The 113377-nt window shown below is 70.9% G+C and carries 108 protein-coding genes and 3 tRNA genes (1 of these 111 cut by a window edge); 84 read left to right on the top strand and 27 right to left on the bottom strand.

Going from position 1 to position 113377, the window contains the following annotated elements:
* Positions 1–907: the 3' portion of a C40 family peptidase gene (locus NVV95_RS10940; RefSeq protein WP_259486581.1), read on the top strand. 428 nt of this gene lie to the left of the window's left edge; only the last 907 of its 1335 coding nucleotides appear in the window; its start codon lies beyond the left edge, outside the window; the stop codon is at positions 905–907.
* A 25-nt stretch (positions 908–932) separates the two neighbouring features.
* Here the strand turns inward: NVV95_RS10940 and NVV95_RS10935 are convergent.
* Positions 933–1008: transfer RNA gene (locus NVV95_RS10935), tRNA-Arg, on the bottom strand.
* 88 nt (positions 1009–1096) lie between these two features.
* Between NVV95_RS10935 and NVV95_RS10930 the strand changes: the two genes are divergently transcribed.
* The 23 genes from NVV95_RS10930 (at position 1097) to NVV95_RS10820 (ending at position 24795) form a co-directional block, all read left to right on the top strand.
* The gene (locus NVV95_RS10930) at positions 1097–1891 is read left to right on the top strand and encodes a transglutaminase-like domain-containing protein (protein WP_259486580.1); all 795 of its coding nucleotides are present in this window, start codon (positions 1097–1099) and stop codon (positions 1889–1891) included.
* 71 nt (positions 1892–1962) lie between these two features.
* Positions 1963–3618 (top strand): arginine--tRNA ligase, encoded by a 1656-nt coding sequence (gene argS / locus NVV95_RS10925; RefSeq protein ID WP_259486579.1) that lies wholly within the window; start codon positions 1963–1965, stop codon positions 3616–3618.
* Between the two features lie 77 nt (positions 3619–3695).
* Entirely contained in the window at positions 3696–4466 is a 771-nt protein-coding gene (locus NVV95_RS10920; protein ID WP_259486578.1) for an LmeA family phospholipid-binding protein, read from the top strand.
* A 203-nt stretch (positions 4467–4669) separates the two neighbouring features.
* Positions 4670–6094 carry a diaminopimelate decarboxylase gene (lysA, locus tag NVV95_RS10915; RefSeq protein WP_259486577.1) on the top strand — a complete coding sequence of 475 codons (1425 nt, stop codon included), beginning with the start codon at positions 4670–4672 and terminating at the stop codon, positions 6092–6094.
* On the top strand, positions 6091–7428 hold the full coding sequence (locus tag NVV95_RS10910; protein WP_259486576.1) for a homoserine dehydrogenase: 1338 nt from the start codon (positions 6091–6093) through the stop codon (positions 7426–7428). The genes lysA and NVV95_RS10910 overlap by 4 nt, the downstream gene beginning before the upstream one ends.
* Entirely contained in the window at positions 7428–8549 is a 1122-nt protein-coding gene (gene thrC / locus NVV95_RS10905) for a threonine synthase (RefSeq protein WP_259486575.1), read from the top strand. Before NVV95_RS10910 ends, thrC begins: the two co-directional genes overlap by 1 nt.
* Before the next feature lie 53 nt (positions 8550–8602).
* Entirely contained in the window at positions 8603–9529 is a 927-nt protein-coding gene (thrB, locus tag NVV95_RS10900) for a homoserine kinase (RefSeq protein ID WP_259486940.1), read from the top strand.
* A 212-nt stretch (positions 9530–9741) separates the two neighbouring features.
* Positions 9742–12192 (top strand): transcription termination factor Rho, encoded by a 2451-nt coding sequence (rho, locus tag NVV95_RS10895; RefSeq protein ID WP_259486574.1) that lies wholly within the window; start codon positions 9742–9744, stop codon positions 12190–12192.
* On the top strand, positions 12192–13271 hold the full coding sequence (gene prfA, locus NVV95_RS10890; RefSeq protein ID WP_259486573.1) for a peptide chain release factor 1: 1080 nt from the start codon (positions 12192–12194) through the stop codon (positions 13269–13271). Before rho ends, prfA begins: the two co-directional genes overlap by 1 nt.
* A 14-nt stretch (positions 13272–13285) precedes the next feature.
* Complete coding sequence (prmC, locus tag NVV95_RS10885) at positions 13286–14182, top strand: peptide chain release factor N(5)-glutamine methyltransferase (protein WP_259486572.1); 897 nt, start codon at positions 13286–13288, stop codon at positions 14180–14182.
* 61 nt (positions 14183–14243) lie between these two features.
* Entirely contained in the window at positions 14244–14435 is a 192-nt protein-coding gene (locus tag NVV95_RS10880) for a PLDc N-terminal domain-containing protein (RefSeq protein WP_173181207.1), read from the top strand.
* 46 nt (positions 14436–14481) lie between these two features.
* A complete protein-coding gene (locus NVV95_RS10875) occupies positions 14482–15204 on the top strand; it encodes an L-threonylcarbamoyladenylate synthase (protein WP_259486571.1) in 723 nt (240 codons plus the stop codon).
* A 1-nt stretch (position 15205) separates the two neighbouring features.
* Positions 15206–16411: an MraY family glycosyltransferase gene (locus tag NVV95_RS10870; RefSeq protein ID WP_259486570.1), complete on the top strand. Its 1206-nt coding sequence runs from the start codon at positions 15206–15208 to the stop codon at positions 16409–16411.
* Complete coding sequence (locus NVV95_RS10865; RefSeq protein ID WP_259486569.1) at positions 16408–16902, top strand: Cg1360 family ATP-synthase-associated protein; 495 nt, start codon at positions 16408–16410, stop codon at positions 16900–16902. Before NVV95_RS10870 ends, NVV95_RS10865 begins: the two co-directional genes overlap by 4 nt.
* A 192-nt stretch (positions 16903–17094) precedes the next feature.
* Entirely contained in the window at positions 17095–17886 is a 792-nt protein-coding gene (gene atpB, locus NVV95_RS10860) for a F0F1 ATP synthase subunit A (RefSeq protein WP_259486568.1), read from the top strand.
* Positions 17887–17981: 95 nt separating this feature from the next.
* Positions 17982–18170, top strand: coding sequence for an ATP synthase F0 subunit C (atpE, locus tag NVV95_RS10855; protein ID WP_171707255.1), 189 nt, complete (start codon positions 17982–17984; stop codon positions 18168–18170).
* A gap of 31 nt (positions 18171–18201) precedes the next feature.
* Positions 18202–18750, top strand: coding sequence for a F0F1 ATP synthase subunit B (locus NVV95_RS10850; protein ID WP_259486567.1), 549 nt, complete (start codon positions 18202–18204; stop codon positions 18748–18750).
* A 4-nt stretch (positions 18751–18754) separates the two neighbouring features.
* Positions 18755–19552, top strand: a complete 798-nt coding sequence (locus NVV95_RS10845; RefSeq protein WP_259486566.1) for a F0F1 ATP synthase subunit delta — start codon at positions 18755–18757, stop codon at positions 19550–19552.
* A 53-nt stretch (positions 19553–19605) separates the two neighbouring features.
* The gene (gene atpA / locus NVV95_RS10840; protein ID WP_259486565.1) at positions 19606–21243 is read left to right on the top strand and encodes a F0F1 ATP synthase subunit alpha; all 1638 of its coding nucleotides are present in this window, start codon (positions 19606–19608) and stop codon (positions 21241–21243) included.
* A gap of 2 nt (positions 21244–21245) precedes the next feature.
* Positions 21246–22148: a F0F1 ATP synthase subunit gamma gene (locus NVV95_RS10835; protein WP_259486564.1), complete on the top strand. Its 903-nt coding sequence runs from the start codon at positions 21246–21248 to the stop codon at positions 22146–22148.
* Positions 22149–22208: 60 nt separating this feature from the next.
* Positions 22209–23672, top strand: coding sequence for a F0F1 ATP synthase subunit beta (gene atpD / locus NVV95_RS10830; protein ID WP_259486563.1), 1464 nt, complete (start codon positions 22209–22211; stop codon positions 23670–23672).
* Positions 23673–23674: 2 nt separating this feature from the next.
* Positions 23675–23941 (top strand): F0F1 ATP synthase subunit epsilon, encoded by a 267-nt coding sequence (locus NVV95_RS10825; RefSeq protein WP_179548545.1) that lies wholly within the window; start codon positions 23675–23677, stop codon positions 23939–23941.
* Positions 23942–24045: 104 nt separating this feature from the next.
* Positions 24046–24795 (top strand): YaaA family protein, encoded by a 750-nt coding sequence (locus tag NVV95_RS10820; RefSeq protein ID WP_259486562.1) that lies wholly within the window; start codon positions 24046–24048, stop codon positions 24793–24795.
* 81 nt (positions 24796–24876) lie between these two features.
* On the opposite strand, the gene NVV95_RS10815 is transcribed toward NVV95_RS10820, so the two are convergent.
* Positions 24877–25395: a methylated-DNA--[protein]-cysteine S-methyltransferase gene (locus NVV95_RS10815; RefSeq protein ID WP_259486561.1), complete on the bottom strand. Its 519-nt coding sequence runs from the start codon at positions 25393–25395 to the stop codon at positions 24877–24879.
* A 161-nt stretch (positions 25396–25556) separates the two neighbouring features.
* On the opposite strand from NVV95_RS10815, the gene NVV95_RS10810 reads away from it, so the two are divergent.
* From NVV95_RS10810 to rbfA, 5 genes are all read left to right on the top strand, one after another.
* Entirely contained in the window at positions 25557–27320 is a 1764-nt protein-coding gene (locus NVV95_RS10810; RefSeq protein ID WP_259486560.1) for a proline--tRNA ligase, read from the top strand.
* A gap of 60 nt (positions 27321–27380) precedes the next feature.
* Positions 27381–28379: a transcription termination factor NusA gene (gene nusA / locus NVV95_RS10805; RefSeq protein ID WP_259486559.1), complete on the top strand. Its 999-nt coding sequence runs from the start codon at positions 27381–27383 to the stop codon at positions 28377–28379.
* A gap of 53 nt (positions 28380–28432) precedes the next feature.
* Positions 28433–28708 (top strand): YlxR family protein, encoded by a 276-nt coding sequence (locus NVV95_RS10800; RefSeq protein WP_259486558.1) that lies wholly within the window; start codon positions 28433–28435, stop codon positions 28706–28708.
* Positions 28709–28790: 82 nt separating this feature from the next.
* A complete protein-coding gene (gene infB / locus NVV95_RS10795; RefSeq protein ID WP_259486557.1) occupies positions 28791–31664 on the top strand; it encodes a translation initiation factor IF-2 in 2874 nt (957 codons plus the stop codon).
* Positions 31665–31780: 116 nt separating this feature from the next.
* Positions 31781–32215, top strand: a complete 435-nt coding sequence (rbfA, locus tag NVV95_RS10790) for a 30S ribosome-binding factor RbfA (protein ID WP_259486556.1) — start codon at positions 31781–31783, stop codon at positions 32213–32215.
* 191 nt (positions 32216–32406) lie between these two features.
* On the opposite strand, the gene NVV95_RS10785 is transcribed toward rbfA, so the two are convergent.
* The 3 genes from NVV95_RS10785 to NVV95_RS10775 form a co-directional block, all read right to left on the bottom strand.
* On the bottom strand, positions 32407–34020 hold the full coding sequence (locus tag NVV95_RS10785) for a DUF222 domain-containing protein (RefSeq protein ID WP_259486555.1): 1614 nt from the start codon (positions 34018–34020) through the stop codon (positions 32407–32409).
* Between the two features lie 254 nt (positions 34021–34274).
* Complete coding sequence (locus NVV95_RS10780) at positions 34275–35207, bottom strand: iron-sulfur binding domain-containing protein (RefSeq protein WP_259486554.1); 933 nt, start codon at positions 35205–35207, stop codon at positions 34275–34277.
* A 20-nt stretch (positions 35208–35227) separates the two neighbouring features.
* Entirely contained in the window at positions 35228–35842 is a 615-nt protein-coding gene (locus NVV95_RS10775) for a nucleoside/nucleotide kinase family protein (RefSeq protein ID WP_259486553.1), read from the bottom strand.
* Between the two features lie 40 nt (positions 35843–35882).
* Between NVV95_RS10775 and truB the strand changes: the two genes are divergently transcribed.
* The 10 genes from truB (at position 35883) to NVV95_RS10725 (ending at position 45628) form a co-directional block, all read left to right on the top strand.
* The gene (truB, locus tag NVV95_RS10770; protein WP_259486552.1) at positions 35883–36884 is read left to right on the top strand and encodes a tRNA pseudouridine(55) synthase TruB; all 1002 of its coding nucleotides are present in this window, start codon (positions 35883–35885) and stop codon (positions 36882–36884) included.
* Positions 36881–37249: a hypothetical protein gene (locus NVV95_RS10765; RefSeq protein ID WP_194681498.1), complete on the top strand. Its 369-nt coding sequence runs from the start codon at positions 36881–36883 to the stop codon at positions 37247–37249. Before truB ends, NVV95_RS10765 begins: the two co-directional genes overlap by 4 nt.
* Before the next feature lie 25 nt (positions 37250–37274).
* Complete coding sequence (locus NVV95_RS10760) at positions 37275–37688, top strand: hypothetical protein (protein ID WP_259486551.1); 414 nt, start codon at positions 37275–37277, stop codon at positions 37686–37688.
* Positions 37685–38623 (top strand): bifunctional riboflavin kinase/FAD synthetase, encoded by a 939-nt coding sequence (locus NVV95_RS10755; protein WP_259486550.1) that lies wholly within the window; start codon positions 37685–37687, stop codon positions 38621–38623. Before NVV95_RS10760 ends, NVV95_RS10755 begins: the two co-directional genes overlap by 4 nt.
* Positions 38610–39896 carry an MFS transporter gene (locus NVV95_RS10750; RefSeq protein WP_259486549.1) on the top strand — a complete coding sequence of 429 codons (1287 nt, stop codon included), beginning with the start codon at positions 38610–38612 and terminating at the stop codon, positions 39894–39896. The genes NVV95_RS10755 and NVV95_RS10750 overlap by 14 nt, the downstream gene beginning before the upstream one ends.
* 102 nt (positions 39897–39998) lie before the next feature.
* On the top strand, positions 39999–41021 hold the full coding sequence (gene deoC / locus NVV95_RS10745) for a deoxyribose-phosphate aldolase (RefSeq protein ID WP_259486548.1): 1023 nt from the start codon (positions 39999–40001) through the stop codon (positions 41019–41021).
* Between the two features lie 9 nt (positions 41022–41030).
* A complete protein-coding gene (locus NVV95_RS10740; RefSeq protein WP_259486547.1) occupies positions 41031–42485 on the top strand; it encodes an aldehyde dehydrogenase family protein in 1455 nt (484 codons plus the stop codon).
* Positions 42482–43345 carry an aldehyde dehydrogenase family protein gene (locus tag NVV95_RS10735; protein WP_259486546.1) on the top strand — a complete coding sequence of 288 codons (864 nt, stop codon included), beginning with the start codon at positions 42482–42484 and terminating at the stop codon, positions 43343–43345. Before NVV95_RS10740 ends, NVV95_RS10735 begins: the two co-directional genes overlap by 4 nt.
* 117 nt (positions 43346–43462) lie before the next feature.
* The gene (locus tag NVV95_RS10730) at positions 43463–44998 is read left to right on the top strand and encodes an SDR family oxidoreductase (protein WP_259486545.1); all 1536 of its coding nucleotides are present in this window, start codon (positions 43463–43465) and stop codon (positions 44996–44998) included.
* A 30-nt stretch (positions 44999–45028) separates the two neighbouring features.
* Positions 45029–45628, top strand: coding sequence for a GDSL-type esterase/lipase family protein (locus NVV95_RS10725; RefSeq protein WP_259486544.1), 600 nt, complete (start codon positions 45029–45031; stop codon positions 45626–45628).
* 27 nt (positions 45629–45655) lie between these two features.
* Here NVV95_RS10725 and NVV95_RS10720 read toward each other — a convergent pair whose 3' ends face one another.
* Genes NVV95_RS10720 through NVV95_RS10705 form a run of 4 tightly spaced genes read right to left on the bottom strand, consistent with a single transcriptional unit; the run spans position 45656 to position 49397 of the window.
* The gene (locus NVV95_RS10720) at positions 45656–47017 is read right to left on the bottom strand and encodes a M20/M25/M40 family metallo-hydrolase (protein ID WP_259486543.1); all 1362 of its coding nucleotides are present in this window, start codon (positions 47015–47017) and stop codon (positions 45656–45658) included.
* Positions 47014–48024, bottom strand: a complete 1011-nt coding sequence (locus NVV95_RS10715) for a carbohydrate kinase family protein (protein ID WP_259486542.1) — start codon at positions 48022–48024, stop codon at positions 47014–47016. Before NVV95_RS10715 ends, NVV95_RS10720 begins: the two co-directional genes overlap by 4 nt.
* Positions 48025–48027: 3 nt before the next feature.
* Positions 48028–48999, bottom strand: a complete 972-nt coding sequence (locus NVV95_RS10710; RefSeq protein ID WP_259486541.1) for a pseudouridine-5'-phosphate glycosidase — start codon at positions 48997–48999, stop codon at positions 48028–48030.
* On the bottom strand, positions 48999–49397 hold the full coding sequence (locus NVV95_RS10705; RefSeq protein ID WP_259486540.1) for a hypothetical protein: 399 nt from the start codon (positions 49395–49397) through the stop codon (positions 48999–49001). The genes NVV95_RS10710 and NVV95_RS10705 overlap by 1 nt, the downstream gene beginning before the upstream one ends.
* Positions 49398–49436: 39 nt before the next feature.
* Between NVV95_RS10705 and NVV95_RS10700 the strand changes: the two genes are divergently transcribed.
* Together NVV95_RS10700 and NVV95_RS10695 are read left to right on the top strand one after the other, a co-directional pair.
* Positions 49437–49775 carry a DUF6804 family protein gene (locus NVV95_RS10700; protein ID WP_259486539.1) on the top strand — a complete coding sequence of 113 codons (339 nt, stop codon included), beginning with the start codon at positions 49437–49439 and terminating at the stop codon, positions 49773–49775.
* A 134-nt stretch (positions 49776–49909) separates the two neighbouring features.
* A complete protein-coding gene (locus tag NVV95_RS10695) occupies positions 49910–52024 on the top strand; it encodes a DEAD/DEAH box helicase (RefSeq protein ID WP_259486538.1) in 2115 nt (704 codons plus the stop codon).
* Here the strand turns inward: NVV95_RS10695 and NVV95_RS10690 are convergent.
* A complete protein-coding gene (locus tag NVV95_RS10690; RefSeq protein WP_259486537.1) occupies positions 52021–54141 on the bottom strand; it encodes a S9 family peptidase in 2121 nt (706 codons plus the stop codon). The two genes, NVV95_RS10695 and NVV95_RS10690, sit on opposite strands and share 4 nt — an antisense overlap.
* 58 nt (positions 54142–54199) lie before the next feature.
* Between NVV95_RS10690 and NVV95_RS10685 the strand changes: the two genes are divergently transcribed.
* The 8 genes from NVV95_RS10685 to NVV95_RS10650 all read left to right on the top strand — a co-directional run bounded on the left by NVV95_RS10685 (position 54200) and on the right by NVV95_RS10650 (position 64244).
* Entirely contained in the window at positions 54200–55384 is a 1185-nt protein-coding gene (locus NVV95_RS10685; RefSeq protein ID WP_259486536.1) for an inorganic phosphate transporter, read from the top strand.
* On the top strand, positions 55381–55617 hold the full coding sequence (locus NVV95_RS10680) for a hypothetical protein (protein WP_259486535.1): 237 nt from the start codon (positions 55381–55383) through the stop codon (positions 55615–55617). Before NVV95_RS10685 ends, NVV95_RS10680 begins: the two co-directional genes overlap by 4 nt.
* Before the next feature lie 15 nt (positions 55618–55632).
* Positions 55633–57036, top strand: a complete 1404-nt coding sequence (locus NVV95_RS10675; protein WP_259486534.1) for an aldehyde dehydrogenase family protein — start codon at positions 55633–55635, stop codon at positions 57034–57036.
* A gap of 83 nt (positions 57037–57119) precedes the next feature.
* Positions 57120–58673 (top strand): aspartate ammonia-lyase, encoded by a 1554-nt coding sequence (locus tag NVV95_RS10670; RefSeq protein ID WP_259486533.1) that lies wholly within the window; start codon positions 57120–57122, stop codon positions 58671–58673.
* A gap of 101 nt (positions 58674–58774) precedes the next feature.
* On the top strand, positions 58775–60142 hold the full coding sequence (locus NVV95_RS10665; RefSeq protein ID WP_259486939.1) for an FAD-binding oxidoreductase: 1368 nt from the start codon (positions 58775–58777) through the stop codon (positions 60140–60142).
* A 103-nt stretch (positions 60143–60245) separates the two neighbouring features.
* Positions 60246–61499, top strand: coding sequence for a PrsW family intramembrane metalloprotease (locus NVV95_RS10660; RefSeq protein ID WP_259486532.1), 1254 nt, complete (start codon positions 60246–60248; stop codon positions 61497–61499).
* A 45-nt stretch (positions 61500–61544) separates the two neighbouring features.
* Entirely contained in the window at positions 61545–61919 is a 375-nt protein-coding gene (locus tag NVV95_RS10655) for an FKBP-type peptidyl-prolyl cis-trans isomerase (RefSeq protein WP_259486531.1), read from the top strand.
* An 87-nt stretch (positions 61920–62006) separates the two neighbouring features.
* Complete coding sequence (locus NVV95_RS10650) at positions 62007–64244, top strand: HelD family protein (RefSeq protein WP_259486530.1); 2238 nt, start codon at positions 62007–62009, stop codon at positions 64242–64244.
* A 46-nt stretch (positions 64245–64290) separates the two neighbouring features.
* Here the strand turns inward: NVV95_RS10650 and NVV95_RS10645 are convergent, their stop codons facing one another.
* Entirely contained in the window at positions 64291–65661 is a 1371-nt protein-coding gene (locus tag NVV95_RS10645) for an MFS transporter (protein ID WP_310796067.1), read from the bottom strand.
* Positions 65658–66728, bottom strand: coding sequence for an isopenicillin N synthase family dioxygenase (locus tag NVV95_RS10640; protein ID WP_259486529.1), 1071 nt, complete (start codon positions 66726–66728; stop codon positions 65658–65660). Before NVV95_RS10640 ends, NVV95_RS10645 begins: the two co-directional genes overlap by 4 nt.
* A gap of 198 nt (positions 66729–66926) precedes the next feature.
* Between NVV95_RS10640 and rpsO the strand changes: the two genes are divergently transcribed.
* From rpsO to NVV95_RS10585, 11 genes are all read left to right on the top strand, one after another.
* Positions 66927–67196 (top strand): 30S ribosomal protein S15, encoded by a 270-nt coding sequence (gene rpsO, locus NVV95_RS10635; RefSeq protein ID WP_173181160.1) that lies wholly within the window; start codon positions 66927–66929, stop codon positions 67194–67196.
* Between the two features lie 156 nt (positions 67197–67352).
* Complete coding sequence (locus tag NVV95_RS10630) at positions 67353–67997, top strand: FMN reductase (protein ID WP_259486528.1); 645 nt, start codon at positions 67353–67355, stop codon at positions 67995–67997.
* A 45-nt stretch (positions 67998–68042) separates the two neighbouring features.
* The gene (locus NVV95_RS10625) at positions 68043–69197 is read left to right on the top strand and encodes a type III polyketide synthase (RefSeq protein ID WP_259486527.1); all 1155 of its coding nucleotides are present in this window, start codon (positions 68043–68045) and stop codon (positions 69195–69197) included.
* On the top strand, positions 69197–69952 hold the full coding sequence (locus NVV95_RS10620; protein ID WP_259486526.1) for a methyltransferase domain-containing protein: 756 nt from the start codon (positions 69197–69199) through the stop codon (positions 69950–69952). Before NVV95_RS10625 ends, NVV95_RS10620 begins: the two co-directional genes overlap by 1 nt.
* 5 nt (positions 69953–69957) lie before the next feature.
* Complete coding sequence (locus NVV95_RS10615) at positions 69958–70539, top strand: hypothetical protein (protein ID WP_259486525.1); 582 nt, start codon at positions 69958–69960, stop codon at positions 70537–70539.
* A 253-nt stretch (positions 70540–70792) separates the two neighbouring features.
* Positions 70793–73063, top strand: coding sequence for a polyribonucleotide nucleotidyltransferase (locus NVV95_RS10610; protein ID WP_259486524.1), 2271 nt, complete (start codon positions 70793–70795; stop codon positions 73061–73063).
* A 152-nt stretch (positions 73064–73215) separates the two neighbouring features.
* Positions 73216–74577 carry a M16 family metallopeptidase gene (locus NVV95_RS10605; protein WP_259486523.1) on the top strand — a complete coding sequence of 454 codons (1362 nt, stop codon included), beginning with the start codon at positions 73216–73218 and terminating at the stop codon, positions 74575–74577.
* Entirely contained in the window at positions 74577–75179 is a 603-nt protein-coding gene (locus NVV95_RS10600) for a histidine phosphatase family protein (protein WP_259486522.1), read from the top strand. Before NVV95_RS10605 ends, NVV95_RS10600 begins: the two co-directional genes overlap by 1 nt.
* A 39-nt stretch (positions 75180–75218) precedes the next feature.
* Complete coding sequence (locus NVV95_RS10595) at positions 75219–75725, top strand: GNAT family N-acetyltransferase (RefSeq protein ID WP_259486521.1); 507 nt, start codon at positions 75219–75221, stop codon at positions 75723–75725.
* Between the two features lie 9 nt (positions 75726–75734).
* On the top strand, positions 75735–76562 hold the full coding sequence (dapB, locus tag NVV95_RS10590; RefSeq protein ID WP_259486520.1) for a 4-hydroxy-tetrahydrodipicolinate reductase: 828 nt from the start codon (positions 75735–75737) through the stop codon (positions 76560–76562).
* Positions 76559–77014, top strand: coding sequence for a hypothetical protein (locus tag NVV95_RS10585; protein ID WP_375163809.1), 456 nt, complete (start codon positions 76559–76561; stop codon positions 77012–77014). Before dapB ends, NVV95_RS10585 begins: the two co-directional genes overlap by 4 nt.
* A gap of 42 nt (positions 77015–77056) precedes the next feature.
* On the opposite strand, the gene NVV95_RS10580 is transcribed toward NVV95_RS10585, so the two are convergent.
* Genes NVV95_RS10580 through NVV95_RS10565 form a run of 4 tightly spaced genes read right to left on the bottom strand, consistent with a single transcriptional unit; the run spans position 77057 to position 79338 of the window.
* A complete protein-coding gene (locus NVV95_RS10580; protein ID WP_259486519.1) occupies positions 77057–77950 on the bottom strand; it encodes a TIGR01777 family oxidoreductase in 894 nt (297 codons plus the stop codon).
* Positions 77947–78372, bottom strand: coding sequence for an OsmC family peroxiredoxin (locus NVV95_RS10575; RefSeq protein ID WP_259486518.1), 426 nt, complete (start codon positions 78370–78372; stop codon positions 77947–77949). The genes NVV95_RS10580 and NVV95_RS10575 overlap by 4 nt, the downstream gene beginning before the upstream one ends.
* 58 nt (positions 78373–78430) lie before the next feature.
* Positions 78431–78898 (bottom strand): DUF4395 domain-containing protein, encoded by a 468-nt coding sequence (locus tag NVV95_RS10570; RefSeq protein ID WP_259486517.1) that lies wholly within the window; start codon positions 78896–78898, stop codon positions 78431–78433.
* On the bottom strand, positions 78895–79338 hold the full coding sequence (locus tag NVV95_RS10565; protein WP_259486516.1) for a TlpA family protein disulfide reductase: 444 nt from the start codon (positions 79336–79338) through the stop codon (positions 78895–78897). The genes NVV95_RS10570 and NVV95_RS10565 overlap by 4 nt, the downstream gene beginning before the upstream one ends.
* Before the next feature lie 196 nt (positions 79339–79534).
* On the opposite strand from NVV95_RS10565, the gene leuA reads away from it, so the two are divergent.
* The 5 genes from leuA (at position 79535) to NVV95_RS10540 (ending at position 83875) form a co-directional block, all read left to right on the top strand.
* Positions 79535–81295: a 2-isopropylmalate synthase gene (leuA, locus tag NVV95_RS10560; protein WP_259486515.1), complete on the top strand. Its 1761-nt coding sequence runs from the start codon at positions 79535–79537 to the stop codon at positions 81293–81295.
* 134 nt (positions 81296–81429) lie between these two features.
* The gene (gene recO / locus NVV95_RS10555) at positions 81430–82167 is read left to right on the top strand and encodes a DNA repair protein RecO (protein WP_259486514.1); all 738 of its coding nucleotides are present in this window, start codon (positions 81430–81432) and stop codon (positions 82165–82167) included.
* A 16-nt stretch (positions 82168–82183) separates the two neighbouring features.
* Complete coding sequence (locus NVV95_RS10550; RefSeq protein WP_259486513.1) at positions 82184–83011, top strand: isoprenyl transferase; 828 nt, start codon at positions 82184–82186, stop codon at positions 83009–83011.
* A 28-nt stretch (positions 83012–83039) separates the two neighbouring features.
* The gene (locus NVV95_RS10545; RefSeq protein ID WP_259486512.1) at positions 83040–83732 is read left to right on the top strand and encodes a DsbA family oxidoreductase; all 693 of its coding nucleotides are present in this window, start codon (positions 83040–83042) and stop codon (positions 83730–83732) included.
* Entirely contained in the window at positions 83729–83875 is a 147-nt protein-coding gene (locus NVV95_RS10540; RefSeq protein WP_259486511.1) for a hypothetical protein, read from the top strand. Before NVV95_RS10545 ends, NVV95_RS10540 begins: the two co-directional genes overlap by 4 nt.
* Here NVV95_RS10540 and NVV95_RS10535 read toward each other — a convergent pair.
* Complete coding sequence (locus tag NVV95_RS10535) at positions 83872–84330, bottom strand: aminoacyl-tRNA deacylase (protein ID WP_259486936.1); 459 nt, start codon at positions 84328–84330, stop codon at positions 83872–83874. The genes NVV95_RS10540 and NVV95_RS10535 overlap by 4 nt on opposite strands.
* Positions 84331–84475: 145 nt before the next feature.
* On the opposite strand from NVV95_RS10535, the gene dusB reads away from it, so the two are divergent.
* From dusB to NVV95_RS10505, 6 genes are all read left to right on the top strand, one after another.
* The gene (dusB, locus tag NVV95_RS10530) at positions 84476–85660 is read left to right on the top strand and encodes a tRNA dihydrouridine synthase DusB (RefSeq protein WP_259486510.1); all 1185 of its coding nucleotides are present in this window, start codon (positions 84476–84478) and stop codon (positions 85658–85660) included.
* Positions 85653–86993, top strand: a complete 1341-nt coding sequence (locus tag NVV95_RS10525; protein ID WP_259486509.1) for a deoxyguanosinetriphosphate triphosphohydrolase — start codon at positions 85653–85655, stop codon at positions 86991–86993. Before dusB ends, NVV95_RS10525 begins: the two co-directional genes overlap by 8 nt.
* A gap of 34 nt (positions 86994–87027) precedes the next feature.
* Positions 87028–89163, top strand: a complete 2136-nt coding sequence (dnaG, locus tag NVV95_RS10520; RefSeq protein WP_259486508.1) for a DNA primase — start codon at positions 87028–87030, stop codon at positions 89161–89163.
* 108 nt (positions 89164–89271) lie between these two features.
* Positions 89272–90249, top strand: coding sequence for an ATP-binding cassette domain-containing protein (locus tag NVV95_RS10515; RefSeq protein ID WP_259486507.1), 978 nt, complete (start codon positions 89272–89274; stop codon positions 90247–90249).
* The gene (locus tag NVV95_RS10510; protein WP_259486506.1) at positions 90246–91265 is read left to right on the top strand and encodes a D-isomer specific 2-hydroxyacid dehydrogenase family protein; all 1020 of its coding nucleotides are present in this window, start codon (positions 90246–90248) and stop codon (positions 91263–91265) included. The genes NVV95_RS10515 and NVV95_RS10510 overlap by 4 nt, the downstream gene beginning before the upstream one ends.
* 66 nt (positions 91266–91331) lie before the next feature.
* Positions 91332–91404: transfer RNA gene (locus tag NVV95_RS10505), tRNA-Asn, on the top strand.
* A gap of 128 nt (positions 91405–91532) precedes the next feature.
* On the opposite strand, the gene NVV95_RS10500 is transcribed toward NVV95_RS10505, so the two are convergent.
* Complete coding sequence (locus NVV95_RS10500) at positions 91533–91835, bottom strand: hypothetical protein (RefSeq protein WP_259486505.1); 303 nt, start codon at positions 91833–91835, stop codon at positions 91533–91535.
* A 126-nt stretch (positions 91836–91961) separates the two neighbouring features.
* On the opposite strand from NVV95_RS10500, the gene NVV95_RS10495 reads away from it, so the two are divergent.
* Together NVV95_RS10495 and NVV95_RS10490 are read left to right on the top strand one after the other, a co-directional pair.
* The gene (locus NVV95_RS10495; RefSeq protein ID WP_259486504.1) at positions 91962–92663 is read left to right on the top strand and encodes an AzlC family ABC transporter permease; all 702 of its coding nucleotides are present in this window, start codon (positions 91962–91964) and stop codon (positions 92661–92663) included.
* Entirely contained in the window at positions 92660–92965 is a 306-nt protein-coding gene (locus NVV95_RS10490) for an AzlD domain-containing protein (RefSeq protein ID WP_259486503.1), read from the top strand. The genes NVV95_RS10495 and NVV95_RS10490 overlap by 4 nt, the downstream gene beginning before the upstream one ends.
* A gap of 70 nt (positions 92966–93035) precedes the next feature.
* Here NVV95_RS10490 and def read toward each other — a convergent pair whose 3' ends face one another.
* Entirely contained in the window at positions 93036–93632 is a 597-nt protein-coding gene (def, locus tag NVV95_RS10485; RefSeq protein WP_259486502.1) for a peptide deformylase, read from the bottom strand.
* A gap of 54 nt (positions 93633–93686) precedes the next feature.
* On the opposite strand from def, the gene NVV95_RS10480 reads away from it, so the two are divergent.
* The 7 genes from NVV95_RS10480 (at position 93687) to NVV95_RS10450 (ending at position 101252) form a co-directional block, all read left to right on the top strand.
* Positions 93687–94589 (top strand): DMT family transporter, encoded by a 903-nt coding sequence (locus tag NVV95_RS10480; RefSeq protein ID WP_259486501.1) that lies wholly within the window; start codon positions 93687–93689, stop codon positions 94587–94589.
* A gap of 70 nt (positions 94590–94659) precedes the next feature.
* On the top strand, positions 94660–95919 hold the full coding sequence (locus NVV95_RS10475) for a glycosyltransferase (RefSeq protein WP_375163808.1): 1260 nt from the start codon (positions 94660–94662) through the stop codon (positions 95917–95919).
* A 58-nt stretch (positions 95920–95977) separates the two neighbouring features.
* Positions 95978–96051 (top strand) — tRNA-Ile (locus tag NVV95_RS10470).
* Positions 96052–96160: 109 nt separating this feature from the next.
* The gene (locus NVV95_RS10465) at positions 96161–96319 is read left to right on the top strand and encodes a hypothetical protein (protein ID WP_259486500.1); all 159 of its coding nucleotides are present in this window, start codon (positions 96161–96163) and stop codon (positions 96317–96319) included.
* A 150-nt stretch (positions 96320–96469) separates the two neighbouring features.
* Positions 96470–97504, top strand: a complete 1035-nt coding sequence (locus NVV95_RS10460; RefSeq protein ID WP_375163807.1) for an AAA family ATPase — start codon at positions 96470–96472, stop codon at positions 97502–97504.
* A 2-nt stretch (positions 97505–97506) separates the two neighbouring features.
* Complete coding sequence (locus NVV95_RS10455) at positions 97507–98763, top strand: DUF58 domain-containing protein (RefSeq protein ID WP_259486499.1); 1257 nt, start codon at positions 97507–97509, stop codon at positions 98761–98763.
* Entirely contained in the window at positions 98760–101252 is a 2493-nt protein-coding gene (locus NVV95_RS10450) for a transglutaminase TgpA family protein (RefSeq protein WP_259486498.1), read from the top strand. The genes NVV95_RS10455 and NVV95_RS10450 overlap by 4 nt, the downstream gene beginning before the upstream one ends.
* Here the strand turns inward: NVV95_RS10450 and NVV95_RS10445 are convergent.
* A complete protein-coding gene (locus NVV95_RS10445; RefSeq protein ID WP_259486497.1) occupies positions 101199–101747 on the bottom strand; it encodes a PadR family transcriptional regulator in 549 nt (182 codons plus the stop codon). The genes NVV95_RS10450 and NVV95_RS10445 overlap by 54 nt on opposite strands.
* 190 nt (positions 101748–101937) lie before the next feature.
* Here NVV95_RS10445 and NVV95_RS10440 point away from each other — a divergent pair, with 190 nt between their 5' ends.
* The gene (locus NVV95_RS10440) at positions 101938–102444 is read left to right on the top strand and encodes a DUF3145 domain-containing protein (protein ID WP_259486496.1); all 507 of its coding nucleotides are present in this window, start codon (positions 101938–101940) and stop codon (positions 102442–102444) included.
* Positions 102445–102531: 87 nt separating this feature from the next.
* On the opposite strand, the gene NVV95_RS10435 is transcribed toward NVV95_RS10440, so the two are convergent.
* The 6 genes from NVV95_RS10435 to aceE all read right to left on the bottom strand — a co-directional run bounded on the left by NVV95_RS10435 (position 102532) and on the right by aceE (position 110248).
* Positions 102532–103770 (bottom strand): beta-ketoacyl-[acyl-carrier-protein] synthase family protein, encoded by a 1239-nt coding sequence (locus NVV95_RS10435; protein ID WP_259486495.1) that lies wholly within the window; start codon positions 103768–103770, stop codon positions 102532–102534.
* Between the two features lie 112 nt (positions 103771–103882).
* Entirely contained in the window at positions 103883–104131 is a 249-nt protein-coding gene (locus NVV95_RS10430; RefSeq protein ID WP_173181127.1) for an acyl carrier protein, read from the bottom strand.
* Positions 104132–104188: 57 nt separating this feature from the next.
* Positions 104189–105193 carry a beta-ketoacyl-ACP synthase III gene (locus NVV95_RS10425; RefSeq protein ID WP_259486494.1) on the bottom strand — a complete coding sequence of 335 codons (1005 nt, stop codon included), beginning with the start codon at positions 105191–105193 and terminating at the stop codon, positions 104189–104191.
* Positions 105194–105231: 38 nt separating this feature from the next.
* Positions 105232–106152 carry an ACP S-malonyltransferase gene (locus tag NVV95_RS10420; protein WP_259486493.1) on the bottom strand — a complete coding sequence of 307 codons (921 nt, stop codon included), beginning with the start codon at positions 106150–106152 and terminating at the stop codon, positions 105232–105234.
* A gap of 95 nt (positions 106153–106247) precedes the next feature.
* Positions 106248–107477, bottom strand: a complete 1230-nt coding sequence (locus NVV95_RS10415) for a PucR family transcriptional regulator (protein ID WP_259486492.1) — start codon at positions 107475–107477, stop codon at positions 106248–106250.
* A 44-nt stretch (positions 107478–107521) separates the two neighbouring features.
* On the bottom strand, positions 107522–110248 hold the full coding sequence (aceE, locus tag NVV95_RS10410) for a pyruvate dehydrogenase (acetyl-transferring), homodimeric type (protein WP_259486491.1): 2727 nt from the start codon (positions 110246–110248) through the stop codon (positions 107522–107524).
* A 211-nt stretch (positions 110249–110459) separates the two neighbouring features.
* Between aceE and NVV95_RS10405 the strand changes: the two genes are divergently transcribed.
* From NVV95_RS10405 to NVV95_RS10395, 3 genes are read left to right on the top strand one after another with little or no spacing between them, the layout of a single operon-like run.
* Positions 110460–110933 (top strand): peroxiredoxin, encoded by a 474-nt coding sequence (locus NVV95_RS10405; protein ID WP_259486490.1) that lies wholly within the window; start codon positions 110460–110462, stop codon positions 110931–110933.
* A 48-nt stretch (positions 110934–110981) separates the two neighbouring features.
* Entirely contained in the window at positions 110982–111617 is a 636-nt protein-coding gene (locus tag NVV95_RS10400) for a SatD family protein (RefSeq protein ID WP_259486489.1), read from the top strand.
* Positions 111614–112510 carry a hypothetical protein gene (locus tag NVV95_RS10395; RefSeq protein WP_259486488.1) on the top strand — a complete coding sequence of 299 codons (897 nt, stop codon included), beginning with the start codon at positions 111614–111616 and terminating at the stop codon, positions 112508–112510. Before NVV95_RS10400 ends, NVV95_RS10395 begins: the two co-directional genes overlap by 4 nt.
* 31 nt (positions 112511–112541) lie before the next feature.
* On the opposite strand, the gene NVV95_RS10390 is transcribed toward NVV95_RS10395, so the two are convergent.
* Complete coding sequence (locus tag NVV95_RS10390; protein ID WP_259486487.1) at positions 112542–113246, bottom strand: hypothetical protein; 705 nt, start codon at positions 113244–113246, stop codon at positions 112542–112544.
* Between the last annotated feature and the right edge of the window lie 131 nt (positions 113247–113377).

The raw sequence follows: 113377 nt of genomic DNA, 5'->3' as shown, positions 1-113377 counted from the left end.
GGTCTCGGGCTCGGGCAGCGACGACCTGCTGTACCAGCTCGGCACGATGTCCAAGCTCTCCGAGACCTCGCAGCAGGTGTTCACCGCGGCCAAGCAGGACCAGAACACGGCGACGTCGCTCACCGAGCAGGCGGAGGTCGCCGAGGCGGAGCTGCAGAAGCTCGCCGACGCGGCGAAGGTCTCGCTGCAGTCGGCGGTCGACGCGCAGAAGGCGGTGCAGTCGGCCCTGCTCGAGCAGGAGGCGCACCAGGCCGAGCTCACGGTGCAGGTGCAGGTGCTGAAGAACGCGGCCGACGTCACCGAGGCCCAGTACACCGCGGGTGTCGAGGCCGAGCGCCAGCGCCGCATCGCCGAGGAGCAGGCGGCAGCCGCCGCCGCGGCCGCCGAGGAGGCGGCCCGGCAGGCCGCGGAGGAGGCCGCCCAGAACGGTGGTGGCGGCGGCGGCGGCGCCGGCGGCTCGTCGGGCGGCGGCTCCGACGACGGCGGTTCGTCCGGGGGCGGCGGGTCGTCCGGCGGCGGCGGCGGGGGAGGCGGCGGCATCGTCGTCAGCCCGCCCGCGCAGTCCTACAGCGGTGCCGCCGTGGTCGCCTACGCCGAGCAGTTCGTCGGCGTGGTGCCCTACGGCTGGGGCGCCGACCCCAACGACTCCTTCGGCTGCGACGGGCTCACCCAGTACGTCTACGGCCAGTTCGGCATCTCGCTGCCCCGCATGGTGAGCAACCAGGCCGCCATGGGCGTGCGGGTCTCGGCTCAGGATGCGCAGGCCGGCGACCTCGTCGTGTGGCCCGGGGCGCACATCGGCATCTACGACGGCCAGGGCGGCGTCATCCACTCGCCCGACTGGGGCCGCTACGTCACGCACGCCACCGGACTCTGGGGCAGCTACTACTTCGTGCGCCTCGTCTAGGCCGACGCAGCCGTGCTGCGGGTGATGGTGCCCCCAGTAGGATTTGAACCTACGGCCTTCTGCTCCGGAGGCAGACGCTCTATCCCCTGAGCTATGGGGGCCCGGGGTGCCTGAACAGATTAGCAGGCGATGGCCGCGATCTCCGCCACGCCCCACCGCCACGCCCCACCGACCCGGGAGGAACGACGCATGCAGCGCTCCGTCACCGCCGCGATCGACGCCACGATCGACCGCGCCACCACCGTCGTCTTCTCCATCGCCGCCGCGGAGGGCGCCGAGCTGTCGCGCGAGGTGATCGAGTACCGCCTCGACGGCGAGCCGGTCGAGTTCGAGACCGTGCTCGACCAGCACGGCACCCGCCTGCACGTGTTCGACGTGCAGCCCGGCAGCTTCTCGGCCCGCTACGAGGCGACGGCGGAGGGTCGCTCGGTGCCCGCCCCGACCGAGACGGTCGACCTCATCCGCTACCTGCGCCCCAGCCGGTACTGCGAGAGCGACACCCTGCTGCCCACCGCGCAGGCCGAGTTCCGCGGGCTGGCCGGCCGGGACCTGCTGACCGCGGTGAGCTCCTGGGTGGGGGAGGAGCTCAGCTACGTGCCCGGCTCCAGCGCTCCCACCGACGGCGCCGTGCAGACGCTGCTGCTGCGCCAGGGCGTCTGCCGCGACTACGCCCACCTCGTCATCGCGCTGCTGCGCGCCCTCAACGTGCCGGCCCGGCTGGTCTCGGTCTACGCCCCCGGCCTCTACCCGATGGACTTCCACGCGGTCGCCGAGGCGCACGTCGACGGCGAGTGGCACGTGGTCGACGCGACGACCCTCGCGCCCCGCGACTCGCTGCTGCGCATCGCGACCGGCCGCGACGCGAGCGACACGGCGTTCCTCACCAATCACGGCGGCTACCTCCGGCTCGATCGCCTCGAGGTCTCGGCCGTCGTCGACGTGCTGCCGAACGACGACCTCGACCGCCTGGTGCAGCTCGGCTGAGCATCCGTCGCCCACCGGCTGCGGGCGGGCCGGGCGGCCCCGGGCGGCCCCGGGCGGTAAGATCGTACGCCGTGACTCCTGAAGCCCTCTCCGCCGCACTCTTCGCCATCGTGAGCGACCGTCTGGCCGCCGTGCCCGACGTGACGATCACCGAGTCCGACACCACGGTGGAGCGACCGCGCAACCGCGACCACGGCGACTGGGCCTCGAACATCGCGATGAAGCTCGCCAAGCGACTCGGCACCAACCCGCGGGAGTTCGCCCTCGAACTGGCCCCCCTGATCCAGCGCATCGACGGCGTCTCGGCGGTCGACGTCGCCGGCCCCGGCTTCATCAACATCACCCTCGACGCGGCCGCCGCCGGCGAGATCGCGCGCACGGTCGTCGAGGCCGGTGACTCCTTCGGCCACAACGCCGTGCTCGCCGGCCACACCATCAACATGGAGTTCGTCTCGGCGAACCCCACCGGCCCGCTGCACATCGGTCACACCCGCTGGGCCGCCCTCGGCGACTCGATCGCGCGCGTGCTCCGCGCCTCCGGGGCCGACGTCACCACCGAGTACTACATCAACGACGCCGGCAGCCAGATGGACACCTTCGGCCTCTCGGTGCTCGCCGCCGCCAAGGGCCTGCCGACGCCCGAGAAGGGCTACCCCGGCCCCTACATCCAGACGCTCGGCCAGCGCGTGCTGGCCGCCGTGCCCGACCTGCTCGACAAGCCCGACGACGAGGCGCTCGCCATCGCCCGCGACCTCGCCTACGAGTACCAGCTCGCCGAGATCCAGCAGTCGCTGACGAACTTCCACGTGCACTTCGACGTGTTCTTCTCCGAGCGCACGCTGCATGCTCCGGATGCGCAGACCGGCCGCACCGCGATCGACGACGCCGAGGCGCGACTGCGGGCCCAGGGGCACGTCTTCGAGGCCGACGACGCCGTCTGGGTGCGCACCACCGACTTCGGCGACGACAAAGACCGCGTACTCACCCGCGGCAACGGCGTGGTCACCTACTTCGCCGCCGACGCGGCCTACTACCTCAGCAAGAAAGACCGCGGTTTCGGCGAGAAGATCTACCTGCTCGGGGCCGACCACCACGGCTACGTCGGCCGCCTGAAGGCCCTCGCGGCCGCCGCCGGCGACGACCCCGACACGCTCACCGCGCTGATCGGCCAACTGGTGAACCTGAACGGCGCGAAGCTGTCCAAGCGCGCCGGCAACATCATCGAGCTCGACGACCTGCTCGACTGGCTCGGGGCGGATGCGCTGCGGTATTGGCTCGGCCGCTACCCGGCCGACTCCCCGCTCTCGCTCGACGGTGAGAAGCTGCGCTCGCGCACGAACGACAACCCCGTCTTCTACGTGCAGTACGCGCACGCCCGCACCCGCTCGGTCGCCCGCAACGCGGCCGACGCCGGAGTCACGCACGCCGACTTCGAGCCGGCGCTGCTCGTGCACCCCACCGAGACGGCGCTGCTCGGCGCGCTGCAGGAGTTCCCGCGGGTGGTCGCCCACGCAGCCGAGCTGCGCGAGCCGCACCGCGTCGCCCGCTACCTCGAGGAGCTGGCCGGCTACTATCACCGCTGGTACGACGCCTGCCGGGTGCTGCCGTTCGGCGACGAGGAGCTCGCGCCGATCCACGGCACGCGCCTCTGGCTGAACGACGCGACCGGCCAGGTCATCCGCAACGGCTTGGAGCTGCTCGGCGTCTCGGCGCCCGACCGGATGTAGGCGGGTCGCTCGACGGATCGGGCGGTTCGCCTTCGCAGACCGGGCGGTTCGCCCGGCAGACCGGGCAGGATGGGCTCATGACGACCGAGACGCTGCCCATCGAGCCCGCGCCCGCTCCTCGCCACCGCCGACGCTGGCCCTGGGTGCTCGTCGGCGTCGTCGTGCTGCTGGCCGTGCTCGTCGTGGTGGCCGACGTCGCCTTCCGCGCCTACGCCGAGAACGAGGCGGCGACGCAGATCGAGCAGCAGCTGCCCGAGAACGTCGACGGCGATGTCGACGTGTCGATCGCCGGGTTCTCCTTCCTCACGCAGGTGGCGGCCGGGCGACTCGGCGAGGTCACCCTCGACGCCCCGGCCCTCTCGGTCAGCGGCATCCCGATCGCCGCGCACGTCGTCGCCACCGGGGTGCCGACCGATCTGACGAAGCCGGTCGACGATGTCCGGGCCTCCGTCTCGCTCGACCAGTCCGCGGTCGACGCGGTGGTCACGCTGCCCGGCGACGCGACGCTCGCCCTCGGCGACGGCGACGTGTCGTACGAGGGCAGCGTCGACGTGCTGGGGCTCACCGTCGGCTATCGCGTGACCGGGCAGGTCAGCGCATCCGGAACCGACGTGGTGATCACCCCGCAGGGCGCCGAGCTCACCCGCGGCGACAGCGCACTCGACCTCGGCGGCCTGCTCGAGGGAGTGGCCGGCGACCCCGTCACCGTCTGTGTGGCGCAGTACCTGCCCCAGGGTGTCACGGTCGACTCGCTCGACATCGCCTCCGGGGGAGCTACCGCGACCGTGTCGGCCCGCGACTTCGTGGTCGACGAGCAGAGCCTGCGCACCCTCGGCACCTGTTCGTAACGGAACAGGCCGGGGCTGCGTCACCCGCTAGAATCGGGGGAACGCGCGAGTGCTCATCCCTCGCGCGACGGCTTCAGGGACCAAGCCGGGTCCGCTCGCCGCCCTGAGCCGCCTCGCGGCCGCCGCCCGGATCGATGCCGTCCCGCCAGGCCCCGTGCCCGCCGCAGACCGGCGCCGCTCCCTCCAGCACTAGGGATCACACCATGACAGCCAGCCCCCTCGCCCCCGCGTGGCTGCGGCACCCCGACGACGGCAATGCGCTCGACGCGGCCGTCTGGCCGCAGCACGCCTCCCGCGACGCCTCCGGCGGGATCACGATCGCCGGTGTCTCGGCGAGCAGCCTGGCCGAACGCTTCGGCACGCCCCTCTACGTCATCGACGAAGCGGATGCGCGTACCCGCGCCCGCGGCATCCGCGACGCCTTCGCCGCCGAGGCCGCCGCCGTCGGCACCACCGCCACCGTCTACTACGCCGCCAAGGCGCTGCTCACGATCGACGTCGCCCGCTGGATGGCCGAGGACGGCCTCTGGATCGACGTCTGCTCGGGCGGAGAGCTCGCCGTCGCCCTCGCGGCCGGAGCCGACCCCGCGCGCCTGGGCCTCCACGGCAACAACAAGTCCGTCGCCGAGATCGATCGAGCGGTCGGCGCCGGCCTCGGCGTGATCGTGATCGACAGCGCCGTCGAGATCGAGCGCGTGGCCGAGGCCGCCGCCCGGCACGGGCGCGTACAGGCCGTGCGCCTGCGGGTGAACAGCGGCGTGCACGCCCACACCCACGACTTCCTCGCCACCGCGCACGAAGACCAGAAGTTCGGTGTGCGGCTCGACCAGGCCGTCGAGTACGCGGCGGCCATCCGCTCGCACGACTCGCTGCGCTTCCTCGGGCTGCACTGCCACATCGGTTCGCAGATCTTCGGCTCCGACGGTTTCGCCGAGTCGGCCGCACGCCTGCTCGAGGTGCACGCCGAGCTGCTCGCCGGCGGCGAGGTGCCCGGTCTCAACCTCGGCGGCGGCTTCGGCATCGCCTACACCTCGGCCGACGACCCCACCCCGATCGCCGAGCTGGCCCACGCCATCGTCGGTTCCGTCGCGCGCGAGTGCGCGCGCGTCGGCATCCCGCTGCCCGCCCTCGCCTTCGAGCCCGGCCGCTCGATCGTCGGCCCCGCCGGCATCACCCTCTACGAGGTCGGCACGGTGAAAGACGTGCTGGTCACCGTGCCCGGCGAGCACGCCGAGCCCGCGACCGAGGCCGTGCGTCGCTACGTCAGCGTCGACGGGGGCATGAGCGACAACGCCCGCACCGCCCTCTACGGGGCCGAGTACTCGGTGCGTCTGGCGAGCCGGGTGACGGATGCGCAGCCCGCCCTGGTGCGCATCGCCGGCAAGCACTGCGAGAGCGGCGACATCGTCGTGAACGCCGACTACCTCCCCGGCGACGTGCGCCCGGGCGACCTGCTCGCGGTGCCGGCGACCGGCGCCTACTGCTTCTCGCTCTCGAGCAACTACAACTACCTCACCCGGCCGGCGGTCGTGGCGGTCGCGGGCGGCGAGGCCCGGCTGCTCGTGCGCCGCGAGACCGAGCACGACCTCCTCGCCCGCGACGTCGCCTACTCCGGAGGCCCCCGATGATCGAATACCGCAACCTCCGCATCGCGCTGCTCGGCGCGGGCTCGGTCGGCTCGCAGGTCGCCCGGCTGCTGCTCGAGCACGGCGACGAGCTGGCCGCCCGTGTGGGCGCCGGCCTCGAGCTCGTGGGCGTCGCCGTGCGCGACGTCGACGCGCGGCGCGACGTCGACATCCCGCGCGAGCTCCTCACCACCGACGCCCTCACGCTGATCCAGTCGGCCGACGTCGTGATCGAGCTGATGGGCGGCATCGAGCCGGCGAAGGAGTACATCCTCGCGGCCATCAACTCGGGCGCCGACGTCGTGACGGGCAACAAGGCCCTGCTCGCGACCCACGGCCCCGAGCTCTTCGCCGCCGCCGAGCAGGTCGGAGCGCAGCTGTACTACGAGGCGGCCGCGGGCGGCGCCATCCCGATCATCCGGCCCCTGCGCGACTCGCTCGCCGGCGACCGGGTGAAGCGTGTGATGGGCATCGTGAACGGCACGACGAACTTCATCCTCGACCGCATGGACGTGCAGGGCGACAGCTTCGAGAACGCCCTCGCGGTCGCCACCGAGCTCGGCTACGCCGAGGCCGACCCGACCGCCGACGTCGAGGGCTACGACGCGGCGCAGAAGGCGGCCATTCTGGCCAGCCTCGCCTTCCACACCGCGGTTCCGGTCGAGGCGGTGCACCGCGAGGGCATGACCACGGTCACGGCCGCACAGGTCGAGGCGGCCGAGAAGGCGGGCTTCGTCGTGAAGCTGCTCGCGATCTGCGAGCGGCTGACCGACCCGGTGACCGGGGTCGAGGGTGTCGTCGCCCGCGTGCATCCGGCCCTGATCAGCCGGCGTCATCCGCTCGCCGCCGTGCACGACGCCAAGAACGCGGTGTTCGTGCAGGCCGAGGCCGCGGGCGACCTGATGTTCTACGGCGCGGGCGCGGGCGGCACCGAGACCGCCTCGGCGGTGCTCGGCGACCTCGTCTCGGCGGCCCGCCGGCACGTCGCCGGCGGCCCGGGCGTGGGGGAGTCGGTGCACGCGAACCTGCCGGTGTTCGGCATCGGGTCGGTCACGACCCGCTACCAGCTCACCCTCGTCGTCGCCGACAAGCCGGGCGTGCTCGCCCAGATCGCCGGACTGTTCAGCGAGCACGGCGTCTCGGTCGAGGCGCTGCAGCAGACCGTCGCGAGTGCCGCGGCGGGCCGGTCGGGCGATCAGCCGCTCACCGCTACCCTTGTGATCATCACGCACGAAGCCACGGAGGCCGCACTCGCGGCCACGGTGGCCGCCGTCTCGGCCCACGACGCCGTCGTTCGGGTCGAGTCGGTACTACGAGTTGAAGGAGACACGCCCTAGTGGCCGAGAGCACCGAGAAGATCCCCTCCCGCGGCATCGCATCACGGCAGTGGCGGGGCGTTCTGCACGAGTACGCCGACCGTCTCGGCATCACGGAGGCCACCCCGGTCGTCACGCTCGGCGAGGGCGGCACGCCGCTCATCCCGGCGCCGGCGCTGTCGGCCCGCACCGGGGCGAAGGTCTACATCAAGTACGAGGGCATGAACCCGACGGGCTCCTTCAAGGACCGCGGCATGACGATGGCCATCTCGAAGGCCGTCGAGCACGGTGCGAAGGCCGTCATCTGCGCCTCGACCGGCAACACCTCCGCCTCGGCGGCGGCGTACGCCACGCACGCCGGCATCACCGCGGCCGTGCTGGTGCCCGAGGGCAAGATCGCCCTGGGCAAGCTCAGCCAGGCCATCGCGCACAACGCGCAGCTCATCCAGGTGCAGGGCAACTTCGACGACTGCCTCGACCTCGCCCGCGACCTCGCGGCGAACTACCCGGTGCACCTCGTGAACTCGGTCAACCCCGACCGCATCGCCGGCCAGAAGACCGCGGCCTACGAGGTCGTCGAGGTGCTGCAGGATGCGCCCGACTTCCACCTGCTGCCGGTCGGCAACGCGGGCAACTACACCGCGTATTCCCGTGGCTACACCGAGGAGCTCGAGCGCGGGGTCACCACGAAGCTCCCGCGCATGTTCGGCTTCCAGGCGGCGGGCAGCGCGCCCATCGTGCTCGGTGAGATCGTGCGCCACCCCGACACCATCGCCAGCGCGATCCGCATCGGCAACCCGGCGTCGTGGGAGCTCGCGATCGCGGCCCGTGAGGCCACCGACGGCTACTTCGGTGCGATCAGCGACGAGCACATCCTCGCCGCGCACCGTCTGCTCTCGGCCGAGGTCGGCGTGTTCGTCGAGCCGGCCTCCGCGATCGGTGTGGCCGGGCTGCTGGAGCGCTCCGATGCCGGGGTCATTTCGGCCGGGTCCACAGTGGTCATCACGGTCACGGGCCACGGACTGAAAGACCCGCAGTGGGCCCTCCGCACCGAGGACGGCGGCGAGGTCACCCCGACCATCGTCCCCGCCGACGCGGCGGAGGTGGCCGGGGTGCTCGGGCTGCAGAAGGCCGCTCTGTGAGCGCCGAGGCGGTCGCGGGCTCTGTCGGCGCTGCCGTGGGTTCGACCGGCCCGATGGTCGGCACCTCGGTCACGGTCCGCGTCCCGGCGACGACGGCGAACCTCGGCCCCGGCTTCGACACGCTCGGCCTCGCGCTGGCGCTCTACGACGAGCTGACGGTCACGGTGCGCCCCGAGCCGGGTGTCTTCGTCGACGTGCACGGCGTCGGCGCGGGGGAGGTGCCCACCGACGAGTCGAACCTCGTGGTGCGGGCGATCGCCCACACCTTCGCGGCCCACGGCCAGGAGCTCCCGGGCCTGAATCTCGAGGCGCACAACGTCATCCCGCACGGCCGAGGGCTCGGCTCCTCGGGTGCGGCCATCGTCTCGGGCATCATGGCCGCGAAGGGCCTGCTCGAGGGCATCGTCGAGATCGACTCGCTCGGGCTGCTCGCCCTGGCGACCGAGCTCGAGGGCCACCCCGACAACGTCGCGCCCGCGCTCTTCGGCGGCCTGACCATCGCGTGGGTAACCCCCGAGGGTCCGCAGTCGAAGAAGCTCATCGTGCACCGCGGCGTCTCGCCGCTCGTGCTGGTGCCGCACGAGACGATGTCGACGGCGCTCGCGCGAAGCCTCCAGCCCGAGTCGGTGCCGCACGCCGACGCCATCTTCAACGTCTCTCGTTCGACGCTCCTGATTGCCGCGCTCATCCAGAGCCCCGAGCTGCTGCTCGCGGCCACGGAGGACAAGCTGCACCAGAGCTACCGGGCGAGCGCCATGCCCGAGACCGACCGGCTGATCCGTGCGCTCCGGGCCGAGGGCTTCCCGGCCGTCGTCTCGGGGGCGGGGCCGAGCATCCTGGTGCTCTGCAGCGACCCGGGGCAGCGTCAGGCCGCCGCCGAACTGGTGGCCGAGAAGGCCGCGACACCCTGGGAATCGCTGGTTCTGGCCGTGGACTTCAAAGGTGCTACAGTGGTCGTGCACCCGGAGAATCAGAACTAGCCTCAGTTTCTGCGTATCAGATGTTCTGAGTACCTGATCCACATCCCTGGTCGCATTTCCTCAACTCATTTCCTGCCGCGTGCAGAGACGTATCCGGCTCGTGTTGCATCCCGTTGTTTCGGCAGCGTGATTCCTCGCAGCTGTCTGCGTCCCCCTTCCGCAGCAGTTCTCTGCCTCGCCTCTGATGCCGGCAGGGGAAGGACACCATCTCCGTGACTGACGTCAACACCACCCCCGAGCTCTCGACGCTCAAGGTCTCCGAACTGCAGGCGATCGCCGCGCAGCTCGGCATGGCCGGCGCCTCGAAGCTCCGCAAGGGCGAGCTCGTCGAGGCCATCCGCCGTGTGCAGCAGGGCGACGACCTGCCCGCTGCCACCGCGGCCACGCTCGACCTGCCCGTCGATGCGCTCGCCTCCGTGGCCCCGGCTGCTGAGGCCGCCACGGCTGAGGCCGCTACGGCTGAGCCCGCTGCCGCTGAGACCGCTGCCGAGGCGCCTGCTGCTGAGGCCGCTGCCGAGGCGCCTGCCGCGCCCGCCGAGGAGGCCCCCGCCGCCGACGCCGCCGAGGCGCCCTCCACCGAGGCCCCTGCCGCCGACCTGGCCGGCCCCATCGTCCCCGACGAGCTGCTGCGTGCGGCTCCCGCCACCGGATCGGCCCCCAAGGAGCCGATCGTGATCGAGCTCCCCGAGGGCCCGGTCTCGCCCAAGCGCCGCTCGCGCCGGGTCACCACGGAGCGGGTGAGCACCGAGCGTGTCAGCGCCGGCGGTCACGCCAACCACGAGAGCGCCGAGGCCCCCGTGCTCCCGACGGATGCCCCGAACGTCGACGCTCCGGCCGACGCCTCCGGGCGCGACGCCGGCACCGACGCGGCCGCCGAGCAGGGCGAGCAGACCGAGCAGGCGCCCCGTGAGGGTCGTGGCCGTGGCCGCAACCGCCGCGGTCGCGGTGGCAACGCCGAGAACGCCGACGCCGGCCAGCAGCAGAACGGCCAGGGCCAGCAGAACGGCCAGGGCTCGCAGAACGGTCAGCAGCAGAACGGCCAGAACGACCGCGGCGCCCAGAACGAGCGCAACGGCCAAAACGCCCAGAACGCCCAGAACGGCCAGAACGGCCAGCAGCAGAACGACCGCGGCGACCGCCAGAACGACCGTGCCGACCGCGGCCAGAACGACCGCGGCCAGAACGAGCGCGGCCAGAATGATCGCATCGGCCAGAACGACCGCGCCGGCCAGAACGACCGCAACGACCGCAACGGCCAGAACGACCGCTCAGACCGCACCGACCGCGGCCAGGGCGAGCAGAGCGAGGCCCGCCAGCAGGAGCAGTTCGACGAGCGCCGGGGCGGCGAGCAGGGCGACCGCAGCGAGCGGGGCGCCCGCAACCGCTACCGCGACCGCAAGCGCCGCGGCCAGACCGGGGGCGACGACATCGAGCCCGAGGTCTCCGAGGACGACGTGCTCATCCCCGTCGCGGGCATCCTCGACATCCTCGACAACTACGCCTTCGTGCGCACGAGCGGATACCTGCCGGGCAACAGCGACGTCTACGTCTCGCTCGGCCAGGTCAAGAAGTACAACCTGCGCAAGGGCGACGCCGTCGTCGGCTCGATCCGTCAGCCGCGCGAGGGCGACTCCAACGGCCGTCAGAAGTACAACGCGATCGTGCGCATCGAGTCGATCAACGGCCTGCCCGTCGACGAGGCGCAGAACCGTGTCGAGTTCGGCAAGCTGACCCCGCTCTACCCCCAGGAGCGCCTGCGCCTGGAGACCGAGCCCGGCAAGCTGACGCAGCGCATCATCGACCTGGTGGCCCCCATCGGCAAGGGCCAGCGCGGCCTCATCGTCGCGCCGCCCAAGGCCGGCAAGACGATCGTGCTGCAGCAGATCGCCAACGCGATCTCGACCAACAACCCCGAGGTGCACCTCATGGTCGTGCTGGTCGACGAGCGGCCCGAAGAGGTCACCGACATGCAGCGCACCGTCAAGGGCGAGGTCATCGCCTCGACCTTCGACCGTCCGGCCGAAGACCACACCACGGTCGCCGAGCTCGCCATCGAGCGCGCCAAGCGCCTGGTGGAGCTGGGCCACGACGTCGTCGTGCTGCTCGACTCGATCACCCGCCTCGGCCGCGCCTACAACCTGGCGTCGCCGGCCTCCGGCCGCATCCTCTCGGGCGGTGTCGACGCCTCGGCGCTCTACCCGCCGAAGCGCTTCTTCGGTGCCGCGCGCAACATCGAGAACGGCGGCTCGCTGACCATCCTCGCCACCGCGCTGGTGGAGACCGGCTCGAAGATGGACGAGGTGATCTTCGAGGAGTTCAAGGGAACCGGCAACTCCGAGCTGCGCCTCTCGCGTCAGCTCGCCGACAAGCGCATCTTCCCGGCGGTCGACGTGAACGCGTCGAGCACCCGCCGCGAGGAACTGCTGATGGGCGCCGACGAGACCAAGATCACCTGGAAGCTGCGTCGCGCCCTCGCCGGTGTCGATCCGCAGCAGGCGCTCGAGATCGTGCTCGGCCGCCTCAAGGAGACCTCCTCGAACGTGGAGTTCCTGATGCAGGTGCAGAAGTCGATGCCGGCCCCCGCCCAGGGACACGGTGCCCACAGCGCCTCCAACCACAACGGCTCGAACCACAACGGCTTCGGCGCCCACAAGGGCGAGTGATGTTCGAGTCGGTGGCCACGCTGCAGGCCGAGCACGACGACCTGCAGCGCCAGCTGAGCGATCCCGAGCTGCACGGCGACCCGGCGCGCTCCAAGCGCGTCAACCGCCGCTACGCCGAGCTCAGCCGCATCGTGGCCGCGCACACGGCCTGGCAGCAGAGCGTCGACGACCTCGAGGCGGCCCGCGAGCTCGCGGCCGACGACCAGGCCTTCGCCGACGAGGTGCCCGCGCTCGAGGAGACCGTGGCCGAGACCGAGGAGCGGCTCCGCCGCCTCCTCATCCCGCGCGACCCCGACGACGCCCGTGACGTGATCATGGAGATCAAGGCCGGCGAGGGCGGCGCGGAGAGCATGCTCTTCGCCGCCGACCTGCTGCGCATGTACCTGCACTACGCCGAGTCGAAGGGCTGGAAGACGGAGCTCCTCGAGCGCACCGAGAGCGATCTCGGTGGCTACAAGGACGTGCAGATCGCCGTCAAGGGCCGCTCCACCGACCCGGCCGAGGGCGTCTGGGCGCACCTGAAGTACGAGGGCGGCGTGCACCGCGTGCAGCGTGTGCCGGCCACCGAGTCGCAGGGGCGCATCCACACCTCCGCCGCCGGCGTGCTCGTCTTCCCCGAGGTCGACGAGCCCGAAGAGGTCGAGATCAGCCCGAACGATCTCAAGATCGACGTGTTCCGCTCGAGCGGCCCCGGCGGCCAGTCGGTCAACACCACCGACTCGGCCGTGCGCATCACCCACCTGCCCACGGGCATCGTGGTGTCGATGCAGAACGAGAAGAGCCAGCTGCAGAACCGCGAGGCCGGCATGCGCGTGCTGCGCGCCCGCATCCTCGCCAAGCAGCAGGAGGAGCTCGACGCCGAGGCCAGCGCGGCCCGACGCAGCCAGATCCGCACGGTCGACCGCTCCGAGCGCATCCGCACCTACAACTTCCCCGAGAACCGCATCGCCGACCACCGCACCGGGTACAAGGCGTACAACCTCGACCAGGTTATGGACGGCGCGCTCGAGCCGATCATCCAGTCCGCCATCACCGCCGACGAGGAGAGCCGCCTGGCCGCCCTCGGCGGCGACGAGTGAGGGCCGATCCGCCGATGACCCTCCTCGACACCGCGACCGGCGCCCCCGCCACCGTGCGCTCGATCTTCGAGCGCTCGAGCGCGATCCTGCGCGCGAGCGGCGTGACCGACCCCGAGGTCGACGCCGAGCTGCTGATCGGGCACGTGCTCGGTGCCTCGCGCGGTCGCGTGCAGTCGCTGGTCGTGACGGATGCGGCGCTCGGCGCCGACGACACCGTCGCCATCGCCGAGGCCGTGGAGCGCCGGGCGGCCCGCGAGCCGCTGCAGCACATCACCGGTGTCGCCTGGTTCCGCTCGCTCGAACTGGCGGTCGGTCCCGGAGTCTTCGTTCCCCGGCCCGAGACCGAGTTCGTGGCGCAGCTGGCGATCGACGCCCTTCGGGCCGTGGTGCCCGCGGAGGGCGCGCATCCGCTCGCCGTCGACCTCGGCACGGGCAGCGGGGCGATCGCCCTGTCGCTGGCCACCGAGGTGCCCCACGCCGAGGTCGTGGCGGTCGAGAACTCGACCGAGGCCTTCATCTGGGCCAAGCAGAACCTGCGCTCGGTGGGCGCCGAGAACGCCCGCATCGTGTTCATCGATCTGGCGGATGCGCTGCCCGAGCTCGACGGCACGGTCGACGTGGTGGCCTCGAACCCGCCCTACATCCCGGTCGGTGCGATCCCGCGCGACCCCGAGGTGCGCCTGCACGACCCCGAGCACGCGCTCTACGGCGGAGCCGACGGCCTCGACGTGGTGCGCGACGTCTCGGCCACCGCGAAGCGCCTGCTCCGCCCGGGCGGCAGCCTGGTGATCGAGCACGGCGACCTGCAGGGCCCCGGGATGCGCGAGCTGCTCATCGCCGACGGCTGGCGGGCCGTGGCCACCCACCGCGACCTCACGGGGCGCGACCGGGCGACCACGGGCATCCGCTGACCCACCCCTGACCGGCACCACCCGGCCACTCGCTGTCGGCGGCCGGCAATAGGATCTCAACATGGAACCCATCAGCTTCACCTTCGGCATCGTCGGCCTGATCGTCTTCATCGTCACGGTCGTGTCGATCGTCAAGAACCCCAACCACGGCGGGCTCGGCAAGTTCATCTGGATCCTGGTCGCGTTCTTCCTGTCGATCCTCGGCTCCATCCTCTGGCTGATCTTCGGCCGCGGTCGCGTCCCCAAGCGCTGAGCGCCTCCCCGGGCATCCGAGGGTGCCCCGCTATCATGGAGGTGCAATGGCTGACCTCTACGACTGCTCCGTCTCCACCCAGCTCCTGAGCGGGATGCGCCTCGCCCGTGCGGCCATCGCCCGCGGCGAGCTCGCCGTCATCCCCACCGACACCGTCTACGGGGTGGCGGCCGATGCGTTCCAGCCCCGCGCCGTGCAGCGCCTGCTCGACGCCAAGGGCCGCACGCGCCAGTCGCCGCCTCCGGTGCTGATCCCCGGGTCGCCGACGCTCGACGCCCTCGCCGTCGGCATCCCCGACTCGGCCCGTCAGCTGGTCGACGCGTTCTGGCCCGGAGGTCTGACGCTCATCCTGAAGGCCACGCCGTCGCTGGCCTGGGACCTCGGTGAGACCGGTGGCACGGTGGCCCTCCGGATGCCCGACGACCCGATCGCGCTCGAGCTCCTCGCCGACACCGGGCCCCTCGCCGTCTCCAGCGCCAACCTCACCGGGCAGCCGGCCGCCACCACGGCGCAGCAGGCGCTCGCCATGCTCGAAGACAGCGTGACGGTCTACCTCGACGGGGGAGAGCGCCCCGAGGCGGTGGCCTCCACCATCGTCGACGCCACCCGCGCCGACGGCACCCTGCGTGTCGTGCGTCACGGGGCCGTGTCCGACGAGCGGCTGCGCGAGATCGTCGGGGAGCTGCTGCTGCCCGACGCGGGCTCCCCGGCATCCGGCTCCCCGGCGCCCGGCACTCCGGCACCCCGTACTTCAGGGCCCGGCGCCTGACGTGCGCTTCTACCTCCTCGTCGCGCTCGTCTCGGCGGTCGTCACCTTCGGCCTGACCTGGGTGATCTACAAACTCAGCCACCGCTACCGGCTGTACCCGAAGATCCGCGAGCGCGACGTGCACACCCGGCCGACGCCCCGTCTCGGCGGCATCGCCATGTTCCTCGGGGTCGTGGTGGCGATCGGCGTGGCGTCGCAGATCAGCTGGTTCCGGCTGGTGTTCGCCGAGCCCGGGAAGGTCTGGGCCATCCTCGGAGCCGCCCTGATCATCGTGGTCATCGGCGTGGCCGACGACATCTGGGACCTCGACTGGCTGACGAAGCTCGCCGGCCAGATCCTCGCCGCCGGGCTCCTGGCCTGGCAGGGGGTGCAGATCCTCTCGCTGCCGATCGGCGACACCCGCGGCATCGGTTCGCCCGCCATGTCCCTGATCATCACCATCCTCGCGGTGGTGCTGGTGATGAACGCCATCAACTTCATCGACGGTCTCGACGGCCTGGTGGCGGGTGTCGCCCTGATCGCCAACGGCGTGTTCTTCCTCTACAGCTACCTGCTGGCCCAGGAGACCTCGCCGACCGACTACTTCAACCTCGCCTCGCTCATCACCGCCGTGCTGATCGGCGCCTGCGCCGGCTTCCTGCCGCTGAACTTCCACCCGGCGAAACTGTTCATGGGCGACGCGGGCGCCCTGCTCGTGGGGCTCCTCATGGCCACGAGCGCCATCGCGGTCACCGGCCAGGTCGACCCCGCCCAGCTCGGCCGCTCGGAGCTGCTGCCGGCGTTCATCCCGATCCTGCTGCCGTTCGCCATCCTGGTGATCCCGCTGCTCGACTTCAGCCTCGCCGTCATCCGGCGGCTGCGGGCCGGGAAGAGCCCGTTCAGCGCCGACCGCAAGCACCTGCACCACCGGCTGCTCGACATGGGCCACAGCCACCTGCAGGCCGTGCTGATCTTCTACTCGTGGACGGCCGTGATCTCGGTCGGCTGCCTGCTCTTCTTCGTGCTCGACCCGTACTGGCCCGCGTTCATCGTGCTGGGCCTCGGCATCGCCGTCTGCACCGTCGTGACCCTCTCGCCGCTCAGTCGCGCCAAGCGCCGCGAGTTCGCCGCCCAGTCCGCCGACGCGGGCACCCTCGAAGCCCGTGCCAAAGCCGGCGACGACCCGCTCGACGCGGCCGCCGACGACATCAAGGAGTCCACCCCGTGACCGAGACCGACCCCGCGTACACCCCGGAGCCCGCACCGCGCGGCAACTACCCGACGCCGTCCTCGACGGGGGTGTTCTCGACCATCCTGAAGTGGGACGCCATCCTCGCCCTGGTGATCGCCGTCGTCGGGGGAGTGGTCGGCTACGTCGTCGACGGCTGGACGGGGGCGATCAGCGCCCTCATCGGCACGGTGATGGTGCTGGTGTTCGCGGGCATCACGGCGGCGAGCATCCTGGTGGCCAACCGCTTCGCCGCGTCACCGCTGTTCACGACGCTGTTCTTCGTGATCGTGCTCGGCTCGTGGATCGTGAAGTTCGCCCTGTTCATCGTGCTCGTGGTGCTGCTGCGCGGCGCCGACTTCACGAACGACGTCGTACTGTTCCTCAGCATCGTCGTGGCCGTGCTCGGAACCCTCGTCGTCGACGTCATCGTCGTCGCCCGCAGCCGCATGCCCTACGCCTCCGACGTGCGCCTCCCCGGCCCGCAGTGACGGGCCTCACGATTCGTCAGGATGCCCTAAGTATTGATAGGGTGGAGAAGTTCGTTCCGCCGCTGGACAATGCCTTCGCATTCTCCCTGCAGCACCCCTCCCACCCGCTCGTCGTCGCGAGAACTATGAACAGTTCCACGCCCCGAACAGGAGATAGCGCTGATAGCTAACGCTGTGCACCTGCTAGCCCCCATGGCAACCTCCGATGACGGTGGTTTCCACGGTCCGTCCATCGAAGAGTTCTTCCCTGAAGTCATCTTCTTCGCGGGTACGCCGTTCGAGATGAACCGCATCATCCTGATCCGCTTCCTCGCGGTGCTGGCGATCGTGCTGATCTTCTGGATCGGCACCCGTCGCATGAAGGTGGTGCCCGGCCGCTTCCAGTCCATCGTCGAGATGGGGCTCGACTTCGCTCGGGTCAACATCGCCGAAGACCTCCTCGGCAAGAAGGACGGCCGTCGCTTCCTTCCGCTGATCACCACAATCTTCTTCATGGTGCTGTTCATGAACATCACGGGCATCATCCCGTTCCTGAACATCGCCGGAACCTCGGTGATCGGTGTGCCGCTCGTGCTCGCGCTCGTCGCCTGGGCCGCCTTCATCTACGCGGGCATCAAGAAGCACCCGGGTGCCTTCTTCAAGAACGCGCTGTTCCCGCCCGGTGTGCCGAAGGCGCTCTACATCATCGTGACGCCGATCGAGCTCGTCTCGACCTTCGTGCTCCGCCCGGTGACGCTGACGCTCCGACTGCTGATGAACATGGTCGTCGGCCACCTCCTCCTGGTGCTGTTCTTCTCGGCCACGCAGTTCTTCTTCTTCACGGCCTCGCAGACCAACTTCTTCTACTCGCTGTTCGGCGTCGGCACCCTGGCCTTCGGCTTCGTCTTCACCCTCTTCGAGGTGCTGGTCGCGGTGCTGCAGGCCTACGTCTTCGCTCTTCTCACCACTGTCTACATCCAGCTCGCGCTGGCTGAGGAACACTAAGCGGTTCAGGCGTCCGCCCGAACCACCATCACGAAAGGGAACACAACGTGGCAGATGTATCGATCCTCGCTGAGGTCACCGGCAACGTCGCGACCATGGGCTACGGCCTCGCCGCCATCGGCCCCGCCATCGGCGTGGGCATCGTGGTCGGCAAGACCATCGAAGGCGTCGCCCGCCAGCCCGAGCTCGCCGGCCGCCTCCAGGTGCTGATGTACATCGGTATCGCGTTCACCGAGGCGCTCGCGTTCATCGGTATCGCGACGTACTTCATCTTCACCAACTAGTCGCCCATCTTCGATCGATAAGGAGGCTGGAATGCTGAACGCAGTTCTGGCTGCTGGCGAAGAGACCGCGAAGAATCCACTCATTCCGGAGTGGTACGACATCATCTGGTCGTCGGTGTGTTTCGTCGTCATCCTCTTCTTCTTCTGGAGGCTCGTCCTCCCGCGCATGAAGAAGCTCCTCGACGAGCGGTCCGCCGCGATCGAGGGAAACATGGAGAAGGCCGACGAAGCGCAGCGCGAGGCGGAAGCTGCCCTGCAGCAGTACACCGCCCAGCTGGCCGAGGCTCGCGCCGAGGCCGCCAAGATCCGTGAGCAGGCCCGTGTCGATGCGCAGCGCATCGGTGCTGAGGTCACCGCTCAGGCTCAGAGCGAGGCCGAGCGCACCAAGGCGAACGCCCAGGTCGCGATCGAGGCCGAGCGTCAGGCGGCCCTCGTGTCGCTGCGCTCGGAGGTCGGCTCGCTGGCCATCGACCTCGCCTCGGGTGTCGTGGGCGAGTCCCTCTCCGACGACGCGAAGGCGACGGCTCTGGTCGACCGCTTCCTCGCCGACCTCGAGGCCGACACCTCGGGAAAGAAGTAGCACCATGGGTAGCGCGACCAGAGAAGCCCTCGCCGGCGCCACGGCTCGTCTTTCGAGCGTGGCCGGCGCGGTCGATCTGGCCACGGGAGAAGAGCTCTTCGCCGCTGGTCGGATCATCGGAGATTCGTCGCACCTGCTGGCAGCCCTCTCCGACCCCGGAGCGGAGCCCGCGGCGAAGTCGGCGCTCGTGCGCCGGCTGTTCGCGACGGCGTACAGCGCCACGACGGTCGACCTTCTCGACACGGTGGCGACCAGCCGCTGGTCGTCGAAGAACGACCTGCTCGCAGGCATCGAGGAGCTGGGCATCCGTGCCGTCGCCTTCTCGGCGCCCTCGTCGCTGTCGATCGACCGCGAGCTGTTCGAGTTCGCCCGCGCCGTGTCGAGCGATTCGTCGCTCGAGCTGGCGCTGGGCTCGAAGCTCGGCTCGGTCGAGCAGAAGCGGGCGCTCGTCGAGCGGCTGCTCGGTGGCCGCGCCTCGAACGAGACCGTCGCCATCGTGCGTCAGCTGGTCACCCAGCCCCGCGGTCGCCGAATCGGCGAGCTCATCCGCTACGCCTCCACGATCGTGGCCGACGAGGCCGGCTCGCGGGTCGCGACGGTCACCGTCGCCGCCCCGCTCACGGCCGACCGCATCGCCCGGCTCGAGAAGGCCCTCACCGGCAGCTACCGCATGCCGGTGCGGATCAACCAGGTGATCGACCCCTCGGTGGTGGGCGGCGTGCGCATCCAGCTCGGTGACGACGTCATCGACGGAAGCGTCGCGACGCGCATCAACGATTTGAGACTTCAGCTCGCTGGCTAATCAGAGGGCACAGGAACACACTGGGGGCATACCCCATCAGAAAAGGGAAAACGATGGCTGAACTTACGATCCGCCCCGATGAGATCCGCGACGCTCTCAAAGACTTCGTCGCCGCCTACGAGCCCGGCAAGGCCAGCACGACCGAGGTCGGCTACGTCATCGACGCCGCCGACGGCATCGCCCACGTCGAGGGTCTGCCCGGCGTCATGGCCAACGAGCTGATTCGCTTCGCCGACGGCACCCTGGGCCTCGCCCAGAACCTCGACGAGGACGAGATCGGTGTCATCGTGCTCGGCGAGTTCACCGGCATCGAGGAGGGCCAGGAGGTCACCCGCACCGGCGAGGTCCTCTCGGTGCCCGTGGGCGACGCCTACCTCGGCCGCGTCGTCGACCCGCTCGGCAACCCGATCGACGGTCTCGGCGAGATCGCTGCTGAGGGTCGCCGCGAGCTCGAGCTCCAGGCCCCCGGCGTCATGGCCCGCAAGAGCGTGCACGAGCCCATGCAGACCGGCATCAAGGCGATCGACGCCATGATCCCGATCGGCCGTGGCCAGCGCCAGCTCATCATCGGCGACCGCCAGACCGGTAAGACGGCCATCGCGATCGACACGATCATCAACCAGAAGGCCAACTGGGACTCGGGCGACGTCGACAAGCAGGTGCGCTGCATCTACGTCGCGATCGGCCAGAAGGGTTCGACCATCGCCTCGGTGCGCGGCGCCCTGGAAGACGCCGGAGCCATGGAGTACACCACCATCGTGGCGTCCCCGGCCTCCGACCCCGCCGGCTTCAAGTACCTCGCCCCCTACACCGGCTCGGCCATCGGCCAGCACTGGATGTACGGCGGCAAGCACGTCCTGATCATCTTCGACGACCTGTCGAAGCAGGCCGAGGCCTACCGCGCCGTGTCGCTGCTGCTCCGTCGGCCGCCGGGACGCGAGGCGTACCCCGGTGACGTGTTCTACCTGCACTCGCGTCTGCTCGAGCGTTGCGCCAAGCTGTCCGATGAGCTGGGCGCCGGATCGATGACCGGTCTGCCGATCATCGAGACCAAGGCGAACGACGTCTCGGCGTACATCCCCACCAACGTGATCTCGATCACCGACGGCCAGATCTTCCTGCAGTCCGACCTGTTCAACGCCAACCAGCGCCCCGCTGTCGACGTCGGCATCTCGGTCTCGCGAGTCGGTGGCGACGCCCAGGTCAAGTCGATCAAGTCGGTCTCCGGAACGCTGAAGCTCGAGCTCGCGCAGTACCGCTCGCTCGAGGCCTTCGCGATGTTCGCCTCCGACCTCGACGCCGCGTCGCGTCGTCAGCTCGCCCGAGGCGCCCGCCTCACCGAGCTGCTGAAGCAGCCGCAGTACTCGCCGTTCCCCGTCGAGCAGCAGGTCGTCTCGATCTGGGCCGGCACCAAGGGCAAGCTCGACGAGGTCCCGGTCGAGGACATCCTGCGCTTCGAGGCCGAGTTGCTCGAGTACGTCGGTCGCACGACCGACATCCTCACCACGCTGCGCGAGACCAACAAGCTCGACGACGACACCGCTGCCGCGCTCGACAAGGCGGTCGACCAGTTCAAGCTCGAGTTCCAGACGGGTGAGGGCAAGCCGCTCGCCTCGGTGGGCAAGGAGCAGTTCCAGGCGACCGACAAGGCCGACGTCGGCCAGGAGAAGATCGTGAAGGGTCGCCGCTAAGCATGGGCGCTCAGCTCAGGGTCTATCGGTCGAGGATTAAATCGGCCCAGACGACCAAGAAGATCACGAGGGCGATGGAGCTGATCTCCGCCTCGCGCATCCAGAAGGCGCAGCAGCGCGTGGCCGCCTCGGCCCCGTACTCCAGGGCCATCACGCGTGCGGTCTCGGCCGTGGCGACGTACTCCAACGTCGACCACCCGCTGACCAGCGAGCGGGAGAAGCTCGACACCGCCGCCGTGGTGATCTTCACCTCCGACCGCGGTCTCGCGGGTGCGTTCTCCTCCTCGATCCTGAAGGAGGCGGAGCAGCTCGCCGAGCTCCTGCGGAGCGAGGGCAAGAAGGTCATCTTCTACCTCGTCGGGCGCAAGGCGGTGGGCTACTTCAGCTTCCGCAAGCGCGCGAGCGTCCAGGCCTGGACGGGTGGAACGGATCAGCCCCAGTTCGAGACGGCGAAGGAGATCGCGGACGCCGTCGTCGAGGCCTACAACCTCGACGACCAGGAGGGTGGGGTCGACGAGATCCACCTCGTGTACAACCGCTTCGTGAGCATGGTCAGCCAGGTTCCCGAGGTCGTGCGTCTGCTCCCGCTCGAGATCGTCGAGGGCGAAGCCCCCGTCGAGCCGTCGAACGAGGTCTACCCGCTGTACGAGTTCGAGCCCGACGCCGCCACGGTGCTGGATGCGCTGCTGCCGATCTACGTCGAGAGCCGCATTTTCAACGCGATGCTGCAGTCGGCCGCCGCCGAGCACGCCGCGCGTCAGAAGGCCATGAAGTCGGCCAGCGACAACGCCGACAACCTGATCCGCGATTTCACCCGTCTGGCCAACAACGCCCGTCAGTCCGAGATCACGCAGCAGATCTCCGAGATCGTCGGCGGGGCCGACGCCCTGGCAACCGCCAAGTAGGCGTCGCGGCCTTCGCCACATCAACCCAGACTCCAGTAGACACAAAGAAGAGAGAGCACAATGACTGACACTGTCATCGCGCCGGCACAGGCGGAGGGAACGCCCGCGGGCGTCGGCCGCATCGCGCGCGTCACGGGTCCGGTGGTCGACATCGAGTTCCCGCACGACTCCATCCCCGAGGTCTACAACGCCCTCAAGACCACCATCTCGATCGGTGAGAACCGCACCGAGATCACGCTCGAGGTCGCTCAGCACCTCGGTGACGACCTCGTGCGCGCCATCGCCCTGAACCCCACCGACGGCCTCGTCCGCGGCCAGGAGGTGCGCGACACTGGTGCCGCCATCTCGGTTCCGGTCGGCGACGTCACCAAGGGCAAGGTCTTCAACGTGATCGGCGACGTGCTGAACGCCGCCCCCGGTGAGACCATCGAGATCACCGAGCGCTGGCCCATCCACCGCAAGCCCCCGGCGTTCGACCAGCTCGAGTCGAAGACCAACCTCTTCGAGACCGGCATCAAGTCGATCGACCTCCTGACCCCCTACGTGCAGGGTGGAAAGATCGGACTCTTCGGTGGTGCGGGCGTCGGCAAGACGGTCCTCATCCAGGAGATGATCCAGCGCGTGGCCCAGGACCACGGTGGTGTGTCGGTGTTCGCCGGTGTCGGTGAGCGCACCCGTGAGGGCAACGACCTCATCGCCGAGATGGAGGAGGCGGGCGTCTTCGACAAGACCGCCCTCGTCTTCGGCCAGATGGACGAGCCGCCGGGAACGCGTCTTCGTGTCGCCCTGTCGGCCCTGACGATGGCGGAGTACTTCCGCGACGTGCAGAACCAGGACGTGCTGCTGTTCATCGACAACATCTTCCGCTTCACGCAGGCGGGCTCCGAGGTGTCGACGCTGCTCGGCCGCATGCCGTCCGCAGTGGGCTACCAGCCGAACCTCGCCGACGAGATGGGTGTGCTTCAGGAGCGCATCACCTCGACGCGTGGTCACTCGATCACCTCGCTGCAGGCGATCTACGTGCCGGCCGACGACTACACCGACCCGGCTCCGGCGACCACGTTCGCGCACCTCGACGCCACCACCGAGCTGTCGCGTGAGATCGCGTCGAAAGGCCTCTACCCGGCCATCGACCCGCTCACCTCGACCTCGCGCATCATGGACCCGCGGTACTTGGGCGCAGACCACTACCGTGTCGCGACCAACGTGAAGCAGATCCTGCAGAAGAACAAGGAGCTGCAGGAGATCATCGCGATCCTCGGTGTCGACGAGCTCTCCGAGGAAGACAAGATCACCGTGTCGCGGGCTCGCCGCATCCAGCAGTTCCTGTCGCAGAACACCTACATGGCGAAGAAGTTCACCGGTGTCGAGGGTTCCACGGTTCCGCTGAAGGACACGATCGAGTCGTTCGACGCGATCACCAAGGGCGAGTTCGACCACGTGGCGGAGCAGGCGTTCTTCAACGTCGGCCCGATCACCGACGTCGAGGAGAAGTGGGCTCAGATCCAGAAGGAGAACGGCTGATCATGGCTCGTCCTCTGAACGTCAGCGTCGTCTCGGCCGACCAGCAGATCTGGGCCGGCGAGGCCTCGATGGTGGTCGCCAAGACCGTCGAGGGCGAGATCGGCATCCTGGCCGGTCACGAGCCGATGCTCGCGATCCTCGCCGCGGGCGAGGTGCGTGTGAACGCGACGAGCGGAGAGCGCCTGGTCGCTCGTGCCGACGACGGGTTCCTCTCGGTCGAGAACGACACCGTCACGATCGTGGCGCGCGACGCCGAGCTGATCAAGTAGTTCCCTCGAAGGCCGCCGTCCCTGCTCCTCGTGAGTGGGGCGGCGGCCTTCGTGTTTTCCTCCTCGCAGTTCCTCAGCTGCCCAGTCGCCCAGAAAGGCTCCGGATGCTCGTCCTGCTCCCGCCCTCGGAGACCAAGCACGACGGGGGAGACGGCCCCGCCCTCGATCTGGCGTTGCTCTCGCATCCGACCCTGACGCCAACCCGGCGCGCCACGGTGCGGCGCCTGAAGCAGCTCAGCCGTGACCGAGAGGAGTCGCTGCGGCGCCTCAAGCTCGGCCCGAAGCTCGCCTCGGAGGTCGATCGCAACCGCGCTCTCACCTCCTCACCTACGATGCCCGCGATGGACCGCTACACGGGTGTGCTGTACGAGGCCCTCGACGCGCCGTCGCTCGACGCCGCGGCCCGCGCCTTCGCCGCGCGGCACGTGCGCATCCACTCGGCGCTGTTCGGCCTCGTCGGTGCGGGAGACCCGGTGCCGGCGTACCGGCTCTCGCACGACTCCCGACTCGAGGGCGACAGCCTCAAGGCGACGTGGAGCGCCCCCGTCTCGAAGGCCCTGCTGGCCCACCGCGACGAACTCGTGCTCGACCTGCGCTCGGAGGCCTACGTGCATCTCGGCCCCGTACCTCCCGCAGTCTCCCGTTCCCACTTCCTGCGGGTGGTTAGCGAAGGGCCAGACGGCGTCACGCGGGCCCTGAACCACTTCAACAAGAAGGGCAAGGGCGAGCTGGTGCGCGCACTCGTGCAGCACGGTACCGACTTCGCGGAGGTGGACGAGCTGATCGCCTGGGGGAGCGCGACCGGACACCGTCTCTCGCTCGCCGCGTCGGGCGAACTGGTGCTCGAGGTCTGACGCGGTTCAGGGTGGCCGTGGCCGTGGCCGTGGCCGTGGCGGTGGTCGTGGCCCTGTCCGTGGCGGTCAAGGTCATCGCCATCAGCCGGCCGCGAAGGCGATGGATTCGTGGGACAGGAGCCAGGCCTTGGTCGGCACCCCCTCTCCGTGGCTCCAGCCGGTGATGCGGCCGGCGACCGAGAGCACCCGGTGGCAGCCGACGAGCAACGGCGTCGGGTTCAGCGCCACCGCACCGCCGACGGCGCGCCCGGCGCCGACCTTGCCGACCGCGCGCGCGATCGCGCCGTAGTCGGTCGGCTCGCCCCAGCCGAGCGCCGCGAGCTCCTGCCAGACCGCGACCTGGAAGGGCGTGCCGCGGTGCGCCAGCGGCACCGTGAAGCGCTTGCGGCTGCCTTCGAAGTAGTCGAGCAGCTGCGCGATCGCCTCGTCGGCGACGGTGTCGGAGTCGAACACCAGGCCGTCGTGCGGCAGTGCTCCGGCTGCCTCGAGCGCCACCCGGGTGACCGCTTCTCCGTCGCTGACCACCTCGACCCGGCCGATCGGGGTCGTGCAGCGTTGCAGGAACGGTGCGGCGGCCCGCTGCTGAGTCAGAGTGTCCATGCGGTGAGGGTAGGACGCCCTCGTCGGGCCGCGCGGGGTCGCGGGGCGATCTGTGGACAGGGACGGGCATCCGCTGCTCTGTGTAGAAGGGATAACGGGGGAGTTGTGCACAGCCCCGCCCGCGATGTGAGCGTTCGTGCCGCGCTGGCTAGACTCGGTGCGTGCCTACTCGCTTGTCCAACTACTTCCTCCGCACGCTGCGGGAATCGCCCTCCGACGCCGAGGTCGCGAGCCACGTGCTGCTCGTCCGCGCCGGCTACATCCGTCGCCAGGCGCCGGGCATCTTCGCCTGGCTGCCGCTCGGGCTGCGGGTGAAGGCGAAGATCGAGGCGGTCATCCGCGAGGAGATGGAGGCCGCCGGAGCCTTCGAGGTGCACTTCCCGGCCCTGCTGCCCAAGGAGCCCTACGAGGTCACCGGGCGCTACACCGAGTACGGGCCCGGCATGTTCCGGCTCTCCGACCGCAAGGACGCGGGCTACGTGCTCGCGCCCACGCACGAGGAGGTCTTCACCCTGCTCGTGAAAGACCTCTACAACAGCTACAAAGACCTGCCCCTGTCGATCTACCAGATCCAGGACAAGTACCGCGACGAGGCCCGCCCCCGCGCCGGCCTGCTGCGCGGGCGCGAGTTCACCATGAAAGACGCGTACTCGTTCGACTACACCGACGCCGGGCTCGACGCGAGCTACCAGGCGCAGCGCGACGCCTACGAGCGCATCTTCACCCGCCTCGGGCTCGAATACGCGATCGTCAAGGCCGACGCCGGAGCGATGGGCGGCTCAAAGAGCGAGGAGTTCCTGCACCCCACCCCCGTCGGCGAAGACACCTTCGTGCGGTCGGCCGGCGGCTACGCGGCGAACGTCGAGGCGTTCACCACCCTCGCGCCCGAGCCCCGCTCGTTCGAGGGTCTCACGCCGGCCGAGGTTCACGACACCCCCGAGACGCCCACCATCCAGACGCTGGTCGACGCGGCGAACGAATCCCACCCCCGCCCCGACGGCCGGTCGTGGACGGCGGCCGACACCCTGAAGAACGTGGTGCTCGCGCTGGTGAACCTCGACGGCACGCGCGAGGTCGTCGTCGTCGGCCTGCCCGGTGACCGCGAGGTCGACCTGAAGCGGGCCGAGGTCGCCTTCGCTCCCGCGGAGGTCGAGGCCGCCACCGAGGCCGACTTCGCGAAGAACCCGGGGCTCGTCAAGGGCTACATCGGGCCCTGGTCGCCCGAGGGTGCGGTTCTCGGCGAGGAGTCGAGCACGGGCATCCGCTATGTCGTCGACCCGAGGGTGGTCGACGGCACCGGTTGGATCACCGGGGCCAACGTGCACGGCAAGCACGTCTTCGGCCTCGTCGCCGGGCGCGACTTCAGGGCCGACGGCGCCGTCGAGGTGGCCGAGGTGCGAGCGGGAGACCCCGCTCCCGACGGCTCCGGCCCGGTCGAGCTGGCTCGCGGCATGGAGATCGGTCACGTCTTCCAGCTCGGTCGCAAGTACGCCGAGGCCCTCGGCCTCAAGGTGCTCGACGAGAACGGCAAGCTCGTCACGGTGACGATGGGCTCCTACGGCATCGGCGTCACGCGCATCCTGGCCATCATCGCCGAGCTCAACAACGACGAGAAGGGGCTGATCTGGCCGCCCTCGGTCGCGCCCTTCGACGTGCACGTCATCGCCACCGGGAAAGACGAGGCGGTCTACCAGGCCGCCGAGTCGGTCGTCTCCGACCTCGAGGCGAAGGGCCTCGAGGTGCTCTTCGACGACCGCCCCAAGGTGAGCCCCGGAGTGAAGTTCGGCGACGCCGAGCTGATCGGCGTGCCGCGCATCGTGATCGTGGGCCGAGGGGTCGCCGACGGCGTCGTGGAGCTGTGGGATCGGGCGTCGGGGGAGCGCACCCAGGTCGCTCTGGATGACGTCGCCGAAAGCTTCGGGTAGTCTTTTCGTTTGACCGCCGGAGACATCGGCGGTGACAGATCTGAACAGAGGAGGCCGGAAGTGGACATCGACCTCAGCGTCTTACGCCTCTTGGAGCGTGAACGAGAGATTCCCTTCGAGGAACTCGTGGGAATCATCGAGCAGGCGATCCTGACCGCGTTCCTCAAGCACACCGACCGTCCGGCCACCACGGAGGACGGCACCGACTCCGCTCGCGTGCACCTCGACCGCAAGACCGGCCACATCGGCATCTTCGTGCCCGAGCTCGATGAAGACGGTGTCGTCATCGGCGAGGCCGAGGAGAACCCCAGCGACTTCGGGCGCATCGCCGCCTTCGCCGCCAAGCAGGTCATCAACCAGCGGCTGCGCGACATCGGCGACGACAAGGTGCTCGGCGAGTTCAAGGGCCGCGAGGGCGACATCGTCGCCGGTGTCATCCAGCAGGGCCCGAACCCGCGGATGATCCACGTCGATCTCGGCACCATCGAGGCGATCATGCCTCCGGAGGAGCAGGTTCCGGGCGAGGACTACGCGCACGGGTCGCGCATCCGCGTCTACGTCACGAGCGTGGCCAAGGGGCCGAAGGGCCCGGCGATCACCGTGTCGCGCACGCACCCCTCGCTCGTGCGCAAGCTCTTCGCGCTCGAGGTGCCCGAGATCGCCTCGGGCGTCGTCGAGATCGTCTCGCTCGCTCGCGAAGCGGGTCACCGCACCAAGATCGCGGTGCGCGCCACCGAGCCCGGTGTGAACGCCAAGGGCGCCTGCATCGGCGAACTGGGGCAGCGCGTGCGTGCCGTCACGTCGGAGCTCGGTGCCGAGAAGATCGACATCGTCGACTACTCGGAGGACCTGCCGACCTTCGTCGCGAACGCGCTCTCGCCCGCCAAGGTGTCGAGTGCCTTCGTGATCGATCAGGCCACCAAGGCCGTGCGGGCGCTCGTGCCCGACTACCAGCTCTCGCTGGCGATCGGCAAGGAGGGCCAGAACGCCCGACTCGCCGCGAAGCTCACGGGTGCGAAGATCGACATCCAGCCCGACAGCATCCTCGACGGCGACTGATCGGGGCGCTTCCGGAGCGGCAGCCGACTGTCGCCCCGGGAATATGGAGTACCATGGAACCCGTTAGAACGTGCGTCGGATGTCGTGCGCGCGCCTCACGGTCCTCTTTGCTGAGGGTCGTTGCCAGGGAGTCTGTCCCTGTGGGACAGGAACTGGTCGTCGACGAGACGGCCACTCTTCCCGGGCGAGGCGCCTGGTTGCATCCGACACTCGCGTGCTTCCACCTCGCGGTCTCGCGTCGCGCTTTCGGGCGTGCGCTCCGGGTGGACGGAGCACTCGAGACGACAACATTAGAGAACAGGCTGAACGGCACCGTGAACCATGAGTGACAACTGATGAGCGGCTCGAAATGAGACCCGTCCGCTACTAACGGCCTGCCCTGTCTGGGTGGGCCATCCAGACAGGAGAATTGTGGCTGCAAAACCACGTGTACATGAAGTCGCCGCCGAGCTCGGTGTCGACAGCAAGGTCGCCCTTGCGACGCTCAAAGAGATGGGTCAGTTCGTCAAGGGCCCCTCGTCGAGCATCGAGCCCCCCGTGGCTCGTCGCCTCAAAGAGGCACTGATCAAGGCCGGCGCGGGTTCGACCGCGTCGGGCGGATCGTCTGCTCCGACTCCCGGTGCGGGCTCCTCGGCTGCTCCGCGGTCGTCGTCCGGGCCTCGTCCGGGCGGTGCGCGTCCCGGCGCTCCGGCTCCCGGCCCGTCGGCCGGTCGTGGCTCGACGCCGGCTTCCGCCGCGCCTGCTGCACCCGCCGCTGCTCCGGCCCCGGCCGAGCGCGCTGCCGCGTCCGCTCCGGCGGCCCCGTCCGCAGCCGCTCCGGCTGCTCCGGCTGCTCCCAAGTCGTCCACCGACGCCCCCGCGGCATCGGGCTCGGGCTCGGCGGCTCCGGCCGCTCCCGGTTCGGCTTCCGCCGCCCCGGCTGCTCCGGCATCCGGTGACTCGGCTGCGCCCCGCCCCGGCGGCCCGCGCCCCGGAATCCCGCGCCCGGGCAACAACCCGTTCGCCAGCCAGCAGGGCATGCAGCGCCCCGGCGCTCCGCGCCCCGGCAACAACCCCTTCGCCAGCCAGCAGGGCATGGGCCGCACCGGTTCGGGCGGTGGTGCCGGTGGCGCCATCCCGCGTCCCGGAGCTCCCCGTCCGAGCGCTCCCCGTCCGGGTTCGCCCCGTCCGGGTGCTCCTCGCCCCACGGGCTTCCAGCGTCCCGGCACCGGTGCGGGCTTCCGTCCCGGCGCCCCGCAGGGTGGTGGCGCTCGTCCGGCTCCCGGTTCGCCCGGGTTCCGTCCCGGTGGTGCCCCCGGCGGCTTCGCGCCGCGTCCGGGTGCCGGCGGTCGTGGCCGTGGCCCCGGTGGTGGAACCGCCGGTGCGTTCGGTCGCGGTGGCGGTAAGAGCAAGGCCCGCAAGTCCAAGCGGACGAAGAGGGCCGAATTCGAGCTGCGCGAAGCCCCGTCGCTGGGCGGCGTCAGCGTTCCCCGCGGTGACGGCAACACGGTAGTGCGACTGCGCCGCGGTGCATCCATCACCGACTTCGCCGACAAGATCGACGCGAGCCCCGGCAACCTGGTGACCGTGCTGTTCCACCTCGGTGAGATGGCCACGGCGACCGAGTCGCTCGACGAGGCCACCTTCCAGGTGCTCGGCGAAGAGCTCGGCTACAAGATCATGATCGTGTCGCCGGAGGAAGAGGACCGCGAGCTGCTCGAGGGCTTCGACATCGACCTCGACCAGGAGTTGGAAGACGAGACCGACGAAGACCTGGAGATCCGTCCCCCGGTCGTCACCGTCATGGGTCACGTCGACCACGGTAAGACGCGACTGCTCGACGCCATCCGCAATGCGAACGTCGTGGCGGGCGAGGCCGGTGGCATCACCCAGCACATCGGTGCGTACCAGGTGGTCACCGAGCACGAGGGCATCGAGCGTCCGATCACCTTCATCGACACCCCCGGTCACGAGGCGTTCACCGCCATGCGTGCTCGTGGTGCCCAGGTCACCGACATCGCGATCCTCGTGGTGGCGGCCGACGACGGCATCATGCCGCAGACGATCGAGGCGCTGAACCACGCCCAGGCGGCCAACGTGCCGATCGTGGTCGCGGTCAACAAGATCGACAAGCCCGACGCCAACCCGGCCAAGGTGCGTCAGCAGCTCACCGAGTACAACCTGGTCGCCGAGGAGTACGGCGGAGACGTCATGTTCGTCGACGTGTCCGCTCGCAACGACATCGGCATCCAGGACCTGCTCGATGCGGTGCTCCTCACCGCCGACGCCGGTCTCGACCTGCGGGCCAACCCGAACAAGGATGCGCGCGGCGTGGCGATCGAAGCCAAGCTCGACAAGGGCCGCGGTGCGGTCGCGACGGTGCTCATCCAGTCCGGAACGCTCCGGGTCGGTGACGCGATCGTGGCGGGAACGGCTTACGGCCGTGTCCGTGCGATGGTCGACGAGAACGGCGAGACCGTCACCGAGGCGACCCCGTCGCGTCCGGTGCAGGTGCAGGGCCTCTCGAGTGTCCCGCGCGCCGGTGACACCTTCCTCGTCACCGAGGAGGACCGCACCGCGCGTCAGATCGCTGAGAAGCGTGAAGCCGCCGAGCGCAACGCCTCGCTGGCCAAGGCTCGCAAGCGCATCTCGCTCGAGGACTTCACCCGTGCACTCGAAGAGGGCAAGGTCGAAGCGCTCAACCTCATCATCAAGGGTGACGTCTCCGGTGCCGTCGAGGCACTCGAGGAGTCGCTGCTCAAGATCGAGGTCGATGACAGCGTTCAGCTCCGAATCATCCACCGCGGTGTGGGTGCGGTCACCGAGAGCGACGTCAACCTCGCCACGGTCGACAACGCCATCATCATCGGCTTCAACGTGCGTCCCGACACGAAGGCGCGCGAGCGCGCCGCTCGCGAGGGTGTGGACATCCGGTTCTACTCGGTCATCTACAACGCGCTCGACGACATCGAGTCGTCGCTGAAGGGCATGCTGAAGCCGGAGTTCGAAGAGGTGCAGTCGGGTGTCGCGGAGATCCGCGAGATCTTCCGCTCCTCGAAGTTCGGCAACATCGCCGGTGTCATCGTGCGGTCGGGAACGATCACGCGAAACGCCAAGGCGCGTGTCATCCGCGAGGGTGTCGTGGTCGGGGACAACCTGGCCATCGAGTCGCTGCGTCGCTTCAAGGACGACGTCACCGAGGTGCGGACGGACTTCGAGGCCGGTATCGGTCTCGGTAAGTTCAACGACATCCAGATCGGCGACGAGATCGAGACGATCGAGATGAAGGAGAAGCCGCGCGTCTAGCGTTCGCTAGAGCAGCGTGAGCTGACGGAGGAGTGGTGCGGCCTGGTGTCGCATCACTCCTCCTCTCATATCCAGTCCCACCGGCAGAGATGCCACAGGCAGAAAGAGGGATGTTCATGGCTGATCCGGCACGTGCCGCCAAGATGGCGGACCGAATCAAGGTCATCGTGGCGAAGCGGCTCGAGAAGGGCATCAAAGATCCCCGGCTCGGTTTCGTCACCATCACGGATGTGCGGGTGACGGGTGACCTGCAGCACGCGTCGATCTTCTACACGGTGTACGGCGACGACCGCGAGCGGGCCGACTCGGCCGCTGCTTTGAAGTCGGCGACCGGGATGCTCCGCAGCGAGGTCGGCAAGAACATCACTGCGCGGCTCACGCCGTCGCTCGAGTTCATCGCCGATGCGCTGCCCGAGAACGCGAAGGTGCTCGACGACCTGCTCGCCGAGGCGCGGGCGCGGGACGCCGCGGTGGAGGGTCTGGCGAAGAAGGCGCAGTACGCCGGCGACGAGGACCCGTACGTGAAGCCGAAGGTGATCGAGGAGGACTAGTTCCTTGCGCGCCGATGTTCGAGTGGCCCTGTCTCGCGAGAGATGGGGCCATTCGTCGTTTCGGCGGCGCGGGAGGGCACGGGTGTCTGATGTCGGTTGGGGCGCGACCGGCGGTCGCGTCAGGCCGGCGGTAGACCGCCGCGGGAGGGCATGGTTGTGTGCTGGCGCTCGGCGCGCGGAAGAACGAAGGGTTAGAAGGGTGGCGGGTCGGGGTCGGGGTTGGGGGCGGCCAGGGCGCGGTGTTCGGGGTGGGTCGTGTAGCGGGCGCCGCGGGGGCTCGTCCAGGTGAGGGTGCGGGTGCCGTCGTGGGAGGGGGTGACGTGCCAGCCGCCCTCGTGCTTGAGGTGGTGGTGACGGGAGCAGAGGTGCGCGAGGTTGTCGGGGGTGGTGCGGCCGCCCTCGCTCCAGGCGTGGGTGTGGTCGAGCTCGCAGCGGTCGGCTCGGCGGCCGCAGCCGGGGAAGCGGCAGGTCTCGTCGAGCAGGGTGAGCACGGTGCGCACGACGGATGAGGCGCTGTAGCGGTTTTCGGCTTCGCGGTCGCGGTCGCGGTCGCGCGAGTCGGCGGGCGCTTCGGGGTGGACAGTCGTGTCGAGAACAAAGGCTGGTGACGTGGTCGTCGGGTTGGTGGTGTCGCTCTCGATGATCGCGGGGCCGGTCGGGGTGCCCGTGCGGGTGGCGCGGCGTGGCGAGGCGTCGATGGGGGGATCTGCGGGCGGTGATCCGGTGTGGATGTGGGCGCGGGTGCGGTGGCGCGTCACGATGGTGGGTGGTGACGGGGAGGTGGCGTCGGGAGCGGGGGTGGACGCACGGAGGTGGGTGGGGGCGTGACGCGCGAGGCGGCGGGCCGTGGCGGGGTCGATGGGGCCGTAGCCGTGGAGGGAGGCGGGGGAGTCGTCGGATCCTGAGAAGGTCGTCGCCGCCATTGTGATGAGAACCGTCGGCATGAAGCCCGGGCGGTCGCGGCGGGCGAGGATGAGGTCGGTGAGGGCGTCGGACCTGCGCTGCGCGTGGGTGCGCGTGTCGTTGTCGGGGACATCGGGGATATCGGGGACATCAGAGACATCGAGGCCGTCGGAGTGTCCGGCGCGGGCAGCGTCGGAAGCGGCGGAGGCGGCCGCGCGGTTGGCGCGGTCGGCGCGTGCGACGCGGTCGATGAGGTCGTCGATGGCCAGGGCGTCGACCGCGGGGAGGTGGTGGAGGATGGTGGCCATTCCGTCGCATTCGGGCGTGACCGAGACGTAGCGCTCGTCGAGTGCCGCTTTGGTGCGGGTGATGATCGATTCGGGGTGCAGGCGCTCGCGCAGGCGGCGGGCGCGGTCGTCGAAGCGGTGGGCCGGGAGTGCCTCGGCGTGGGGGAGGACGTCGCGCTCGAACGAGGCTCGTGCTTCGGCCGGGATTGTCAGGGCGTGCGCGACGAGCGACTTGGCGTGGGCGTAGGAGATGGCACCCGACGAGAGCCGGGAGAGCGTCTTTGGGAAGGCGCCGACCAGGTGCTCGCTGTCGTCGATCAGGCGGGCTGTCGTGCGTTCGCTGCGCTTCGTCGCGCAGGCGATCTCGGTCACGAGGCGGCGGCGGGCCCACTCGCGGCCTGCGGCGGTGGCGGCGCTGCCGTCGGACTGGGACATCAGCGATGAGAGTTCGGCCACGCGTGCCAGCCGGCGGACGCGCAGTGCCTCGGCGGCGGCGATGGCCGCGTCGGCGGCTCGGACATCCTGGATCGCCGCGTCGAACTGAGCACCAAGCGAGTCGATGAGCGGGGCATCGTAGGCAGGGGTCTCGGCGAAGACGACCGACGAATTGTTCATGAGGATAAGTCAACCAGAGACCACCGACATTGGACTTCGTGACCCGGCCCTGATCATCGAGGGCAAGCGCGGAGCGCGCGGCAGCACCCGGGTGGCTGCCGCGCGCTCCGCGCTTGCCGACGAGGGGCATGGGTCGCCTTGCGAGTGCGGCAGGAGACGCGAGAGGTCAGGTGAGAGCGTGCAGGTCGTCGGAGTGGGTCACGAGGACACGGGGCCGTGAAGGTCGTCGGAGTTGGTCGACAGGAGACGAGAGGTCAGGGGAGGGCGTAGAGATCGGCGGCGGGGGTCACCAGGAGGCCGTCGGCCAGGAGGCCGGCGAGGGCGCGGCCGAGGCGCGCGGGGTCGGGGAGGGCCTCGGCGAGGGCGGTGTGGGGGACCGGGTCGTCCGACGCGCGCAGGACTCCCAGCACGATGCCGCGCGCCTGGCGGTCCGAGCCCTCGTACTTCTTCTGCACCGGCCGGCGGGCGACGGGGGCGGAGGGGTAGGCCGCCGCCCGCCAGGCGCAGAGGTCGGCGACCGGGCAGGAGGAGCAGCGCGGCGCACGGGCCGTGCAGACCAGGGCGCCGAGCTCCATCATGCCGGCGTTGAAGCGGGCGGCGTCGGCGTCCGACGGGGGCAGCAGCGCCGCCATCGCGGGGAGGTCGCGGCGGGCGTTGGGGGCGGCCGCATCCGGGGCACCGTCGACGGCTCGAGCGATCACGCGGCGGATGTTCGTGTCCACCACCGGGTGCCGATCGCCGTACGCGAACACCGCGACCGCCCGCGCGGTGTAGTCACCCACCCCGGGCAGCGACAGCAGCGACGGCACGTCGCGCGGCACCTCCCCGCCGAAGCGCGAGGTGATCGCCACCGCACAGGCGTGCAGGTTCAGCGCCCGACGCGGATAGCCGAGCGACTGCCAGGCCCGCACCGCATCCCCCGCGGGTGACGCGGCCAGTGACGCCGGCGTGGGCCAGCGCGCCAGCCACTCTGCCAGCCGCGGCACCACCCGCACCACCGGCGTCTGCTGCAGCATGAACTCGCTGACGAGCGTGCCCCAGGCCGTGAATCCGGGTCGGCGCCACGGCAGGTCGCGGGCAGCGACGGCGAACCACGACACGACGGCGGTCGAGAAGGCCGAAGGGGAGAACTCAGTCGAGGAAGCCGAGGGGGATGCCGCAGAGGAGAGAGGCGTCGGTTCGGGCATCCGACCAGCCTAGAGCGACCTCAGCAGCTGTCGGCGAAGCTGCGACGCGGATGCTCGGGCGAACTCACATCGACGATCGCACTCGCCCCGAACCGCGGCCCCGCCTCGGCCTGGTACAGCGCATCCGCCCCGAGCACCTCGGTCGGCAGCTCGGCGTGCCGGCCTTCGAGGTACGCGGTGAAGTTCAGCTGCCCGCGCAGCCCGGGCCGCTGCAGGAACGGCCCGTCGAGCACGAGCACCGCATCGGCCGGAGCCGTGAGCCAGCGCGCCTCGGCCGGCACGTCACGCGCCGCGTCGAAGGCAGTGGTCTGGAAACCGGTGCTGCCGGCCATCCGGAACGACTCGAGCAGCACCCGCTTCAGCGTGTCCACGTCGTAGCGGTCGAGGTAGTAGCCGTCGGCCGAGTGCTCGCCGAGCGCGAGACGCTCGGCCCGCGGACGCTGGAAGTCGTCGAGCGAGGCCCGCACCGCTTCGACGCCCGTGCGCGCGAAGGCGGCCGCCAGCTCGTCGGCGAAGTCACGGGTGTGCTCGACACCGTCGACCCCCACGATCACACGGCCCAGTCGGTAGTTGTGACGGATCTCGGCAGCCAGCGTGTCGGCGTAGACGCTCGCGGGAGTAGCAGGGTCGACCATGCTCCGAGCCTACGCTCACGCACCTGTTAGCGTGTCAGGCGTGAACAGTGCGGCCGACAAGACTCAGAAGCCCACGCCCAGCGGCATCCTCCTCGTCGACAAGCCCGCCGGCTTCACCAGCCACGACGTCGTCGCCCGCACCCGCCGCCTCGCCCAGACCCGCAAGGTCGGCCACGCCGGCACCCTCGACCCGATGGCCACCGGCCTGCTCATCCTCGGCATCAACAGCTCCACCCGCCTCCTCACCTACCTCGTCGGCCTCGACAAGGAGTATCTGGCCACCATCCGCCTCGGCGCGAGCACCACCACCGACGACCGCGAGGGCGAGCTCGTCGAGCGGGCCGCCGCCGGCGCCGTGGAGGCCCTCGACGACGAGAGCATCGACCGCGCGCTCGACGCCCAGCGCGGCATCATCGAGCAGATCCCGAGCTCGGTCAGCGCCATCAAGGTCGACGGCCAGCGCGCCTACGCCCGCGTGCGCGCCGGCGAGGACGTCGTGCTGAAGAGCCGCACAGTCACGATCGACGAGTTGGAGGTGCTCGGCGGGGGCCGGGCCGGCGTCGACGACGAGGGCCATCCCGTGCTCGACGTCGACGTGCGCGTCGTCTGCTCGTCGGGCACCTACGTGCGCGCCATCGCCCGCGACCTCGGCGCAGCCCTCGGCGTCGGCGGGCACCTCACGAGTCTGCGACGCAGCCGGGTCGGCCCGTTCCAGGTGGCGGATGCTCCGCCCCTCGATCAGCTCCAGGCCCTCGTCGAGGCGGGCGAACCGCTCCCGCTCCGCGCGCCGGCCGACGTGGCCCGGTCCCTCTTCCCCGTGCTCGACGTGGACGCCGCCGAGACCGCCGCCCTCGGCCACGGCCAGCGCATCCGGGTGACCGACGAGCTGCCCGACGGCCCCGTCGCCGCCATCACCGCCGCCGGCCGACTCGTCGGCCTCGTGCAGCGCGAGAAGACCAAGGCCAAGAGCATCGTCAACTTCCCGCCGGACGAGTACGAGGGCGAGCACCAGCACGAGACCGAGAACGAGGGCCCCGCATGATCGAGTGGTTCACGATCGTCCAGGTCGCCGTGGCCGTGCTGGCGGGCATCCTGTGCGTGGTGCTCGGCCTCGCCGGCCGCAAGCCCACCGACCTGACCATGGGGGCCACGGCCCTCGTCGAGGTGCTGCTGATCGTGCAGCTCGTGGTCGCGATCGCTGCACCCGCGTTCGGCAACACCCCTTCCGGCGACCCGCTCGAGTTCTGGGTGTACCTCGTCTCGGCCGTGCTGCTGCCCGTCGCCGGGGGCTTCTGGGCGCTCGTCGAGCGCAGCCGCTGGAGCACCGTGATCCTCGGCGCGATCTGCCTGGCCGTGGCGGTGATGGTCTACCGCATGAACGTCATCTGGTTCGTGCAGGGAAGCTGACCGGGTGCCATAAACTTCTAGAGCCATGGCTCACGACACCCTCGCTCCACCCCCTCCCCGCAGCCGAGCCCGGGGCATCGGCCGGGTGCTGATCGCGGTTTACGCCATCCTGGCGCTCGGAGCCACCGGCCGGTCGGTCGTCGAGATCATCGGCAAGTTCGACCAGGCATCCTTCGCCTACACGCTCTCGGCCGTCGCCGCCGTGGTCTACATCGTCGCCACCGTGGCGCTCATCGCCCCGGGCCGGGTCTGGTACCGCATCGCCTGGGTCACCATCACCTTCGAGCTGATCGGGGTGCTCACCGTCGGCACCCTGAGCCTGTTCCTGCCCGAGCTGTTCGCGAAGGCCTCCGTGTGGTCGTGGTACGGCGCCGGGTACCTGTTCATCCCGCTCGTGCTCCCCGTGCTCGGCATGCTGTGGCTGCGACGCACCCGATGAGGGCGTACCGCTCGCTCGCCGAGGTGCCGGCGGGCTTCGGCCCCAGCGCGGTCACGATCGGCAAGTTCGACGGCGTGCACGCCGGTCATCGCGCCGTGATCGCCGAGCTCATCGACGTCGCCGCCACCCGCGAGCTCACGAGCGTCGTCATCACCTTCGACCGCCACCCGCTGGCCCAGCTCGATCCCCGGCTCCGGCCCGAGGCCCTGCTCGGCAACTCCCAGCGCCTCGAGCTGCTCGAGGAGACCGGGGTCGACGTCACGATCTTCCTGCCCTTCGACGAGGCCCTCGCCTCGATGACCCCGCGCGAGTTCGTCGAGCGCGTGCTCGCCGGCGTCTGCCGCACCGAGGTCGTCATGGTGGGGGAGGACTTCCGCTTCGGCGCCAGGGGCCGCGGCGACATCGACACCCTCCGGGAGCTCGGCGGCGAGTTCGGCTTCGACGTCGACCTCATCCCCGACGTGCGGCCGGCCGAGGAGCGCAAGGTCTCCTCGACCTGGATCCGGGAGCTGCTCGCCGACGGCGACGTCGAACGGGCCAGCGAGCTGCTCGGCCGCCCGCCCACCGTGCGCGGCATGGTGGTGCACGGCGCCAAGCGAGGCCGCGAGCTCGGTTTCCCGACCGCCAACCTCTCACCCGAGTCCGAGGGGCTCATCCCCGCCGACGGCGTCTACGCCGGCTGGCTGACGGATGCGGGGCGGCGCTACCCCGCCGCGATCTCGGTCGGCAACAACCCCACCTTCGACGGCGTGCCGCAGAAGCAGGTCGAGGCCTACGTGATCGACGAGGACCTCGACCTCTACGACCACGTCGTCGACGTCTCCTTCGTCGCGCGCATCCGGGGCCAGGTGAAGTTCACCGGCATCGACCCGCTGATCGCCCAGATGGACGACGACGTGCTGCGCGCCCGCCGCGTGCTCGATGACGCCCGCTGAGGTGCGGGCCCGGCCGCTCTGGCAAGGTCGCACGGTCGCGCTGCTCGCCGTGGTGCTCGTCGGCCTCAACCTCCGCACCGCCGTCGCCGCGCTGTCTCCCATCTACGACCGCATCGGCGAGGACTTCGCCATCGGCGCCATCGGCATCGGCTTCCTCGGCACGCTGCCGCCCGTGAGCTTCGCGGTGGTCGGGCTGTTCGCCCCCGCCCTGCACCGCCGCTTCGGCGTGGAGCGGGTGATGATCGTGGCGATCGTCGCCATCCTGCTCGGGCATCTGGTGCGGGCATCCTCGGGCTCGTACCTCGTGCTCGTGCTGGCCAGCGCCGTCACCTTCGCCGGCATGGGTGTGGCCAACGTGCTGCTGCCCCCGCTCGTGAAGACGTACTTCCCCGACCGCATCGGGCTGCTGACGGCGCTGTACGCGACCATCATGGCCATCGGCGCGACCCTGCCCCCGCTCGTCGCCGTGCCGGTGGCCGACGCGAGCAGCTGGCGGGTGTCGGTGGGCATGTGGGCCGTGTTCTCGGTTCTGGCGCTGGTGCCGCTCGTGACCCTGCTGGCGAGACGGATGCGCGAGCGGCGCGGTGGGGGAGCAGCGGCTGACCCGGCCGGTGCCGACGCGCGTGTCGCTGGGCAGCCCGCCGCCGATCAGCGTTCCGCCGATCAACCAGTCGAGCGTCGCAAGGGCTTCGCCCGCGTGCTCCGCTCGCCGGTCGCCTGGTCGCTGATGTTCGTGTTCGCCCTGACCTCGGTGAACGCCTACGCCATGTTCGCCTGGCTGCCGAGCATCCTGACCGACGTCGCCGGGGCCTCGGAGGCCGAGGCGGGCGCCCTGCTCTCGCTGTTCTCCGTGATGGGGCTGCCCGCCGCCCTGCTCGTGCCCATCCTCGCCACCAGGATGAAGACGGTCGGCCCGCTGATCGCCGCCGGCGTCGTGTTCTACCTGCTCGGCTACGGCGGCCTGCTGCTCGTGCCCGGCGGCCCGCTCTGGCTGTGGGTGGCCTTCATCGGCCTCGGGCCGCTGCTGTTCCCGCTCTCGCTCGTGCTGATCAACCTGCGCACCCGCACCCACGAGGGCTCGGTGGCCCTGAGCTCGTTCGTGCAGTCGATCGGCTACGGCATCGGCGCCCTCGGGCCGCTGGTCGTGGGCGTGCTGCACGACACGACGGGCGGCTGGACGGTTCCGCTGCTGTTCCTCGTGGGCACCGCCCTGGCGCTCACGGTCAGCGGTATCGTGGTGGCCCGACCGCGCATGCTCGAAGACGAGTGGTAGCGCTCCGGGCATCTCAGGCGACTGCGCGGAGGCGCGTGAGAGAATCGAAGGATGCGGGACGACCGGACGGGTCGCCTCCGCGACAGATCAGGAAGTGACGTCGTGACGATTGAAAGAGCGGTCAGTCCCGCGCAGCGCGCCGTGGAGGTGCTCGGGGGCGACCTGACGGAGGCCACCCTCAAGCGGTACCTCGACGGGCTCCCCGGAGTCGACGCCGTGGGCCTCGAACAGCGCGCCGCGTCGCTCGGCACGCGGTCGATCAAGACCACGTCGAAGGCCTGGGCCCTCGACCGCATCATCGGGCTGATCGACCTCACCACCCTCGAGGGCGCCGACACCCCTGGCAAGGTGCGCTCGCTCGTGGCCAAGGCGCTGGTTCCGGATGCGGGCGACCCCGCGACGCCCCGCGTCGCCGCCGTCTGCGTCTACGGTGACATGGTTCCCTACGCCGTCGAGGCGCTCGGCGACGCCCACGCCGCCGGCCGGGTGACCGAGCCCGGAGACGGGCTGATCAACGTCGCCGCCGTCGCCACCGCCTTCCCCTCGGGCCGCGCCGCCCTCCCCGTGAAGCTCGCCGACACCGCCGACGCGGTGGCCGCCGGGGCCGACGAGATCGACATGGTGATCGACCGCGGCGCCTTCCTCTCGGGCCGCTTCGGCCACGTCTTCGACGAGATCGTCGCCGTCAAGGAGGCCTGCCGACGGGCCGACGGCTCATTCGCGCACCTCAAGGTCATCCTCGAGACCGGTGAGCTGAACACCTACGACAACGTGCGCCGGGCGTCCTGGCTCGCCATCCTCGCGGGCGGCGACTTCATCAAGACCTCCACCGGCAAGGTGGCCCCGGCCGCCACGCTTCCCGTCACCCTGCTGATGCTCGAGGCCGTGCGCGACTGGCACCGCCTCACCGGCGAGAATATCGGCGTGAAGCCGGCGGGCGGCATCCGCTCGTCGAAGGACGCCATCAAGTACCTCGTCACCGTCGCCGAGACGGTGGGCGAGGAGTGGCTCCAGCCGCACCTGTTCCGCTTCGGGGCCTCGAGCCTCCTCAACGACGTGCTGCTGCAGCGGCAGAAGCTCAGCTCCGGGCACTACTCCGGCGCCGACTACGTCACGATCGACTAGGACCACACGATGTCATTCCTCGAATACGCCCCGGCTCCCGAGTCGACGGCGATCCTCGACCTGAAGCCCGAGTACGGGCTCTTCATCGACGGCGAGTTCACGCCGGCCGCGGGGGAGTCGTTCCTGACGATCTCGCCCGCCACCGAGAAGCCGATCGCGCGCATCGCCAACGCCACCGACGTCGACGTCGACCGCGCCGTGGCCGCCGCCCGCAAGGCCTACGACAAGACCTGGTCCCGCCTGTCCGGGCGCGACCGCGGCAAGTACCTGTTCCGCATCGCCCGGCTCGTGCAGGAGCGCGCCCGCGAGCTCGCCGTGGCCGAGTCGCTCGACAACGGCAAGCCGATCAAGGAGAGCCGCGACGTCGACGTGCCGCTCGTGGCCGCCTGGTTCTTCTACTACGCCGGCTGGGCCGACAAGCTCGAGTACGCCGGCGCCGGCTCGAACCCGCGGGCGCTCGGTGTGGCCGCCCAGGTCATCCCGTGGAACTTCCCGCTGCTCATGCTGGCCTGGAAGATCGCGCCCGCCCTCGCCGCCGGCAACACGGTGGTGCTGAAGCCGGCCGAGACCACCCCGCTCACGGCGTTGCTGTTCGCCGAGATCCTGCAGCAGGCCGACCTGCCCGCGGGTGTCGTGAACATCGTCACCGGTGCGGGCGACACCGGCCGGGCGCTCGTCAACCACCCCGACGTGAACAAGGTGGCCTTCACCGGGTCGACCGCCGTCGGCCGCGAGATCGCGCGCTCCACCGCCGGCACCGGCAAGAAGCTCACCCTCGAGCTCGGCGGCAAGGCAGCGAACATCGTCTTCGACGACGCGCCGATCGACCAGGCCGTCGAGGGCATCGTCAACGGCATCTTCTTCAACCAGGGCCACGTCTGCTGCGCCGGATCGCGGCTGCTGGTGCAGGAGTCGATCCACGACGAGGTCGTCGAGCGCCTGAAGTCGCGCCTGGAGACCCTGCGCGTCGGCGACCCGCTCGACAAGAACACCGATGTCGGCGCCATCAACAGCGCCGAGCAGCTGGCGCGCATCCGCGAGCTCAGCGAGATCGGCGAGGCCGAGGGCGCCGAGCGCTGGAGCCCCGCGTGCGAGCTGCCGGAGAACGGCTTCTGGTTCGCACCCACGATCTTCACCAACGTCTCGACCAGCCACCGCATCGCCCGGGAGGAGATCTTCGGGCCGGTGCTGTCGGTGCTGAGCTTCCGCACGCCCGCCGAGGCGATCGCCAAGGCGAACAACACCCCCTACGGCCTCTCGGCCGGCATCTGGAGCGAGAAGGGCAGCCGCATCCTCGCGGTCGCCGACAAGCTGCGCGCCGGTGTGATCTGGGCCAACACCTTCAACCGCTTCGACCCGGCGTCGCCTTTCGGCGGCTACAAGGAGTCGGGCTACGGCCGCGAGGGCGGTCGTCACGGCCTCGCCGCCTACTTGACCTCCACCGCGAAGGAAGGGCAGCGATGAGCTCCCACATCTCCGTTCCCAAGACCTACAAGCTCTACGTGAACGGCGCCTTCCCGCGCAGCGAGTCGGGCCGCGTCTACGAGGTGCTCGACAGCAAGGGCCGCTTCCTGGCCAACGCCGCTCAGGCGTCGCGAAAGGATGCGCGTGACGCCGTCGTGGCGGCACGCGCCGCCGTCGGCGGCTGGTCGGGCGCCACCGCCTACAACCGCGGCCAGGTGCTCTACCGCGTGGCCGAGGTGCTCGAGGGGCGCCGCGCCCAGTTCGAGGACGAGATCGTCAAGCAGGAGGGCGTGTCGGCGTCGGCCGCCCGCGACCAGGTCGATGCGGCGATCGACCGCTGGGTCTGGTACGCCGGCTGGGCCGACAAGTTCGCGCAGGTCACCGGCAACGCCAACCCGGTGTCGGGGCCCTACTTCAACCTCTCGGTGCCCGAGCCCACGGGAGTGGTCGCGATCGTGGCGCCCCAGGACTCGGCCCTGCTCGGGCTGGTCAGCGCCGTGGCGCCCGCGCTCGTCGCCGGCAACACCGTCGTGGTCGTGGCGAGTGAGGCGCATCCGCTCTCGGCCATCACCCTGGGTGAGGTGCTCGCCACGAGCGACCTGCCCAAGGGTGTCGTGAACGTGCTCACCGGATCGCCCGCCGAGCTCGCACCGTGGCTCGCGAGCCACGCCGACGTGAACGCGCTCGACCTCGTGGGCGCCTCGGCGCTGGAGTGGATCGACCTCGAGATCGCTGCGGCCGAGACCCTGAAGCGCGTGCTGACGCCCGAGGAGGGCCCCGACGCCGCCACGCCGAGTCTCGCCCGCATCTCGGCGTTCACCGAGACGAAGACGGTGTGGCACACGAAGGCGCTGATCTAGCGGGCTGACAATCCGTCGGCGGCCGATGATCTGTCGGGTGCCCGATGGTGAACAAGGCACCTGACGATCCGTCGGGCCCCGGTCCGCAAGGGGCTTGCGAGGGCTAGCGTGAAGGGTATGGAATCCCGACGTTTGGCCCTCGTCACGGGCGCGACCGGCTACATCGGAGGGCGCCTCGTGCCCCGACTGCTCGACGCGGGCTTCGACGTGCGGGTGCTGGTGCGTACCCCCGAGAAGCTGCGCGACGTGCCCTGGGCGGCGTCGGTCGAGATCGTGCAGGGCGATCTCGGCGATGCCGAGTCGGTGCGGGGTGCCGTCGAGGGTGTCGACGTCTTCTACTACCTCGTGCACTCGATGGGCGGAAAGGGCGACTTCGAGAAGAGCGAGGAGATCGCGGCGCACAACGTCGCGACCGCGGTGGCCGAGGCCGGCGTGAAGCGGGTCGTCTACCTCGGCGGTCTGCACCCCGAGAGCGGTGAGCTGTCGCCCCACCTGCGGTCGCGGGTCGCCGTCGGCCGCATCCTGCTCGAGTCGGGCGTGCCCACCGCCGCCCTGCAGGCGGGCGTCGTGATCGGCTCGGGATCGACGTCGTTCGAGATGGTGAGGCACCTCACCGACGTGCTGCCCTACATGCCGGCACCGAAGTGGGTGCGCAACCGCATCCAGCCCATCGCCGTGCGCGACGTGCTCTACTACCTGGTCAAGGCCGCCGAGCTGCCGCCCGAGGTGAACCGCACCTTCGACATCGGCGGGCCCGACGTGCTGCGCTACGGCCAGATGATGAACGGCTACGCCCTCGAGGCCGGTCTCGCCCAGCGGCCGATCGCCGCCCTGCCCGTTCTGACGCCGTGGCTCGCGTCGCAGTGGGTGAACCTCGTCACGCCGATCCCGCGCGCGCTGGCCGTGCCCATCATCGCCTCGCTGCAGTTCGACTGCGTCACGCACGAGCACGACATCCGCAGCTACATCGACGACCCCGAAGGCGGGCTCACGCCCTACCGTCGGGCCGTGCGTCTCGCGCTCGGCAAGATGAAGGCCGGAGAGGTCGAGACCAGCTGGCAGGACGCCTTCGTGCCCGGCGCGGTGAGCGACCCGCTGCCGAGCGACCCCGACTGGGCCGGTCACACGGTCTACCTCGACGTGAAGCAGCGCCGCACGCCCGCTCCCGCCGACGAGCTGTGGCGCGTGATCGAGGGGATCGGCGGCGAGAACGGCTGGTACTCCTTCCCGATCGCCTGGGCCGTGCGCGGCTGGATGGACAAGATCGTCGGCGGCGTCGGCCTCCGCCGAGGCCGCCGCAGCCAGACCGAGCTGCACACGGGCGATGCGCTCGACTTCTGGCGGGTCGAGCAGATCGACCGCGGGTCGTTCCTGCGCCTGCGCGCGGAGATGAAGGTGCCGGGCGGTGCGTGGCTCGAGATGCGGGCCACGCCGTCCGACGACGGAGGCTCGATCTACGATCAGCGCGCCATCTTCTTCCCGCGCGGCCTCGGCGGCCGGTTGTACTGGTTCGCGATCCTGCCGTTCCATGGCGTGATCTTCAACGGGATGGCCAACCGCATCACCGAGACGGCCTTGCTCGCGGCCAAGAAGGACCGCGCCCGGGAGGCCTCGGCCGAGCAGGCCGAAGCGGGGATCGTCGCCCCCGGGTAAAATGGGGATCTACTTCACCTGGAGGTGCGGATGTCCGGAAAGCCCAAGACCGTCTTCGTCGGAGACAGCCTGATCGAAGGCGGACGCTGGCAGGAGTGGTTCCCCGAGCTCGAGGCCGTCAACCTCGGCGTCGGCGGCGACACCACCGAGGGGCTCATCGCCCGGCTCGACGAGGTGGCGGCCGAAGACCCCGACACCGTCGTGCTGCTGATCGGCACCAATGACGTCGCCAACCGGCGGGGCATCGAGCAGGTCGTCCGCGGCATCGAGACCGCGCTGGTGAACATCCGGGCCGCGCAGCCCGACGCACGCATCCTGGTGCAGTCGGTGCTGCCGCGCGGCGCCGAGTACGCCGAGTTCGTCAAGGAGATCAACCGTCACGTCTGGCAGTTCGCCGCCACCGTGCGCGCGCACTACCTCGACCTCTGGCCCGTGATGGCCGTCGAGTCGGGCGAGCTCAACCCCGACTTCACCGAAGACCGGCTGCACCTGAACGAGGAGGGCTACAAGGCGTGGCTGTCCGAGCTCGAGCCCGCCCTCGAGCGGGTGCACGACCTGCCGCCGTCGAGCCGTCCGATCCGGCTGCCGGAGCTGCAGGCGCAGCTGAACGCCGAGAAGAGCGGCGAGTAGCTAGAGCCCGTCGCTGGCGCAGTTGCGCTAGAGCCGCCTCAGCAGGCGCTCGAAGAAGCGGATGCCCGTGAACCACGTGTGCACGTGCATCCGCTCGTTCTTGGCATGCAGCGTCGCGCGCTCGTCGGCCGACATCTCGAACGGGCTGAAGCGGTAGACCGAGCGGCTGTGCGGGGAGAACCAGCGTGAATCGGTGGCACCCGTCTGCACGTAGGGCGTGACGACCGTACCCGGATAGCTCGCGACGATCGTCTCGGCGAGCAGTTGCCAGTCGGGGCCGTCCATGCGGGAGACCCGGGCGGGATCGTTCTCCATCGTGGATTCCACCCGCACCAGCGGATCGGCGATCGAGCGCTCGAGGTGCCGCCTGGCCTCGTCGACGGTCGAGCCCACCGCGATGCGCACGTTCACGACGGCCTGGGCGCGTTCGGCGAGGGCGTTCGGCGCGGACGAACCCGAGAGCTGGGTCACCGCCATGGTGGTGCGCACCATCGCGGCCGTCTCGTCGCTGAGGCGGGCGAACACGGGCACGATCAGCGAGCGGAACAGCCCGGCCCGGGTGAAGACCGCGCGCAGCGGATCTCTCGCGTGCGCGCCGATCGTGGCGATCATGCGGGCCGTGACCGGGTTGAGCGCGGCCGGGAACGGGTGCCGCTCGAGGCGCGTGATGGCCCGGGCCAACCGGTTCGTGGCGGTGTCGGCCGGGGGAGTGGACGCGTGCCCGCCCCGTTGCTCCACCGTGAGGGTGAAGTTCGTCGTGCCCTTCTCGCTCACGCCGACCACCGCGACGGGCACCTCGACCGTGGGGAAGGCCCGCTCGATCACGGCACCGCCCTCGTCGAGCACGAGACCGAGGTCGACGCCGCGCTCGTGCAGCGCGCGGGCGGCGGCCTCGGCGCCGGTGCCCGCGGTCTCCTCGTCGTGGCCGAAGAGCAGGTAGACGTCGTGTTCGGGGGTGACGCCGGCGGCGAGCGAGCGCTCGACGGCCTCCAGCACGGCGGCGACCGAGCCCTTGTCGTCGAGCGTGCCGCGGCCCCAGAGCACGCGATCGGCGCCGTCTCCGGTGACGTCGGCGGCGAAGGGGGGATGCTCCCAGCCCTCGTCATCGGCGACCACGACGTCGTAGTGGCCCATCAGGATGGACGCACGGCCGGCGACTCGGCCGGGCCAGCGGAAGAGAAAGGTGCGGTCGAGCATCCGTTCGAGCTCGAGGCGCTCGTGCACGAGCGGGTAGAGCTCGCGGAGGGTCGCGGCGAAGAGGTCGAAGGCGGCCTCGTCGCGCTCGGCCGGAGCCACCGACATCGTGGGGATGCGAATCAGGGTGCGGAGGCGCTCGAGGGCGGCCTCGTCGTCGGGATCGGGGGCGGCGGGCGCGGTGGCCGAGGTCACGCCGGCACCTCGGCCGGGCCGACCGGGGCCGTCGGGGCATCCGGGGCCGTCGGGGCCTCCGCGGCCGGCGGGCGGGCGCCGAGCCGCTGGATCGCGACGGCCGCGCAGCGCACACCCTCGCGGCCCGCCCGTTCGAGGCGCTCCTCGTCGATGGTCTCGGGGTCGAGGCTTCCGCTCGTGAGCAGGGCGTGCACGAAGCCGGCGCTGAAGGCGTCACCGGCTCCGGTGGTGTCGACCGGGTCGACCAGCAGGGCCGGCAGGCGCACGACGAGTGGATGCCCGTGCCCCCGCCGAACCGCGGCGAGCACCCCGCCCCGCCCCATCGTGAGCGCCACCACCGGGGCGTGCTCGAGCAGCGCGATCGCGACCGCCTCCGGATCATCGGCCCCCGTCAGAGCGCGCCCCTCGTCGAGGTTCGGCAGCAGCACGGTCGCGCCGCGGGCCGCGTCGAGCACGGTGGCGGCTCCGTGGTCGGCGATGAAGCCCGCCGAACCGGGATTGACCGAGACCGACATGCCGGCCGCGCCCGCGTCGGCGATGAGAGCGGCGCACGATCGCACGGCGCTGAGGCGCTCCGACCCGGGCACGTCGTTGAAGAGCGAGTAGCCGGTGAGGTGCAGGTGGGCGCCCGGCTCGAGCAGGGAGCGGTCGATGTCGGCCGGGCCCGTGAGGCTGTTGGCTCCGCGCTCGGTGAGCATCGTGCGGGTGCGGTCGGGCTGCAGCACCACGACGATGGTGCCCGTCGGCCGGTCGGGGTCGCCGACGAGGTGGGCCGCGACCCCTGACTCCGCGAGCTCGACCGCGTGCCGCTCGACGTCGGCCGCGCCGACCCGCCCGAAGAAGTGCGACTCGGCGCCGAGGTGGCCGAACCAGGCCGCCGCGTTCGCCGCCGACCCGCCCGAACGCCGCTCGATCGTCGCCGAGGTGTCGGTGTCGGGGCGGATCTCGCCGGCCGGGGTGACGATGATGTCGTCGAAGACGTCGCCGAACGCGATCACCCTCGGCACGGGCTAGACCGCGGTGCCGATGGGAGCGGTGCTGTCCGTCGGCGACCCGCTGTTCAGGGCGCTCCACGACCGGGCGATGCCGCCCGCGAGCCGCACGTTGTTGCGGGCGATGTCGAGATTCACCTCGAGGCTGCGCCCGCCCGACTCCTCGACGATGAAGCCGAGCAGGAACGGTGTGACCGCCTTGCCCGAGACGCCCGCGGCGTCGGCCGCGGCGAAGGCGGTGGCCAGCACGCGGTCGTGCTCCTCCGGGTCCCACTGCTGGTCGGCGGGCAGCGGGTTCGCCACCACGATGCCCTGGCCGTGGCCGAGCAGGTCCTGTCCGCGCATGACCCGGGCGATCTCGTCGGTGTCGTCGACCGACCAGTCGATCGTGTAGCCCGAGGTGCTCAGCCAGAAGCTCGGGAAGTCGGTGGTGCGGTAGCCGACCACCGGGACGCTCAGCGTCTCGAGGCGCTCGAGCGTGGCGGGGATGTCGAGCACCGACTTGACCCCCGCCGAGACCACCGTGACCCCCGAGAGTGCGAGCGCCGAGAGGTCGGCCGACTCGTCGAAGGTGTCGGAGGCGCCCCGGTGCACACCCCCGAGACCGCCCGTGGCGAAGACGCGCACGCCGGCGCGCCCCGCGAGGTAGGCCGTGGCCGCCACCGTGGTGGCTCCGCTCGCGCCCTTGGCCGAGAGGATCGGCAGGTCGCGCACGCTGGCCTTCGTCATGTCCTCCTCGGCGATGCGGCGCACGCCGTCGTCGTCGAGGCCGATGCGCGGAACGCCGTCGAGCACCGCGATCGTGGCGGGAGTGACCCCCGCGTCACGGAGGATCGCCTCGAACTCCCGCGCCGCCTCGAGGTTGCGGGGGCGGGGGAGACCGTGCGAGATGATCGTCGACTCGAGAGCGACCACGGGGCGGCCGGCCGCGAGGGCCTCGGCGACCTCGTCGGAGAGCCGGAAGGCCTCGGTCTGGATGCCGCGCGCCATCAGTGCAGCCGCGCCTTGAGCGCGGCCACCGGGTCGGCGGCGTTCAGGATGCCCGGCCCGAAGCGGAGCATCGTCACCGTGTGCGACACGGGACCTGCGCCGGCCGAGAGCCGCACCGCGACGGTCGCGCGCTCCCAGGTCAGGATGGCCTCCTGGGCCAGCTGCACCGTCAGGCCGAGGGGCTGCGTGTTGCCCGAGCGCACGTCGGGAAGCGAGTAGCCGCCGAGGCCGGCGAGCGTCGAGTAGACCTCCGAGACGTCTTTCTGCGGCAGCGGCACCGCGCCCTGGCCGGCGAAGACGGTCACGAACAGCCGCGCGGCGAGCTCCTCGGGATCGGCGGTCCAGAGCCCCTCTGGGCCTGCGAAAAGGGGGGTCGAAGCACCCGACGTGAATGACATGGGTTCACCCTACCGAGCGCCGCGTAGGATTGGCGAGACATGAGCGCGCGACAGACCACCCCCGACTTCACCCGCCCCGCGCTCGCCCCCGGGCTGCTCGGCGCGATCGCCCTGGTGGCCTTTCTGGCCGTGATCGGCGACGACGGCTGGTTCACCGTGGCGCGCTTCGTCATCGCCATCCTCGCCCTGATCATGCTCGTGTTCGCCGTGCAGGCGAAGCAGTGGTGGTGGCTGCCGCCGCTCGCCGCCATCGCCGTGCTGTGGAATCCCGTGCTGCCGATCGACCTCCCGCTGATCGGCTGGCAGATCGCCCACGGCGTCGGCGCGATCGTCTTCATCGCCAGTGGCCTCCTGATCAAGGTGCATCGCGTAGACTGAGCGCGTCACGGGATCTCCCGCTCCTCGGCTCGACCGCGATTCCATCGCCCTGCTCGACCGCCCGAGATGCTGAACCCCCCAGGATGCTCTACCGTCCTGGCCCGTGCATTCCGCCTCACTGTCCAGGAGGACTCTTGTCAAGGTCCGGCAACCGCCGTTCGCGAACCGCAGACAACACCGGTCTGATCCCGATCCTCGCCCGCAAGGTGCGCGAGGTCGAAGCCGCCGCCCAGCGCGGCAAGGTCGCCCCCGCCAACCGCACGAAGTTCCTCGTGGTGGCGCTGCTGATGCGCGAGGAGCGCGCCGGCATCAAGGGCGACACGACCCTCGGCGACGCCGAGCGGGCCGAGCAGCTCAAGCGCCTCGACGGCATCGCGTCGATCCTAGCCCGCACCGCCGCGCGCGACACCTCGCTGATCGCCCTGCTCGAGAACGACGCCCCGCTCTCGCCCGCCGCCCGGAGCCTGCGCCGAGAGTACCTGGAAGACGCCGGCTACGAGGTGCCCGACGACGAGCCGGAGGCGCCCGCGCCCACCGCCACCGTCGTGCCGCCGGAACTCGCCGAGCGCCAGGTCGTGCCGGTGTCGGTCAAGTCGCGCCAGCTCGCCAACCCGTTCATGGCCCCCGACCTCACGCCGGCGAAGCCGCACGGTGTCGGCCGGCTCTCGAACTGGGAACTGCTCGGCCCGCTCTACCGCGCCTTCGAGTACGGTGCCGGCGGGCGCGCCGCCAGCATGGAGTTGCCCGAGGCGCCCACGATCGACCGGCTGTCCCCTCCCGGTCATGAGCTGATGGTGCACCAGTCCCGCTTCCTGCAGAGCGTGCAGGCGGGGCACCGCACCTTCCTGCTCGCCGACGAGCCCGGTCTCGGAAAGACGGCGCAGTCGCTGCTGGCCGCATCCGTCGCCGACGCCTACCCGCTGCTGGCCGTCGTGCCGAACGTGGTGAAGATGAACTGGGCCCGCGAGGTCGAGCTCTGGACCCCGCACCGCCGGGCCACCGTCGTGCACGGCGACGGCGAGACGCTCGACGCCTTCGCCGACGTCGTGGTGGTCAACTACGAGGTGCTCGACCGGCACCTGTCCTGGCTCGGCAGCATGGGCTTCCGCGGCATGGTGGTCGACGAGGCGCACTTCATCAAGAACATGACGTCGCTGCGGTCGCGCAACGTGCTGGCGCTGGCCGACCGCATCCGGCACACCGCCCCCGGCGGCAACCCGCTGATGATGGCGCTCACCGGAACGCCGCTGATCAACGACGTCGACGACTTCCGGGCGATCTGGCAGTTCCTCGGCTGGATCGACGGCGACAAGCCCGGCCCCGAGCTGATGGAGCACCTCGAGGAGATCGGCCTCACCCCCGCCGACGCGGGCTTCTTCGCCGAGGCGCGCGAGGCCGTGATCGACATGGGCATCGTGCGGCGTCGCAAGATCGACGTGGCCGCCGACCTGCCCGCCAAGCGCATCGTCGACCTGCCGGTGGAGCTCGACGACGACTTCGGCCGCTCCATCCGCGAGGCCGAGCGCGAGCTCGGTGCGCGCCTGGTCACCCGCTACCGCCGCCTCGTCGCGGCCCGGGCCAACGCCCGTGGCGACGAGGTCGACGACCTGCCCGACGACGACCTGATGCGCCTCGTGGCCCGCCAGGAGCTCGAGGACACGCAGGCCACCGAGGACGGCCTGAACGTCTTCACGATGGTGCGCCGCATCGGCACCGCGAAGGCCGGCCTCGCCGCCGACTACACCGCGCAGCTCGCCCGCTCGGTGGGCAAGGTGGTCTTCTTCGCCAAGCACATCGACGTCATGAACGCCGCCGAGGAGCTGTTCGCGAAGCGCGAGCTGAAGACGGTGTCCATCCGGGGCGACCAGTCGGCCGCGCTGCGCCAGCGCGAGATCGACGCCTTCAACAACGACCCCGAGGTGGCCGTGGCCGTCTGCTCGCTCACCGCGGCGGGCGTCGGCCTCAACCTCCAGGCCGCGTCGAACGTGGTGCTGGCCGAGCTGTCGTGGACGGCGGCCGAGCAGACCCAGGCCATCGACCGCGTGCACCGCATCGGCCAGGCCGAGCCGGTCACCGCGTGGCGGATCGTCGCGGCGCAGACCATCGACACCCGCATCGCCGAGCTGATCGACTCGAAGCAGGGTCTCGCGGCCCGCGCGCTCGACGGCTCCGACCAGGCGATCGGCTCGACCGACAGCGTGCAGCTCGACGCCCTCGTGGGCCTGCTGCGCTCGGCGCTCGAGGACTAGCGCGAGCGGCCGAGCACGTCGAGCGTCCAGGCGTATTCGTAGGAGACCTCGCGCCAGCGCTCGTAGCGGCCCGAGACGCCGCCGTGGCCGGCCGACATCTCGGTCTTCAGCAGCACGGGTGCGCCCACGTCGCGCAGCCGCGCCGTCCACTTCGCGGGCTCCACGTAGAGCACGCGGGTGTCGTTCAGGCTCGTCACGGCCAGGATGCGCGGGTACTCCTGCTCGGTCACGTTCTCGTACGGCGAGTACGACTTCATGTAGGCGTAGACCTCGGGGTCGTGCAGCGGGTCGCCCCACTCGTCCCACTCGATCACGGTCAGGGGCAGCGACGGGTCGAGGATCGACGTCAGCGCGTCGACGAACGGCACCTGCGCGAGGATGCCCGCGAACAGCTGCGGCGCCAGGTTCGCCACCGCGCCCATCAGCAGGCCACCGGCGCTGCCGCCCTGCGCCACGAGCGTCGACGGCGCGGTGAAGCCGAGTTCGATCATCCGCTCGGCCGCACTGACGAAGTCGCTGAAGGTGTTCTTCTTCGTGAGCGTCTTGCCGTCTTCGTACCAGTGCCGACCGAGCTCGCCGCCGCCGCGCACGTGCGCGATGGCGAAGGCGACCCCGCGGTCGACGAGCGACAGCCGCGCCACCGAGAAGCCGGGGTCGATCGAGGACTCGTAGGAGCCGTAGCCGTAGAGCACCATCGGCGCGGGCTCCCCGGCGTCGAGCACACCGCGGCGCGCCACGAGCGAGACGGGGACCCGCGTGCCGTCGGCCGCCGTCGCCCACTCGCGCCGCTGCTCGTACGCGGCGGGGTCGTAGCCGCCGAGCACCGCCTGCTGCTTCAGCAGCGTCGAGGTGCCGGTGGTGATGTCGTGGTCGAACACCGACGACGGGGTGACGAACGAGGTGTAGCCGAAGCGGATGGTCGGCTGCTCCCACTCGGGGTTGCCCGAGGTGCCCACCGAGAACAGCGGCTCGTCGAACTCGAGCTCGGTGAATGAGGCGCCCGCGAGCGAGGTGGTGTCCGCCTCCAGCGGCAGCATCGCGATGCGGGTGAGCCCGTCGCGGCGGTAGTCGACGGTGAGGTGGCCGGCGAAGGCGTCGACGTCCTCGAGGCGTACGGCTTCGTCGTGGGCGATCACGGTCTCCCACGAGGCCGTCTCGAGCGGATGCGCGGGATCGACGGCCACGAGCTCGAAGTTGAGCGCCCCGTCGTTGTGCAGCACGAGCAGGCGGTCGCGGCCGCCGACCACCGCGTGCTCGACCGCGTACTCCACCCCCTCGCGGCGGGGCCAGACCACCTGGAAGCCGGCCTCGGGGTTCTCGGTGTCGAGCAGCAGCACCTCACTGGTGATCTTCGAGCCGACCGCGATCTCGAGGTAGCGGCGGCTGCGGGTGAGGCCGACGCCGACCCAGAACCGCTCGTCGGGCTCGGTGAAGACCACCTGGTCGTCGCCGCCCGCGGTTCCGACGCGGTGCTGCCAGATGGTGTCGGGGCGCCACGCGTCGTCGACGGTGGGGTAGTAGACGCTCTCCCCGTCGCCGGAGAAGACCGCACCTGGGAAGGTGTCGGCCACCTCGTCGAGCAGGTCCTCGCCCGTGTCGAGGTCGCGGATGCGCAGGGTGTAGCGCTCGTCGCCGACGACGTCGACCGCGTAGGCGAGCATCCGCCCGTCGGGGGAGACGTCGAAAGAGCCGAGCGAGTAGAACTCGTGCCCGGCGGCCTGCTCGTTGTCGTCGAGCACCACCTGCTCGCCGTCGATCGGCGCGCCCGGCTCGATCGACGGGGGAGTCCAGTCGTCGGCCGAGGCGATGGGCGCGCGGCAGTGCACGCCGTACTGCGAGCCCTCCGCGGTGCGGGTGTAGTACCAGTAGCCGCCGTCGCGCACCGGCACCGAGAGGTCGGTCTCCTGGGTGCGGCCCTTGATCTCGTCGAAGATCTCCTGGCGGAGCCCCGCGAGGTGTGCGGTGGCCTCCTCGGTGTAGGCGTTCTCGGCCTCGAGGTAGGCGACGACCTCGGGATCCTCCTTGTCGCGCAGCCACTCGTAGGGATCGGAGACGGTGTCACCGTGGTGCACACGGTCGAACGGGACCTTGCGGGCGCGGGGAGGGAGCGATGCCATGACTCCAGCGTAGATCGCCGTGGAACATGAACGGCGGGTGAACGAATAGGGTTGCAGGGTGGATCTCACCGTCGTCGTCGTGCTCGTCATCGCGCTGGCCCTGTTCTTCGATTTCACGAACGGCTTCCACGACACGGCGAACGCCATGGCCACGCCGATCGCGACCGGAGCGCTGAAGCCCAAGGTCGCCGTGGCGCTGGCCGCCGTGCTCAACCTCGTGGGCGCCTTCCTCAGCACCGAGGTCGCCAAGACCATCTCGGGCGGCCTGATCAAGGAGGGCGACGGGGGCGTGCAGATCATGCCCGAGATGATCTTCGCCGGCCTGATCGGCGCGATCGTCTGGAACCTGCTGACCTGGCTGTTCGGCCTGCCCTCGAGCTCCTCGCACGCGCTGTTCGGCGGCCTGATCGGGGCGGCCGTCGTGGGCGCCGGGTTCGGCGTCGTCGACTACAGCGTGCTCGTGTCGAAGGTCATCCTCCCCGCGCTCGTCGCCCCGCTGGTGGCCGGGCTCGTCGCGTTCGTCGCCACGCGCCTCGCCTACGCGATCACCCGCATGCCGAGCGACAGCACCCAGTCGGGTGTGCGCGGGCGGTTCCGCTACGGCCAGATCTTCTCGTCCTCGCTCGTGGCGCTCGCGCACGGCACGAACGACGCGCAGAAGACGATGGGTGTGATCACCCTCACGCTGATCGCGTCGGGCCTCCAGCCCACGGGCTCGGGGCCGGAGTTCTGGGTGATCATCACCTGCGCCCTCGCGATCGCGCTCGGCACCTACATGGGCGGCTGGCGCATCATCCGCACCCTCGGCGCCGGGCTCACCGAGGTCAAGCCGGCGCAGGGCTTCGCCGCCGAGACCAGCACGGCGGCCACCATCCTCGCCTCGAGCCACCTCGGCTTCGCTCTCAGCACCACTCAGGTCGCGTCGGGCTCGGTGATCGGCTCCGGCCTCGGCCGCAAGGGCGCCTCGGTGCGCTGGCGCACGGCCGGCCGCATCGGCCTGGGTTGGCTGATGACCCTGCCCGCGTCGGCGATCGTCGGCGCCCTGGCCGCGTTCGTCGCGGGCATCGGCCCGGCGGGCCTGCTGATCGACCTCGTCGCGGGCGTCGCCATCATCGTGACGATCTTCGTCGTCTCGCGCCGCAACAACGTCGACGCGAAGAACGCCCTGAGCGAGGTCGACGCGGCGACCATCGCGGTGCGCACCCCGAAAGCGACCCGCCGCAAGCGAAAGGCCACGAAGTGATCGACTGGGGAGCGTTCCTGATCGTGGCGGCCGCCGCCCTCGTGTCGACCGCCGTGGTGGTCAGCCTGTACTCGTTCGGGCTGCGGTTCCAGAGCCTCACCCACCCCGACGCCACCACCGGCGAGCCGGTGCGGCCGGGCTGGGCGCGGCTGCTGTCGTACCTCTGCTTCGCGCTCAGCATCGGCGCGGTGCTCTTCGGCATCTACTTGATAGTGCCGTTTCTGCACGGCTGAACCTACGATGACGGCATGACCTCAGATCCGATCGTCGCGCCCCTCACCCCGGTCGTCCCCGTGCTGCGCTCGGGCTTCGACGAGGGGGTCACCCGTTCGCTGCGCTGGCGCGTCGCCCAGCTGCAGGCGATGAAGCGGATGCTCGGCGAGAACTCCGCCGCCTTCGAGGACGCCCTCTTCGCCGACCTCGGCAAGAACCCCACCGAGGCCGCCCTGACCGAGCTCAACGTGGTGGTCGCCGAGATCGACCACACCCTGAGGCACCTGCGCGGCTGGCTGCGCCCGCGCCGCGTGCCGGTGCCGCTCGCCCTCGCCCCGGCCGCCGCCTCGACGATGCTCGAGCCGCTCGGCGTCGTGCTCGTCATCGCGCCCTGGAACTACCCGCTCCAGCTGCTGCTGGAGCCCGCCGTCGGCGCTCTCGCGGCCGGCAACGCGGTGGTGCTGAAGCCCAGCGAGCTCGCGCCGGCCACCTCGGCCGCCCTCGCGGAGCTCGTGCCGCAGTACCTCGACGAGCGCGCCGTCGCCGTGGTCGAGGGCGGGGTCGAGGTGACCACCCAGCTGCTGGCCGAGCGCTTCGACCACATCTTCTATACGGGCAACGCCGCCGTCGGCCGCATCGTGATGACGGCGGCCGCCCAGCACCTCACGCCGGTCACCCTGGAGCTCGGCGGAAAGTCGCCCGTCTACGTCGACGACACCGTCGACCTCGCGGGCACCGCGCGGCGGATCGCCTGGGGCAAGTTCCTGAACGCCGGCCAGACCTGCGTCGCGCCCGACTACCTGCTGGCCACCCCCGAGGTCGCGGCCGCGCTGGCGCCGCACCTCGTCGCCGCGATCGCGGAGCTCTACGACGGCGACCCGCGGTCGAGCGCGAGCTACGGCCGCATCGTGAACCAGAAGCAGTACGACCGGCTGAAGGGCCTGCTCGGCAGCGGCACCGTGCTCACCGGCGGGCGCACGGACGACCGCACGCGGTACATCGCCCCGACCGTGCTCGGCGACGTCGGCCGCGACGCGCCCGTGATGCAGCAGGAGATCTTCGGGCCGATCCTGCCGATCGTGACGGTCAGCGGGCTCGACGACGCCATCGCGGTCATCCGGGCCGGGGAGAAGCCGCTCGCGCTCTACGCGTTCACCGAGTCGCCGACCGCCCGGCGGCGCATCCTGACCGAGACCTCGTCGGGAGCCGTCGGCTTCGGGGTGCCGGTGGCGCACCTCACCGTGCCCGGCCTGCCGTTCGGCGGCGTGGGCGAGAGCGGACTCGGCGCCTATCACGGGCGGCGCAGCATCGAGACGTTCAGCCACGAGAAAGCGGTGCTCAAGAAGAGCCTCGTGCCCGACACGCTGAAGCTCGTCTATCCGCCGTACACCGAGCGCAAGGACGGTTTCGTGCGCGGGCTCCTCCGGCGGCTCAGCTGACCGTCGCCCGGAACGCCCGAGAGTAGAGTCGATGCCGTCCCGCCACGAGCGGAACGACACGACACGAGCAATGGAGCCCCACCGTGACCACCACCGTTCCCACCGGAACCGCTTCTCCTACCGCCAGCACCTCTTCCTCCGCGGGCCAGCGCACCGACGCCCCGACCCGCACCGAGACCGACAGCCTCGGCAGCGTCGAGATCCCGGCCGACGCCTACTGGGGCGTGCACACGGCCCGAGCGCTCGAGAACTTCCCGATCAGCCGCCGGCCGATCTCGGTCTACCCCGACCTCGTCAACGCCCTGGCGATCGTGAAGCAGGCAGCCGCCCGCGCCAACGCCGAGATCGGCGTGCTCGACCGGGCCAAGGCCGACGCCATCGAGGCCGCCTGCGAGCGCATCCGGGCGGGGGAGTTCCACGACCAGTTCGTGGTGGGCGTGATCCAGGGCGGCGCGGGCACGTCGACCAACATGAACGCCAACGAGGTGATCGCGAACGTGGCCCTCGAGGCGGGCGGGCACGCGCTGGGTGACTACGACGTGCTGCACCCGCTCGACGATGTCAACCGCAGCCAGAGCACCAACGACGTGTACCCGACGGCCGTCAAGCTCGCGATGGTGTTCTCGCTGCAGCGGCTGATGGTGGAGCACGAGCAGCTGCGCGACGCGTTCGCCGCCAAGGGCGTGGAGTTCGGGCACGTACTGAAGGTGGGCCGCACGCAGCTGCAGGACGCGGTGCCGATGACCCTCGGCCAGGAGTTCCACGGCTTCGCCACCACGCTCACCGAGGACCTCGAGCGCCTGCGGCACACCATGCCGCTGCTCTGGGAGATCAATCTCGGCGCCACCGCGATCGGCACCGGCATCACGGCCGACCCGAACTACGCCGCCACCGTGTGCCGGCACCTCCGCGACCTGACCGGCTTCGAGCACGTCACGGCCGCCGACCTCGTCGAGGCCACGAGCGACGCCGGCGTGTTCATGACCCTCTCGGGGGTGCTGAAGCGCTCGGCCATCAAGCTCTCCAAGATCTGCAACGACCTGCGCCTGCTCTCCAGCGGCCCCCAGGCCGGCCTCGGCGAGATCAACCTGCCGGCCCGCCAGGCGGGATCGAGCATCATGCCGGGCAAGGTGAACCCGGTCATCCCCGAGGTCGTCAACCAGGTGGCCTTCTCGGTCGCCGGCGCCGACGTGACGGTGACCATGGCGGCGGAGGGCGGCCAGCTGCAGCTGAACGCCTTCGAGCCCGTGATCGCCCACTCGCTGCTGCAGAGCCTCGCCTGGATGACACAGGGCTGGCGCACGCTGCGCGTCAACTGCATCGACGGCATCACCGCCAACCTCGACCGGCTCGACACGATGGTGTCGACCTCGGTCGGCGTGGTCACGGCACTGACCCCCTACATCGGCTACACCGCGGCCTCCGCGCTGGCGAAGACTGCGCTGCTGACTCACCGCAACATCGCCGACCTCGTCGTCGAGGCCGAGCTGATGAGCCGCGAGCGCGTGATGAAGTTGATCTCGCCGGCGCGCCTGTCGGGCATCGAGGCCATCACCGCGGCGATCGACGTGGTGGAGCTGGAGCAGCTGGCGGACGACGCGCCGCATTCGACTGATGAACCCGAGGGAGATCGATGAGCACGGTGACGGATGCCCGAGCGGCGGATTCCGACGAGACGGGGGCCGGGGCATCCGCTCTGCGTGAGCTGGCTCTGCGTGAGCTGATTCTGCGTGAGCTGATGGAGCAGCTCGGCGACCGCGTGGTCGTCGACCCCGCGGCCCTCGACGCGCTGCGCACCGACCGCTCGGGGTGGTGGTCGGAGGGCGGTGCCCTCGCTCTGGTCGAGGCCCGGAGCGTCGAGGACGTGCAGGCGGTGCTGCGCATCGCGAGCGCCCATCGGGTGCCGGTGGTGCCGCGCGGTGCCGGCACCGGGCTCGCGGGCGGGGCGACGGCCACACCCGGCGCCATCGTGCTGAGCGTGCGGCAGCTCGACCGCATCCTCGAGATCGCTCTCGACGACGAACTGGCGGTGGTCGAGCCCGGGGTGATCAATGCCGAACTCGGCGAGGCCCTCGAGCCGCACGGCTACGCCTTCTCGCCCGACCCCGCCTCCAAGGCCATCTCGACGATCGGCGGCAACATCGCCACCAACGCGGGGGGACTGATGTGCGCGAAGTACGGAGTCACCCGCGAGGCCGTGCTGGGGCTCGACGTGGTGCTGCCCGACGGCAGTCTGCTCTCCACCGGGCGCCGCACCGTCAAGGGTGTCACGGGCTACGACCTCACCGCGCTGTTCACCGGTTCGGAGGGCACGCTCGGCGTGATCGTGGGCGCCACGGTGCGCATCCGGCCCATCCCGCCGGGCCAGGTCGTCACCATCGCCGCGTTCTTCTCCGACCTCACGGCCGCTGCGGCCGCCTGCGCCGCCGTCACCGCCTCGCGCGTGCGGCCGGCAGTGATGGAGCTGATGGATGCGCTGACCGTCGCCGCGGTGACCGCCTACCTCGGCACGCCCGCCCGCCAGCCGGGCGCCGCGTTCGTGCTGGTGCAGACCGACGGGGCGGGGGCAGCCGAGGAGGGCGACGCCATCGCCGAGGTGCTGCGCGCGAGCGGGGCGTTCAGCGTCGAGCTCTCGGCCGACCCCGTCGTCGCGGCGGAGCTGCTCGCGTTCCGGCGCAGCATGCACCCCGCGCTCGAGGTGCTCGGGGAGGTGCTGATCGAGGACATCTGCGTGCCCCGTTCGGCGCTGCCGGCGATGTTCGCCGAGATCGAGCGGATCGGGGCGGCCTACGGGCTCGACATCCCGACGGTGGCGCACGCGGGCGACGGCAACCTGCACCCCAACTTCGTGGTGCCGCCGGCCCTCGTCGACACGCCGGGCGGCGACGTCATCGGGGGAGCGCCCGACATCGTCTGGCAGGCCGCCGACGAGCTGTTCGAGTCGGCGCGCCGGCTCGGCGGCACGCTGACCGGCGAGCACGGTGTGGGTGTGCTGAAGCGCCGCTGGCTGGAGGGTGAGCTCGGCGAGAGCGGGCTCGAGCTGCAGCTGCGGTTGAAGGCGGTGTTCGATCCGCTCGGGATCATGAACCCGGGCAAGGTGTACTAGCCGCGGGTCTCGATCCCTAGGGGGAGTGGACCGCTCGCGCACGGGGGTGCCCAGTGTCGTGGCTTCGCGCTACGCTGGACATCCCCTACCGTGAGGATTGCTCGTGACGCTCTTCGACCCCCGCCACTCGGTGTCCGCCGCCGCGGCCCCCGCGCCCGCCGCGGCCCCGGCCGTCGGGCCCGCGGCGGCGCTCCCGCCGCTGCCCACCCTCGGGGCGCCCGGCCGGCGGCAGACGGGGTCGACGGCGTCGCTGGTGCTGCTGATCGTCGGCATCATCGTGCTGGCCTTCGTCTTCCTCGCGGTGCTCGGCTACCTCGTGCTCGGGCTCGGCCCGGTGGCCGTCGTCATCTGCGCGATCATCGCGCTCGTGCCCCTCTCGGTGGTGATCACGGCCGTCACGGTGATCGACCGCTGGGAGCCGGAACCGCGGCCGGCGCTCTGGTTCGCGTTCCTCTGGGGTGCGGCGGCGTCCGTCGCCATCGCGCTGATCGTCGACCTCGGGGTGCAGGTCATCGTCGCCACCGCGAGCGACGGTCAGGCCACCACGAGTGACCTGTGGAGCTCGGTCATCCAGGCCCCGGTGGTGGAGGAGGGGGCGAAGGCCGCGGGCGTGCTCCTGCTCGTCATCATCTTCCGCCGGCAGTTCGACGGTCCGGTCGACGGGCTGGTCTACGGGGCCACCGTGGCGGCGGGTTTCGCCTTCACCGAGAACATCCTCTACTTCGGTCAGTCGCTGATCGAGTCGGGCGGCGTCGGCCTCGGCTTCACCTTCGTGCTGCGCGGCATCATGTCGCCCTTCGCCCACGTCATGTTCACGGCCTGCACGGGTGTCGCCCTCGGCTTCGCCGTGCGGCAGCGGCACTGGTTCGCCGCGGTCGCCGTGTTCCTGCTCGGCCTCCTGCTGGCCATGGGGCTGCACGCCCTGTGGAACGGGTCGACCTTCCTCGTCGAGGGGCTCGACGGCTTCTTCCTGCTCTACTTCGTGGTGCAGGTGCCGCTGTTCGTGCTCGCGGTCGTCTTCGTGGTGCTGCTCCGACGCTCCGAACGGCGGCTCACCCACGCCCGGCTCAGCGAGTACGCCGCGGCGGGGTGGTTCAGCCCGGCCGAGGTCGAGATGCTCTCGACCGGCGCCGGGCGGCGGGCGGCGCGGCGCTGGGCGCGCACCCTGCCGGGCAACGGCGAGCCGGCCATGCGGGCGTTCACGCGCGATGCGACGCGACTGGCCTTCGTGCGGCAGCGGATGCTCTCGGGCCGGGCCTCGACGGCGCCCCGCCACGACGAGGCCGCGCTGCTCGAGTCGCTGCTCGCGGATCGTCTGGCCCTCGCCGGGGCCGCCGGCGGGCATCCGCTCACCTGACCGGGCCGCTTTGCCATGCGCGGGCGGGTGGGCTTGGATGGAGTCATGACTGATTCCACTGCTTCGAAGCCCGAGATCGACTTCCCCGAGGGCCCCGCGCCCACCACGCTCGTGATCGACGACATCGTCGAGGGCACCGGCAAGGAGGCGACCCCGGGCGCCACCGTCGAGGTGCACTACCTCGGTGTCGAGTACGAGACGGGCGACGAGTTCGATTCCTCCTGGGGTCGTGGCGAGACCATCAGCTTCCCGCTGAACGGCCTCATCGCCGGCTGGCAGGAGGGCATCCCGGGCATGAAGGAGGGCGGCCGTCGCAAGCTCACCATCCCGCCGCACCTCGCCTACGGGCCCGCCGGCTCCGGTCACTTCCTCGCGGGCAAGACCCTGATCTTCGTGATCGACCTGATCTCGGTGCCGTAACCCTCCTGTCCCCATCCGTTCGACGGGTGTGCGACGAACCTCCCGTGACCCGCGAGTAGAATTGCTTGCCGGGTTTCGGGAGGTTCTGTGGTCAACGAAGAATTGGCGCGCGAGCGCGAGTACGTGTCAGGGCTGTACCAGCGGCTCGACGGTCTGCGCGCCGAAGCCGAGCGGGAGCTCGCCGCCGTGCGCCGCGAGAGCGTGGGCGGCAATCACCAAAGCCGCTCCGAGCGCGACGCCTTCGCGCGCGCCTACGAGGACCGCATCGGCCAGCTGCGGGAGGTCGGCGAACGACTCGCCTTCGGCCGGCTCGAGCTCGCCGAGGCCGACGACAACGGCAGCACCCACCACTACATCGGCCGCATCGGGCTGCGCGACGAGAACCTCGAGCCGCTGCTGCTCGACTGGCGGGCGCCGCAGGCCAGGGCCTTCTACCAGGCCACCGCCGCCACGCCGCTCGGTGCCCGCGCCCGCCGTCACCTGACCACACGCGGCCGGGAGGTCGTGCGCATCGAGGACGAGGTGTTCGACGCCGAGCTGCTCGACGAGGAGGGCACGGCCCTGCAGGGCGAGGGCGCCCTGCTCGCGGCCCTCTCGGCGCAGCGCACGGGGCGCATGCACGACATCGTCTCCACCATCCAGGCCGAGCAGGACAGGGTGATCCGCTCCGAGCTGCAGGGGGTGCTTGTCGTGCAGGGCGGCCCCGGCACCGGCAAGACCGCCGTGGCCCTGCACCGCGCGGCCTACCTGCTCTACACACACCGCGAGCGGTTGGGCGCGAGCGGTGTGCTCGTCGTCGGCCCGAGCCGGGCGTTCCTGCAGTACATCAACGCCGTGCTGCCGAGCCTCGGCGAGACCGGTGTCGTGCTGGCGAGCCTCGGCCAGCTCTACCCGGGCGTCGAGGCGAGCGCGGAAGACGTGCCGGCCGTCGCGGCGCTGAAGGGCTCGGCCGAGATGGCGGCGCTCATCCGCCGCGCCGTGCGCTCGCGCCAACGCGTGCCCGAGGAGCCGCAGACGCTCACCATCAACGGCGAGACCCTGGTGCTGCAGCCGTCGGCGGTCGCCGACGCGATCGCGAAGGCGCGGGAGTCGGGGAAGCCCTACAACGAAGGCCGGGTGTCGTTCGTCAAGAACCTCCTGGGTCAGCTCACGAAGCAGCTCGCCGAGCAGCTGCGCCGGCGCGGTTCGACGGTCGACGACGCCGACCTGGCCTACCTCCGGGAGGACATCCGCACCGCCTACGACGTGCGGGTCGCGCTCAACACGGCGTGGATCCCCCTGACCCCCGAGAAGCTGCTCGAAGACCTCTACGCCCGGCCGCAGTGGCTCGCCTCGATCACGGCGCACTGGTCGAAGGCCAAGCGCGAGCTGCTGCGGCGGGAGCGCGGGGCGGCGATGACGGTGTCCGACGTGCCGCTGCTCGACGAGGCCGCCGAACTGCTGGGCGACTACGACGCGGGCGACGCCGCGCAGAAGCGCGCCGAGAAGCAGCAGCGCAAGCGCGACCTCGAGAACGCCCGCACCGCCATCAGCAACATGGACGTGGAGGGCATGGTCTCGGCCGAGACCGTCGTCGCCGGCTTCGCGGAGCAGGATGCGGTGCTCACCACCGCCGAGCGGGCCGCCTCCGACCGCAGCTGGACCTACGGGCACATCGTGGTCGACGAGGCGCAGGAGCTGTCGCCGATGCAGTGGCGGGTGCTCCTGCGCAAGGCCCCGCTGCGGTCGCTGACGATCGTCGGCGACGTCGCGCAGGCGAGCTCCGCCGCGTCGTCCATGAGCTGGGAGTCGACGCTCTCGCCGCTCGTCGGTGAGAACTGGCGGCTCGAGGAGCTGACGGTCAACTACCGCACGCCGTCGCAGATCGTCGACGCCGCCGAGCGGGTGGCGGTCGCGCACGGCCTCCAGGTCACCCGGTCGCGCTCCGTGCGCACCACCGAGTGGCCGGTCGAGGCGGTCGGGACGGCGACCGAGGTCGCGTTCGCCGACGCCGTCGTCGCCCACGCCGACGAGATGGCCGAGCAGGGCGGAACCATCGCGGTGATCGCGCCGGCCTCGCGGTCGGGGGCGCTCTGGGCGGCGCTGTCCGAGGCGTTCGGCGACGACGTGGGAGTCGGGGTGCGGGGGCTCTCCCGTCCGATCGCGCTGCTGTCGCCGGCCGAGGCGAAGGGCCTCGAGTTCGACTCGGTCGTCGTGGCGTCGCCGGAGGGTGTCGTCGCGGAGTCGACTCGCGGAGCATCCGCTCTGTACGTGGCGATGACCCGGTCGACCCAGCGGCTCAGCCTGGTGCTGGCGCCGGGGGAGCGGGCGCCCGAGGGGCTCTAGTCGCTATCGCGGCTGGGGCTTATCGCGGGTAGGGCCGGTATCGCGGCTAGGGCCGGGGGTCGAGGGCGTCGTAGGCCCGAAAGCTGTGCACGAAGCGCAGGATGACACCGGCCGCGACGACGATCACCAGACCGCCCACGAGCGGCGGCAGCCAGAGCGCCGCCACCACCGAGAGCGCGCCCACGTAGAGGTCGCCGATGCGTGGCCCGCCCGTGACGACCACGGTGAACACACCCTGCAGGCGGCCGCGCATGTTGTCGGGCACCGCGGTCTGCAGCATGGTCGAGCGGAAGATGGCGCTGATCTCGTCGCTGACCCCGGCGCCCATCAGGGCGAGCGACGCGAGGGCGAGCCCGGCCAGGTCGACCGCCGACCAGTCCTGGCCGACGGGGCCGCCCGTCACCGAGGCGACGAGCAGCACCACGCCGAACAGGGCGGTGAACACCCCGTACGACTGCACCGCGCGCGCGATCGCGCGGCCCTGCCAGCGCACCTGACCGAGCCGGCCCGAGAACACGCTCGCGAGCAGCGAGCCGATGGCGAAGGCCGCCGTCAGCACACCGACGGTGACGGGTCCGCCGCCGAGCACCAGCACACCCACGGCGGGGAAGAGTACCCGCGGCTGCCCGAAGGTCATCGCCGCGATGTCGATCAGGAACGACGCCCGGATGTTCGGCGCACGCTTGAGGAAGGCGAAGCCGTGGCGCAGCGACGCCAGCCCGGGTCGGTGAACCTCGCCCTCGGGCAGGATGCGCGGCAGGCTCGCGATGCCGAGGAACGCGGCGACGAAGAGCACCACGTCGATGGAGTACGTCCAGCCGAAGCCCACGGAGGCGACGAGGACACCCGCCAGCGCCGGGCCCAGCGTGACCATGATGCCGGTCGTGATGCCGCTGAGGGCGGCGGCCGCCGGCAGCAGCTCACGGGGCAGGATGCGCGGGTAGATCGCCGAGCGCGTGGTCTGCACCACGGTCGCCGACACCGCGTTCACCGTGGCGAGCGCATAGAGGGCTGCGACGCTGTCCGCCCCGGTCCAGGCGAGAACCGCGAGAAGGGCGGTCGAGACCCAGGCGATCACCGCGGCGATCAGGGCGACGCGGCGGCGGTCGAAGGCGTCGGCGAGCATCCCGCCGTAGAGCCCGGCCACGATCATCGGCACGAGAGCGAACAGGGCCACCCCGGCGACGGCCAGGGTCGACGAGGTGAGGCGGTAGACGTCGAGACCCACCGCCACCACCGTCATCTGACTGCCGACGCCCGAGATCGCCTGCCCGGCCCAGAGCCGGGCGAAGGCGGGGCTCGCCCGCAACGGGGTGACGTCGACGAACGCCGAACGGCGCGCCGCGGGCTCGCCCGTCACCGGGCCGGCCGGGCGCGCCTCCGGATGATCGGAGTTCCCTCCGCGTTCTGCGCTCACTCCCCGGTGTTCTGCGCGGCGGCGGCCGCGTTCTTCTCCACGAGGTCGGCGTGGTGCTTGGCAGCAACGTCGGGGTGGGCGCGCAGACGGCTCTTCAGGGCGTTCTCGCCGTAGGTGGTGAAGATCGGGTTGCGCGGGTCGACCGTGATGCCCTTGGCCTCGGCCTTCAGCTCCTCGGGCAGCGGCAGCACCGGGATGGTGGCGTCGAGCGCGGGGCTGTAGAAGAACGGGATCGAGACGCGGTCGTCGCCGATGCGCGGCGAGATCACGCGGTGCACGGTGGCCTTGAGGTAGCCGTTGGTGGCGACCTCGAGCAGCTCGCCGATGTTCACCACGAAGGCGTCGTCGATCGGGGGAGCGTCGATCCACTCGCCGTCCTTCTCGACCTGCAGGCCGCCCTTTCCGGGCTCGACGAGCAGCAGGGTCAAGACGCCCGAGTCTTTGTGGGCGCCGACACCCTGCTTGGGCTCGGGGTCGCTCTTGCCCGGGTAGCGCACGATCTTGATCAGGGTCGAGGGGCGCTCGGCGAAGGCGGCGTCGAAGACGTCCTCCGGGGCGCCGAGCGAAAGGGCCCAGGCGCGCAGCAGCGTGAGGCTGACGCGGTTGAGCTCCTCGTACCACTCGCCGACGACGTCCTGCAGCTCGGGCAGGGCGGCCGGCCACTGGTTCGGGCCGTCGAGGCGCATGTAGTCGGGCGTCTCGGCGGTGACCGGCACCGGCTCGCGCTCGACGCCGATGTCGATCTGCTCGCGCCAGTCGACCTTGCCCTGGGTGAGCTCGCCACCGACACGGGTGTAGCCGCGGAAATGCGGGCTGTTGAGGTTCTCGATCGCGAGCTTGTCGGCCTCGGGGAGGGCGAAGAAGCGGCGCGCGGTCGCCATCACGCGCTCGATCAGCTCGTGCGGCACGCCGTGCCCGACGAGGTAGAAGAAGCCGTAGTCGTGCGTGGCCTCGCGGAGTTCGAGGCGGAAGGCCTCGGCGTCGGCGGCGTCGCCGTGCAGGCGGCTGAGGTCGAGCACCGGCAGGGTGGCCGTGCTGAGGGGGGCTGAGTTCAGGGTGTCTGTCATTGTCGATCCGTCCGTTCCGTGTTCTGCAACGCACCTCTACTATCCTGTGTTCCCGATCCGGGGGCGAACCTGCGCACGAAGTGTTACGACCGTGTTTCTGGTAAGGTCGTCAGGTTGCCGTGTGAACGGCCGCGGATAAAGAGAGCCACAGCATCAGGCTGACTGGCACCGCGCAACGAGAGAAAGGGGATCCCATCTATGGCACTCGAAGCAGACGTCAAGAAGGCGATCATCGACGAGTACGCTACCCACCCCGGTGACACCGGGTCCCCTGAAGTGCAGGTCGCCATGCTGACCCGCCGCATCAAGGACCTCACCGAGCACCTCAAGGAGCACAAGCACGACCACCACTCGCGTCGTGGTCTGCTGCTGCTCGTGGGCCAGCGTCGTCGACTGCTCGGCTACCTGCAGGACATCGACATCGACCGCTACCGTTCGCTCATCGAGCGACTCGGGCTGCGTCGGTAATCTCTTGGGTTCGCCCTTCGGGCGACACCGCGTACCGCTCTGAACGGGCCGTCACCTTCGGGTGGCGGCCCGTTCTGCGTTCGGGAATAGATGGGCGCCGATCGCGGTTCGAATGATTACATGCAAACGCATGAAGTTCTCGGAGGGATCCCCATCATGTCGAAGAAGCTCGTCGTCGTCAGCGCCGGCCTCAGCCAGCCTTCGAGCACGCGACTGCTCGCCGACCGCCTGGCCGAGGCGACCCTGGCCGAGGCGAACCTGGCCGAGGCCGACGCTGGCGGAGCATCCGTCGACCTCGAGGTGATCGAGCTGCGCGACCTCGCGCAGGACATCACGAACAACCTGCTCACCGGCTTCGCGAGCCCGAAGCTGCAGAGGGCCATCGACGCCGTGAGCCGCGCCGACGGCCTGATCGCCGTCACCCCCATCTTCACCGCGAGCTACAGCGGACTGTTCAAGTCGTTCTTCGACGTGATCGACAACGCGGCCCTCACCGGCCTGCCCGTGCTGATCGCCGCGACCGGCGGCACCTCGCGCCACTCCCTGGCGCTCGACCACGCCGTGCGCCCGCTGTTCTCCTACCTGCGCGCGATCGTGCTGCCCACCGCCGTCTTCGCCGCGAGCGAGGACTGGGGCGGGGGAGCCGACGTGTCGGGCACGGCCTCACTGCCCGACCGCATCCGCCGCGCCGGACGCGAGCTGGCGGCGCAGCTCGTCGTGTCGACACGCTCCGAGGAGGTCGTCGACCCGTTCGCGCTCGACGCCTCCTTCGACCCCTCCGGACTGTTCCCGGCGCGCTGACGCAACCCCGGGGCGCGGCGCGGATGAACGTGCTTGTATGAGCAGATGGCCGCGAGCATCAGATCCATCCAAACGGCCGTGCCCCCCACCGAGCTCGCTCAGGAGCGGGTGCGCGAGCTGTTCGCCGCGCAGCCCGAGCTGACCCGGCTAGGCCGGCGCCTCGTCGCCACGTCGTTCGACTCCTCGGGCATCCGCACCCGGCACACCGTGCTCGACGAGCTGGCCGCCGACGGCAGCGCGCCCACCGAGCTGTTCGTCGACCCGGCGACCGGGGCGTTCTCGTCGCCGTCGACGGGGGAGCGCAACCGGCTCTACGTCGAGCACGCGCCCGGCCTCGCGGTGACCGCGGCGAGACGGGCGATCGACGCGCTCGCGCCCGGCATCACGGCGGCCGACGTCACCCACGTCGTGACCGCCTCGTGCACCGGCTTCTTCGCACCCGGCCCCGACTGGGCGCTGCAGCGCGAACTCGGTCTCCGCGACGACGTGCAGCGCCATCACGTTGGCTTCATGGGCTGCTACGCGGCCTTCCCCGCACTGCGCATCGCCGCGGCGTTCTGCGCCGCCGACCCCGACGCGGTCGTGCTCGTCGTCTGCGTCGAGCTGTGCACCCTCCACGTGCGCTCGTCGAACGAGCCCGACCAGATCGTGGCCTCCTCGGTGTTCGCCGACGGGGCGGCCGCCGCCGTCGTGACGGCCCGGGAGACCGGCGAGTCGGCCTACCCGCGCCTCGAGCTCGACCGGTTCTCCAGCGCCGTCGTGCCCGACGGCGAGGCCGACATGGCCTGGACCATCGGCGACCACGGCTTCGAGATGGTGCTCTCCAGCTACGTGCCGAAGATCATCGAGCAGAACATCCGGAGCGCGCTCGACCCGCTGCTCGGGGAGGCCGGCGCCGGCGCGGCGACGCACTGGGCGATCCACCCCGGCGGCCGGAGCATCCTCGACCGGGTGGAGCAGACCCTCGGGCTCAGCCCGGCTCAGCTCGCGCCCTCCCGTGAGGTGCTGCGTGACTTCGGCAACATGTCCAGCGCGACCGTGCTGTTCGTGCTGAAGGCGATCCTCGACCAGGCGCTCGTGACGGGCACGATGGATGCGCGTCCCGCCGCCTCGCGTCCGGTGGAACGGGTCTGCGCCGTGGCGTTCGGCCCCGGGCTCACCGTCGAGTCCGGCCTGTTCACGCTGAGGCCGGCCGGCTGATGGCCCGGCTCGAGCGCAAGCCCCCCGGCGCGCGGCCGCTCCGCAAGCGCGCCGTCGACGCGCGCGAGCTGATGGACCACGACGACGCCGACCCCGAGCTGCTCGCCCGCACCTACCGGCAGTTCCGCACCATGAACCGGCTCGTCGCCGGCTGGCACGGCACCTACTCCGAGCGCATCCGCCCGCTGCTGTCGGCCACCGAGCCCTCGACGCTGCTCGACGTCGGCTGCGGCGGCGGCGACATCGCCCGGGCCCTCGCGCGCTGGGCGAAGCGCGACGGCCTGCAGCTCACCGTCGTCGGCATCGATCCGGATGCGCGGGCCATCGCCGCGGCCCAGGACGCCCCCAACCCCGACGGCGTGCGCTTCGCCCGCGCGACCAGCTCCCAATTCGTCGACGTCGCCCAGCGCTGGGACTTCGTCATCTCCAACCACGTGCTGCACCACCTCACGCCCGTCGAGCTCGAGGACCTGCTGGTCGACTGCGAGCTGCTCACCCGTGGCCTCGCGATCCACAGCGACATCCGCCGCAGCCGAGGCGCGTACGCGGCCTACTGGCTGCTGACCGCGCTTCCCCTGCCGGTGTTCCGCCACTCCTTCCTGCGGGAGGACGGGCTCACCTCGATCCGCCGCAGCTACACCGAGGGGGAGCTCGCCGTGGTCGCCCGGCGCGGCTGGACGGTCGAGTCGCAGTCGCCCTACCGCCTGCTGCTGAGCTACGCCGCCAAACCCGAGGCCGCCGGTACGGCAGAGTAGAGATCATGCAGACCCGTCGCCGCTTCAAGCCGCTCTGGCGCTGGGAGGCGCTGCTGTTCGCCGTCGTGCTGGTGGCGGCGATGGCCGCCAGCCTGGTGGCCCGACCCGAGCTGCCGGTTCTCGGACCGATCGCCTCCGTGCTGCTGCTTGCGATCGCCGTCGCGGCGGCGCTGGCGCTGATCGTCCCGCTGCTGCGCCGGAAGGGGCACGACAGCGAGAACTCCCGGCACGACCTGAGCGGCGTCGACCTAGTGCCGTTCCCCGGCCTCGGCGAGGTGCCGGTCAGCACCCGCGTCGTCGAGAGCGAGCGGCGGCAGACCGCCATCGAGGCCGCGGTGGCGAAGTCCCGCACCGTGCGGGCCGTGCTCACCGACGACGCCAGTCGCTGGCTCGGCCGCGAGCTGCGGGTCGCCGTCGATCTCCTCGACGACGCGGGCGGCGTGCACCGGGTCGGCTTCGTGCCGCGCGAGGTCGACGAGCGGGTGCACCGGATGCTCGGCGAGCTGCCGGGCGAGCGGGTGGCCGCGACGGTCCCCGTCACCGTGACGGGCGCCGAGCGCGCGCGACGGCTCGAGATCCTGCTCTAGCGCGCCACCGCGGGGATCCGGACCCGGACTGATAGACTGAGGAGGTCGAGAGCGGGCCGATCCCTGAGGATCGAGAAGCTGGTCCTCGGTGGTGGCGTTCCGGAGTGCATCCGGAGTCCTTCTACTGGTGACCAGCTGTGCTTGTGAACAGCAGTGCTGCTAAACAGCAGGTGCTGTTGAACAGCATGCCGCTCCGACGCGAGGAGTCGTGGCCCACACGGGGCTGCGACGCTAAACAAAGGAGAAAGACCTCTTGGAAGGTCCTGAGATCAAGTTCGCCGAAGCCGTCATCGACAACGGCAAGTACGGCAAGCGCACCGTCCGCTTCGAGACCGGCCGCCTCGCGCAGCAGGCCCAGGGAGCAGTCGCCGCCTACCTCGACGACGACACCATGCTGCTGAGCGCCACGAGCATCGGCAAGCACCCGAAAGACAACTTCGACTTCTTCCCGCTGACGATCGACGTCGAGGAGCGCAGCTACGCCGCCGGCAAGATCCCCGGCTCGTTCTTCCGTCGTGAGGGCCGCCCCTCCACCGAGGCGATCCTCGTCTGCCGTCTGATCGACCGGCCCCTGCGCCCGTCGTTCATCACCGGCCTCCGCAACGAGGTGCAGGTCGTCATCACCGTGCTGAGCATCGCCCCCGACGAGTTCTACGACTCGTTGGCCATCAACGCGGCCTCCGCGTCGAGCCAGATCTCGGGTGTGCCCTTCTCGGGCCCGATCGGCGGCATCCGCCTCGCGCTCATGCCGGGCTACGGCACCGAGCCCGACCAGTGGGTCGCGTTCCCCAAGTTCTCGCAGCTGCAGGATGCGGTGTTCGACCTCGTCGTCGCCGGCCGCGTGGTCGAGAACTCCGACGGCTCGTCCGACGTCGCCATCATGATGGTCGAGGCCGAGGCCACCGAGAACAGCTGGAACCTGATCAAGGGCGGCGCCACCAAGCCGAACGAGGCCGTCGTGGCCGAGGGCCTCGAGGCCGCCAAGCCCTTCATCAAGCAGCTCGTCGAGGCGCAGAAGTCGCTGGCCGATCAGGCCGCCAAGGAGATCAAGGAATACCCGATCTTCCTGCCCTACACCCAGCAGGCCTACGACGCGGTCGCCGAGCTCTCCTACGACGAGCTCGTCGGCATCTACCAGATCGCCGACAAGACCGAGCGCCAGAACGCCGACGACGCCCTCAAGGAGCGCGTCAAGGCCGCCATCCAGGCCAAGGTCGAGGCCGGCGAGCTCGGCGGCGACGTGCCCCCGATGGTCTCCGCCGCGTACAAGTCCGTCACGAAGGTGGTCGTCCGCGGCCGCATCCTCCGCGACGGCGTGCGCATCGACGGGCGCGGCCTGGCCGACATCCGCCCGCTCGACGCCGAGGTCGCGGTCATCCCGCGCGTGCACGGCTCCGCCATCTTCCAGCGCGGCGAGACCCAGATCCTGGGTGTCACCACGCTGAACATGCTGAAGATGGAGCAGCAGATCGACTCGCTGTCGCCGATCACGCACAAGCGCTACCTGCACCACTACAACTTCCCGCCCTACTCGACCGGTGAGACCGGCCGCGTCGGTTCGCCGAAGCGTCGCGAGATCGGGCACGGCTTCCTCGCCGAGCGCGCCCTCGTGCCGGTGCTGCCGAGCCGCGAGGAGTTCCCCTACGCCATCCGTCAGGTGTCCGAGGCCCTCGGGTCCAACGGCTCCACCTCGATGGGCTCCGTCTGCGCGTCGACCCTGTCGCTGCTGAACGCCGGTGTGCCCCTGCGCGCCCCGGTCGCCGGCATCGCGATGGGCCTCGTCTCCGACGAGGTCGACGGTGAGACCCGCTACGCGGCGCTCACCGACATCCTCGGTGCGGAGGACGCCCTCGGCGACATGGACTTCAAGGTCGCCGGCACGAGCGAGTTCGTCACCGCGATCCAGCTCGACACCAAGCTCGACGGCATCCCCACCGCCGTGCTCGACGGTGCGCTGAAGCAGGCGAAGGCCGCGCGCGACGCGATCCTCTCGGTGCTGAACGCCGCGATCGACGAGCCCGACGAGCTGGCGCCCACCGCGCCGCGCGTCATCTCGGTGCAGATCCCCGTCGACAAGATCGGTGAGCTGATCGGCCCGAAGGGCAAGACGATCAACGCGATCCAGGACGAGACCGGCGCCGACATCTCCATCGAGGAGGACGGCACCGTCTACATCGGCGCCGTCGACGGCCCCTCGGCCGAGGCCGCGCGCCAGCAGGTCAACGCCATCGCGAACCCGCAGAACCCCGAGGTCGGTGAGCAGTTCCTCGGCACCGTCGTGAAGCTCGCGACCTTCGGTGCGTTCGTCTCCCTGCTCCCGGGCAAGGACGGCCTGCTGCACATCTCCGAGGTACGCAAGCTCGCCGGTGGCAAGCGGGTCGAGAACGTCGAGGACGTGCTCGGCGTCGGCCAGAAGATCCTGGTGCAGATCACGAAGATCGACGACCGCGGAAAGCTGTCGCTCGCTCCGGTGATCTCCGAGACCGCCGACGGCGAGCCCGTCGAGGTTCCCGCCGAGGCCTGATAGCAGTACCGGGGCCTTCCAGCCCTGAATGACGGATGCCCGTCCCGGATCGCCGGGGCGGGCATCCGTCGTCTGTGCATCCGTCGTCCGTGCATCCGTGGCCCGGGGCGCCGTCAGCCGGCGTTCGGGGAGGGCGGGATAGGCTGGCGGAGATGAACAGCGCCGTGAACCTCCCGCTCGACCTCCCGGAACTCTCGATCGGCACCGCCGCCGAAGGGCTGGTGCGGCGAACGATCCTCCCGAGCGGTGTGCGCATCCTGACCGAGCACATCCCGGGCTCGCGCTCGGCGACCATCGGCTACTGGGTCGCCGCCGGCTCCCGCGACGAGCTCGGCGCGGTCGGCTCCACGCCCTCGCGCTACGGCTCCACCCACTTCCTCGAGCACCTGCTGTTCAAGGGCACGCCGAGCCGCACCGCGCTCGACATCGCGATCGCCTTCGACTCCGTGGGCGGCGAGCACAACGCCGTCACCAGCAAGGAGTACACCTGCTACTACGCCAAGGTGCGCGACGCCGACCTGCCGATGGCGGTCGACGTGCTCTCCGACATGGTGACCTCCGCCCTCCTCGACCCGGTCGAGTTCGAGACCGAGCGCGGCGTCATCCTCGAGGAGCTCGCCATGGCGGAGGACGACCCCTCGGACGTCGCGGGCGAGCGCCTGTTCGAGGCCGTGCTGGGCGGGCATCCGCTCGGCCGACCCGTCGGCGGCACCCCCGAGGCCATTCGCGCGGTCACCCGTGAGGCCGTCTGGGAGCACTACCGGGCCGCCTACCGGCCCAACGACCTCGTGGTCTCTGCGGCCGGAGCCGTCGACCACGACGTGCTGGTCGCCGCAGTCATCGAGTCGCTCGGGCGCTCGGAGTGGGATCTCAGCACCCCCGCCACCCCGCGTGCGCGCCGCTCGTCGACGCCCGTCGCGCTCGACACGGGCCATCCGCTCACCGTCGTCACCAAGCCCACCGAGCAGGCCAGCGTGATGGTGGGGCTGCCCGGCATCGTGGCCACCGACGACCGCCGCACCGTGATGGCCGTGCTCAACTCGGTGTTCGGCGGGGGCATGTCGTCGCGCCTGTTCCAGGAGGTGCGCGAGCGCCGGGGCCTGGCGTACTCGGTCTACTCCTACGCGCCGAGCTACTCCGACGCGGGCATCTTCCTGATGTATGCCGGATGCACGCCGGGACGCGAGGGCGCGGTGACCGAGCTCATGCTGTCGGAGCTGCGCCGCCTCGCCGACGACGGCATCACCGCCGACGAGCTGCGCCGCGCCTTCGGCCAGCTCTCGGGATCGGCCGCGCTCGCCCTCGAGGACAGCGACACCCGCATGTCGCGCCTCGGTCGCAGCGAGCTGACCGTCGGCGAGTTCGTCGACCTCGACGAGAGCGTGCGCCGCCTGTCCGAGGTGACCGAGAACGACGTGCAGCAGCTGGCGGCCACCCTGCTCGAGGGCTCGGTGAGCATCGCGGCGGTCGGCCCGATCACCGAGGACGCCTTCGCCACGACGGTGGGAGCCTGATGGGTCACACGCTCTACCTCGTGCGGCACGGCGAGCAGCTCGACGCCGAGCACGGGGTCGCCGACGGCCCGCTCTCGCCGCGCGGCCAGCGCCAGGCGCGCCTCATCGCCGACCGGCTCGGGGGAGTGCCCTTCGATTCGGTGCGGCACTCGCCGCTGCAGCGCGCCGAGCAGACCGCGCAGATCATGTCGGAGCACCTGCCCGCCCTCGACCCGCAGCCGAGCGCGCTGCTGTTCGACTGCGTGCCCACCGGCTACTCGCCGCAGATGCCCCACACCTTCGAGCCCTTCTTCAACTCCGTCACCGACGACGAGGTCGAGGCCGGCCGGGCCCAGATGGCGGATGCGGTGTCCGAGTTCCTGACGCCCTCCCGCGACTCCAGCCACGACCTGCTGATCACGCACAACTTCGTGATCGCCTGGTTCGTGCGCGAGGCGATGGATGCGCCGGAGTGGCGCTGGGCCGGCCTCAACCAGGCGCACGCCGGGCTCACCATCCTGCGCTGGAAGACCGGGCGCCTGCCCGAGCTCGTCGCCTTCAACGACCTCGGTCACCTGCCGGTGGAGCTGCGCACAGGCATGAACGACCCGCAGCCGTACTGATGCGCATCCGGTGCATCTGATGCGCATCGAGGGGACCTGATGCGCGTTCGCCCGGGCGACGTGTCGCAGCCCGCTGAGCAGCAGCTGCTGCGCGACTACTTCGCGTTCCGCTCGGCCGCATTCCCGCAGGCGGGCGGCTACACGGTGACCCTGCCGGCGCCCGAGCAGTTCGACGGCTCACGGGGCGTGTTCCTCGTGGTCGACGACGACTCCGGCCGGCCGGTGGGCTGCGGCGGCATCCGGATGCTCACGCCCGACCCCGCCCGCGACGGCGGCGCCGTGCGCGCCGAGGTGAAGCACGTGTGGCTCGACCCGGCGACCCGCGGGCGCGGCTGGAGCGTCACGCTCCTCGACGCCCTCGAAGACAGCGCCCGGAGGCTCGGAGCCACCGAGCTCGTGCTCGACACGCACCACACCCTGGAGGCCGCGGCGAGGCTGTACGCCCGCACCGGCTTCGTGCCCACCGAGCCCTACAACGACAACCCCAACGCCACGCGGTGGTACCGCAAGCCGCTCGGCGACGCCCCGTCCGACGGCGCCGGGTAGGTTGGGGGGATGACTGTGAAGGTGGCCGTCGTCGGCGCAACGGGAAAGCTCGGCCGACTGGTGGCGGGCATCGTGTCCGAGCATCCGGAGTTCGAGCTCGTCGCCTCGCTCGGTTCGGCCAGCGAGCTCTCGGAGATGCTGGTCGCCGACGTCGTGGTCGACGTGACCGTGCCCGGGGTGAGCCAGAAGATCGTCGAGTACGCCCTGACCAACGGGCGCAACGTGCTCATCGGAACCTCGGGCTGGTCGGCCGACCGGGTCGCCGGGCTGAAGCGCCTGCTGGGCGACGAGCCGGCGAACGGCGTGGTGGTCATCCCGAACTTCTCGCTGGGCTCGGTGCTCGCCACCTCGTTCGCCACGATGGCGGCGCGGTTCTACGACTCGATCGAGATCGTGGAGGCGCACGCCGCCCGCAAGGTCGACTCGCCCTCGGGCACGGCCGTGCGCACGGCCGAGCTGATGACGGCCGCCCGGGGCGCGCGCGGACCCGTCGCCGCGCCGCACACCGACCAGCGCGCCCGCGGGCAGCAGGTCGCGAGCATCCCGGTGCACAGCCTGCGGCTGGCGGGGGTCGTCGCCAAGCAGGACGTGATCTTCGGCGGCACCGGCGAGGTGCTGACGCTGACGCACGAGACGATCTCGCAGAGCTCGTACACGCAGGGCATCCTGGTGGCGCTGCGGGCCGCGTCGACCGCGCGGGGGGTGACGGTGGGGCTGGAGAGTCTGATCGACCTGGGGCTGCCGGGCGGGGCGTCTTCGTCGGGTGCCGCGGTGCCCCCCGTCGGGCCCGAGAACGTGTCGGGTCAGGCGGCCACCGCCACCAGCGTGACCCCGTGAAGGGGCGCATCGCCGCCATCGTGATGGCGGTCGTGCTCGCGATCTACCTGGTGCTCGTCGGGCAGCGCGCCGTGATGTTCGTGCTCACAGGCGAGCCGATCGCCGTCGTGATCGGGGTGACCCTGATCGCGCTGCCGCTCGTCGGGGCCTGGGCGCTCGCCCGCGAGCTCTGGTTCGGCGTGCGCACCGAGCAGCTCGTCGAACGCATGGACCGCGAGGGCGAGCTGCCGCCCGACGACCTGCCCAAGCGCACGAGCGGCCGCCCCGAGCGGGAGGCGGCCGACGCCGACTTCGGCCGCTGGAAGTCCGCGGTGGAGCAGGACGAGACGAGCTGGCGGGCGTGGTTCCGGCTCGGCCTCGCGTACGACGCCTCCGGCGACCGCCGACGCGCGCGGGCCGCCCTGCGCTCGGCGGTACGCCTCGAGGCCGCGGAGCGCCGCGCCGCGCGCTGATCGCTGCTGCGTCAGACGGCGCGGGGCGCGCGTCCCGCGCCGTCAGAGCTGGCTGAGGGCCGACTGGATGGTGCCGTCGCGGAAGGTGAAGCCGTTGAAGAGCAGTTTCTGGGCCGAGACGTCCTGGTCGGAGAGCAGCAGGTCGCGGCCGGCGTCGGCGAGGGCCGCCTTCAGCGCCCAGGCGGGGGCCGGCAGCCAGTAGGGGCGGTGCAGGTCCTCGGCGAGCGTGCGCACGACCTCCGAGGCGGGTGCCGGGCGCGGGCCGACGAGGTTCACCGGGCCCTCGAGGTCGGATCCGATGAGGTAGCGCAGGGCGGCCGCCTCGTCGTGGAGGCTGATCCAGGGCCAGATCTGCTCGCCGCTGCCGACGGGGCCCGCGAGTCCGAGCTTGGCGAGCAGGGTGAGCGGCTTCAGGGCGCCGCCGCCCTTGCCCACGACGAGGCCCGTTCGCGCCGTGACGAGCCGCGTGTGCGCGGCGGCCGGTGCGGCGGCGCGCTCCCACGCATCCGTCACCCTGGCCAGGAAGCCGGTGCCGAGCGGCGACGACTCGGTGAGCACCTCGCCCGGCCGGTCGCCGTAGAAGCCGACGGCCGAGCCCGAGATGAAGACCTCGGGCGGGTTCTCGGCCCGCGCGATCGCATCGACGAGGGTGCCGGTGGCGAGCACCCGCGACTGGAGGATCTCGCGCTTGTACGGCAAGGTCCAGGGGAGCTTCGAGATGGAGGCGCCCGAGAGGTTCACCACGGCGTCGACCCCGTCGATCACGGCCGTCGGGATCCAGCGGGCCTCCGGGTCCCACGAGCGCTCCGTGGGCGTTCGGGCCGGGCGGCGCACGAGGATGAGCACGGTGTGCCCCTCGGCGCGCAGCTGACGGGTGAGCTCGGTGCCGATGAAGCCGGAGCCTCCGGCGATCAGCACCGTCTTCGGCGCGGTCACGCGAGGCTCGCTTCGAGCGTGATGGGGATTCCGGCGAGGGCCTTGGACACCGGGCATCCGCTCTTCGCGTCGTCGGCGATGCGCTGGAACTCGGCCTCGTCGATGCCCGGGACGACGGCGCTGACCAAGAGGTGGCTGCCCGTGATGCCGTGCGCCGGGTCGAAGGTGACCGCGGCCGTGGTCTGCAGCGACTCGGGCGCGTGGCCCGAGCGGGCGAGCGCGGCGGCGAAGGCCATCGAGTAGCAGGAGGCGTGGGCGGCGCCCAGCAGCTCCTCGGGAGTGGTGACGCTCTCGGCGCCCTCGGAGCGGGCCCGCCAGTTCACCGCGAGGCTCGCGGCCCCGGAGCTGTCGAGGGTGGTCGTGCCCGATCCGCTCGTGAGATCACCCCGCCACACCGTCGTCGACTCACTCGTCACAGCCATGGACAACCTCCCGTGTCGGTGCGCCCAGCCTACCGCCAGGCCCCTCGCGGGCCCAGGCTCAGGCCCGCGCGCCGGAGGGTCGGAGGCGGAGGAGCACGAGGTAGAGCTGGCAGCCGATGCAGTAGCCGAAGGCCGAGTTGAGCAGCGCGGCCACGAAGGCGAGGGCGGCGGCGACGGACACGGCGAACGGCACACCGAGAGCCCCGAGCACGAGCCCGGCGGCGGTCACGACGAAGCCGACGCCCTGGGCGAAGGTCGGCGGCCGCGGATCCTCGAGCTCCCGCGGCGGCCCCAGTCGCGGCCGGACGAGCGTGCGGAACAGCAGCCCGTAGGGATGCCGCGCGACCCCGGCGGTCGTGCCCCACAGGAAGAGTGCGCTGATCGCGCCGAGCAGCAGGTACGGCGGGTTCAGGATGCGCGACGCGACGTCGCCCGCCGGCGGAGCGCTCAGCCCGAGCACGATCACCACGGCGAGAAGCACCGCCGTGATGCCGGCGCCGAAGCGGGGGGAACGGGGGTCGATCATCGGAGGGCCTCCAGTCGCTCCTCGACGACGGACCGGCGGACGACCCCGCCGATGCGGGTGCGAACGACTCCGTGCCGGTCGAGGATCAGGGTGGTCGGGGTCTGCAGGATGGCGAAGCGGCGCACGAGATCGGCTCGCTCGCCGACATCGACCTCGAGGTGCTCGACGCCCTCGGTGCGCGCAGAGAGCTCGCCGAGCACGCGGCGGGTGGCCGGGCATCCGGAGCAGAATGCCGTCGAGAACTGCACGAGGGTCGCCCGGCTGCCGAACCGGTCGGCAGAGGCGCCGAAGAGCGCCGGGTCGATCGCGGTCGGCGCCGAAGCGGGCGAGACCGCGACGGCCGTACCCTGCCGGCGGCGCCACAGCACTCCGACGAGCACCGTCACGGCGGTGAGGGCGGCGAGGGCGGCGAGTGCGAGCAGGGCGGTCAGGACGGTCATGGTGATCGCAGACTAGGCGCGGGGTGGGCCGGGCATCCGGTTCATGACGATTGTGACGCCGGACGGGCGTGCTAATCTGAGCCCGTGCTGTTCGGTCTGCTCCTTCTTAGCTGCCGCGACGAGTCCTAGTTCTCAGGCCTCCCTCGTCGCGGAGTTCGCCGATGGCTGACCAGATCCAGACGAAGGAACGCACGACATGAAGAACAACCAGGCCGCTTCGGCCATGCCGATCCACAAGTACCGGCCCTATCACGAGCAGTTCGCCGTCGAGCTGCCCGACCGCACCTGGCCCTCGAAGCACATCACCGAGGCGCCCCGCTGGTGCGCCGTCGACCTGCGCGACGGCAACCAGGCGCTGATCGACCCGATGAGTCCCGAGCGCAAGCGCATCATGTTCGACCTCCTGGTGCGCATGGGCTACAAGGAGATCGAGGTCGGCTTCCCGAGCGCCTCGCAGACCGACTTCGACTTCGTGCGATCGCTGATCGAGGAGAACGCGATCCCCGACGACGTCACGATCCAGGTGCTGACCCAGGCGCGCGAGCACCTGATCCGCCGCACCTACGAGTCGATCGCGGGCGCCAAGCAGGCGATCGTGCACCTCTACAACTCCACCAGCGTGCTGCAGCGCGACGTGGTGTTCCGCACTGACCGCCAGGGCATCGTCGACATCGCCCTGGAGGGCGCGCGGCTGTGCCGCTCGTTCGAGTCGCTGGTGCCCGAGACGCAGGTCTACTACGAGTACTCGCCCGAGAGCTACACGGGCACCGAGCTCGAGTTCGCCGTCGACATCTGCAACCAGGTGCTCGAGGTGTTCGAGCCGACACCGGAGCGGAAGGTCATCCTGAACCTGCCCTCGACGGTCGAGATGGCGACGCCGAACGTCTACGCCGACTCGATCGAGTGGATGGGCCGGCACCTGAACCACCGCGAGAACGTCATCATCTCGCTGCACCCGCACAACGACCGCGGCACCGCCGTGGCCGCCGCCGAGCTGGGGTACCTGGCCGGCGCCGACCGCATCGAGGGGTGCCTGTTCGGCAATGGGGAGCGCACGGGCAACGTCGACCTGGTGGCGCTCGGCATCAACCTGTTCACGCAGGGCATCGACCCGCAGATCGACTTCAGCGACCTCGACGAGGTGCGCCGCACGGCCGAGTACTGCAACCAGCTGAAGGTGCACGAGCGCAGCCCCTGGGCGGGTGACCTCGTCTACACGGCCTTCAGCGGCTCGCACCAGGACGCGATCAAGAAGGGCTTCGAGGCCATGGCCGCCGACGCCTCGGCGCAGGGCAAGCAGGTCGACGAGCTGGTCTGGGCCGTGCCCTACCTGCCGATCGACCCGAAAGACCTGGGGCGCTCGTACGAGGCGGTCATCCGCGTCAACTCGCAGTCGGGCAAGGGCGGCGTGGCCTACCTGCTGAAGACCGACCACGCGCTCGACCTGCCCCGGAAGCTCCAGATCGAGTTCTCGGGTGTGGTTCAGGCGAAGACCGACGCCGAGGGCGGCGAGGTCACGAGCGAGCAGATCTGGGCCGTGTTCCAGGACGAGTACCTGCCCTCGGCCGACGCCGACGAGAAGTGGGGCCGCTTCGAGCTGCACCGCACCCGCACGGCGAGCGACCTGGGCGGGTCGGTGGCGCTCGACGTCACCCTGCGCGTCGGCGACGACGTGATCGAGACCGCGGCCTCGGGCAACGGGCCGATCGCGGCGTTCCTGAACGTGATGAGCGAGCAGGGTGTCGACATCAAGCTCTACGACTACGTCGAGCACGCTCTCAGCGCCTCGGGCGACGCCCTGGCGGCGGCCTACGTCGAGCTGCAGGTCGACGGCAACCGGCTGTGGGGCGTGGGCATCGACGCCGACATCTCGACCGCGTCGCTGAAGGCCGTGGTGTCGGCGGTCAACCGTGCGATCCGCGTGCGCGACGCGGAGCGCGAGCTCGTCTCGGCGTAACGCGTCCCGCGCCGCTCGTCCCGCGCCGTTCGTCCCGCACCGCTCCGCGTCGCGGTCGCGCAAACGCCCCTTTCCACCCTCGGGGAGGGGCGTTTGTGCGACCCGGGCGGCCGGCCCGCGCGGGATAATGGACCGTGCCCGTTTATCGTGATGACGCCGTGGTGCTGCGCACCCACAAGCTGGGTGAGGCCGACCGCATCGTCACTCTGCTGACCCGTCATCACGGGAAGGTGCGGGCCGTAGCGCGCGGGGTGCGCCGCACCGCGTCGAAGTTCGGCGCCCGGCTCGAGCCGTTCATGGTGGCCGACGTGCAGTTCTACGAGGGCCGCACGCTCGACACCATCACCCAGGCCGTGACGATCGGCTCCTACGGGGCCGAGATCACCGCCGACTACGCGAGCTACACCGCAGCCAGCGCCATGGTCGAGACCGCCGACAAGCTCACCGAGGAGGAGCCCTCGCTTCAGCAGTACCTGCTGCTGGTGGGAGCCCTCCGCTCGCTCGCCCGGGGCGAGCACGGGCCGACCGCCACGCTCGACTCCTACCTGCTGCGGGCGCTGTCGATGGCCGGCTGGGCGCCGAGCTTCCACGACTGCGCGGTGACGGGCGAGCCCGGGCCGCATTCCGCGTTCGTGGTGCAGCTCGGCGGCGTGGTCGCCGAATCCGTCGCTCCGCCCGGCACCCCGCGCCTGGACACGAGCACCCTCGAGCTGCTGGCCGCCCTGCTCACGGGCGACTGGACGACGGCCGACGCGGCGGAGTCCCAGGTGCGCTCCCGCGCGAGCGGTATCGTTGCCGCGTACACCCAGTGGCACCTGGAACGCGGGCTCCGATCGCTCGAGCACGTCGAACGGCAGCCGGGCCGGTCGTAGAGAAGGTGCAGTCGAGTTGAGTCCCGTTCCATTCACGTCGCCGAAGGCCGAGCCCTTCCGCCCCCTCGACTGGACGGGACTGTACCCGCCCGAGATCCCGGCCGCCGCCGTGCCGAAACACGTCGCCATCGTGATGGACGGCAACGGCCGCTGGGCGAACCAGCGCGGCCTCACCCGCATCGAGGGCCACCGCGCCGGCGAGGCCGCCCTCCTCGACGTGGTCGCGGGAGCGGTGCAGATCGGCGTGAAGCACGTCAGCGTCTACGCCTTCTCGACCGAGAACTGGAAGCGCTCGCCCGACGAGGTGCGCTTCCTGATGGGCTTCAACCGCGACGTGCTGCACCGCCGACGTGACCAGCTGAACGAGTGGGGTGTGCGCATCCGCTGGGCCGGCCGCCGGCCGCGGCTCTGGGCGAGCGTGATCAAGGAGCTGCAGTTCGCCGAGCGCCTCACGGCGCGAAACAGCACCCTGACGCTGACGATGTGCGTCAACTACGGGGGCCGCAACGAGATCACGGACGCGGTGCGCGCGATCGCCGACGACGTCGCGGCCGGCCGCATCCGCCCCTCGGCCGTCTCGGAGAAGCTTATCCAGCGCCACCTGTACGTGCCCGAGCTGCCCGACGTCGACCTGTTCGTGCGCAGCTCGGGCGAGCAGCGCACCTCGAATTTCCTGCCCTGGCAGTCGGCCTACGCCGAGATGGTGTTCCTCGACCGGCTCTGGCCCGACTTCAGCCGGGTCGACCTGTGGCAGGCCGTCGAGCACTACGCCGGGCGCAACCGACGGTTCGGCGGGGCGGTCGACGCGCCGGCCGCGGAGACGCCGTCACCCGAGGAGGAATGACCGGGCATCCGTTCGCGTTGCCCCTCGTGTGACTGACTCTTCCGCCTCGGGTTCCGAGGCCATCAAGATCGACATCTGGAGCGACATCGCCTGCCCGTGGTGCTACATCGGCAAGCGCAAGCTTGAGTTCGGCATCGAGGAGTACGCCTCGACCGAGGGCTCTGTTCCCGTCGAGATCGAGTACCACTCCTTCGAGCTCTCGCCCGACACCCCCGTCGACTTCGACGGCGACGAGATCGAGTTCCTCTCGGGGCACAAGGGCATCCCGGCCGCGCAGGCCGCCAAGATGCTCGAGCGGGTCACCGGCATCGCCTCCTCGGTCGGGCTCGACTACGACTACGACGCCCTGAAGCACACCAACACGGTGAAGGCGCACGAGCTGATGCACTACGCCAAGGCGCACGGGGTGCAGCTCGAGATGAAGGAACGCCTGCTCAAGGCCTACTTCGTCGAGGGCCGCCACGTGGGGCGCATCGACGACCTGGCCGACCTCGCCGCCGAGCTCGGGCTCGACCGCGACGACGTGGTGCGTTCGCTCGAGTCGGGCGAGAACGTGGCCGCGGTGCGGGCCGACCAGCGCCAGGCGCAGGAGCTCGGCATCCAGGGTGTGCCGTTCTTCGTCTTCGAGGGCAAGTACGGGGTCTCCGGGGCTCAGGATGCGGCGACGTTCGCGCAAGTGCTGGCGCAGGTCGCCGGCGAGCGGGTCGAGGTTGGGTCGTGACGGGGGCGGATGCTCGTGCCGGGGCGTCGGCGCCGGGTGAGACCGGTGCTCAGACCGACGTCGCGCCTGTCGTCGCGGCGCCCGCGTTGACCGTGCTGGCGCTGCCGGGCGCGAGCTGCGAGGGCGACTCCTGCTCGTTCTAGCGCTCGGGGAGCGGTTCGCTGATGTCGGCGACGGTCGCGCCCAGGGCTTCGGCCAGCGCATCCGCGTCGACGTAGGCGCTGTGGCCGTGCGCCCCGGCGCCCATCGCGATGCGGCGGCCGGCGAACGATTCGTCGAGGTAGACCGGCCAGTCGGTCGTGCTGCCGAGCGGGGTGATCGTGCCGCGCTCGTAGCCGGTGGCGGCCAGGGCGACGTCCTGGTGCGGCATCGAGAGCTTGTTCACGCCCACCAGGGTGCGGAGCTTCGGCCAGCTGATCTGGCGGTCGCCCGGGATGAGGGCGAAGAGGAAGTCGCCGTCGTGGCGCTTGACCACGAGGCTCTTCGCGATGTCGGCGGGGTCGAGGCTGAGCAGTCGGGCGGCCTCCTGGAGGGAGCCCGCCTCGGGGCGTTGGACCACCTCCACATCGAGACCGAGCCGCTCGGCGTGCTCGCGCACGCGGTCGGTGCCCGTGGGGCCGTCTGCAGTCGTCTCGCCGGTCGCGGTGCTCGTCTTGTCCGTCACAGTCGGAGCAACCACCGATCCCTCCACAGGATTCCCGGCCGCGTCACCACGGCCGCCCACGTCTGGGAGAATTGACCCGATGACCACTTCAACCCTCACCCCCGACAAGCTGCAGATCGGGCCCATCCGGCTCGACGTGCCGGTCGTGCTCGCCCCCATGGCGGGCATCACGAACACGGCGTTCCGCCGGCTCTGCCGTGAGTTCGGCGCCGGGCTCTACGTGAGCGAGATGATCACGAGCCGCGCCCTGGTCGAGCGCAACGAGGCGACGTTCCGCCTCATCACCCACCACCCGAGCGAGACGCCCCGCTCCATCCAGCTCTACGGCGTCGACCCGGCCACCATGGCCGAGGCCGCGCGCATCCTGGTCGACGAAGACCGCACCGACCACATCGACATGAACTTCGGCTGCCCCGTGCCCAAGGTCACGAGGAAGGGCGGGGGAGCGGCGCTGCCCTGGAAGCTCGATCTCTTCCGGGAGATCGTCGAGTCGGTGGTCGAGGCCGCCGGCGACGTTCCGGTCACGGTGAAGATGCGCAAGGGCATCGATTCCGACCACCTCACCTACCTCGAGGCCGCGAAGGCCGCCGAGGGCGCGGGTGCCGCGGCCATCGCCCTGCACGCCCGCACCGCAAGCGACTTCTACAGCGGGCAGGCCGATTGGTCGGCCATCGCGACGCTGAAAGAGACGATCACCTCCATCCCGGTGCTCGGCAACGGAGACATCTGGTCGGGTGAAGACGCCATCCGCATGGTCGACGAGACCGGTTGCGACGGCGTCGTCGTCGGGCGCGGCTGCCTCGGCCGGCCGTGGCTGTTCGGAGACCTGGCCGCGGCGTTCCGGGTGCGCGCCGGGGAGCTCTCGGCCGAGGAGGCCGCCGCCCTGCGGGCGGCGCCGTCGCTCGGGGTGGTCGCGCAGACCCTCCGTCGTCACGCCGAACTGCTCGTGGAGTTCTACGACGACGAAGGTCGGGCCTGCCGCGACATCCGCAAGCACGTCGCCTGGTACCTCAAGGGCTACCCGGCCGGCCACGAGGTGCGCGCCGCGCTCAGCACCGTGCAGAGCCTCGAGCAGATGGACGAGATCCTGGCCGAGCTCGACTGGTCGATGCCCTACCCGGGTGCCGACGCCGAGGGGCCGCGCGGCCGGGCCGGCAGCCCGAAGAAGCCGTCGCTGCCCGACCGCTGGCTCGAGTCGCGGTCGCTCGAGGGCGCAGGGCGCGCCGAGGTCGCCGCGGCCGAGCTGGAGCACAGCGGTGGCTGACGCCCTCGACCTGCAGACCTTCGCCCCCACCAAGGGCTACGCCGAGTCCGACGCCGAGCGCATGCTGCCCGAGGAGCACTACACCCGCCGCAGCGACTTCCAGCGCGACCGTGCCCGCATCCTGCACTCCTCGTCGCTTCGCCGCCTGGCGGCCAAGACGCAGGTGCTGAGCCCGACGGTGGTCGCCGACTTCGCGCGCAACCGGCTCACCCACTCGCTCGAGGTCGCGCAGGTCGGTCGCGAGCTCGCCTCCAGCCTCGACCTCGATCCCGACGTCGTCGACTCGGCGTGCCTCGCCCACGACCTGGGGCATCCGCCCTTCGGCCACAACGGCGAGAAGGCCCTGAACCAGTGGGCGCAGTCGATCGGCGGCTTCGAGGGCAATGCGCAGAGCCTGCGCATCCTCACCCGGCTCGAGGCGAAGGTGTTCGACGACGGCGGCCAGGGCTACGGCCTCAATCTCACCCGCGCGAGTCTCGACGCGAGCTGCAAGTACCCGTGGGCCGCGTCCGACCCCGTCGAAGACCCGAGCGGCCGGCTGAAGTACGGCGTCTACGACGACGACGCGCCCGTCTTCGACTGGTTCCGCGCGGGTGCGCCCGACCGCACCCTCTGCGTCGAGGCGCAGGTGATGGATCTGAGTGACGACATCGCCTACTCGGTGCACGACTTCGAAGACGCCGTGCTGAACGGCTACATCGACGTGCGGGTGCTCGGCCGCCGGGTCGACCACGCCGATCTGGTGCGCAGCATCCACGCGCGGGCGGGCGGCGGCTTCTCGCTCGACGAGCTGAGCGAGGCCTTCGAACGGCTCGACTCGCTGCAGGTGTGGCTCTCGGAGTGGGACGACTCGCGCCGGGCCCACGCCCGGCTGAAGAACCTCACCAGCCAGCTGATCGGGCGCTTCGCCGGTGCCGCCACCCGGGCCACCCGCGAGGCGTTCCCCACGCCGAGCATCACCCGCTACGGCGCCGACGTCATCGTGCCCGAGTGGGTCGCTGCCGAGATCGCCACGCTGAAGGGCATCGTCTCGGTGTTCGTCATGTCGAACGACGCTCGGCAGCCGCTCTACCAGCAGCAGCGCGGCCTCCTGATGGAGCTGGCCGACCGCCTCTGGCAGAGCGACGGGGCCGCGCTCGACCCGGCGTTCGCCGACGACTGGCGTCACGCCGCCGACGACCGGGCCGCCCGGCGGGTGGTCGTCGACCAGGTCGCCAGCCTCACCGACCAGACGGCCCTGTCCTGGTACGAGCGGCTCTGCTCACCCGCTGATGCGGGCCGGCTGGGAGAAGAGCTGCTCGCGGCCGAGGGGCCCAGGCGGGCTCTATCCTAGAAAGACCGGTGGGCGAGATGGCAGGGCGGGTGAGATGGCAGGGCTGATCCGTCGCAACGACATCGACGAGGTCCGTTCGCGCATCAATATCGCCGACGTCGTGGGCGACTTCGTCACGCTGAAGAGCGCCGGCGTCGGCTCCATGAAGGGGCTGTGCCCGTTCCATGACGAGCGGTCGCCGAGCTTCCACGTGCGCCCGCAGGTGGGGTACTACCACTGCTTCGGCTGCGGAGAGGGCGGCGACGTCTTCACCTTCCTGCAGAAGATGGATCACGTCACCTTCACCGAGGCCGTCGAGCGGCTCGCGGCCAAGATCGGCTTCCAGCTGCACTACGAAGACGGGGGAGCGGCGGCCGACCAGGGCAACCGGGCGCGTCTGCTCGCCGCCAACGAGGCCGCGCGGGAGTACTTCGCCGAGCAGCTCACCTCCCCGGGCGCCGACGCGGGCCGGGCGTTCCTCGGTCAGCGCGGCTTCGACGCCTCGGCGGCCGCTCGCTTCGGCGTGGGCTACGCGCCCCAGGGCTGGGACAACCTCGGCAAGCACCTCCGCGGTCGCGGCTACACCGAGCAGGAGCTCACCGCGGCGGGCCTGCTCAGCCAGGGCGACCGCGGCACCTACGACCGCTTCCGCGGGCGGCTGATCTGGCCGATCCGCGACCAGACGGGTCAGACCGTCGGGTTCGGCGCCCGCCGGCTGTTCGACGACGACAAGGGCCCGAAGTACCTGAACACCCCCGAGACGATCGTCTACCACAAGGCCCAGGTGCTCTACGGGCTCGACCTGGCCAAGCGCGACATCGCGCGCAGCCGTCAGGTGGTCGTGGTCGAGGGGTACACCGACGTCATGGCGGCCCACCTCGCCGGGGTCACCACGGCGGTGGCGACCTGCGGCACGTCGTTCGGCGTCGACCACATCAAGATCATGCGGCGGGTGCTCTCCGACGACTCCGCCGGCCTCGGCGAGGTCGTGTTCACCTTCGACCCCGACGCTGCGGGGCAGAAGGCGGCGCTCCGCGCCTTCAGCGAAGAGCAGCGGTTCGCCGCCCAGACCTACGTCGCCGTGGCGCCCGACGGGCTCGACCCGTGCGACCTCCGCCTGGCGAAGGGCGACGACGCAGTGCGCCGCCTGATCCAGAGCAAGAAGCCGATGTTCGAGTTCGTCATCCGGCAGAAGCTGTCGGCGTACGACCTCGACACCGTCGAGGGCCGCGTGGCGGCGCTGCGGGACGCGGCGCCGATCGTCGCCGACATCCGCGACTCGGCGCTGCGGCCGGCCTACACCCGGCAGCTGGCCAAGATGCTCGGCACCGACCTCGATGTGGTGCAGCAGGCGGTGGAGCACTCGGTGCGGAGCGGCGGCTCGAGCGCCGGACAGGGCAGGGGGCAGGGCGCGGGCGACGGTCGCGGCGGTCAGGGTGGGTTTGCTGGTCAGGGCGCGCTGAGCGATCGGCGCGGCCCGGGCGGCCAGGGCGGTCAGGCTGCTCAGGGCGGTCAGCGGGGGCTGGGCCCCGCGGGGGGTCAGGGTGCGTCCGGCGGTCAGCGCGGGCAGGCCGGTCAGGGCGGCTCGGGCGATCAGCGCGGGCAGGGCGGCCAGGGCGCCTCGGGCGATCAGGGCGGGTACCGGCCGTCGCCGGCCGCCGATCCGCAGGTCGCGTCGGTGACCACGCTCGAGCCCGTGCCCGTCGAGGTGCCGGCCGTCTCCATCACCGAACTGCCGTCCACGACCACCGTGCGCCGCGAGCGCGACGCCCTGATGGCCATGCTGCAGTCGCCGACGGTGATCGGCGCCGAGCTGCTCACCCGCTCGACCGGCTGCGGTTTCGCCAGTGCTCCGCTGGCCGCGGTGCGCGACGCCGTGGGCCGCAACGTCGAGCACTTCGACCGGCCCGACTTCGTGCAGACCGTGCAGGCCGACGTGCCGCCCGAGTACCGCACCCTGGTCGAGCAGCTCGCCGTGGCCCCCATCCCCGAGCGCCCGGAGCGGGCCCCCGAGAACTACCTGCGCGGCGTCGTGCGGGCCCTCGTCGAACGCGACCTGAGCCGCCGCAAGGACGAGCTGGTGCTTCGGCTGCAGCGCACCGACCGGGTGGCCGAGCCCGTGCTCTATCGCGAGATCCAGATCCAGTCGGCGCAGCTCGAGGCCGAGCGGCGGGCCTTCGTGGGGGAGTAGCCCCTGTCGCAGGCGGCCGCGCGGGTCGATCGTGCGGGCTGCGCAATCTCCGGGCATCCGCCGCGCCGTCGGGCCCGCGGGCGGCTCTCGGCCTAGGCTCGAAGCCTGATGGTCGAACGAAACGTGCTCTCCGCCTCCGACGTGACGATCGAGTACCCCTCGCACAGCGTCAGCCCCGCCTTCACCGCCGTGAAGGGGTTCACGCTCACGGTCGCCCCCGGCGAGATCGTGGGGCTCGTCGGGTCGAGCGGATCGGGCAAGTCGACGCTCGCCCACGTCGCGTCGGGGCAGGCCGCCCTGCGGGCCTCCAAGGAGCCGTCGCCCAAGATCATCGGGGGCAGCCTGGAGGTGCTGGGGCTCGAGCTCCGGAACATCCGCCGAGGGAAGCTCGGCCGGCTCACCCTCGGCGTCGGCTACGTGGCGCAGGACGCCGGGTCGAAGCTGACCTCGAACATGACGGTGGCGGAGCTCGTCGCGGAACCTCTGCTTCTGCGCGACCGGCGCTACGACCGGCACGAGGCGGGCCTGAAGGCCGCCACCCTGATCGACGCCCTGCTGCTGCCGGTCGGCACGATGCTGAAGCTCCCGCACGAGCTGTCCAGCGGGCAGCGGCAGCGGGTGGCGGTGGCGCGCGGGCTGATCCTCGACCCGGTGCTGCTGATCGCCGACGAGCCCACGGCCGGAGTCGACGTCTCGGTGCGCAGCGCCGTGGTCGACGTGATCGCCGGGCTGCAGCGGGCCCGCGGGGCGAGCGCCCTGATCGTCAGCCACGACCTCGACACCCTGCGCCGGAGCGCCGACCGCGTCGCCGTGATCCACGAGGGCGTGGTCGTGGGCCTCGGGCCGATCGACGACGTGCTCGCCGATCCCCGTCACCCCTACGTGGTGCGCCTCGCGGAGGAGCTGAACGGCGACGCGCCGGACGCCGACGAGTACGGGGAGGACGAGCTCGAGGACGACGACTACGAGCAGGACGAAATCCACGACGAGCCGGCGACCGGCGACGAGCCGGCGACCGGCGACGAACTCGAGACCGACGACGGCGACGGGCTCCCGACCGACGACGAGACCCGAGGAATCCGATGACGCCCCGACCCGCCACACCCCGATCGTTCGACGGCCGCCACCGCGAGGTGCTGGCGGTCTCCGTCGACGCCCTGCCCGAGGCCGAGCGCCCCGAGCCCGGCCCGATCGCCGTGCTGCCCGAGGCCGACCCCACCTTCGTCGAGGCCGTCGAAGCGGCGGGCGGCACGGTCGCCCCGCTCGACGACGACACCCGGGGAGTCGTCTGGCTCGCCCACGACCGCCCCGAGCAGTTCGACGAGGTCATCTCGGCCCACCCGGGCATCGGGTGGGTGCAGCTGCCGTGGGCCGGCGTCGACGCGTTCGCCGACTCCATCCGCGACCACGACCGCCCCGGGCTCGTCTGGACGAGCGCCAAGGGCGCCTACGCCCAGCCCGTCGCCGAACACGCACTGACGCTCGCCCTCGCCCTGCTGCGCGAGCTGCCGACGCGCATCCGGGCCACCAGCTGGGGCCCCAAGATCGGCGCCTCGCTCTACGGGCTGAACGTCGTGATCATCGGGGCCGGCGGCATCGCGCTCGAGCTGCTGCGGCTGCTCCAGCCGTTCGGGGTGTCCGTGACGATCGTCCGCCGCTCCGCGGACCCCGTCGAGGGGGCCGACCGCACCGTCTCGGCCGATCGGCTCGACGAGGTGCTGCCGGAGGCCGACCTGCTGATCGTCGCGGCCGCCTTCACCGCCGGCACCGACAAGCTCATCGGCGCCCGCCAGCTCGAGCTCCTGCCCGACACGGCCCACCTGGTGAACATCGCCCGGGGCGGTCTGGTCGACACCGAGGCGCTCGTCGCCGCCCTGCAGAGCGGTGCGATCGCGGGGGCCGCCCTCGACGTCACCGACCCCGAGCCGCTGCCCGACGGGCATCCGCTCTTCTCGATGCCCACCGCGATCATCACCCCGCACTCGGCGGACACGCCCGAGATGATCGCGCCGCTCCTGGCGGAGCGGATCCGTCAGAACGTGCGGGCGTTCCTCGAGACCGGCGAGTTCGCGGGCCGGGTCGACCCCGAGGCCGGGTACTGACGCCGAGGTGTCAGGAGCGCCGCGAAAGTGGTGGTAATGTATTGAGCGCTGTTCAGGCAGCGACATTCCTCGATAGCTCAATTGGCAGAGCAGCCGGCTGTTAACCGGCAGGTTCTTGGTTCGAGTCCAAGTCGGGGAGCGAAGGCCTCGCGGCTCCACCCGCGGGGCCTTTTCTCGTCGGTGCTGCTCTTGTCGGTGCTCTTCTGGTCGGTGCTCGGCCGCCGGGTCAGACGGCGATGCTCTTCTTGTCAGTGCTCGGCCGCCGGGTCAGACGGCGGTGCGCTTCTCCGCGTCGGCGTCGGCGTCGGAAACGGCCTCAGCCGACTTCGCCGGGGCCGTGACCGGAGGCTTCGGCGCCCGGCCGATCTCGATGCGCGTCACCGCGATCGGCGTCAACGGCCCCACGAGCAGCAGGTCGACCCCGCCACGGTGCAGCAGCGGAACCAACTCGGTGTCACCCCGCGCCACGATGTCGGCGGCCGCGGCGGCGAAGATCTCGGCCATCGTCTCGGTGGCGAGGAAGGTACGCCCGCCGTGGTGCACCACCCGCCCGTATTCGTGCTCAATCATCGTCGATCGTCCGTTCCCACACCCTGTGCATCTCCTCGGCACCCTACGCTCGGGGTCTGAGGGCGGCCAGGGGTTGCCGCCGGCTCACGGCTCGCTCACGGTTCGGGCACCTGGCATCATCGGATGATGGCCACGCAGCGCACCCCCGAGGAGCGCGCCGCCCTCCGCTCGGGTCTCGCCGTCGGCCTCGCCACCGCGGTGTACGGCATCTCGTTCGGCGCCCTCGCGACCCTCTCGGGCCTCGACGTCTGGCAGACCTGCTTTCTCAGCCTCGTGATGTTCACCGGCGGATCGCAGTTCGCGCTGATCGGCGTGCTCGCCTCGGGCGGCCTCGCCGCCGGCCCCGCCGCGATCACGAGCGCCGCGCTGCTCGGCACCCGCAACGTGTTCTACTCCATCCGGATGGCCCCCGTGATCGGCCCGGGCTTCTGGCGCCGCGCCGCCGCCGCGCAGTTGACCATCGACGAGTCGGTCGCCGTCTCGACCGCCCAGACCACCCCGTCGGCGCAGCGGGTGGGCTTCTGGGTGACCGGTCTCGCCATCTACCTCGGCTGGAACCTCACGACCCTCGTCGGGGCCCTGATCGGCGATCTGCTCGGCGACGTCAGCGCCTACGGGCTCGACGCCGCGGCCGCCGCCGCCTTCCTCGGGCTGCTCTGGCCGCGCCTGAAGGAGCGGCAGACGCAGGCGGTCGCCGTGGCCGCCGCCGTGGTCGCGATGCTCCTGACGCCCGTGCTGGTGCCCGGCCTGCCCGTGCTCGTCGCCGCCGGGGTGGCGCTCGTCGTGGGCGGCTTCAACCTGTTCGGGGCGAAGGGAGGTCACGCATGACCGCCTGGCAGATCGTCATCCTCGCCTCGATCGTCTGCGTCGCCCTCAAGGTCGCGGGCTACCTCATCCCGCCGAAAGCCTTCGAACACCCCACGGTCGCGCGCATCGCGAACCTGATGACGGTCGCGCTCCTGGCGGCCCTGATCGGCGTGCAGACCCTGGGCGTCGGGCAGGCGATCCAGGTCGACGCGAGGGTGCCGGCCGTGCTGGTGGCCGCCGTGCTCTACGCGCTGCGCGTGCCGTTCGTCGTCGTGGTGATCGCTGCGGCGCTGGTGGCCGCGGGCATCCGGATGCTCACCTGAGCCCACCCGTCGCACCACCCCGCGCTCACCCCCCCCAAGACGGCGAGACGCCCAGACGCCGCCGCAGGCGCTACGCGTCGAGCTCGTCGACCCCGGGGAGCCACGCGTTGCCGGGAACGCCCCAGCCCTTCTTGCGCTCGATCTTGCGCGCCACCTTCGCGTACACGGGGTCGACGCGGTCGACGTAGAGCAGTCCGTCGAGGTGGTCGAACTCGTGCTGGAAGATGCGCGCCAGCCAGCCGTGCGCCTCGATCTCGTAGGGCCGGCCGTCGAGGTCGGTGGCCCGCAGGATGGCCGACTCGCCGCGCACCAGGGGGAAGCGCTCGCCCGGGAACGACAGGCAGCCCTCCGACTCGGTGTCGGGATCGGCCGGCTCGACCGACGTGGGGGAGATGTAGAGCTCGGGGTTGATCGCGACGCCGCGGTACTCGCGGAGGGAGCCGGTGTCGTCGCCCTCCTCCTCGCCCGTGTCCTCGGTGTAGGAGAAGACGAACAGCCTGAGCGGCACGCCGACCTGGGGGCCGGCGAGGCCGACACCGGGAGCGGCGTCCATGGTCTCGAACATGTCGGCCACGAGGGCGCGGAGCTCGTCGTCGATCGTGACGACAGGGGAGGCGGGGGTGTGCAGCACCGGATCGCCGGAGATCCGAATCGGGAGAACGGCCATTCGCTAAGCCTAACGGCGGTGCCCGCACGGTACTGTCGACGGGTGCCTCTCGACATGCTTTCGCTGACCGAGCCGATCGCTCTCGACCCGAAGCAGTTCATCGGCATCCCGATCGCCCTCGTCGGAGCGGTCTTCCTCAGCCTCGGGGCGCAGTTCCAGCACCGCGGTGTCGCGAAGGTCGAGGCGAACACGAATCAGGCGAACAAGGGCCTGAACACCCGCCAGATGATGGCGCTGCTCGGCCGGCCCTCCTGGGTGCTCGGCACCCTGATGCTCGGTCTCGCGATCGTCTTCCAGCTCACGAGCCTCGGCTTCTCACCGATCATCGTGGTGCAGCCGCTCGGCGCGGTCGCCCTCGTGATCACGGCCGTGCTGAACTCCCGCGTGAGCAAGGTGAAGCTCAATCGCAGCTCGGTCATCTCGATCATGCTCTGCGTCGGCGGCGTCGGCCTGTTCGTGCTCGTCGCCGCCTTCACCGCGGTCGACAAGCCGGTCGGCACGCGGGAGCTGATCATCATCCTGATCGTGCTGGCCGTCGTGCTCGCGCTGTTCGCCGTGGGCTTCGCGTTCCTGCGACGCCGGTTCAAGGCCATCGCCTACATCGTCGGTGCGGGCGTGCTCTACGGCTTCGTCGCCACGCTCGCGAAGGTCGTCATCAGCCGCATCTTCCAGGCCGACTTCGAGTGGCTGACGGTGCTCGCGCTGATCGGCCTGCTGGCCGCCGCCGCGCTCGGCGGCTACTTCGTGCAGAACGCCTACTCCTCCGGGCCACCCGACCTGGTCATCGCCGGCCTCACCGTGATCGACCCGCTCGTCGCGGTCGGCATCGGCATCCTCGTGCTGGGCGAGGCGTCGCAGGCGCCGCTCTGGGCGCTGTTCGCCTTCGTCGCCTTCGGGATCGTCGCGGTCGTCGGCGTGTTCGGGCTGGCGCGCTACCACCCCCAGGCACAGCACTAGGGTAGTTTTCTCCTCTATACGCGGTCACCGCCGCCGTGCGGTCCGCCCCCATCCCAAGGAAGACGACGGTTTGACTGACTCCCGTGATCCGAACACCGCACCGGATGCCCGGCCGGCACCCGGAACGACGGACCGGCCGCTGCGCATCCTGATCGGCGCCGACACCTTCTCGCCCGACGTCAACGGCTCAGCCCGCTTCTCCGAGCACCTCGCTTCGGGCCTCGCCTCGCGCGGACACGACGTGCACGTCGTCGCCCCCTCCGCCGGCCGCAAGCACGGCACGTGGAAAGAGGTCTACGACGGCAACGTCATCACGGCGCACCGGCTCTACAGCTGGCGCTGGTACCCGCACGACTGGCTGCGCTTCGCCCTGCCCTGGCGCATCCGCCAGAACAGTGCGCGCATCATCGACGAGGTGAAGCCCGACGTCGTGCACTTCCAGTCGCACATCGTGGTCGGGCGCGGCCTGTCCACCGAGGCCGAGAAGCGGGGCATCCGCATCGTCGGCACCAACCACTTCATGCCCGAGAACATGCTGGCCTTCACGGGCATCCCGAAGGTCCTGCAGAACTGGGCGATCGGCCTGGCGTGGGCCGCCGCGCGGCGCTCGTTCGCGCGCGCCGACGCCGTCACGGCGCCCACCCGCCGTGCCGCCGACTACTTCGAGAAGGAGACCGGGCTCCGCGACGTCTACGCGATCTCCTGCGGTGTCGACGCCTCGCTCTTCACGCCGGCCTTCGGCCCGCGCACCGAGAACCGCGTCATCTTCGTCGGCCGCGTCACCGGTGAGAAGCACCTCGACGTGCTGCTCAAGGCCATCCAGCTGCTGCCCGACTCGCTCGAGACGAAGCTCGACATAGTCGGCGGCGGCGACCAGCTGAAGAACCTGCAGGCTATGGCCCAGCAGCTCGGCATCGGCGACCGGGTCACCTTCACCGGCTACGTCACCGAGGAGGAGAAGCAGCGCCTCTACACGCGGGCCACCGTGTTCGCGATGCCATCCATCGCCGAGCTGCAGAGCATCGCCACCATGGAGGCGATGGCGAGCGGTCTGCCCGTGGTCGCCGCGAACGCCATGGCGCTGCCGCACCTCGTGCACGACGGGGAGAACGGCTACCTCTTCGCCCCGGGCGACGCCCAGGAGCTCGCCGACCGCCTCGAGCGAGTGCTCACCCTGCCGCAGGGGGAGCTCGACCGGTTCAAGAACGAGTCGCTCAGCATCGTGGCGGCGCACGACATCCAGCGCACGCTGACGACCTTCGAGCACATCTACCGGGGCGAGCCCGTGCCCGAGCAGGCGCACCCCGTCTCGAGCACGCCCCCGGCCTGAGCGGCGAGGGCGCCGGGGTAGGATCGTCTCGGTTCCGCAGCTCTCCGGCCGCGGTCCCGGGGCGGTAGCTCAGCTGGTCAGAGCAGCGGACTCATAATCCGTCGGTCACGGGTTCAAGTCCCGTCCGCCCTACGACGTGCGGTTTTGCGACTTTCGTGTCCCTTGTGACCAATCCGGGGGGCGGCCCGCTCCGAACACCGCGTGACGGGACGGGTCCGTCACCGGTCAAGCGGAGGGGCGCATGGCAGAACGCGACATCCAGAAGGACTTCCGGCGGCCGGAGCTGTCGACTCCGTGGCAGCGGCTGTCGGGCCATCGGGCCTTCGCCCCGGTGGTGGTGATCGGGGCGCTTCTGCTCACCAGTGCGCTCGTCTACCTGGCCGTGCAGCGCTTCCTCTGATCGGTCGGCCCGCGGTCCGTGGGTGTGAGCCGTCTATGCAGCCCCTGAGTAAGGGGTGAAATTGTCGGCCGTGGCGCTTATCGTGAATGGCAGGCGGGCACCCACCCCGGCCCGACCCTGCATCATCGTCGATCGAGGAGATCTCCGCCCGTGACATCCGAAGCCCTCACCTCCACCTCCGCCGGCCCGGCGGCTGCGGGGGCCCCGCTCAGCCTCGACGAATTCGGGCGCCACACGGGGGCGATCCTCGACAACCTCGAACGGGTCATCGACGGCAAGACCGAGGCCGCCACCCTGGCGCTCATCGTGCTCATCGCCGAGGGTCACCTGCTCGTCGAAGACGTGCCGGGCGTCGGCAAGACCACCCTGGCGAAGGCCCTCGCCACGAGTGTCGGATGCACGGTCAGCCGCATCCAGTTCACCCCCGACCTCCTGCCGTCCGACGTCACCGGCGTCTCGATCTACAACCAGGTCGACCACGCCTTCGAGTTCAAACCCGGCGCCGTGTTCGCGAACATCGTCATCGCCGACGAGATCAACCGCGCCTCGCCCAAGACCCAGTCCTCCCTGCTGGAGTGCATGGAGGAGCAGCAGGTCTCGGTCGACGGCACCACGCATCCGCTCGAACCCCCGTTCATCGTGGTCGCTACGCAGAACCCGATCGAGATGGAGGGCACCTACGCCCTGCCCGAGGCGCAGCGCGACCGCTTCATGGCCCGCATCTCCATGGGCTACCCCGACGCCTCCGCCGAGCTGTCGATGCTGCACCACCGCGAGTCGGGCAGCCCGATGCAGAGCCTGCGGGCGGTCGTCGACAAGCGGCGGCTGGCCGAGCTCATCGACACGGCCCGCGCCATCTACGTCAGCCGGGCGGTCGAGTCGTACGTCGTGTCGATCGTGCAGGCCACCCGAATCCATCCCGAGTTCCGGCTCGGCGCGAGCCCCCGCGGCACCCTGCACCTGGTGCGCGCCGCGAAGGTGCTCGCCGCCCTGCGCGGCCGGGAGTTCGTGGTGCCCGACGACGTCAACGAGCTCGTCGTGCCCATCCTCGCGCACCGCATCGTGGCCACCCGGCGCGCGGCGAGCGACACCCGCGGCGGCGGCACCGAGGCCATCGCCGCCGCCCTCCGCGGCATCGTCGCGGCCACCCCCGTGCCGCTGAACCGCGCCCGCCCCTCCGCCTGATCGTGCCGAGTCCCCGGCCCACCCGCTCCCTGCCGCGCCTCACCGTGCGCGGCTGGGGCTTCGTCGCGGCCGGCGTCGCGACCCTGGTGCTCACGCAGCTGCTCCGGCGCCAGGAGCTCGCCTACCTCGCCTGCTTCCTGCTCGCGGTGCCCCTCTTCTCGTTCGCCTGGGTGGCGCTGCGGCGAATCGCCATCACCGTTCGCCGACGCTTCACACCCGAGACGGGCACCGTCGGGCAGGCCGTCACCGTGTCGATGTTCCTGCAGAACTGGGGCGGCCTCCGCACCCCGGCGGCCGCGTGGCGCGAGCGCACCTCGCCGCCGCTCGAGTCCGCGCCCCCCGCGCTGTTCCCGCCGCTCGAGCGCTACTCCTCCTCGACCCTCGACGAGCCGCCCGTGCAGCGCCTCGACTACCCGCTCGACACCAGCCGGCGGGGCGAGCATCCGATCGGCCCGCTCGAGCTCACCCTCACCGACCCCTTCGGCTGCGCCACGAGACGGCTCGGCTTCGGCGGCACCGACACCGTGCTGATCACCCCGACGGTCTACGAGCTCGCCCGCGTCGACCTCAGGCTGTCGACCGGAGACGGCGCCGAGCAGGTCTCGCGCCGCCTCGTGGGGGCGGGGGAGCAGGACGTCATCGCCCGCAAGTACCTGCCGGGCGACTCCATGCGGCGCGTGCACTGGCCGGCCACGGCGAAGCACGGCGAGCTCATGGTCCGGCAGGACGACCAGCGCAACGACCAGGACGCGGTGATCCTGCTCGACGCCCACTCGTTCCTTCCGGGAGACGACTTCGAATGGGCGGTCAGCACCATGGCCTCGATCGCGGTGCATCTGATGAACGAGGGCTTCGGCGTGCGGCTCGTCGGTCACGGCGGGGGTGACGGGGCCGAGGTGCTCGTCGCGCCGTTCGGCGCCTCCCGGGCGGTGCGCGAGCTCGCCCGCACCGGCCCCGATGCGGTGCACCACGCGAGCGACTTCCGAGCCGCGGTCGACGAGGCCGCGCTGACGTCTCCCGACGCCCCGCCGGTGTTCGCCATCGTGTCGAACGCTCGGGGGGCGGCCGACCGCATCCGGGGTCTCGCGGGCATGTCGTCGCACGCGGTCGTGTTCGTGGTGGGCGAGACGGATGCTCGGGCCGCCGTCGGGCCCTCCGCCGAGCTGCGCTCGGCGGGCTGGACCGTGGTCGACTGCTCGCCCGACGAGAGCCTGCCGGTGCTGTGGCGGTCGCTCGGTGAGGCGCGGGGGCTCGCATGAGCACGCTGCTGCGCCCTCCGGCCGCGCCGGTGCCCTCCGGCGGGACGCCGCGCGATCGGGCGCGCCCCGACGAGGCGGTCGACGGCGGTCGCGGCGGGCGGCCGACGAGTGAGCGCGGGCGAGCATCCGCCGCCCGTCGACGGGAGCGCCGGGGAACGTGGAAGACGACCCTCGCCGTCGGCCTGACCATGGGCTTCGCCCTGTTCAGCCTGTCGCCGCTCCTGCAGGGCATCGGCTGGTGGTTCGCCACCATGGCGATGGTCGGGGTGCTGCTCGGCGTCTCGGCGCTGCTGCGGGCCCGGGGGGTGCCCGAGGTCGTGGTGGTCGGGGCGGCGGTGCTGCTCTGGGTGGCGATCGTCGTGGTGCTCTACGCCCCCGGCACGACCTGGTTCGTGCTGCCGACGCTCGACACCGTCGCCGACCTCTCGGCCGACCTCGCCGCCGCGCGCGAGTCGATCGCGGTGCAGGAGGTGCCCGCCGTCGCCGTACCCGAGCTCACGCAGCTGCTGGTGATGTCGATCGGCCTGATCGCCCTCGTCAGCGACGAGCTGGCCGCGGGGCTCCGCGTGCCGGCGCTGAGCGGAACCGGGCCGCTCGCGGTGCTGACGATCGCACCGCTCGTGCGGCGTGACGAGCCGCAGGTGCTCGTCTACCTGCTCACGGGCCTCGCGTTCCTGCTGGTGCTGTGGACGGGGGCGCGCATCGGGGACGGCCGCAGCGGGTCCGGCCGCATAGGGGCTGGCGCCGTCGGGGCGGGCCCCCACAGCGTGTCGGGGTCTCGCGGTGGGCCGACCCCGAGCATCCGGCCCGCCGCCGGAGGGCGGAACCCCCTGCTCGCCCTGGGGCTCGCCGTCGCGGCCGTCGCGGCGATGGTCGTGCTGCCCACCGTCACGCCCGGACTCACCGCCGCCGACCTCACCGAGCAGGGCGACGGCACTCCGTTCGCCTCGACCTACGCCACCGGAGTCGACCCCACGATCCAGCTCGGCCGCGACCTGCGGCGCAGCGACCCGGTGCTCTCGCTCACCTACTCCACCTCGGCCGAGGAGGGGCTCTACCTCAAGATGGTGAACCTCAGCGACTTCTCGGGTGGCACCTGGGAGCCCGAGGCGCCCTACGACGGCGTGGAGTACCAGGGCCAGCAGTTCGGCACCCCGCCCGGGCTCGCGGCCGACGTGCCGGTCACCGACGTGACCACCACCGTCTCGATCGCCGGCCTCCGCAGCGACTGGCTGCCCCTGCCCTACCCGAGCCAGCGGGTCGATTCGCTGAGCGGCAACTGGCTGATCACGCCGAACACCTTCACCATCACCGACCTGCAGGGCGACACCCGCGGCATCAACTACGAGGCGACGAGCCTCGCGGTCGCGCCCACCGCCGAGCAGCTCGCCGCCGCCGGCGCCACCGTGCCCGACGACCTCGCCGGCTACCTCCAGCTGCCGGCCGACCTGCCCCCGGTGATCGCGCAGGAGGCGTCGACCGTCACGGCGGGAGCCGCCACGAACTACGATCGAGCGGTCGCGCTGCAGGAGTTCTTCCGCTCGGGGCAGTTCCGCTACTCGCTCGCCGCTCCGGCCTCGAACGGCTACGACGGCAGCAACGCCGAGATGATCGCCGCCTTCCTCGAGAAGAAGGAGGGCTACTGCGTGCACTTCTCGGCCGCCATGGCCGTCATGGCGCGCACACTCGGCATCCCGTCGCGCGTCGCCGTGGGCTACGCGCCCGGTCAGACGGCCGACAGCACCGCCGACGGCCGCCCCGTCTACGAGGTCTACACCGACCAGCTGCACGCCTGGCCCGAGCTGTACTTCGAGGGCATCGGCTGGCTGCCGTTCGAGCCGACGCCCGGCCTGGACATCACGCCTCCCGACTACAGCCTGCCCGACTACGCCCAGCAGTCCACCACCGACTCCGCCGCTCCGGCGCCGAGCTCCACCTCGACGGCCACGAACTCCGCGGGGCCCGAGCGCGGCGACGTCGGGGCCACCCAGTCGGCCGAGCAGCAGGTGCTGGCGCAGGTGCGGGGCTGGTCGATCTTCGCCGGAGTGCTCGTGGCCGTGGGGCTGATCGTGCTGGCGCCTTACGCTGCCCGTCGCCTCGTACGGCGGGGGCGCATCCGTCGACTGGCCACCGACCCGCAGCCGGGCACGCTCGCCTGGCTCGAGCTCGAGGACACCCTCGACGACCACCGCCTTCAGCGCTCGCACGGCGACACGCTGGCCGATGTCGAGCAGCGGCTGACCGCCGAGAACATGGTGCCCGTCGATGCCCTCGTGCGCCTGCGGCTCGCCGCCGAGTACGAGCAGTACGCGCCTCCCGGCACGGCCGGAGACGAGACGCGCGCTCGGATCGCCCGTGACCTCGTGGCCGTGATCAGCGGGCTCGACGCCCAGGCGCAGCCCCGCGATCGCGCGCTCGCCCGCTATCTGCCCGTGTCACTGTGGCGACGTCGCCGGGCGGCGGCCTCGACGGGGGCGCTCGTTCCGTAGCGGTGCCTGCAGCGCCTCGAGGCCGCCGGGCAGCCGCTCGAGGTCGTCGAGCCAGGCGAGCGCGGCCTCGGCGAGGCGGCGGCGGGCGAGGTCGCCGGGGGACTGGGGCGCAGTGGCCCCGGCTGCCTCCCGTTGCCAGGCCACGCGGTAGCCCTCGACGAGCGCACGGGCGCCGGGGTGCCCGAGGCTGGTGCTGAGCAGCACCTTGAAGGTGGTGTCACCCCAGGGGTCGGCGCCGTCGATCGCAGCGTCGGCCAGCCAGGTCTCGGCGGCGGCGGTGCCGTCGTCGGTGAGGCCGTAGAGCGGCAGTCCGTCGTCGGTGGCTCCGGATGCCCGCACGAGCCCCGCGCCGACGAGACGGTCGAGCGTGGAGTAGATCTGCCCGACGTTCACTCGGCCCACCCGTTCGGTGCGCTCCTCGAGCTCGCCGTGCAGCTGCAGGCCATAGGCGTCGGTCGCCGTCAGCACGGCGAGGATGCCCGACCTGATCGACATGACGCTCCTCCCGCGGAATTGTTCACTGCGTAGACAATGCCGAGTCTAGGCTGGGAGGTTCACGAACCGCGGATGACACGGTTGTTATTCGGGGATCGGCACTGGCACAATGAGAGCACAAACGAACAGCACCGCCAGAACTCCGTTCACAGGCCGTTGGGGAAGACGTCCCTCACGAACGGAGAAGAAAATGGCGGCGAACGGTGCTCGCGGAGTGGTCTACGTCCACTCCGCTCCCCGCGCGCTCTGCCCCCACATCGAGTGGGCCGCAGGTCGCGCTGTCGGTCGTGCGGTGAACTTCGACTGGATCGAGCAGCCCGTGCTGCGCGGAACCCAACGTGCCGACTTCTACTGGGAGGGTGAGCCCGGAACGGGTGCCGCCATCGCCTCCGCCCTGCGCGGCTGGGAGCACCTGCGCTACGAGGTCACCGAGGAGCCCAGCGAGGGCACCGACGGCGGCCGGTGGATGCACACGCCCGACCTCGGCGTCTTCTACGCGCAGGTCGACAGCGCGGGCAACACCGTCATCCCCGAAGACCGCATCCGCAGCGCCATGGAGTCGGCGGGCACCAATGCGCTCGAGCTGCACCGCGAGCTGCGTCTCGCCCTGGGCCAGGCGTGGGACGACGAGCTCGAGCCCTTCCGCTACGCCAGCGACATGTCGCCCGTGGTCTGGCTCCACCGCTCCTTCGGCTGACCCCCGCGGCGGATCGAGTTGCCCCGATCCGCCCTAAAATGGCAGTTTCAGGGCGGATAGAGGCAACTCGATGAGGCCTGGTGGGCGTCAGGCCGTCTTGAAGGCGATGACGGCGTTGTGGCCGCCGAAGCCGAAGGAGTTGCTGATCGCCACGAGGTCGCCCGCGGGCAGGGCGCGGGGCTCGCGCACCACGTCGAGCGGGATGGCCGGGTCGGCCTCGGTGAGGTTGATCGTCGGCGGCGCGGTGCGCTCGTGCAGCGCCAGCACCGTGAAGATGGCCTCGATGCCGCCGGCGCCACCGAGCAGGTGACCCGTCGACGCCTTCGTGGCCGACACCGGGATGCCCGCCAGACGCTCACCGAACACGTGCTCCATCGCCTTGTACTCCGCGATGTCGCCGACCGGCGTCGAGGTGGCGTGCGCGTTGATGTGCGCGACGTCGTCGAGCGAGTAGCCGGCGTTCGAGATCGCCGCGATCATGGCGCGGGCCGCCGCCGAGCCCTCGGGGTCGGGAGCGGTGATGTGATACGCGTCGCTCGTGACCGCACCGCCGAGCAGCTCGGCGTAGATGCGGGCGCCGCGGGCGAGCGCGTGCTCCTCGGTCTCGAGCACGAGGGCGGCGCCGCCCTCGCCCAGCACGAAGCCGTCGCGGGTGAGGTCGTAGGGGCGCGAGGCCGTCGCGGGGTCGTCGTTGCGCTTCGAGAGCGCCTGCATCGACGCGAACGAGGCGATCGGCAGCGGGTGGATGGCCGCCTCCGACCCGCCCGCGATGATGATGTCGGCGAGTCCGGCCTGCAGGTGGTCGTAGGCGTTCGCGATCGACTCGGTGCTCGAGGCGCAGGCGGAGACGACGGTGCGCGCACCGGCGCGGGCGCCGAGCGACATCTCGATCGCCGCGGCGGGGCCGTTCGGCATGAGCATCGGAACGGTCATCGGGAGCACGCGACGCGGGCCCTTCTCGCGCAGGGTGTCCCAGGCGTCGAGCAGCGTCCAGACGCCGCCGATGCCGGTGGCCCAGTCGACGCCGAAGCGCTCGGGCACGACCTCGGGGGAGCCGGCGTCGGCCCAGGCCTCACGCGCGGCGATGAGCGCGAACTGGCTGCCCGGGTCGAGGCGCTTGGTCTCGATGCGCTCCAGCACGTCGGCGGCGGGAACGCGAGCCTGAGCGGCGAAGGTCACGGGCAGCTGGTTCTCGGCCACCCAGCTCTGCTCGAGGGTCGACGCACCGGACTGGCCGGCGAGGAGGTTCTGCCACGACTCGCGGGCGGTTCCGCCGAGGGGCGAGGTCGTGCCGATTCCGGTGACGACGATCTTCTTCGTGCTCATGGTGAAACTTTCTATGGGTGGTCAGTCCAGGACGGGTGGTGATGCAGGCGCGGAGTGCGGCCGGCAGGATCGAGCATCACGCCGACGATCCTGCCGACCAGCCGCGGGGGTCTCAGCCCTGGGCTGCGACGATGAAGCTGACGGCGTCGCCGACGGTCTTCAGGTTCTTGACCTCTTCGTCGGGGATCTTCACGTCGAACTTCTCCTCGGCGTTCACGACGATGGTCATCATCGAGATGGAGTCGATGTCGAGGTCGTCGGTGAAGGACTTGTCCAGCTCGACGGTGTCGGTGGCGATGCCGGTCTCGTCGTTGATCAGCTCGGCCAGGCCGGCCAGGACTTCTTCGGTGGACAATGCCATGTTTGTTCTCCTTGAGGGTGTGATTTTGACCGAGTCTCAGTGTAGTCGGGCGCCGGACTACGGCAGCACGACCACCTGGGCGCCGAAGACCAGACCGGCGCCGAAGCCGATCTGCAGCGCCAGCCCGCCCGAGAGCCCGGGCTGCTCCTCGAGCAGCCGGTGGGTCGCGAGCGGGATCGAGGCGGCCGAGGTGTTGCCGGTGGTCGCGATGTCACGGCCGATGGCGACCGTCTCGGGCAGCTTCAGCTGCTTGGCGAACTCGTCGATGATGCGCATGTTCGCCTGGTGCGGGATGAACGCGGCCAGGTCGTCGACCGTGATGCCGGCGGCCTCGATGGCCTGGTTCGCGACCTTGACCATCTCCCAGACGGCCCAGCGGAAGACCGCCTGGCCGTTCTGCCGCAGCGTCGGCCACTCCGACTCCTGGTCGCGGAAGCCGATGTTGGTTCCGGTCATGTAGATCTCGTCCCGCTTCGTGGCGTCGGAGCCCCAGATGGTGGGGCCGATGCCGACGGAGTCGCTCGGGCCGATGATCGCGGCTCCCGCGCCGTCGCCGAGGAGGAAGGAGATCGAGCGGTCGGTCGGGTCGACGAACTCCGAGAGCTTCTCGGCGCCGATCACGAGCACGTACTCGGCGAGCCCTGCCCGGATCAGCGAGTCGGCCTGGCCGATGCCGTAGGCGTACCCGGCGCACGCGGCGCTGATGTCGTAGGCGGCCGCGTGCGGCGCGCCGATCCGCTCGGCCACCTGGGTGGCGAGCGACGGCGTGATCACCGGGTTCGAGATGGTCGAGACGAGGATGGCGCCGATCTGCGAGGGGGCGATGCCCGCGCCCTCGATCGCCTCGAGCGAGGCGCTCTGGGCGAGGTCGACGGCGAGCACGTCGTGCGAGGCGCGCTTGCGCTCGATGATGCCGGTGCGCTGGCGGATCCACTCGTCGGAGGAGTCGATCGGGCCGACGAGGTCGTCGTTCGGCACCGAGAGATCGCCCCGGGCGGCGCCGATCGCGTAGATGCGGGTGAACTGCGGTCCGGTGGACTGCTTCAGGGTGGGCGTGGTCATTCGGGTTCGCGCTGCCTTTCCGGAGGTGGTGCGGTCGCTCAGGCGGCCTGGTCGATGAGCTCGATGGCCTGCGGCAGGTCGTCGGGGGTCTTCACGGCGACCGCGGGTACGCCCTTGAGCCCGCGCTTCGCCAGTCCGGTGAGGGCTCCGGCGGGGGAGACCTCGATCAGTCCCGTGACGCCGGCGGCGGCGAAGGACTCCATGCAGAGGTCCCAGCGCACCGGCGAGGAGACCTGGCCGACGAGCAGCTCGACGAAGCGCGGGCCGCTCGTGACGAGCGAACCGTCGTTGTTCGTCCAGATCGGCAGCGTCGGATCGGCCGGCGCGAGTGTCGCGGCGACGGCGGCGAGCCGCTCGACCGCCGGGGCCATGTAGCGGGTGTGGAAGGCCCCCGCGACCTGGAGCGGGATGACCCGCACCCCGCGCGGCGCCCGCTCCGTCAGCACCGCCAGCGCCTCGGGCTCGCCGGCCACGACGATCTGACCGCCGCCGTTGTAGTTCGCGGGGATGACGCCGACCTCGTCGAAGAGCTCGAGCAGCGCGGCCTGGTCGCCACCCACCACGGCGCTCATGCCGGTGGTGGTGAGGGAGGCCGCGTCGGCCATGGCACGGCCGCGCTCGCCCACGAAGCGCATCGCGTCGGTCTCGCTCAGGATGCCCGCCCCCGCCGCTGCCGTGATCTCGCCCACGGAGTGGCCGGCGATGCCGCCCACCCGCTCGCGGCGGCCGTCGGCGAACAGGGTGCGCAGCGTCAGCAGCCCCGCCGCCACGATCAGCGGCTGCGCCACCGCGGTGTCGCGGATGGTGTCGGCGTCGCTCAGGGTGCCGTGCGTCACGAGGTCGGAGCCCGCGGCGGCGCCGAGCTCGGAGAGCGTGTCACGGAAGGAGGACTCGGAGATCCACGGTTCGAGGAAGCCGGGGGTCTGGGACCCCTGGCCGGGGCACACGACGACGATCATTGCTTCAGTCTTCCAGGTGTTCGGTCGGAGCCCGTGTCGACCAGCGCCAACACACTCCGAGATCCATTGTCGAAGGTATACAGAACACCGGCGGCTCAGCGCCGGTGCCCCGGCGAGTCGTGGTCGTTCATCGAGCCCAGGATGAGCGCCGACTGCAGGATGAGGGCCTCCCGGGCGCCGGTGGCGTCCCAGCCGATCACCTGGGTGACCCGCTTCAGGCGGTAGCGCACGGTGTTCGGGTGCACGAACAGCTCGCGCGCCGTCGCCTCGAGCGACCGGCCGTTGTCGAGATAGCACCACAGGGTGGCCATGAGCTCCGGTGACTGGTCTTGCAACGGCCGGTAGACGCGGTTGACCAGGGTCGAGCGGGCGAGTGGATCGCCGGCGAGAGCCCGCTCGGGCAGCAGGTCGTCGGCGAGCATCGGGCGAGGGGCGTTCCGCCAGGCGCGGGCGACCGCGAAGCCGGCGAGGGCCGCCTTGGCGCTGCGCGAGGCGTCGACCACGCTCGGCACCTCGTGCCCGAGCACGAGGTGGCCCGGTCCGAAGCCCGGCTCGAGCTGCGTGGCGATGTCGAGGAAGGAGAGCACCGGTTCGGCCGGGGCGGTGTCGCTCGCGGAGTCGGCGGACTGCGCATCCGGGACCTGCTCGGAGGAGGAGGCCGGCTGGGCGCGCCCGATGACGAGCACGAGGCGGCCGCCCTGCACACCGATCAGGAGGTCGGCGTTCAGGTGCCGGGCCGTGCGGCGCAGCTGGTCGACGTCGAGCTGGCGCGGCGTCGTGCCGACCAGCACGCTGACCTCGCCGTGCCCGTGCCAGCCGAGGGCCGCGATGCGGGAGGGCAGCTCGTCGTCGTACTCGCCGCTCAGGATGCTGTCGACGACCAGGGCCTCGAGCCGGGCGTCCCAGAGACCGCGGGCCTCGGCTGCCCGCGCGTAGACGTCGGCGGCGGCGAAGGCGATTTCGCGCGAGTAGAGCAGGATCGCCTCGCGGAGGGAGGCGTCGGTGCCGGTGACCCGCTCCTCGACGACCTCGACGACCACCCGGATGAGCTGGAGCGTCTGCTGCAGGCTCACCGAGCGGAGGAGCTCACGCGGTGCGGAGCCGAAGACGTCGGCGGCGATCCAGGTGGTGGTCGTCGGGTCGTCGTACCACTGGATGAACGACTTGATGCCCTGCTGGGCCACGAGCCCGACGGCCGAACGCCGCCCCGGTGGCATGTCGCCGTACCAGGGCAGCGTGGCGTCGAGCTTCTTGATCGTCGCGGTCGAGAGCTCGCCCGAGATGGTGCGCAGCCACGCGAGTGTCTGCTCCTTGGTCTTAGGCATCGGCACCCTCGACCGCGATCGATCCTCTGATCATCTGCTGCGGGTCAGCTCTCGCCACCCGCCGAGCCGGAGGTGCCGGCCGTGACGTCGTAGAGACGGTACTTCTCGATCGCCCACGACGGAGCGTTCTGGTCGACCTCGCCGCGGGCCGCGAGCTGCTCGAGCACGCGCACCACGACCGAGGGGCCGTCGATCTTGAAGAAGCGACGGGCCGCCGGACGCGTGTCGGAGAAGCCGAAGTCGTCGGCGCCGAGCGTGGCGTACTCACCGGGCACGAACTGACGGATCTGGTCGGGCACCGCGTGCATGTAGTCGCTGACGGCCACGAACGGACCCTGCGCATCCTGCAGCTTGGTGGTGACGTAGGCCGTCTGGCGCTCGTCGTTCGGGTAAAGGAAGTTGTGCGACTCGGCCCGCAGACCGTCGCGGCGCAACTCGCCCCAGGACGTGACCGACCAGACGTCGGCCGACACCCCCCAGTCGTTCGCGAGCAGCTCCTGCGCCTCGAGCGCCCACGGCACCGCCACGCCGGAGGAGAGGATCTGGGCCTTGGGGCCCTCGATCCAGCCCGACTTGAGGCGGTAGATGCCGCGCACGACACCGTCGACGTCGAGACCCTCGGGCTCGGCCGGCTGCACGTGCGGCTCGTTGTAGACCGTCAGGTAGTACATGACGTTCGGGTCGTCGTGCTGCCCGCCGTACATGCGCTCGAGACCGGCCCGCACGATGTGGTTGAGCTCGTAGCCGTAGGCCGGGTCGTAGCTCACCACCGCGGGGTTGGTCGACGCGAGCAGCGGCGAGTGGCCGTCGGCGTGCTGCAGGCCCTCACCCGTGAGGGTGGTGCGGCCGGCGGTGGCGCCGATCACGAAGCCGCGCGCCATCTGGTCGCCCGCCGCCCACAGGGCGTCGCCCGTGCGCTGGAAGCCGAACATCGAGTAGAACACGTAGATCGGGATGAGCGGCTCGCCCTGGGTCGAGTAGCTCGTGCCGATCGCGGTGAACGCCGCCATGGCGCCGGCCTCGTTGATGCCGACGTGGATGATCTGACCCTGGGGGCTCTCCTTGTAGGCCAGGAGGAGCTCCCGGTCGACGGAGGTGTAGGTCTGGCCCTTGGGGTTGTAGATCTTGTTCGACGGGAAGAACGCGTCCATGCCGAAGGTGCGGGCCTCGTCGGGGATGATCGGCACCACGCGGTTGCCGAAGTCCTTCGAGCGGGTCAGGTCCTTCAGCAGGCGCACGAACGCCATCGTCGTGGCGATCTCCTGGTTGCCCGAGCCCTTCTTCAGGGTCTGGTAGCTGGAGTCGTCGGGCAGGTTGACCGGCGTGTACTTCGTGCGACGCTCGGGCAGGTAGCCGCCGAGCGCGCGCCGGCGCTCGTGCAGGTACTGGATGGCCTCGTCGTCCTCGCCCGGCTTGTAGTACGGGGGCAGGTACGGGTTCTCCTCGAGCTGCGCGTCGGAGATGGGGATGTGCATCTCGTCGCGGAACATCTTGAGGTTGTCGAGGGTCATCTTCTTCATCTGGTGGGTCGCGTTGCGGCCCTCGAACGACGGCCCGAGGCCGTAGCCCTTGATCGTGTGCGCCAGGATGACCGTGGGCTGGCCCTTGTGCTCCGAGGCCGCCTTGAAGGCCGCGTAGACCTTGCGGTAGTCGTGGCCGCCGCGCTTGAGGTTCCAGATCTCGTCGTCGGAGTAGCCCTCGACGAGCTTCAGGGCGCGCGGGTCGCGGCCGAAAAAGTTCTCGCGCACGTACGCGCCCGACTCGGCCTTGTAGGTCTGGAAGTCGCCGTCGGGAACCGTGTTCATGAGGTTCAGCAGGGCGCCGTCGGTGTCGCGGGCGAGCAGGTCGTCCCACTCGCGGCCCCAGATCACCTTGATGACGTTCCAGCCGGCACCGCGGAAGAAGCTCTCGAGCTCCTGGATGATCTTCCCGTTGCCGCGCACCGGGCCGTCGAGACGCTGCAGGTTGCAGTTGATCACGAAGTTGAGGTTGTCGAGGCCGTCGTTCGCGGCGACCTGGAGCTGGCCGCGGCTCTCGACCTCGTCCATCTCGCCGTCGCCGAGGAACGCCCAGACCTGCTGGTCGGACGCATCCTTGATGCCGCGGTTGGTGAGGTACTTGTTGGCCTGGGCCTGGTAGATCGCGTTGATCGGGCCGAGGCCCATCGAGACCGTCGGGAACTGCCAGAACTCGGGCATCAGCCGCGGGTGCGGGTAGGAGCTCAGGCCACCGCCGGCGTGCGACTTCTCCTGGCGGAAGCCGTCGAGCTGGTTCTCGTCGAGCCGGCCCTCGAGGTAGGCGCGGGCGTAGGTGCCGGGGGAGGCGTGGCCCTGGATGAAGATCTGGTCTCCGCCGCCCGGGTGGTCCTGGCCGCGGAAGAAGTGGTTGAAGCCCACCTCGTAGAGCGCGGCGCTCGACGCGTAGGTCGAGATGTGGCCGCCGACCGCGATGCCGGGCCGCTGCGCCCGGTGCACGGTCATGGCGGCGTTCCAGCGGATCCACGCCCGGTACTTGCGCTCGAGGGCCTCGTCGCCCGGGAAGGGCGCCTCGTTCTCGGGCGCGATGGTGTTGATGTAGTCGGTCGTCGGAACCATCGGCACACCGAGGTGCAGTTCCTTCGAGCGCTTCAGCAGGCTGAGCATGATGTCGCGTGCTCGGCCGTGGCCGCGCGCCTCGACGAGCGCGTCCAGCGACTCGTTCCACTCGGCGGTCTCTTCGGGATCGGAGTCGATATGCCCCGAGGAGTACGGGTCCTGGTCGTTGACAGTCACCGGCGACCTCTCTTCTGTTGGTTACAGATCTGTTCTCGTCGGGCGCCCTTGCCAGGATGGGGTTCGGAACGCCGAGGACAAGCCTACTGAGTTAAAGCGGTGTTCCTGCGCCCGCTAGGCGAGGCCGTGGCGCTTGGAGTTCATCCGCAAGAGGTCTAACATTGCACGCGCGTTTGCCGAGAGACACCCGGCAGCGGAAAGGCAGCCGATCATGGCTTTGGAGAACGACACCCTCGCTCCCGATTTCGACCTCCCCAACCAGTACGGGGAGCGCATCCGGCTCAGCCAGTTCCAGGGCAAGAAGCCCGTGGCCCTGGTGTTCTTCCCCCTCGCCTTCTCGGGCGTCTGCACGAGCGAGCTGTGCGCGCTGGAGGACAACCTCTCCCTGTTCGACGACGCCGACGTCAAGCTCATCGGCATCTCGGTCGACTCGAAGGCCACCCTGCGCGCCTGGGCCGAGAAGGAGGGGTACGAGTTCGATCTCATCGCCGACTTCTGGCCGCACGGCGACGTGGCGAAAGACTATGGGGTGTTCCTGGACGAGAAGGGCTTCGCCAACCGGGCGACCTTCCTGATCGACACCAACCGCATCATCCGCGCCTCGTTCATCACCGCGCCCGGGGAGCCCCGCTCGATCGCGGCCTATCGCGCCGCGCTCGACGAGCTGCTGCCGGCGCGGGTCTGAATAAGCCCTCACCTTATATTCGACCGATATAAGCGCTAGGCTTATGCCATGGCCTCCGAACGTGCAGCGGTGATCGTCGACATCGTCGATTCGAAGCAGATCGCCGACCGTGCGTCGGCTCAGGGCGCGCTCGAGCGGGCGTTCGCGGGTGTCGACGAGATCGTGCCCGGCATCTCGCCGCTCGAGGCGACCGTCGGCGACGAGTTCCAGGCCGCTTATCCGTCGCTCGGGTCGGCCCTCGAAGCGACCCTCGCCGCCCGACTCGCCCTGCCCGAGGGTCTCGACTGCCGCTTCGGCATCGGCTGGGGCGAGTTGCGCGAGGTCGGCCGCGGCACCCGCGGTGCGGTGCAGGACGGCTCGGCCTGGTGGCACGCCCGGGCGGCGATCGACCAGGCGCACCAGCGCGAGGACTCGCGCACCCCGACCCTTCGCAGCTGGTTCGCCGGCGACGTCGACAGCCGTCTGGAGGCGACCGTGAACGCCTATCTGCTCACGCGCGACCACGTGGTCAGCTCGATGAACCCGCGCGCCCGGCGTCTCGCCTACGGCACCCTGCGCGGTCGCCTGCAGGCCGAGCTGGCCGAGAAGGAGGGCATCTCCCAGGGGGCGGTCTCCCAGGCGCTCCGGCGCTCGGGCGGCATCAACGTGCTCACCGCGACGGCCGCGCTGAGGGCGGCCCTGTGATCCTCGCGGCGGTGCTGCTCGCCCTGATCGGCAGCGCCGACATCGCCCGCTCGGGGTTGGTTCCGGATGCTCGGCGGAGCGCCCGCGTCGGCGTCGCCGTCCTGGTCGCGGCGGCCTGGGCCGTGCTCCTCGGGCTCGCGGCCACCGGCCTCGGCGTGCCGTTGCCCTGGCTGACTCTGCCACTCGGGCTGGCCGTGGGCTGGGTGGTCTCGACCGCGGCCGACGCCGGCGCCCGACCGGCCGGGAGCCCGGCCGTCGCTCCCTCGCGGCACCCTCGGCTGCGCATCCTGCCCGCCGTCGCGGTGCTGGTGGTGCTCGCCGCGTCGGTGTTCTGGAACCCGCTCGACGAGCCCGCGGGCTACCTCGTCGACGGGCTGGCGCAGTCGCCGGTGCGTGTGGTGGCCGGCCTCGGCATCGAGACGGTGGTGCTCGGGGCGGGCATCCTGCTGTTCCTCATCGAGAGCGCGAACATCGTGGTGCGGTCGGCGCTGAGGCCGGCGCTGTTCGACGGGGTGGCTGAGGCTGCTGCGGGGCCGGTCGCCGACAACGGGGCCCAGACTCTCGAGCTGCGCACGTCGTTCCCGTGGCGGACGCGAGTGGTCGTGCGGTCGAGCGAGGGCACTGCGGGCGGTGCGGTGCCGACCGTGGCCGACCTGCGCGGTGGGCGGCTGATCGGGCCGCTCGAGCGGTTGCTGATCGTGGCGCTGTCGCTCGTGGGCGCGCTGCCGATCGTGGCCGGACTGCTCGCCGCGAAGGGCATCGTGCGCTTCCCCGAGATCTCGAACGACAAGGCGGGCGGGTCGAAGGCCGAGTACTTCCTCGTGGGCAGCTTCGTCAGCTGGGCACTCGCGCTGCTCGGGGCCGGAGCGCTCTGGTTATCAGCCCACAGCTGATATCACGCTGATATAAGCTCTCGGCTGATGTTCAGCCGAGCAGGCTGACCCCACGGGCGATGACGAGCGCCAGCAGCACGAAGCCCGCGAAGGCCTCGAGGCCCATCAGCAGCTTGGTGCGGTGGGTCAGCGGCATCGTGTCGGTGGGGCTGAACGCCATGGAGTTCGACAGCGAGAAGTAGAGGTAGTCGACGAAGCCCGGCCGCCAGTTGCTCTTCTGCGACGAGTGCGCGGCGACCTCGTCGATCGCGTCGTGGTCCTCGTCCTGAGGGAAGCGGAAGTCGGCCGGCGGCAGCTCGCTCCGCGGGCGCTGCGTGCGCACCACGGGCCCGCCGCGGTCGAGCTCCCAGAACAGCAGCGCGAAGCCGATCACGTTGGTCAGCCAGACCTCGAGGGCGCCGAGCAACAGGGTCGGGCCGTCCTCGGCGTTCTGCACGAGCATGCTGATCAGCACCACCAGCAGCACCTGGTTCGTCAACCCGATCACCAGGGTCAGCGCGAGCCCGAGCCGCTTCGACACCGCCGTCTCGCGCACCAGCCGGTGCGGGTTGACCACGATCACGGCCATCAGCAGAGCCACGCAGAGCGCGATCACGCCGTAGCGCACGGTGCCGAACAGGTTCGGCGGAAGCAGCGCGTAACAGCTCAGGATGACCAGCACCCCGATCGCGGCGGGCCACCGGTGCTCGGCCTGCGCCCGCTCGGTCGCAGCGCTCTCGCCTCCGTCATCGCTCACGTTCCGCAGTCTAGGCGCGTCCCGGCTCCGTGCCCGCCCTGGCGCGTGCCGGCCGCCACCGCGCCCCCTGGCGCGTGCCGGCCGCCACCGCGCCCGCCTCCGCGCGTGCCGCCCGCCACCGCGCCCGCCTC

This window comes from Herbiconiux gentiana (assembly GCF_024978135.1).
Lineage (GTDB): Bacteria > Actinomycetota > Actinomycetes > Actinomycetales > Microbacteriaceae > Herbiconiux > Herbiconiux gentiana.
This window is presented reverse-complemented; position numbering and strand designations above follow the sequence as displayed.

Excerpts from the sequence above, each read along its gene's own strand:
- NVV95_RS10930 (WP_259486580.1), top strand. The coding sequence starts at position 1,097 with ATGCAGCGCTCCGTCACCGCCGCGATCGACGCCACGATCGACCGCGCC.
- NVV95_RS10920 (WP_259486578.1), top strand. The coding sequence starts at position 3,696 with ATGACGACCGAGACGCTGCCCATCGAGCCCGCGCCCGCTCCTCGCCAC.
- lysA (WP_259486577.1), top strand. The coding sequence starts at position 4,670 with ATGACAGCCAGCCCCCTCGCCCCCGCGTGGCTGCGGCACCCCGACGAC.
- NVV95_RS10910 (WP_259486576.1), top strand. The coding sequence starts at position 6,091 with ATGATCGAATACCGCAACCTCCGCATCGCGCTGCTCGGCGCGGGCTCG.
- thrB (WP_259486940.1), top strand. The coding sequence starts at position 8,603 with ATGGTCGGCACCTCGGTCACGGTCCGCGTCCCGGCGACGACGGCGAAC.
- prfA (WP_259486573.1), top strand. The coding sequence starts at position 12,192 with ATGTTCGAGTCGGTGGCCACGCTGCAGGCCGAGCACGACGACCTGCAG.
- prmC (WP_259486572.1), top strand. The coding sequence starts at position 13,286 with ATGACCCTCCTCGACACCGCGACCGGCGCCCCCGCCACCGTGCGCTCG.
- NVV95_RS10880 (WP_173181207.1), top strand. The coding sequence starts at position 14,244 with ATGGAACCCATCAGCTTCACCTTCGGCATCGTCGGCCTGATCGTCTTC.
- NVV95_RS10875 (WP_259486571.1), top strand. The coding sequence starts at position 14,482 with ATGGCTGACCTCTACGACTGCTCCGTCTCCACCCAGCTCCTGAGCGGG.
- atpB (WP_259486568.1), top strand. The coding sequence starts at position 17,095 with ATGGCAACCTCCGATGACGGTGGTTTCCACGGTCCGTCCATCGAAGAG.
- atpE (WP_171707255.1), top strand. The coding sequence starts at position 17,982 with ATGGGCTACGGCCTCGCCGCCATCGGCCCCGCCATCGGCGTGGGCATC.
- NVV95_RS10850 (WP_259486567.1), top strand. The coding sequence starts at position 18,202 with ATGCTGAACGCAGTTCTGGCTGCTGGCGAAGAGACCGCGAAGAATCCA.
- NVV95_RS10845 (WP_259486566.1), top strand. The coding sequence starts at position 18,755 with ATGGGTAGCGCGACCAGAGAAGCCCTCGCCGGCGCCACGGCTCGTCTT.
- atpA (WP_259486565.1), top strand. The coding sequence starts at position 19,606 with ATGGCTGAACTTACGATCCGCCCCGATGAGATCCGCGACGCTCTCAAA.
- NVV95_RS10835 (WP_259486564.1), top strand. The coding sequence starts at position 21,246 with ATGGGCGCTCAGCTCAGGGTCTATCGGTCGAGGATTAAATCGGCCCAG.
- atpD (WP_259486563.1), top strand. The coding sequence starts at position 22,209 with ATGACTGACACTGTCATCGCGCCGGCACAGGCGGAGGGAACGCCCGCG.
- NVV95_RS10825 (WP_179548545.1), top strand. The coding sequence starts at position 23,675 with ATGGCTCGTCCTCTGAACGTCAGCGTCGTCTCGGCCGACCAGCAGATC.
- NVV95_RS10820 (WP_259486562.1), top strand. The coding sequence starts at position 24,046 with ATGCTCGTCCTGCTCCCGCCCTCGGAGACCAAGCACGACGGGGGAGAC.
- NVV95_RS10815 (WP_259486561.1), bottom strand. The coding sequence starts at position 25,395 with ATGGACACTCTGACTCAGCAGCGGGCCGCCGCACCGTTCCTGCAACGC.
- NVV95_RS10800 (WP_259486558.1), top strand. The coding sequence starts at position 28,433 with ATGGAACCCGTTAGAACGTGCGTCGGATGTCGTGCGCGCGCCTCACGG.
- rbfA (WP_259486556.1), top strand. The coding sequence starts at position 31,781 with ATGGCTGATCCGGCACGTGCCGCCAAGATGGCGGACCGAATCAAGGTC.
- NVV95_RS10785 (WP_259486555.1), bottom strand. The coding sequence starts at position 34,020 with ATGAACAATTCGTCGGTCGTCTTCGCCGAGACCCCTGCCTACGATGCC.
- NVV95_RS10780 (WP_259486554.1), bottom strand. The coding sequence starts at position 35,207 with ATGCCCGAACCGACGCCTCTCTCCTCTGCGGCATCCCCCTCGGCTTCC.
- NVV95_RS10775 (WP_259486553.1), bottom strand. The coding sequence starts at position 35,842 with ATGGTCGACCCTGCTACTCCCGCGAGCGTCTACGCCGACACGCTGGCT.
- NVV95_RS10765 (WP_194681498.1), top strand. The coding sequence starts at position 36,881 with ATGATCGAGTGGTTCACGATCGTCCAGGTCGCCGTGGCCGTGCTGGCG.
- NVV95_RS10760 (WP_259486551.1), top strand. The coding sequence starts at position 37,275 with ATGGCTCACGACACCCTCGCTCCACCCCCTCCCCGCAGCCGAGCCCGG.
- NVV95_RS10755 (WP_259486550.1), top strand. The coding sequence starts at position 37,685 with ATGAGGGCGTACCGCTCGCTCGCCGAGGTGCCGGCGGGCTTCGGCCCC.
- NVV95_RS10750 (WP_259486549.1), top strand. The coding sequence starts at position 38,610 with ATGACGCCCGCTGAGGTGCGGGCCCGGCCGCTCTGGCAAGGTCGCACG.
- NVV95_RS10740 (WP_259486547.1), top strand. The coding sequence starts at position 41,031 with ATGTCATTCCTCGAATACGCCCCGGCTCCCGAGTCGACGGCGATCCTC.
- NVV95_RS10735 (WP_259486546.1), top strand. The coding sequence starts at position 42,482 with ATGAGCTCCCACATCTCCGTTCCCAAGACCTACAAGCTCTACGTGAAC.
- NVV95_RS10730 (WP_259486545.1), top strand. The coding sequence starts at position 43,463 with ATGGAATCCCGACGTTTGGCCCTCGTCACGGGCGCGACCGGCTACATC.
- NVV95_RS10725 (WP_259486544.1), top strand. The coding sequence starts at position 45,029 with ATGTCCGGAAAGCCCAAGACCGTCTTCGTCGGAGACAGCCTGATCGAA.
- NVV95_RS10710 (WP_259486541.1), bottom strand. The coding sequence starts at position 48,999 with ATGGCGCGCGGCATCCAGACCGAGGCCTTCCGGCTCTCCGACGAGGTC.
- NVV95_RS10705 (WP_259486540.1), bottom strand. The coding sequence starts at position 49,397 with ATGTCATTCACGTCGGGTGCTTCGACCCCCCTTTTCGCAGGCCCAGAG.
- NVV95_RS10700 (WP_259486539.1), top strand. The coding sequence starts at position 49,437 with ATGAGCGCGCGACAGACCACCCCCGACTTCACCCGCCCCGCGCTCGCC.
- NVV95_RS10690 (WP_259486537.1), bottom strand. The coding sequence starts at position 54,141 with ATGGCATCGCTCCCTCCCCGCGCCCGCAAGGTCCCGTTCGACCGTGTG.
- NVV95_RS10675 (WP_259486534.1), top strand. The coding sequence starts at position 55,633 with ATGACCTCAGATCCGATCGTCGCGCCCCTCACCCCGGTCGTCCCCGTG.
- NVV95_RS10665 (WP_259486939.1), top strand. The coding sequence starts at position 58,775 with ATGGAGCAGCTCGGCGACCGCGTGGTCGTCGACCCCGCGGCCCTCGAC.
- NVV95_RS10655 (WP_259486531.1), top strand. The coding sequence starts at position 61,545 with ATGACTGATTCCACTGCTTCGAAGCCCGAGATCGACTTCCCCGAGGGC.
- NVV95_RS10640 (WP_259486529.1), bottom strand. The coding sequence starts at position 66,728 with ATGACAGACACCCTGAACTCAGCCCCCCTCAGCACGGCCACCCTGCCG.
- rpsO (WP_173181160.1), top strand. The coding sequence starts at position 66,927 with ATGGCACTCGAAGCAGACGTCAAGAAGGCGATCATCGACGAGTACGCT.
- NVV95_RS10630 (WP_259486528.1), top strand. The coding sequence starts at position 67,353 with ATGTCGAAGAAGCTCGTCGTCGTCAGCGCCGGCCTCAGCCAGCCTTCG.
- NVV95_RS10625 (WP_259486527.1), top strand. The coding sequence starts at position 68,043 with ATGGCCGCGAGCATCAGATCCATCCAAACGGCCGTGCCCCCCACCGAG.
- NVV95_RS10620 (WP_259486526.1), top strand. The coding sequence starts at position 69,197 with ATGGCCCGGCTCGAGCGCAAGCCCCCCGGCGCGCGGCCGCTCCGCAAG.
- NVV95_RS10615 (WP_259486525.1), top strand. The coding sequence starts at position 69,958 with ATGCAGACCCGTCGCCGCTTCAAGCCGCTCTGGCGCTGGGAGGCGCTG.
- NVV95_RS10605 (WP_259486523.1), top strand. The coding sequence starts at position 73,216 with ATGAACAGCGCCGTGAACCTCCCGCTCGACCTCCCGGAACTCTCGATC.
- NVV95_RS10600 (WP_259486522.1), top strand. The coding sequence starts at position 74,577 with ATGGGTCACACGCTCTACCTCGTGCGGCACGGCGAGCAGCTCGACGCC.
- NVV95_RS10595 (WP_259486521.1), top strand. The coding sequence starts at position 75,219 with ATGCGCGTTCGCCCGGGCGACGTGTCGCAGCCCGCTGAGCAGCAGCTG.
- dapB (WP_259486520.1), top strand. The coding sequence starts at position 75,735 with ATGACTGTGAAGGTGGCCGTCGTCGGCGCAACGGGAAAGCTCGGCCGA.
- NVV95_RS10575 (WP_259486518.1), bottom strand. The coding sequence starts at position 78,372 with ATGGCTGTGACGAGTGAGTCGACGACGGTGTGGCGGGGTGATCTCACG.
- NVV95_RS10570 (WP_259486517.1), bottom strand. The coding sequence starts at position 78,898 with ATGATCGACCCCCGTTCCCCCCGCTTCGGCGCCGGCATCACGGCGGTG.
- NVV95_RS10565 (WP_259486516.1), bottom strand. The coding sequence starts at position 79,338 with ATGACCGTCCTGACCGCCCTGCTCGCACTCGCCGCCCTCGCCGCCCTC.
- leuA (WP_259486515.1), top strand. The coding sequence starts at position 79,535 with ATGAAGAACAACCAGGCCGCTTCGGCCATGCCGATCCACAAGTACCGG.
- dusB (WP_259486510.1), top strand. The coding sequence starts at position 84,476 with ATGACCACTTCAACCCTCACCCCCGACAAGCTGCAGATCGGGCCCATC.
- dnaG (WP_259486508.1), top strand. The coding sequence starts at position 87,028 with ATGGCAGGGCTGATCCGTCGCAACGACATCGACGAGGTCCGTTCGCGC.
- NVV95_RS10515 (WP_259486507.1), top strand. The coding sequence starts at position 89,272 with ATGGTCGAACGAAACGTGCTCTCCGCCTCCGACGTGACGATCGAGTAC.
- NVV95_RS10510 (WP_259486506.1), top strand. The coding sequence starts at position 90,246 with ATGACGCCCCGACCCGCCACACCCCGATCGTTCGACGGCCGCCACCGC.
- NVV95_RS10500 (WP_259486505.1), bottom strand. The coding sequence starts at position 91,835 with ATGATTGAGCACGAATACGGGCGGGTGGTGCACCACGGCGGGCGTACC.
- NVV95_RS10495 (WP_259486504.1), top strand. The coding sequence starts at position 91,962 with ATGGCCACGCAGCGCACCCCCGAGGAGCGCGCCGCCCTCCGCTCGGGT.
- NVV95_RS10490 (WP_259486503.1), top strand. The coding sequence starts at position 92,660 with ATGACCGCCTGGCAGATCGTCATCCTCGCCTCGATCGTCTGCGTCGCC.
- def (WP_259486502.1), bottom strand. The coding sequence starts at position 93,632 with ATGGCCGTTCTCCCGATTCGGATCTCCGGCGATCCGGTGCTGCACACC.
- NVV95_RS10480 (WP_259486501.1), top strand. The coding sequence starts at position 93,687 with ATGCTTTCGCTGACCGAGCCGATCGCTCTCGACCCGAAGCAGTTCATC.
- NVV95_RS10465 (WP_259486500.1), top strand. The coding sequence starts at position 96,161 with ATGGCAGAACGCGACATCCAGAAGGACTTCCGGCGGCCGGAGCTGTCG.
- NVV95_RS10450 (WP_259486498.1), top strand. The coding sequence starts at position 98,760 with ATGAGCACGCTGCTGCGCCCTCCGGCCGCGCCGGTGCCCTCCGGCGGG.
- NVV95_RS10445 (WP_259486497.1), bottom strand. The coding sequence starts at position 101,747 with ATGTCGATCAGGTCGGGCATCCTCGCCGTGCTGACGGCGACCGACGCC.
- NVV95_RS10440 (WP_259486496.1), top strand. The coding sequence starts at position 101,938 with ATGGCGGCGAACGGTGCTCGCGGAGTGGTCTACGTCCACTCCGCTCCC.
- NVV95_RS10435 (WP_259486495.1), bottom strand. The coding sequence starts at position 103,770 with ATGAGCACGAAGAAGATCGTCGTCACCGGAATCGGCACGACCTCGCCC.
- NVV95_RS10430 (WP_173181127.1), bottom strand. The coding sequence starts at position 104,131 with ATGGCATTGTCCACCGAAGAAGTCCTGGCCGGCCTGGCCGAGCTGATC.
- NVV95_RS10425 (WP_259486494.1), bottom strand. The coding sequence starts at position 105,193 with ATGACCACGCCCACCCTGAAGCAGTCCACCGGACCGCAGTTCACCCGC.
- NVV95_RS10420 (WP_259486493.1), bottom strand. The coding sequence starts at position 106,152 with ATGATCGTCGTCGTGTGCCCCGGCCAGGGGTCCCAGACCCCCGGCTTC.
- NVV95_RS10415 (WP_259486492.1), bottom strand. The coding sequence starts at position 107,477 with ATGCCTAAGACCAAGGAGCAGACACTCGCGTGGCTGCGCACCATCTCG.
- NVV95_RS10405 (WP_259486490.1), top strand. The coding sequence starts at position 110,460 with ATGGCTTTGGAGAACGACACCCTCGCTCCCGATTTCGACCTCCCCAAC.
- NVV95_RS10400 (WP_259486489.1), top strand. The coding sequence starts at position 110,982 with ATGGCCTCCGAACGTGCAGCGGTGATCGTCGACATCGTCGATTCGAAG.